This is a genomic window from Yersinia entomophaga, from assembly GCF_001656035.1.
GTDB classification, from domain to species: domain Bacteria; phylum Pseudomonadota; class Gammaproteobacteria; order Enterobacterales; family Enterobacteriaceae; genus Yersinia; species Yersinia entomophaga.
The window spans coordinates 633,925-748,608 of sequence record NZ_CP010029.1; the positions used below are offsets into that span (position 1 = coordinate 633,925).

The window sequence follows — 114,684 nt, forward strand, 5'->3', positions numbered from 1 at the left end:
AATCACTTTGGCACCGGCTACAGCACAGGCAAATTCCAGGCTACCGAGGAGATCGTTATTGGCAATGTTGCCGGCGATTCGTCCATTAAATGTTTCACCAATTCCGGTATCAAAAACAATTTCAGCCGGAGCGCGGGAGTCAATACAGCTTAATATGACCGCCGAGGGAAATTGCCCACTGGCGCTGGCGCGTTTTTGCGCTAAATAATCGTGTTGCTGCATTTTTCCGTGTCGGAAACGGATATTACCGTCTTTCAAACCTTGAATAATCTGGTCTGGAGTGAGTTTATCTCTTTCTTCTTTGGTCAGCGCTGCGGCATAGGTTACTCCGGGGCTGGTTAAACCAATGGCACCGGTGATGCTTAGTGCTGACATGCCAATGGCCGCTTTTAATAATGAACGTCGTTTATTTGGCGGGCCGTTCTCAGGATCTCTGGTAGGAAGTGATTCCATTTTTATTACCTCAGGGCGAATAAAAGCAGAGAAAAAATCAGATGTAACTGTATGTCACCCAGAATGGGCTCCTATAAATGTAGCTCATTATTTGTACGGCGCTGTCATGTCAGTTTACTGGCTCATCAATTGCACAAATTCCCGCGCGGCTTTATTTAGCGACTGATTCTTTAGCCAAACGGCGTGAATCGGTAATTTCAGCTCGTTTTTGGTATTTTTAAAATGCAGTTGTTTCAAATGTCCTTGTTTTAGTAAGGGTTCGATCAATGAAAAAGGTAGATTGCCCCAACCCAAACCGGCTTCTACCATGCCCAATGCCATAGCCAGCGTGTCGGTTCGCCAATAGCTGCCTGCAACCAGCGGACGAGTATCGCTGATAGGGTGGCTCATGCTGGCAACGATGATCTGGCGAATGGTGACTAAATCTTCAATATAAAGTGCATCATTGGCATTTTCTGCCGCCCAGTGGCGAGCTGAAATAGTGGCAATCAATGATTCACTGCCCACGTATTGAAATTGTTCCTGCACGTTGATGCTTAGCCCGCCGAAGGCCAGCGCCACGCTGACTCTGCCGCAGTGCAACATATGTAACACATCATCCTGCGGCGCGCTGAGCACCTCGATATTCAGCAGAGGATAACGTTGAGACAGAATTTTCAACGCCGCCAGAACCGGTGTTTTATCCACTTCCGCCGCCATAGCTAAAGCAAACGTGCTTTCCAATCCTTGAGATAATTCGACGGCGTGAACCCGTAGCTGCTGAAGCTGCTGAGCGATTATTCGCGCCTGTGGCTCCAGTGCTAATGCCAATGGCGTCGGGATTGGTTCGCGGGAGCGACGGTCGAACAGCGGAAACCCAAGCTCGGCCTCCATATTAGCAATGCCCATGCTGACCGCTGACGGTACGCGGTGTAAGGCTCTGGCCGCCGCCGAGAAGGACCCTCGGTCGATAACGGCTAAAAATAACTCGATATTTTCACTGGAAAAATTCATTCGTCCTCCTATCAGTAAAACTGATAATAGCTAACTTTTAATGTCAGTACGAATGACGATATCTTGGCGGCCTTAATCGATGGGCGACGGAGATTGCTCATCAGCGAATAATAATGAGGTGGTTATGCAAGGGTTAAAAAGAAAGCTGGTGTACGTCACGGCATATGAAATTATTGGGCTGGTGATTTCGGCTTTGGGGTTGGCTTTGCTATCAGGGACTTCGCCGGGAAATACAGGCCCGCTTTCGGTGATGATTACGACTATCGCGGTGAGTTGGAACTTTGTTTATAACTATATTTTCGAGTTTTGGGAAAGCCGCCAGCTCAGCCGGACGCGCACGGTTAAACGGCGGGTGCTGCACGCCATTGGCTTTCAACTGACGCTGGTGGTGTATTTGATTCCGTTAATCGCCTGGTGGATGAACATCAGTTTGCTGGAAGCTTTCTATCTGGATTTGGCGCTCATTGTGCTAATACCTTGCTATACCTTCATTTTTAACGGGTTGTTTGATCGGATTTTCGGTTTGCCAAGTTCTGCCATTTCTATTGAAACGGCCGCGGCAAATTAGCCGAATGATATAAAAACCAACGGAGAGAAAAGGGCAGGGTTTGCAAATGACCGCTGGCGACAACAATCACTGCCAGCGGCGTTAAGATTTTTATCAGATAGAATTGGCGGCTGAGAAAATATCAGCCGCTAAAATAACGGTCAGGCTTTCTCGGTGATAATTTTTACGCCAACTTTAGTGACGCGGTCATTATCCATTTCAGCAATAGTCCAGGTCAGGCCATCCCATTCGATCTGGTCACCGATAACCGGTTCTCCGCCCAATAAATAGATCACAAACTGACCCAAGGTTTGCTGGCCATCAATTCCGTCTTCCAGATTTAATCCATAAATATTAGAGATATCATTGAGTCGTGCATCAGCTTCCAAAATGAAGTCACCGAAGAAGCGCTCATCCAGAGTGATAGTAGGCGATTGGCTAAATAACTTACCCAGCGCTGGCAAATCGTGTTCCTGACCGATTACACACAGAATATCGCCTTCTTTCAGTCGGGTGCTACCGGTTGGGTGCAGTAAGTCTTTACCGCGAAATAACGCTGCAATTCGAGTGCCCCGCGGCATTTTCAGATCGCGCAGCGCCGCACCAATGCACCATTTTTCCGAGCTAAGCTGATAGATGAACTGTTCCCATTGACGGTTCATATCAATATCTAGCCCGACGCGGGAAATCGGTGCCAGAGCTGGGGGAACCACCAGTTTGGTTTTCCTGGCCGCAAAGGACAAACTGGTGCCTTGTAATAGCAAAGAAACCAGCACCACAAAGAAAGCGACGTTAAAGAATAAATGGGCGTTTGGCAGGCCAGCCATCATTGGGAATACCGCTAAAATCACCGGCACAGCACCGCGCAGACCTACCCAAGAGATAAAAATACGTTCACGTAGGTTAAAGCTACGGAAAGGCAGCAGCCCGATAAATACCGACAGCGGGCGAGCGAACAAAATCATCCACAGGGATAAAATCAGCGCCGGAATGGCGATCGGCAGTAAATCACTCGGATTGAGCAGTAGCCCCAATACCAGGAACATCCCAATCTGACTGAGCCACGCTAGACCGTCAAAGGTTTGCAAGATCCCGGAACGGTTGCGGATAGGGCGGTTGCCCAGCATCAGCCCACACAGGTAAACGGCCAGAATGCCGCTGCCATTTAGCGCAGTGGTTAACGCAAAAATCATGATACCGCCGCTGACGGCCAGTAGCGGATATAGACCGTTGGCTAACTCAATGCGGTTAATCAGCAGCAGCAGCAGACTACCGCCCAGCAGGCCCAGGATAATGCCCAGCCCGAACTGTTGCAGTAAATGTATGATGAACATCCAGCTTAGGCTGGTTTCGCCGGCGGAAATCATCGCTATCAGCGTGATGGTCAGGAAGACCGCCATAGGATCGTTGCTGCCAGATTCGATCTCCAGCGTAGCGCTGACGCGTTCGTTTAACCCTTTTCCCCCTAATAGTGAGAAAACGGCCGCTGCGTCGGTAGAACCTATAATTGCGCCAATTAACATCCCCTGGATGATATCCAGATCAAATAGCCAGGCCGCGGCCAGACCGGTTAATCCCGCGGTAATCATCACTCCAACGGTCGCTAAAGATAACGCTGGCCATAAAGCTACGCGGAATGATGAAGCTCGGGTGCGCATCCCGCCGTCCAGCAAAATCACCGCTAGCGCCAAGTTACTGACCAGATAGGCGGCCGGATAATTATCAAAAGGAATACCGCCGATACCGTCACCGCCGGCCAGCATGCCGATGGCGAGGAAGATAACTAAAATCGGGATACCTAAACGGGATGAGAGTGAACTGAGTAAGATACTTGCGCCCACCAGTACTGCGCCGATTAAAAAGAGACTGTTAATAGTGGTCGCGTCCACGGTGGGGGATCTCCTGGTTTATGCATAAATGGCGGGTTATGGATGAAACAAGTTAATTATACACAGAAAAGCGCAGTTAAAAGCTAAGATATGACCTAATTCAAGGTGTTAAATTTGTATTTTTGAACTATCTCTCTGGCCCAATCGGGAAAAAAAAGTGTTTTATCCCATTGAGGAAGAATTAAGCGGAGCTGAGCGAGGAAATCAGGAGCAGAAGCGGCTCACCCGTGCCGATGGTGCAGCGGGTGAGCACAGGCAAAGCGTTATGCCCGATCGAGGGTGACCAGAGTGCGTTTGACTAATTCGGTCACTATGGCGCGTTCGGGGTTCGGCACTTCTGAAAAGGTCAGTTGTGAAAGCTCATTGACCAACACGCTGCGATCTTTTCCGTTAATGGAGCCGTCCAACGCGCTGCTGAGTCGATTGACCAAGGCAAAAAGGGTGGAAAACTCGGCGCTGATATCGGCATCATTCGTCAGGTTTTTCCCGGTAGTGTCTGGTGTACTCATCACAAATCCTCTGTCATATCACTGCGAGCGAAGCTTATCCCAATGATTGTTGCTCGGTAAGAATGCCCGATTAACGGGCATACAGTGAGGTGTTGCTGCCCCATCTTGTTTTGCAAGGGGTAGACAGTGTAATGGTTTTAAGTGGTTAACGATATTGCCACAACCATATTACTTGGTAATAACATTATGCTGTGAGGAAACAGTGCTGGCTGTTTTACCGGAAAACAAGAATTTTAGCAGCGGAATACGTAGATGAATTTCGTACAGCAAAAAGGCGACAGGGCAGACAAACAGCAGGCCCACTAGGAAGCCCAAAGCGTTATTCTGAATATGCGGCGCGATAAGAGCGCCGTAGATCAAGGTTAACGGATGATGCACCAAATAAATGAACAACGACGCGTTAACCAGATAGGTAATGCCGGACGATGAGGCGTTAAGCAGACGATAACCCAAAGAAAACACCACGTTAGTCATGGTGATCCCCATCAGCGCTTTGATAAGGATATCCAGCTCGAAGGAAAAATAATCCGGGTTAAACACTTGTTGATTAATACAATAGGCAGCCAATAGGACAACGGAAGCGATTAATGCCATCGGTGAAAACTTTAGAAACACTTCTTTTAGCCAAAGGTATTTAAAAGTCATGGCCCCGAGAATAAAGAAAGGCGCATAAAACAGCGTTTCCATAACCACAAAATTAAAAACACTATTAAAGAGTAATTCTGGGGAGAGTATAAATATTATTCTACGAACCACAGAATATAATAAATAGAAGAGAAAGAAAAACAGTGAGATTCTTCCTAAACTATTCAATTTATTAATCCTACCGTTAAGTGATTGGTTGATATTTTTAATCTTATTGAACAGGTAAAGGCCAGCTAAGGTCAGTAATGCCAAAGTTAACAAAAACCAGAGGTGGGAAACGCCTTCCCAAATAGCAATATTTATTTTTTGATAAAGTGTAAAAGAATTCCACTCCTGTAATTTATTTGTATAGTGTTTAAGCAAAAAAAAATTGCGGCAGGGTAATCAATGGAATGGCGGTGATTAATGGAATAGCCACGCGTTCTAGGCGAACTTTCAGCCAGCGCCGCCGCTCATAGCGCTGATACAGCATAAAAGAGAAGTAACCGGAGATAACGAAGAACACCTGCATGCGAAAGGCGTGGATAAAGTCATTCAGCAAGGTTAGAGACGGCGACGAGATACTGCTGTTTACTGCCCAATGGTGGCTGGAGTAAATCAGCGAAAGATGAAAAGGAATCCCCAGTAACATCAAATAGGCGCGAATAGCGTCCAGGAAATATTCTCGTTGTTTAGTACTTTTCTTCATAGATATTCGCTAGTTGTTATAATTGAGAGAATAACGCGCTTATTTTATCGGCACTGGATAAGGCGGAATGTAAAACCCTACTATAAGGTTTATTATTTTTCCATAGCCTATTGCAATGAGGCTTGCTAGGCTTAATGATTAGTTCGTCGTTTAAACAATAGCCATAAACATGAAATCAGGATTTATCATATTGTCGCCAGACAGGATAATCCATTAAAATGGATTTAAGAATTTAATTACCCGTAAAGGGGGAATTGTGCCAGTTAATATTTTATCGAAAGGCCAGAGTGTGAATCGCGCTAAATGGCTGAGTGTTGCTATTTTGTTATCTTTATTCTCTTGTTCGGTTTCAGCTTTTACTTTGGATGACGTGGCAAAAAAAGCCCAGAATCTGGCGGATAAAAGTTTTGATGCTCCCAAGAGTAACCTTCCTTCGCAATTTCGCGAGATGAAATTCGCCGATTATCAGCAAATTCAGTTCAATCACGATAAATCCTATTGGAATAAGCTGAAAACACCTTTTAAGTTAGAGTTTTATCATCAGGGCATGTACTTCGATACGCCGGTGCAAATCAATGAGATTACCGCCAAAAGCGTCACACCGATTAAGTACAGTCCGGATTACTTTAATTTTGGTTCGGTAAAACACGATCCTGACTCGGTGAAAAACCTCGGTTTTGCAGGTTTCAAAGTGCTTTATCCACTGAATAAAGCCGATAAAAATGACGAAGTCATGAGTCTGTTGGGTGCCAGCTATTTCCGGGTGATTGGGAAAGGGCAGGTTTATGGCCTGTCTGCACGCGGGTTGGCGATTGATACCGCTTTGTCATCCGGTGAGGAATTCCCTCGTTTTCGCGAGTTCTGGATTGAACGACCTAAGCCTAACGACAAACATTTGGTGATTTACGCGCTGCTGGATTCCCCGCGCGCTACCGGTGCTTACCGTTTTACCGTTTATCCGGGCCGAGATACCACAATCGATGTGCAGGCTAAGGTATTCCTGCGCGACAAAGTCGCCAAACTGGGCATTGCACCACTCACCAGCATGTTCCTGTTCGGGCCGAGTCAGCCTTCTAAGGTATTGAATTACCGTCCGGCGCTGCATGATTCCAACGGCTTATCTATTCACGCGGGCAATGGTGAATGGATCTGGCGTCCGCTGAATAATCCAAAACATCTGTCTATCAGCACCTATACCGTTGAAAATCCGAAGGGGTTTGGTTTATTGCAGCGTGGCCGCGCTTTCTCTCAATATGAAGATTTGGACGACCGCTACGATCTGCGCCCAAGTGCCTGGGTAGAACCGCGGGGCGATTGGGGGAAAGGCAAAGTCGAGCTGGTGGAAATCCCAACTGCGGATGAAACCAACGACAATATTGTGGCGTTCTGGACGCCGGACGTACTGCCCGATGCTAAGCATTCGCTGGATCTTAATTACCGTCTGCACTTTACCCGCGATGAAGACAAACTGCATTCTGACAACGTGGGTTATGTCAAACAGACCCTACGTTCTACCGGTGATGTGAAACAGTCGAATTTGATTCGCGAACCGGACGGCAGCGTGGCTTTCCTGGTTGATTTTATCGGGCCGGTATTAAGCTCCTTAGATCCGAATATGCCGCTGGCTTCTCAGGTCAGCGTTGGCGATAACGGTGAGCTGCTGGAAAACAGCGTACGTTATAACCCGGAAACCAAAGGCTGGCGCTTGACGCTGCGGGTCAAAGTAAAAGATGAGAAGAAACCGATCGAAATGCGCGCAGCGCTGGTCAACGGCGACAAAACCCTGACAGAAACCTGGAGCTATCAGCTACCTGCCGATGAATAAGTCAACTCAGAGTCCATTACAGGATTACCTCGCCGCCTTGCCCCTGACTGTTGAGCAGCAGAAGGCATTGCGGGCGGCGTTGCCTGATAACGATAAAGACGCGCTGGCCCAGTTGCATCACCAACTGGCGGCGGGTCAGCCGGAACCGCACGGCGCGGCGGATAACGATGCCGCACTGTCGTCGGTTAAGGCTCGCCTGTTGGCTGGCTGGCCAGATGCATTGCAGGGCGGTAAAAAACTGTCCGTGGATGCAGAAGGGCGTACTGTTATTAGCGCCACGCCGCCGATCGTGCGCTCGCGCATGTTCCCGGAGGCCTGGCGCACCAATCCGGTGGCACGCTTTTGGGATTCGTTGCTCGGTCGCACCACGGTTTCACGTTCGGCTACGCCGGAACAGGCAGACGCCGAGCGGAAATGGCGCGCGGTGGGTTCAATCCGTCGTTATATCCTGCTGGCGCTGATATTGGTACAAACCAGTATTGCCACCGTGTATATGAAAAGTATCTTGCCTTACCAGGGCTGGGCGCTGATCGACCCGATCGAAATCTGGAATCAAAACTGGCAACAATCGGTGATGCAGCTGCTGCCTTACCTGTTGCAAACCGGCATTCTGATTCTGTTTGCCGTCTTGTTCTGCTGGGTTTCGGCCGGTTTCTGGACCGCTCTGATGGGCTTCCTGCAGCTGCTTATTGGCAAGGATAAATACAGCATCTCTGCCAGCGTAGTGGGCAATGAACCGCTGAATCCATCCCATCGTACAGCGTTGATCATGCCGATTTGTAATGAAGACGTAGAGCGGGTTTTCGCGGGTTTGCGAGCGACTTACGAATCGGTGGCGGCGACCGGGCAATTGGAACATTTCGATATTTACGTATTAAGTGACAGCTACGATCCGGATATCTGCGTGGCCGAACAAAAAGCTTGGCTGGAGCTGTGCCGGGATGTCGATGGCCACGGCAAGATTTTCTATCGTCGCCGTCGCCGTCGGGTGAAACGGAAAAGTGGCAATATCGATGATTTCTGCCGTCGCTGGGGTGGTCAGTATAGCTATATGGTGATTCTGGACGCCGATAGCGTAATGAGCGGTGAGTGCCTGACGGGGCTGGTTCGTCTGATGGAAGCTAACCCTAACGCCGGTATTATTCAGTCTGCGCCAAAAGCCTCTGGCATGGATACGCTGTATGCGCGGGTGCAACAATTTGCGACTCGGGTTTATGGCCCGCTGTTTACCGCCGGCCTGCATTACTGGCAACTGGGGGAATCGCACTATTGGGGCCATAACGCCATTATCCGTGTGAAACCCTTTATCGAGCATTGTGCCTTGGCACCGTTGCCGGGGGAAGGTTCGTTCGCAGGTTCCATCTTGTCCCATGACTTCGTTGAGGCCGCTTTAATGCGTCGGGCTGGTTGGGGCGTGTGGATCGCTTACGATTTGCCGGGTAGCTATGAAGAGTTACCGCCCAATCTGCTGGACGAGCTAAAGCGCGATCGGCGTTGGTGCCACGGTAACCTGATGAACTTCCGCCTGTTTCTGGTGAAAGGTATGCATCCGGTACACCGGGCGGTATTCCTGACCGGCGTGATGTCTTATCTGTCTGCGCCGCTGTGGTTTATGTTTTTGGTTCTGTCCACTGCGTTACAGGTGGTGCATACCCTAATGGAGCCGCAGTATTTCTTACAGCCGCGCCAACTGTTCCCCGTGTGGCCACAATGGCGGCCTGAGCTGGCGATTGGCCTGTTCTCTACCACTTTGGTATTGCTGTTCCTGCCGAAATTGCTGAGCATCATTCTGATTTGGGCCAAAGGGGCGAAAGAATACGGTGGCAACATTCGGCTGCTGTTTTCGATGCTATTGGAAATGCTGTTCTCGGTGCTGCTGGCTCCGGTCCGTATGCTGTTCCATACGGTATTTGTGGTCAGCGCTTTTCTCGGCTGGTCGGTTCAGTGGAATTCACCGCAGCGGGACGATGACGCCACGCCGTGGAGCGAAGCGCTGGTGCGTCATGGGCCGCAGCTGTTGTTGGGGCTGATTTGGGCCGGTGGTGTGGCTTGGCTGGATCTTCGTTTCCTGTGGTGGCTGTCGCCGATTGTGTTCTCGCTGATTCTGTCGCCGGTGGTTTCTGTGCTGTCTAGCCGCAGAACGCTGGGTATGGCCAGTAAGCGTGCCAAACTGTTCCTGATACCCGAGGAATATAATCCGCCGCGTGAATTGGTCGCGACCGAGGAATATCTTCAGCTTAACCGCCAGCGAGCTTTGGCCGACGGCTTCCTGCACGCGGTAATGAATCCGTCTTATAACGCACTGGCAAGCGCAATGGCTACGGCGCGTCATCGGGCGAAAGAGATTATCGAGCACGGGCGAGAGTTACAGGTGAATCAGGCGTTGAGTCAGGGGCCAGCGAAGCTTGGGAAGCTGCAACGTTTGGAGCTGTTGAGCGATCCGGTCATGATTGCCCGTCTGCACCAGAAGATTTGGCAGCAGCCAGAGGCTTACGCACAGTGGGCTGATTTTTATCAGCACCTGCCGCGTAACCCGCAGGCCATGCCGAGCTAATCCTGCGGAATATCTATAAGTTATAATAACGGGCAATGTGTTAGGCGCATTGTCCGTTTTGCCTTATAAATACGCGCTGATTTTTGCGCGGATATGCCAACCGAAATGTGGTTAAAATGAACGACCTTAGACAACCATTGACTACCTGAAGAGCCTGATACCGTCGTGAAGAAAACATTAAATATTGGACTGAAGAAAAGCCTGCGTTTGCTGCTGATTCTCACGGGTATTGTGACGCTCTCCGGTTGCGGCAGTATTATCAGCCGCACGGTGCCGGGAGCCGGGCACGGCAATCAATATTATCCGGGCGTACAGTGGGACGTCAGAGATTCAGCATGGAAATATATTACGGTACTCGATGTACCTCTCTCCATGATTGTTGATACCTTTATGCTGCCTTTCGACGCCCAGCACGGCCCTTACGAGTAACGTCAACTCTAGCTTCTTGTTGGGAAAACCAGCAAGTTATAGCCTTTTTGGTGATAGGTAAAGTTTGCCACCGGCGTCATATGTAACCCTTTTACATGCACCGCGAATGAATGTGGATTGGCATCGTCTACAAAAGCCGCTCCGACGTCATAATTAGCCTGAGTGTGTTGCTTTACCTCGGCTAATAGTTGGCTAACGATGCCCTGACCGCGTTTATTCTGAGCGACGCACACCGGCCCATAGAGAAACACTCGCAGCTCGGTTAGCGGTTTACCCTCAAAACGTTGCTGCCTCAGGGCTTCCAGCATGGCGTCGACCACCGGCGGTCGCGGTCGGGCATCGGTTTTCATCATGCAGACAAAACCAGCTACTTCGCCATTATCATCTTCTGCTACCAATATGCCCAAATCATTATTTATCGCGGCTAACTGTTTCTCATCCATGCGGGAAACGATAAATCCCTGCTTTTTTTGCTCGTCACTCAAGTTTTCAGGGATGTTTTCCTGCTGTAATTGCAGGATTGCCGAATAGTCATTAAGGTGAGCCAGTCTGATCTTCATCATTAACCACGCTTTTTAAGTTATTTGAGTTAACTATGCTGTTTGGGGGCGGGAGAAAATCATGTTACCAAGTGATGCGGTCATGCGCGTAGCCAGACCGACAGATAATCTTGATATTATCACTGAAATGTATCGTTTGGGGTTGAACGTGCTGGGCAGTTTTGCAGACCATCAGGGTTTTGATGGTGTGATTTTGGGTCATCCGCATCACGGCTATCATCTGGAGTTTACCCATCATCGCAGCACTTCCGTTGGGCGTGCGCCAACGGCAGACAATCTGCTAGTCTTTTATCTTCCGGATCCGAACATATGGGCGACACAATGTCAGCAAATGCTCAAAGCCGGTTTTCAGGTGGTGGAGTCCTACAACCCCTATTGGGACGAAAGTGGGCAAACTTTTGAAGACATTGATGGCTATCGCGTCGTGTTGCAACAACGGGCGTGGCCGCTGTAAACGGTGGTGCAGGTGAGCGGGCAGTAAAAAGCCAGCCGAAAATAAGGCTGGCTTTTTATCAAGTCTATTCCGACAAATTACGCAGTTTTTTCAGCGCCTTGGGTGTTATTCATCATGCGACGAATCGGCACAATCAGCAGAATCAGGATGGCGGCGCAGATGACCAGTGCGATGGAGCAACGGGCAAACAGCGTTGGCAGCATATCCAACTGATCGGCTTTTACGTGTCCACCAATCAGGCCTGCGGCCAGATTACCCAGCGCGGAAGCGCAGAACCACAGACCCATAACCTGACCACGCATTCTGTCCGGTGCTAGCAATGTCATCGTCGCCAGCCCGATAGGGCTAAGGCAGAGCTCACCTAGCGTCAACATCAGAATACTGCCTACCAGCCAGAATGGAGAAACCCCTTCACCGGTGGCCAGCACATGCTGCGCTGCCAGCATCATCACACCAAAACCGGCGGCGGCGCACAAAATACCGATGACAAATTTGGTAATGCTGCTTGGGCGAATGCTTTTCTTCGCCAGTGCGGGCCATGCCCAGCTGAAGATTGGCGCTAACAGAATAATAAATAAGGCGTTAATTGACTGGAACCATACGGTTGGGATTTCAAAGCCCATGACCATACGATCGGTGTAATCATTGGCGAACAGGTTGAAAGACGTCGGTTTTTGCTCGAAGGCTGACCAGAAGAAAGCGGCGGAGACCAGCAGGATAAAGCACACCAGCAGCCGAGCTTTGTCTTTGCGGCTTAAACCGGCAAAAGCGAAAAGATAGACGAAATACAGCGTTACCGACGCGGCAATCAGGTACACCAGACTGCTGGCGACCAGTACCGGATTGATTTCAATCACGCCTTGAGCCACCAGTGTGACTACCGCCGCCAATGCCACCATCGCCGCGCAGACCCATTTACCGACGTTTTTACGTTGAACGGTCGGGCTGTTCCAACTGGAGTCCATGCCAACTTCGGCATCGTAGCGAGTCATTGATGGAATCACGAACATGCGGAAGGTCAATAATGCCACCAGCATACCGACGCCGCCGATACCGAAGCCCCAGTGCCAGCCGTGGGTGCGTAATAGCCAGCCAGAGAGCAGCGGGGCAATAAAGGAACCCATGTTGATTCCCATATAAAACAGTGAGAAACCGCCGTCGCGGCGCGCATCACCGGGCTTATATAAGGTTCCGACCATCACGGAAATACAGGTTTTGAACAGGCCTGTTCCTAATACGATAAAGACCAGCCCAATAAAGAACATGTCATTACCGAAAAATGCGGATAAAGCGATGGAAAGGTGGCCCATGGCAATCAGGATAGAGCCGTACCAAACGGCGCGCTGTTGGCCTAGCCAGTTATCGGCTAGCCAGCCGCCGGGCAATGAAGCTAAATACAGGCTACCGGCAAAAATACCGACGATAGCGGAAGCATTTTCTCGCGGTAAACCTAACCCACCGTCATAAACCGTAGCGGCCATAAACAGAATCAGCAGCGGACGGATGCCATAAAACGAGAAGCGCTCCCACATCTCGGTAAAGAATAGCGAACTCAGAGGATAAGGATGGCCGAAGAAAGTCCGGCTATTGTTGGTATTAGAGGATTGCATAAAGTCTTCCCATAGAAATCGCCTGTTAAGGTCGGGCTGTTGTGCTGTGGTATGAGTGATTCAATACGCCTTATTCTCCTGTTAATGCCGTCCGTTATCGTTAGGTTATCGGGCAGTCACTAATTTCATGAATAATCGATTTAACACTCTCTATAATAGGATTTAACTCCATAATAACGTCATTTTGGTTTTCTACCGTGCTTATATCCCATTATTTAGACGAAAAGTCGATATACATCTCGTTTTTTAGATTTATATCTGTGGGTGGATGTGGATTTTTATGACGAAATTATAGTGCAAATTTCGAGGCTGATAATGAGATTTATCTATTTATTTTCAACTAGTTAGTCTTTTTTCTTTAGAGTGAGCTTACCCCTTTTTTTGAACGGGTAAATTATTTTTTACTGGAAAGAGAGGAAAATGACAGTTTTGGGGAGAATAAGGATGATAGCCACTTTTTAAGTGGGTATAAGTGACATTTATAAGAGAAAAGTCAGCGATAAACTGTGATTTTAATCACAGCAAAATTTTGGCATGGAGGAGGGAAGATTTGCGCTTATCCGGGGGGAGTTTTAGCTATCTTCCTGACGATTGGCCGATTGTTTCAAAGCCTGAGCCGGTCGCCGTCGCAGGCACCAGTATGAGTAGAATGCGTTAGATAACACCACCACGGCGGTGGCGCAGAATACCGCCCGGAAGCCATAACTGGCGGAAACGGCGGCGCCCAGCAGCGGGCCGCTGACGTTGCCAACGTCCCGAAATGATTGGTTGTAGCTGAAAATTCGACCAGCCACCTGATTTGTACAATTATAAATCAATAATGTTTGCACTGCGGGCAGTAGCGCGCCGTCGGTAGCACCGAGCAAAAAGCGTAATACTGCCAATTGCCACGGCGTCTGTACCAGCGCCATTGGGATCAACAACAACACCGACAGCGCCAGCATAGCGATAAGAATACGTTCGGGGCCGATTTTATCGCCTAATTTTCCCAGTCTGGGGGCACTGATTAACGCCGCAACGCCAGGCACCGAGGCAATCATTCCGCTAACAAATGCCAGATTGTGAATATCTCCCGCCAGCTCGCGTACGTACAGCGTCAAAATCGGTGCGATTGAACCGGTTGCCACCTGAATAATCATGGTAGTAACAAACAGGCTAAGCACCAGTTTAGGATTTTTCAGCGATTGTAAAACCTGCCGTCCGTTGAGCATGTCTTTTTTCAACACCGGCGTAAATTGCTCTTTAACGCACAGTAGCGTCATAACAAAGCACAGGAACAGTACGGCGGCGGTAATAAAGAATACCGGACGTAGGCCGTAGCTATCTGCCAGTAAACCACCGATCAGCGGGCCAATTAACGCGCCGCTGACGCCGCCGGTAGACAACGTGCCCAGCGCCCAGCCGCTTTTATGTCGTGGCACCTGAGTGGCAATCAGCGCATTGGCGTTGGGAATAAAGCCACCGAGCAGACCCAGCAGGGCGCGTAACGCCAGAAATTGCCAGATATTCTGCGCCATTCCCATTAACACCATCACGATCCCCATGCCTAATGCCGATCGTAATAGCATAATTTTTCTGCCTTTACGGTCGGCCAAACTGCCCCAAAACGGCGACGCAATGGCTGAAAACAGGAAGGTAATACTGAACACCAGCCCTGACCACATATTCAGCGCCTGATGACCAGTCACGCCGAGGATTTCCACGTATAAAGGCAGAAAAGGCATAATCAGACTGAAGGCGGCACCGGTCAGAAAACAGCCCAACCAAGCGACAAATAGGTTCCGTTTCCAGTGAATAGGTTCTGGTGACGAGGTCATAAATTACCGATAGAAGAATGTGTTAGCTCTGCGGCACGGTTTAGCGTCATGGTGAGGGGCGTTAATATGGCAAAGCACAAAAGCAGATGATTAGCCTGTTAAGTATGCGCCTGTTGAATAGATACATCAACCATTTGGTTAACGGTTTTTATAAAAATGAAAAGCAGGTTTATTATCTAGGAATAAGCATATAAATTTTTTGAATAAGACGATGAGGAAGATGAATGAGTACGGCGGAAAGCGGGAAGGTTAACAGCTGTTAGCAAAGTACAGCGATGTCTGAAAGCGTGAGGGGCTGAGCAGGGTCAGAGAAAACAAAAGCGATAAAATAGCCGCGGGGTCTTGTTCACCCCGCGGGAATAGCGATCAAATCTACTAGATTTCCCGACGTTTACCCGAATTAACGGTAGGCTTCGTTTTTGGTGATCGAGTAACGGCCGCTGCCCAACAGCATAATGATGATACCGCCGAAGAAATACAGCGCTTCGTTTTCCAGCCCCCAGGCACCCACGTCGGTCAGAGTAAAGAACTTACCGGTGCCAACCATCAGAGTGGCCACCAGCAGGTTAACGGCATAAATAAAGGCCGCCGGACGGGTAAATAGCCCCAGAATCATCAGAATAGGCACAATGATCTCACCAATATAAACGCCGTAGGCAACAAAGCCAGGGATGCCCTGAGCCTGTAGCATATCGGAAATCCAACTGGTGCCATGTTGGATTTTTGCTACCCCGTGGAATAGCATCAAAATACCAAAAGTCAGGCGTAACAGTAGCTTACCGCCGTCTTGATGATCGGTTAATCGTGTGAACCACTGATTTGCACTCGCCAGCATGGTGTATATCCTTATAGAAATTGAAGAAATAACCTGATAATAACTCTTATTAATTACACACAATTATGTGTAGTTAATAATCATTCTCATAGTGGATAAAACTGACAGAATAGTTCAAAAATATTGAATCTGCCTGATTCATTTCTTATTTCTTTTCGTTTCCTACCTTAATTTCTGACTTTCATTCCCTGTTTTGGCAAATTGATGTCTTACAAACCTTTCAGAGCAGTTAGCGAGTCTGACGTCATGGTTGGAGTAAATTCGATGACTTCATATCGGGCAACAGCGTTGAAAGAATCTTCAGCCAGAATGGCATCCAGTTCGTCGCGGGGTAAGGCGATGGCAAAGATAATGCCGCCAGTGCGCGGGTTTTTACGCCCGGAAGCGATGAAAATGCCCTGATCGTAGTATTTGCGTAACCAGGCAATATGGGCATCGAGATGAGTATCGACTTCTTCAACGGGACGATGATAAGTGAGATTAATGATGTACATAGCTAAGCCATATGGAAATAAGAGAAAGATAAATTCCCATGTTGATTACAAATTAACAAGGCTTGGCTCGGTATTTTTGTCGTTAAAAAAGGGCTAGCGTTGAATAACCAGAGGGATGCAGCGTTGATTTACGCCGGTGCAGAGAAAGCCCCGGCGTGATATTGCGAAAGGCGTCAGAGCGCTAATCGTACAGCGAGGGGGCGCCTTCCGGACGGGTTTTGAAGCGGCGGTGCAGCCACATATATTGATCCGTTGCCAACTGAATTTCTTCTTCGATCACTTTATTCATAAAGGCTGCGGCAGTGACTTCGCTTTCCAGCGGGAAGTCTTCTACCGCCGGTTGCAGAATCAGTTCGTAACCTTTGCCATCGGGCAGACGGCGCGGGGTGAAGGGAATCACCGCCGGTTTCGCCGTGCGTACCAATAAATAAGTGCCGGTGGTGGTGGCCGCATCGTCAACGGCAAACAGCGGAACAAACACGCTGCTGCGTGGGCCATAGTCATGATCCGGCGCATACCAGATGATTTCGCCTTGTCTCAGGCTACGAATCATCCCTTTCAAATCTTTGCGATCCAGCATGGATTTATTGGAGCGCATTCGGCCCCAAGTCTGCATCCAATCCATTGCCTTATTATCGTGGGGGCGATAAACCCCGATTCCTGGGTTATGAATGCCGAAAATGCGGGCACCCAGCTCCAGCGTTAGAAAATGTAGACCGATCAACAGTACGCCCTGACCATTCTCCCGAGCTTTCTCAATATGTTCTAGTCCGCTGACTTTACACCAACGATTGATGCGCCAGTCTGGCCAAAACCAAGCCATACCGGTTTCAAACAGTCCCATACCGACAGATTCGAAGTTTTTGACCACCAGCTGCTCGCGTTCCGCTTTGGACATTTGCGGAAAGCACAGTTCCAGATTACGTTCTGCGATATAAAGGCGGCGTTTGAGGAAACGCATTGAGAAACGGCCGAGGGAAGTACCCAGTGTATAAATCACCGGATAAGGCAGTAAAACCAGCAAGTAAAGGATACCCAGGCCTAACCATGTCAGCCAGTATCTTGGGTGCAGTAACGAGCGATTAAAAGAAGGAACTTGCATCATGTGTTCTCAGCTTCAGAGTAGTAATTTAGGACAGTTAACTTTTACGTTATGGCGGCTAATCTGGGGCCGCTAATCATGCTTTCAATATGTTTATCTGTCATTTAAGGTAGTTCTATTGTGGCACTTTTAGGGAAAAACGCGAAAACAGACCGCATTAAAAAACTATTCTTAGTAACATTTGCTTTATTTTTGAGCAAAATAAACCGGTTTTAGTTGATAAAATAAACACGCCTAGCTTATGCCGCTACGCTTATTCAGCAAACTGACTAATTCTGCCAAACTCGCAGCAGCCATTTTTTCCATGACTTTAGCTCTGTGAACCTCAACGGTTCTTACAGAAACACAGGCTTTATTGGCAATGTCGCGGTTGATCAATCCTTGCGCTACCCATTGTGCAATCCGCTGCTCTTTTGGCGTCAGGCTGGCGTAGCGCAAATTGACCTGATGGCGTGAAACCGCCTGTTCGGAATGTTTCAATGCCTGCTGGAGTGCATTAACCAAAGGCTGAGTGGCGACGGGTTTTTGCAGGAAATCGATAGCACCTTGCTTCATTTGTTCAACCGCCAGCGGAACATCCCCATGTCCGGTAAGAAAAACTACCGCCAGCGTGCTGCCTGCTTCACGTAAACGCCGATGGATTTGTAGGCCGTCCAGCACTGGCATACGAATATCCAGCAGTACTACCGCGGTTTGAAACAAATCGGCTTCGTTTAGGAAACTCTGGCCCTGATGCCAGATACAGACTTTATAGCCCAGACTTTCCAATAAAAAACGACAGGCATCGGTCACGGCCAAATCGTCGTCCACTAAATGTATGACTGACACTAACTTGTTCCTTTTAGTGAGGAATTTAGAGGGAAGAATAATCGGACCTCTAACCCAGCTGCGCCGTTAGCGGCAAGGGCGTTGGTTAACGTCATTTTCCCACCCTGGCTGCCCATCAGCCGTTGGCAAATCACCAAACCTAACCCCAGGCCATCTGGTTTTCCCGATTTGAATGGCATAAATAGCTGATTGAGCTGCGAAACCGTTAATCCGCCACCATCGTCCTGCAAACTGAGTTCTGTTCCTTCGGGCGTTTGATTGCCGTTCAGACATAGTCTCCGCGCGCCGGCCTGTAGGCTGTTGGTGAACAGGTTGCAAAATATCTGGTCGAGCAAGGTTGCAGGGAGCATCAGCTGTATTTCAGCCGGAAGGTCAATATTCAGCCTGCTATCAGGATAATGATGTGGCGCGCCGATAAGTTGCCAAACGTGCTCTGCCACGTTCCTAGGTGACTGCGGAATACGCGTGGACGTGGCTGGCGCTTTGTCCACCCAAAGACGTAGGTTGGCGATAATATCCGCCCCTCGCTGCGCCTGGGCGCTGATTTGCTGTAACACCGGTAGCAGCGGATGATCTGGCTGTTCACGTTTTAAACGGATATCGCAGCCTTCGGCGTAGTGGCGAACCGCCGAAAGTGGCTGGTTGAGTTCATGAGCAAAGCCGGACGCCATTTCCCCCAAAATACTGAGGCGTTGAGCTTGCTCCAGTGCGGTTTCCCGCTCTCGTAGCTGCTGGTGGGCCAGCTCTAACTGCTGGCTGCGACGGCGCACTAAAAAGGCCACCCAAATATGATTCGCACCCAGCAGCAGCAATATTGCCGCGATAATCCCGAGCAATAGCCGGTTTTGTAGTGCCCAGGAAAGTATCGCCTGCCATAGCTGCGGCTGTTCTGGATGCTGATTTATCGAGCGCAACAAGGCTTCGACCTGGCTGGTGGAGGAAGGCGCGCCCCATTGCGGCTCCTTGCTGACCGTTGGCGTGAGCAGCATCCGCGTTACTTGGTCAGCCAGCGAATCCGGTACCTGCGCCAACGCGGCAAATGACCAGTTGGGGTATAAATCACTGCTGGTCAGACAGGGCACTGTGGTGGGTTTAGCCAGTAATGCTCTGAAATCAGAGGCCTGCAATAATCCTTCGTTTTGTAAATCTTCCAGCAAGCAGGTGGGGACTATCGCGGCATCCAGAGCGCCATCTCGCAGCAAATACATCAATGTATCCACCGGGAAGCCGGAAAAGTGCAGATTAAAATCCTGCCCAGGCCGTAAGCCAGCGTCCCGCAAGGCTTTGTAACCTAAAAGATAACCGCCGAATGCATCCGCTGATACCGCGCCAACCTGTTTGCCGCGTAACTCATCCGCTTGAGTGATAGGACTGTCCTGACGGACTAAAATCACGCTGCCAATCACGTTGCGGCTGGCGTTGTTCGGCTCATGGCTGGATCGCAGTGAAACCAGCCAGCGTAGCGGATAGTGGCTATCTATTTGCACGTACTGCGCTGGATTGGTGAGCAGAAAATCCACGCGCCCATGTTGCACGGCGGTTTTCATCGCCGTGAGATCCAATGGCAACAAGCGAAAATGCTGATCGGGCAAGCCTTGATTGAGGCTATCAGCCAGCGGCTGCCAGCGTTGCAGCGTTTGGGCATTGCCGCGTAATGCCAGTACGCCAATCGTCCATTCTTTGCTGTATGCCGTCAGCGAAACACCGTAACACAGCAAGATAATCAACAGGTTTCGCAACGTGTCTTCTCCTTTTTATGACCCAGATCGCCCCGGTGAATTGTCCTGGATCAAGTCCCTAAAGGGAATGTGGAAAACCACAATAGGGCTTCTGTTTGGCAATTTCTACACTCCTCACCATCAACTCGTCACATCTTCCTATCAATTAACCGACGGCGGGTTTGGAGAACACCATGGATCGAGGGAAAAGAGAGTTTCTACAGCGATTGGGCGTGCTAACCGCCGGCGCAGCTTTGGTTCCGCTGGCTGAAGCCGGTTGGAAACTGGAACCGAGCCGTCGCAACGGCAACCCCCAGCGTCGCTATGCCATGCTGATCGATCTGCGTCGCTGTATCGGCTGTCAGGCCTGTACCGTCAGTTGTGCCATTGAAAATCAGTCACCGCAAGGCCAGTTTCGCACCAGCGTTAACCAGTATCAGATCGCGCTAGAAGGCGAGGGCAGCGTAACCAACGTGCTGCTGCCTCGATTATGCAATCACTGTGATAACCCGCCCTGCGTACCGGTGTGTCCGGTACAGGCAACCTATCAGCGGCAGGATGGCATTGTGGTCATCGATAACACGCGCTGCGTAGGCTGCGCCTACTGTGTGCAGGCCTGTCCTTATGAGGCGCGGTTTATCAATCACACCACTCAAACGGCGGATAAATGCACTTTCTGCGTACACCGTCTGGAGGCCGGTTTATTGCCAGCCTGCGTGGAATCCTGTGTCGGCGGGGCGCGTATTATCGGCGACTTGCACGATGAAAACAGTGAACTGCGCCGGATGCTCAAACAGTATGAGGGCGAAATTAAGGTGCTGAAACCGGAGCAAGGTACGCAGCCACAGGTGTTTTACCTCGGTTTAAATGAAGTGTTTACTCGGCCGCTACAGGGGCAACCGGCGCTGTGGCAGGAGGTTCACCCATGATTCGTGAAATTCTGGTGCGTCCGCAGGAAATCAGTTGGTTACCTTGGGCAGTGCAATATTTTTTCTTTATCGGGCTGGCCTGTGGTGCAGTGTTACTCGGCTGTTGGCAACGCTGGTTCAGGCGAGATAAAGGGCCACAGCTAGAACGAGCGGCGCTGATGTTGGCTACCGCGGCGGCTATTGTGGCACCGTTGGCTTTGAGCGCGGATTTACATCAGCCAGCGCGCGCCTGGCATTTTTACCCTTATTTTACGCCCTGGTCGTGGATGTCATGGGGTTCGCTGTTCTTGCCGCTGTTTAGCGGGCTGGTGGTGACCTATTTTCTGGTCTTAATCTACGGCCAACGGGTAAACCGGCCTTTGACTGGATTACTGCGGCTGTTATCGATTCTGACGGCGTTATCGGCACTTTCGATTCTGATGTATACCGGGCGGGAAGTGTCGGTGCTACGCGCTCAGCCGCTGTGGTTCACCCTGTGGCTGCCGCTGTTTATTTTCCTGACGGCGATGCAGGCGGTGCCTTCGTTGCTGGCTTTGTGGCTGTGGCGTCAGCCGCAGGTTCAGAGGTATCTGGCGCGTTGGCAACTGGTTTCTCTACTGCTTTTGGCCTTGGTGACGTTGCTATGGGCCGGCGGCGCGACGCTTTCTGCTGCGGCGTTACGTCTGTGGGCCAGCGGGCACCCGTTAACCGCGGCTGCGCCATTATTGATTGGATTGATGTTATTGGGAATGGCATTGCTGAATCTGAAACGTTGCTTACCTATCGGTGTGGTTATCCTGCAAAGCCTGCTGGCGATGGTGATGTGCTGGATGGTGCGTTGGCTATTGCTGATGCAAAGCCAAACCTTGCCTAAATATAACGTGCTCGCGAACCCTTATCAGTTATCGCCGGGTACCGACGGATTGCTGGCGATCATCGGTACGTTCGGTTTATGGGTGACATTAATTATTGCGCTCCGTGAAGGAGTCAGATGGTGGGAAGGGAGAGTGCAACATGGCTAAAACGACGCGGCGGCAATGGTTAAAAGGCGGTTTGGCTCTGGGGGGATTAGTGGCCTTTGGCGCAGGTTATCACGATGTGGTGCGTAAAACGCTAATTGGGCTGCGGGACGGCAGCGCCGGAAAGTTGACGCGAGACCCCATTAACGGCAACTCACTCACGCCGGAAGGCCATGCCGGGCAAGAATGGCAGGCTACGCCGCATCAGGCGGTTTCGATGACACAATGTTTTGGCTGCTGGACGCTGTGTGGGCTACGAGTGCGAGTGGATACGCCGCAAAATCGCATTTTGCGAATCGCAGGCAACCCCTATCACCCGTTGTCTCACGACCACCATTTTCCCTACGGATTACCGGTGAGCGAAGCTTTGCGCCGCATGGGCGGTGAGCAAGGGTTGGCGGACAGATCTACCGCATGTGCTCGAGGCGCGACGCTACTGGAAGGCGTGACCAGCCCTTATCGCGTTCTTGAGCCGATGAAACGAGTGGGGGCGCGTGGTGAAGGTCAGTGGCAACGTATCAGTTTCGAACAGTTAGTGAAAGAAGTGACGGAAGGCGGCGATCTGTTTGGGGAAGGCCATGTCGACGGCCTGCGGGCGATTCGCGATCTGGATACGCCAATCGATCCGGCTCAGCCGTCCTTGGGGCCGAAGGCCAACCAGTTGCTGATGACCAACGCCGGTGACGACGGGCGGGACGCGTTTATCCAACGCTTTGCTGCCAAAGCCTTTGGTACTAAAAATCTTGGTAGCCACGGCGCTTACTGCGGGCTGGCTTATCGCGCCGGTTCTGGGGCATTAATGGGGGATTTGGATAAAAATGCACACGTAAAACCGGATTGGGATAATGTGCGTTTTGCTCTGTTTTTAGGAACCTCTCCGGCGCAATCGGGCAACCCGTTTAAACGGCAAGGCAGACAATTAGCCAATGCGCGCCAACGGGACGATTTTAATTACGTGGTGGTGGCTCCCGCGTTGCCGCTGACGACCACGCTGGCAAATCAGCATAACCGTTGGGTGCCCGTGCTGCCGGGCAGTGATTCGGCGCTGGTGATGGGAATGATTCGCTGGATTCTCGAACAGGAACGTTTTAACGCGCCATATCTGAAAGTACCGGGAGAGGCGGCTATGACTGCCGCCGGAGAGCGCAGTTGGACTAACGCTACCCATTTGGTGATTGTTAGCCCGCAACACCCTCTGGCCGGTCAGTTTCTGCGGGCGGCGCATTTGAGCGGTGAAATCCTTGCGGAAGGGGAAGAAAGCCCGGTACTGGTGGCGCAGGGCGATGGGGCTTTGGTGGCGGCACCGGTTGCGATGGACGCGGAGCTATATGTCAGTCAGAGCGTTACGTTGGCGGACGGGCAGCAGGTTGACGTGCAATCGGGGCTGAGCCTGCTGCGTGCGGCGGCTAATCGTTTTACGCTGGAGGAATACAGCCAGCAGTGCGGTGTTCCGGTGGCGACCATCAGCGGGTTGGCGAAAGAATTCACCGCCTATCAGCGTCAGGCGGCGGTGATTTCCCACGGTGGAATGATGAGCGGCAACGGTTTTTATACCACTTGGGCGGTTATGATGCTGAACGCGCTGATTGGTAACCTGAATCTGAAAGGCGGTGTTTCCGTCGGCGGAGGCAAATTTGACGGCTTTGCTGATGGCCCGCGCTACCAACTGGCCAGTTTCCCCGGGCAGGTTAAATCTCGCGGTTTGTCACTATCCCGCAGTAAACAGCCTTACGAAAAATCTGAGGAATATCAACAAAAACTGGCTGCCGGTGAACCGCCGTATCCTGCAAAAGGGCCGTGGTACCCCTTTGTCGGCGGGCAGTTAACCGAGCAATTGGCTCCGGCGCTTTCTGGCTATCCTTACCCGCTAAAAGCCTGGATCAGCCATATGACCAATCCGTTGTACGGTGTCGCTGGTTTACGTGGTCTGGTTGAAGATAAGTTGAAAGATCCTAAACATTTACCCCTGTTTATTGCCATCGATGCTTTTATCAATGAAACCACTGCGCTGGCTGATTATATCGTGCCAGATACACATAATTTCGAAAGCTGGGGGTTTAGCGCGCCTTGGGCTGGCGTATTGGTTAAAGCCAGCACTGCCCGCTGGCCGGTGGTGGAGTCACGCACGGCGCGCACTGCCGACGGACAAGCGGTGGCGATGGAGAGTTTCCTGATCGCCGTTGCGAAAGCGCTGGCTTTACCCGGTTTTGGTGAAAATGCGATGCAGGACGTACAGGGCAAGGGGTTACCGCTCGATCGTGCCGAAGATTTTTATCTGCGCGCCGCAGCCAATATCGCCTATCTGGGTGAAAACCCCGTGCCCGCAGCGCAACTGGACGAATTACAACTCACCGGCGTGGTACGTTTACTGCCGGAAATTCAGCGCAGTTTGTATCCGGATGAGCAAATGCGGGTTGCGTATTTACTGGCGCGAGGCGGGCGTTTTGCGCCGTATGAAAAATCGTGGAACGGCGACGCTACTGGGCCGCAGTGGAAGAAACCGCTACATATCTGGAATGAAAATGTGGCTAAACATCGTCATGCCATGACCGGAGAGCGTTATTCGGGTTGCCCGACTTTCTATCCGCCGCGGCTGGCCGATGGCTCCAGTATTCACCAGCATTATCCCGTGCAGAGTTGGCCATTCCAGTTGATGTCGTTTAAATCACATTTGATGAGCAGCTCTACGCCGATGATTGAGCGTCTGCGGGCAGTCAAAGCCAGTAATCTGGTGGCGATTAATCCGCAGGATGCCAAAGCGCTGGGCGTGGCGCACGGCGATTGGGTCAAACTGGAAACCCCCGGCGGCAGCATGAAAGCGCAGCTCAGTGTATTAGATGGAGTGATGCCAGGAGTTATTGCAATTGAGCACGGTTATGGTCATCGCGAAATGGGTGCGAATCTGCATCAGCTTGACGGCGTGGAAATGGCGAGTGACAGCCGAATCGGCGCAGGCGTTAATCTTAATGACCTCGGATTTATCGATCCTACCCGAGAAGTGCCAAATACCTGGCTGGATTGGGTGAGCGGCGCGGCGGTGCGGCAAGGGCTTCCGGCTAAACTGACGCGCTTAGCCTGATATCAGTTTGTTGCTTTGCGTGCGGAACCCCTTCCGGAAAGAAGGGGTTTTTCTTTTTATAGCGTATTATATATGCAGCTAATTAATCGCCATAAATGGGATAGACAACGGATGATGCGAGCAGAAAAAGTCAGCGTCGGGTTATTGTTCGGTGGCGTCCTGCTCGGTTATGCAGGTGCACACTGGCAACACAATTTTTTACTGGTATTGGCCGGAGCCTCATTGCTGGCTGGCATTATAGCCTCTGGTTTCACCGATTGTCGTCGCTGCAAAAAGCCTTAACTCCGTGCCGTAGACGACGATCGGCGCTGTCCGATAAAAGGCGCTACGCTGTGGATGATCATCCCGATAATGACCAGCCCAATTCCCGCCAGTGATAAACTGGTGGGTAATGGAGCCGCCAGCCAGACCATTTCCCCAAGCAAAGCGAAGAGCACTTCTCCAGATTGAGTGGCTTCCACCGCTGCTAAACGGGAATAATCCTGTTTGACCAGATTGGTTGCGGCAAAGAACAGCAAAGTGGCAATCACGCCGGAGAACAACGCCACCAGCAGGGATTGCTCGACCTGCCCCTGAGAGGGCCAGCCGACCTGATACACCCCAACGGCAGACAGCAGAATCCAGAATGGTAGACTGGCCAGCGTCATATTTAGCACCCGCTGGAGGGTATTTACCTCACCCTGACAAATAGCCATCATCTTGCGATTGCCTAACGGATACATAAAAGCAGCCAATGTTACCGGCAACAAACACCACAGCGTTTGTTGCAAGTTCAACGATTGAGCGTGCTGCCACTGCATTAACCCAACGCCGATCAAAATCAACAGCGACCAGCGCAATCCTTTGAAGGGGATTTTACCGCGACGCGTCTGTAACCCCTGTTCCGTGGCGATTTGCTGTTTAAACAGCGGGATCAGCAGTGAGCCTGCAATAATGGTAATTTGCCAGGAACCGGCCACCAGCCAGCCTTCGCCATAAGATCCCGCCAGACTCAGCGGCGCGTAAAACAGGCCAAACCCAACGGTGCTCCACAGCAGATAGCCTGACCAGTATTGGCGCAAATGGCTCAGACTTTGCCGCAGTTGCCCACGCATCATTACCAGCAACCACAGCATGGGAGCCATAAAAATAAACCGCAGCGCGGCACTCCAGATCCAGCTGCCGCCGGATAAATCCATGGCTCGATTAAGAATAAAAGTAAAAGCGAAAAAGAATGACGCGGCGAGGCCATAAAATATAGCGCGCATGATTTTCCTTTTTAAAGCAGTCGCCAAAATCCCTGAGTAAAATCTGATAATGAACAGAATAGAGTCGCGGGAGTCGATAGCCATCAGGCGGAAAGCGGAACAATAAAACAGGAATACAGATCTACGTCGCTAACGTCAAGTCTCTGCCAATTAACCGGCCCCTAAAGATGTGACCGCGCTCAGTTTCGGGTATGATGTGCGCCGCGCGGGTAAATGCTCGCCGCAACCGCAGTTTCGCTGCATAAAAATCTCTCAGAAACCTCTTCGAAAGACAGGAAAGTACACCATGCCAGTGTTACATAACCGAATTTCTAATGAGGAACTTAAAGCACGGATGTTGGCCGAAACCGAACCCCGTACCACAGTTTCTTTTTATAAATACTTCAATCTGGATGACGCCAAAGCATTCCGTGACAGCCTTTACAGCCAATTTGTGAAATTGGGCGTATTTGGCCGGGTTTACGTGGCGAAAGAAGGTATCAATGCGCAAATCAGCGTTCCCGCCAACCGTTATGATGAGTTTAAAGCGGTTTTATTCGCTTCTCATCCGGCGTTGGATCAGGTTCGCCTGAACGTAGCTCTGGAAGACGACGGAAAATCCTTCTGGGTGCTGCGAATGAAAGTGCGTGAGCGCATTGTTGCCGACGGTATTGATGACGACAGCTTTAATCCGGCAAACGTCGGCCAGTATCTGAAGGCCGATCAGGTTAATCAGATGATTGACGATCCGGATACATTGTTCGTTGATATGCGTAACCACTATGAATATGAAGTGGGGCATTTTGAAAACGCGATTGAAGTTCCGTCCGATACTTTCCGGGAACAGCTGCCGATGGCAGTAGAAATGCTACAGCAAGACAAAGACAAAAATATCGTCATGTATTGCACCGGCGGTATTCGCTGTGAAAAAGCCAGCGCCTACATGTTGCATAACGGCTTCAAAAATATTTATCACGTTGAAGGAGGCATCATTGAGTACGCCCGCAAAGCCAAGGAACAGGGTTTACCGCTGAAATTCGTCGGTAAAAACTTTGTCTTTGACGAGCGCATGGGCGAGCGGATTTCGGACGATGTGATTGCGAACTGTCATCAGTGCGGCACGCCTTGCGATGCTCATACCAACTGTAAAAATGACGGTTGCCATCTGCTGTTTATTCAATGTCCAAGCTGCGCTGCCAAATTTGACGGCTGCTGTAGCCAGATTTGTCAGGACGAATTGAAACTTCCCCGTGAAGAGCAGCGCGCCCGTCGTGCTGGCCGCGAAAACGGTGTGAAGATTTTCAATAAATCAAAAGGATTACTGCAAACCACTATGCATATTCCTGCGCCTGAAAAATCTGACGACTAAAGCTAAGCTTAAAGGGTTAGTTTCTGCCTCAACCCTCTGGCTATATTCGGAAAATTAAGTTTAAGTTGAGGGATCGCTCTGTTATTTTCGATCTCTCACTATTTCTATCATCGTTCTCGATGACGACCTCGATGCAAGGACAGATTATGGTAACGTCGGCAGTCAGCAATAAAGGTTTACGTATTGTCGCCATGTTGGCCATGCTGGTAGTGATTATGGCCGGAATCAAGGCGGCGTCGCCCATCGTGGTACCTTTCCTTTTGGCGGTATTTCTCTCCATTGTATTGAATCCATTGGTGAGTTTGCTGCAAAAAATCAAAATCCCCCGCACACTGGCAATTGTACTGTTGGTGGTGGTTATTATTTTGCTGATGTCATTCCTGTTAGGAATGCTCGGTAATTCTTTAAATGAGTTTGCCCGCTCATTACCGCAATATCGCGGCATGATGCTGGAAAAAATTCGCGATCTACACGGTTTTGCCGTGCGTTTCAATATTGATATGTCCGTGGATGACGTAATGAAGTTCGTCGATCCTGGCGCGGCCATGAATTTCGTCACTCGCTCGATTAGCCATCTTTCCGGCGCGATGACCGGTATTTTCCTGCTGTTGATGACGGTGGTGTTTATGCTGTTTGAAGTTGAGCGCCTGCCGTACAAATTGCAATTAATGTTCGACGATCCGGTAAAAGGCATTGCTATCTTGCAGCGTGCGGTAAAGGGCGTCACTCACTATCTGGTGATTAAAACGATTATCAGCCTTGCTACGGGGCTGGTGGTTTGGATATTCCTGGCATCAATGAATGTTCGCTTTGCTTTTATCTGGGGTTTGCTGGCATTCGTACTCAATTACATACCCAATATCGGCTCGGTGCTGGCTGCTATCCCACCGATTATTCAGGCTTTATTGTTTAATGGCTTTGCCGACGCGCTGGCGGTTACTGGCGGCTTTATTCTGATAAACCTGATTGGTGGCAACATCATCGATCCGCGCATGATGGGCCGTGGACTAGGACTTTCTACGCTGGTGGTGTTTCTGTCATTGATATTTTGGGGATGGTTACTCGGGCCGATAGGGATGCTGCTGTCGGTGCCGTTGACGATCATCGCTAAAATTGCGTTGGAGCTGACGCCAACCGGCCATAAATTTGCCGTATTGCTGGGGGATGGTAAACCGGCAACAGATGAAAAAGAGTCGTAGAGTTAGGCCATAGCAGTGCGATGCGGCATCAATGTATGCCTCATCGCGCATTTTCAGCAACAAATACGCAAAGATAATGATTCGGAAAGCGGGATAGACCGTCGTTGGGAACGACGTTAAGCGTAGAAAAAGAAGTAGATATCCAGCGCCAATAAAATTAGCCATAGGCAAATGTAGAACACTAAATGTGCGCGTACGTTGTTGATCAACATCGAAAATAATTTATTGAACATGGATGCCAACGGGCTGCTGAGCTTTGTGATTATTATAGTTATATTTATTATTAAAACAATAAGTTACTACTAAGCCCTCAACGGATATTGTCCAATAGAGTTTCTCTTTTACGGTATTTATCATTAAAAATAAAGGGTATTACTTTCTAAAAATAAGGAAGGTAGCAGGTAAATCCGAAACTCTGACTCAATAACGATAACAATTAGTGTTAGGGGGAAAGCTGACATGCAATATAAGAATAGTTAATTAATTAAAGTTATCTTCAGTGAGATCCCCATTGTAGATTCCGGCTATATATTCTCCATGATATCGAGCGTGGTTAATATTAGCCGGATTTTTAATTTTACTAGTAAGATATTGCTGCCATTAATTTTATCCTTAAAGATACGGTTAACCAGTATCTTCGGAGGCATTATTGATGGAAATAAAGCTTACCAAGAAATGTGTAGCTAAAGAGGCGCTGACCGATGGAGAAAACAGTGAGCCATCTTCAATACAAATATTTAAAAACGTTATAGATAAAGCATAGCTCCAGACGATTCCTAACTTTTATTTTTTCGGTGATATGTCTTTTATGCGAATATACGGTGCTATCACTGATATTTAGCTTTTTTGCTATGCGATAATTTGGCATTTCTGTCATCCAGTAACACATCACTTTATGTTCTTGCGGACTAAATAAGGACGAATGCGTTGTCCCTTGCTGCCAGCCTTCCTGACTACCAGCATCCTGCAAGTGTGTCAGTGAGTGCAATAAATCGGGTAAGCGCCGCTTGGCTAATATTGATACAGTCTCCGTTAAAGGTATTGGTGTTTCGCTAAAGGGATAAGATGCATCCAGATAAATATAGACTCTGGCGCGTGTACAGCGGGTAATAAATTCCTCCAGCAATGGACAATGTCCGCCGTAGCGACAATATTGGGTTAAATTGACCATTATTACCGCAGGATCGAAACTCTGAATTACCAGCGTTGCTTGCTCAACAGTTGCTACATCCATTAAATTTACAGATGACATGCTATTTAAGTATTTATTTACACCAGAGCGAGTGTAATAACATTCGTCGATGATTAATATTCTCATGGTGTTACATCCTTGTCATACGGGCAACCATACCCGGCCGCAAACGCGAATAAGTTAATCCTCAGGTAGCTTTAGCGTCAATTCGGGATTCGCGATGCTAATAGACGGCATTTACGAATGGATAATTATAAATAAGCAGGAAATAGCAGAAATAGCAGTGGGATAATCGAAGATGAACAGAATAATAAAAAAATGCAGGAGATTCTAAAACTATCAGAATATCCTGCGATAAATAGCCCGATTACGCTAAGACGATCAGTTAAATCGACTCAAAGAAAAAGGTTTAATATCAATAGGAGACGCCTTATCTTGCGCAAACAGCGCGGCGATTTCGCCCAGAGCAGTCGCGAACTTAAAACCGTGGCCACTTAGCCCGCTAAATACCATAATTCTTTGACTTTCTGGCAGCGTATCGATAATAAAATCTTCATCAGGACTCATATCGTAAGTGCAGGATGAACCCCTTAAACACACGCCAACGCCGGGCAAATAGTTGCGTAAAAAGCTGAAAACTTCGGTTCCATCCTCGGCAAAACCGCCAAAAGGCTTGCGTTGATCCGCAGATTCAATGAGTTGACCGCCGTTATGTTTACCGATTTTCAGTTCTTCCTTCTTCGACGGGAAACCATAGTAATGGACGTTATCTGGAGTTTCTACGGTGAAGGCGGGGAAGTGATTTTCTTCGCTGTAACGTCCGTCTGCGTGATGCCAGGCAAAGACTTTACGCACGGCGGAAATGGGGAGCGTAGGAAGTAATTTTTTCACCCAGGTGCCAGCGGTGACCACCACTTTCTTACCGCGGTAGGTACCATCGATAGTCACCACATCCACGCCATTATCGTCAGGGTGAATAGCCGAAACCGGACAGTTGAATAGAATCCCGCAGCCAGCGGCGGTGACTTCTTTAATCAGGGTGGAGACGGCCAAATCAGATTGCAGATAGCCTGATTTCGGCTCAAATACGCCGATATAGTCGTCAGGAACGGTGAAAAGCGGCCATTTTTGCCTCACTTCGCTCCCGTTCATGACCTGAATCGGCAAATCGTACTTGCGGGCACTTTCCTGTACGTTTTTCAGGAATTCGGAGTCTTGCGGGCCCAGGTTAATCACGCCGCTGGCATGAAACAGCTCCGCGCCAGTCGCTGTGGACAGGCCATCCCACAAGGTTTGCGCACGAAGAATCAGTGGCACATATTTTTCCCCTTCGCCATAAGCATGACGAATCAGGCGAGTGTCGCCGTGGTGACTGCCGGATTGATGTGGCGGCATACCGCTGTCGATCATCAGAACCTTTAATCCAGCCTGCGCCGCGTAATAACCCGCAGCTGAGCCAACGGAACCGCTGCCAACCACAATCAAATCATATTCCATGCTCTGGGACTCCAGGAAATAGCGTATATGCCTGATAAACCTTCAGGCCATCGTATAAAGGCAGGCTACGCAAAAGTAATAATTATGTGTATTAGTAATAACATGAGTAGAAGACTATCTAAAGGGGCGAAACGAGCGTGAGGGCGGGAGTGGCGAATAAAAAGGCACCTGATGAAGACTCATCGGTGCCCTGGGGTTTAGCTTTGAAATAACTAGTGTTTTCGGTGGTCAATGTCTACATAATCCGTTGATTCGATCTTAGCAATGCCTGCTTCTAGAATATTAATTAATTGGCGTGCTACATCGGTGGTCAGCCAGAGCGTTCTATCGACTAAGGCGTTCTCTGTGGGTTGATCCACGGAAGACAGGTAATGAAGACGAATCATCATGGCATTGTACGCGTCTACAGTGCTGATATCCCAGCCTACGAGCGGGTGAGTCTGAATAACTTCATCATTTCTGTCCATATAGACCCCTTATTAAGTAGTAACTAATTGAAGTAACTAATGAGGATCATTCGGCTCATAATTGAGTGAGCTTTTTCAGTATACGCAACTAGATATTTATTTGGCGAATAACACAACATCTTTACAAATTTGTTTAATAACGCTGAGAAAATGCACAATAACGCGATTCAGCTTCAATATGGGCATAGAAAGAAAGAGGACAAGGGGCTGAGAAAAAATAATCAGAGAACATGATGTGAGGACAAAAAAGCCGAGGAGCGACTCCCCGGCAAAAACTGCATAACAGTGAGTTATTCTGCGTCAAACCAATCGTCGGCGCTTTCCCAAATTTCTTGCAATATTTCAGAGATCCGATCTTTATCGGTTTTGGCTCCGCCAAGTACCGAAAGATCGTTAGCTCCGGCATAACGAATCCTGACGGTCGTATCCGGGAATTGAGCATTGAGCCTTTTAGTGAGCTCCCCGGTTAAGGCTTCAATCGCGCCCGCGGGTAATGGGTTTTTTCTATCAATGCTGACTTCAACACGCATGTTTCATCCTCCGAATATTGATACTGTATGTTTATACAGTTAAATGTAATGTGCGACAAGAGGGAGAATGAAAAAAATGAGAAAAATAAGGGAAGAGAATAACGCTTCCCCTTGAAAGACATTAGCTTTTTACTGACCAATTCAGCGTTTGGCCTGCCAGATAAGGCACAATAGATTCGTTACCAAGCGAAATTTCTTCCGGCTGGGTGAAGGGCTGGCGCACCAACTCAACAAAATCTTCATTGACTGGCAAACCGTAGAAACGCGGCCCGTTCAATGAACAGAAGGCTTCAAGATGTTGTAAAGCCTCCATTTCTTCAAACACGGTAGCGTAGGACGGTAAGGCCGACGGCGCATTGAATACGCCCGCGCAGCCACAGGAAGACTCTTTGCGGTGTTTGGCATGCGGCGCTGAGTCGGTACCCAGGAAGAAACGCTCGCTGCCGCTGGCAACGGCTTGACGCAGAGCCTGCTGGTGGGTGCCACGTTTCAGGATTGGCAAACAGAACAGGTGAGGGCGAATACCGCCAACTAACATGTGGTTACGGTTAAACATTAAATGCTGTGGCGTGATGGTCGCGGCAATAAAATCATTACCTGCAAGCACATAATCAGCCGCATCTTTGGTGGTGATATGCTCGAAAACGATTTTCAGCGCAGGGAATTTTTGGCGGATAGGCTCCAGAATCTGATCGATAAAGCGGGCTTCCCGATCGAAGATATCGACATCGGCATCGGTTACTTCCCCGTGAATCAATAGCGGCATACCTAATTTCTGCATCTGCTCGAACAGCGGATAAATCCCTAAAATATCGGACACACCGTGGGTTGAGTTCGTAGTGGCATTGGCAGGGTAAAGTTTGGCCGCGGTGAATACGCCTTGCTCGAAACCTGCGGTCAACTCTCTTTCGGTCAACTGGTTGGTCAGATAACAAGTCATCAGCGGAGTGAATGTCTGGCCTTTAGGCACCGCCGCCAAAATACGTTCCCGATAAGCAATGGCGCTGCTAACGGTGGTAATGGGAGTGGCCAGATTTGGCATCACTATCGCCCGGCCAAATACCTCACTGGTATAAGGGAGTACCCTGGCTAACATTTCGTCGTCACGCAAGTGGATGTGCCAATCGTCCGGGCGGCGAATTTTCAGGGTTTGGGATTGTGCAGTCATTTGGCTAGCTCCACTTTGATGATGAGAATTTCGAGGTTTTTTGCTGGTACGGGAGTGTTTCCGGCGGGGTGTAAGGATAAGCGGAAAGTGCGACAGATGCATCTGATTGTTCGGGTTAAGTTGAAAACAATTAGAAAAAGGCATCTTATATAGACAGGTATTGCGTCAGTGAATTCGATGCAATAAACAGCTATCGGTCGTCAGGCCGACAGAAGATTGAAACAGGAGAGGGTAAAATGGAAGTTCGCGTCATCGCCAGCTTAGTGGCGAAACCAGAGTTTATTGAAGATGTTAAGGCTATTGTGCATCAAATTATTGAGCCAAGTCGTGCCGAAGGCGGCAATCTGCAATACGATCTTCATGCGGAAATCGGTCAGCCGGGTACCTTTGTGTTCTTTGAGCGTTGGGCCTCCGATGATGCGCTGCAAAAGCACAATAAAACCGCTCATTTCCAGGCATTTGTCGGCCAGTTAGACGGCAAATTGGATAATCTGGATATCAAAACGCTGAAACAGATTGCCTGATTGACTCGGTTTAATGCTCAGAAATTACGGTTTTCAGTCGTAAAAAAACCCGCCGTGTGGCGGGTTTTGTCGTTAAGGAGCTCGCTGTCAGTTACTTGACTGGCTGAGGCTTGGTAGCCGGTGCCGTAGCCTTGTTCACTGCCGCGTGCGCGCCCGCAGAGCCTTTACCTGCAAAGTCGAACGCAGGGCGTTGCCATTCACTGTGAGCTGACGCTTGCGTAGCCTGAGTTGAGGCAGAAGCCGGTGCTTTGGTCATCGGAGCGAATGCATGATGTTTGAAGCGCACGCCTTCCGGATGAACAACCGCTTCGGTCACTACGGTAGCGGCCACTTCAACGGTTTTCGGTGCATCAACTACTGGCGTTTCCGGCGCTGCTTGCGTCGCAGTCACTTCAGCAACAACGGTTTCAGCCACATTCTCTTCTACCACAGCTTTTGTTGTTGGCGCGGTTTCTTCAACTGCGTCAGTTGCGCTGACAATGGTTTCGGTATGAGCTTCAAACGGTGCTTCAACAGCCAGGGTTTCGGCAACAACGTCTTCTATAGTGACCGCTTTCGCTGCGATTTCTTCAACCGCAGGTTGAGCCGTCACTTCTGGCTGAACAACCGCTTGCGCTGCTGGCTGGTTAACCGGAGTTTCAGCTTTCGTCGTTTCAACGCCAGCAGTTTCCATTTCAACAGTTTTAACTTCAGCAGTTTCAACTGCAACAGTTTTGACTACAGGCGCCTCAACGACTGGAGCAGCAACTGGCGCGCGGCCCGGTACGGCAGCAGCTGATGAAGATGAACCACCTGGCTGATGTTTGTAAGCCGCAGGCGCTGGCGTGAACGCTTCAACCGGTTTTTCAGCTTTAGGCGCTTCAATCACAGCAGGTTCAGCGACAACGGCTGGTACCGCCACGGTTTGTTCAATCGCTGGCGATGCAGCAACCGAATTCGCCTGACCGGTGGTGACTGCCGGTGCTGCGATCACAGCAGGTGTTTCAGCCGCTTGGGTATTCAGGTTTTCTGCGATATTTTCCGCTGCTGGCTCAGCAACTTGCTGTTCCTGCGGCAGTGCAACCGGATAACGAATAAACACCTTGCCTGACGCCATTTCCGGAGAGGCAAACGCCCCGGCCAGAGGCATAGCGGATTGGGTTGGATAACGCTCGTCACGATAGCGACGACGACGTTGACCACTGACACGCAGGTGACGTGGTGAACGGCGTGAACGACGTGGCATACCATTCTCGTTATTGGCAGAACGATCGTTACCGTTGTCTTCATCCGCTGCTGGTGCTAACAGTTTCACTTCTTCCTGTGCAACAACCGGAGCCGCGGTTTGCTCGGCGATTTTAACAACAGGAGTCTTTTCACTGGCGGTATCCGCTGGGTTCAGTTCATCATTGGCCGATTGAATACGTACTTTTTGATTCAATTGACGACGCTGACGACGCTGCATCACCTGTTGGCGTTCTTCCTGCTCAGGCTGGACTTCTTCTACCAGATTTACCGCTACAACGCTTTCAACCACTTCAGCCGCTTTCACTTCCTGCGGATTCTGACGTTGACGACGTTGACGATCGCCACGTTCACGACGCGGTTGCTGTTCTTCCCGTGGCGCTTTGTCGTTGTCGCGATTTTCTACCGTAGCTTCAACCGCGGTATTTTGCTGGTTAGAACGACGGTTACGACGCTGATCTTCACGGCCTTCACGGCCTTCACGGATGTCACGATTATCGCGGTTTGCATCCCGATTGCCGTTGTCACGCGCGTTTTCACGCGTATTTTCGCGACCTTCACGCGGCGTGCGGTCACCGCGATCTTTGCGGCCATTGTTCTGACGGCGCGGATTACGACGATCTTGACGACGATTATCGGTATTTTCGGTTTTTTCGACGACAGCCGGTTTCACTTCCGCTTCAGCTGGTGCGGCGAACAGGCTTTTCAGACCGCTAATCAAGCGACTAAACAGACCCGGCTGTGCGGCACTGACGGCTGCTTTTGCTGGCTGCACCGCAGGTTTGGCCGCTGCCGCAGGTTCAGCTTCCGGTGGCACTTCCGTTGGCAGAGAGAAGGTCGCCAGCGCCGGTTGTTCCGGACGTTTGCGTTCCATTGGCGCTTCTTCCAGTGGCTGAGCCATCTCTTCTTCATGCAGTTTCGGCAGCAGGTAGCTCAGGGTCGGAACTTCTTCACCTTTACGTACGCGCAGCACCGAGTAATGCGGGGTTTGCATCTGGTCGTTAGGTACGATAACTGCACGCACGCCGCCTTGACGCTTCTCAATGGCATTAACCGATTCACGTTTTTCATTCAGCAGATAAGAGGCAATCTGGACTGGAACGATAGCGTGAACTTCATGGGTATTCTCTTTCAGCGCTTCTTCTTCAATCAGACGAAGAATCGACAGCGACAGAGATTCATTGTCACGCACGGTGCCGGTGCCGCTGCAACGCGGGCAGACGTGGTGGCTGGATTCACCCAGTGACGGGCTAAGGCGCTGACGGGACATTTCCAGCAGACCGAAGCGAGAAATCCGGCCGATCTGAATACGGGCGCGGTCTTGACGAACGGCGTCACGCAGACGGTTTTCTACTTCACGCTGATGGCGAACCGGCGTCATATCGATAAAGTCGATAACGATTAGGCCGCCGAGGTCACGCAGACGCAATTGGCGAGCGATTTCGTCCGCCGCTTCCAGGTTGGTATTGAAAGCCGTTTCTTCGATGTCGCCGCCGCGAGTAGCGCGTGCGGAGTTGATATCAATCGCGGTCAACGCTTCGGTGGTATCGATAACGATAGAACCGCCGGAAGGCAAACGCACTTCGCGCTGGAACGCAGATTCAATCTGAGATTCAATCTGATAGTGGCTGAACAACGGGATTTCGCCGCTGTACAATTTGATTTTGCTGCTGAAATCCGGGCGACCCAGAGCGGCAATATGCTCTTTGGCCAGATCGAGAATTTTTGGATTGTCGATCAGGATTTCGCCGATGTCCGGGCGCAGGTAATCGCGGAAGGCACGCACGATAACGTTGCTTTCCTGATGAATCAGGAACGGAGCAGGGCGGCCTTCGGCGGCTTTTTTAATCGCATCCCAGTGTTTCAGGCGGAATGACAAGTCCCATTGCAGCGCGTCGGCAGATTTGCCTACGCCAGCCGTACGGACAATCAGCCCCATGCCGTCAGGCAACTGGAGTGAAGACAGGGCTTCTTTTAGTTCAGTACGGTCGTCACCTTCGATGCGGCGAGAAATGCCACCGGCACGCGGGTTATTAGGCATCAGAACTAAATAGCTGCCAGCGAGACTGATAAATGTGGTTAAGGCTGCGCCTTTATTACCACGTTCTTCTTTATCAACCTGAACAATAACTTCCTGGCCTTCGCGCAATACATCTTTGATGTTTGGACGGCCATGAGAGGAATAATTACTTGGGAAGTACTCGCGAGAGATTTCTTTTAAAGGAAGGAAACCATGTCTTTCTGCACCGTAATCAACAAAAGCAGCTTCCAGACTTGGCTCAATTCGGGTGATTTTACCTTTGTAAATATTCGCTTTTTTTTGCTCATGGCCCGGACTTTCAATATCCAGATCATAAAGCCGCTGTCCATCTACAAGGGCAACACGCAACTCTTCCTGCTGAGTTGCGTTAATCAACATTCTTTTCATCTTAACTTACTCGTTATTTTTACATTGGCGTTAGAACTGCGGGCAAAATAACCTCATGGCCGGATAAACCGATGACCCCGAGTCTTCTAGCAAAGCCGTCAACCTCACGGTTGTCGCCTGCATAGGGGCGCATTATCTCGGTAAGCCTGTGTTTCTTTCTGAAAAACAGCGCTTTTAGTAGAGGGCAGCTTCTGAATTTATGACAACAGATCTGATCCCATTTGCCGGCCAAGCTGCAACCCGCAGCCCGCTAATTGCTTGATTTCACATTACGTCTTACGCCATTGCTGCGTTTTTGTGCGATCAGGCAAACTTATTATTCCACAAGTTCCTTGATCTAACGAGAATCAACGCGGAATTAACTGCATTATTCCATTGCTGATACTGATATAGCAAGGTGACTTTAGCTGTCTAAGTAAAGATTATTTTACTGTGTTCACAGTGTTGGCGAGTATTGATGTGTTATTAAACAAAAATAATGCGCAAACGTTCTCTTCAATAGCCAGACTCACAGTTAAGCACATAAAAAGGGGTGGCGCTAATTCCTCTGTATAATTAGAATCGCGCACCATGAAAACAGATAATCCAGTAGTACAATTAATCACCATTTCTGCCGACGAAGCCGGTCAGCGGATCGATAACTTTTTGCTCGCTAAATTAAAAGGCGTGCCAAAGAGCATGATCTACCGCATCGTGCGTAAGGGTGAAGTTCGCGTCAATAAAGGACGCATTAAACCAGAATATAAGCTGGCGGACGGCGATGTGGTGCGTGTACCGCCGGTGCGCGTGGCCGAGCGTGAAGACGCACCCGTTTCGGCAAAACTGGATAAAGTCGCGGCGTTGGCCGACTGTATCCTGTTTGAGGACGATTACCTGCTGGTGCTGAATAAACCTTCGGGAACCGCGGTACACGGCGGAAGTGGTCTGAGTTTTGGCGTAATTGAAGCGCTGAGAGCGTTGCGTCCGGAAGCGCGTTTCCTCGAATTGGTGCATCGTCTTGACCGCGACACTTCCGGCGTTCTGTTGGTAGCGAAAAAACGTTCGGCGCTGCGCTCCCTACATGAACAGCTGCGGCTGAAAGGTATGCAAAAAGACTATCTGGCGCTAGTTCGCGGCCAATGGCAATCTCATTGCAAGGCGGTTCAGGCACCGTTGCTGAAAAATATTATGCAGAGCGGCGAGCGAGTCGTGAAGGTGAGCAGCGAAGGCAAACCGTCGGAAACCCGCTTTAAAGTGGAAGAGCGCTTTGAACACTGCACGTTGGTAAAAGCTAGCCCGATTACTGGCCGAACTCACCAGATACGCGTTCACGCATTGCATGCCGGCCATCCGATCGCTTTTGATGACCGTTACGGTGACCGTGATTTCGATGCGCAACTTAAAGGCACTGGCTTACATCGCCTGTTCCTGCATGCGGCAGCTTTACGGTTTGAGCATCCGAATACCGGCGAAACCATGCGGCTGGAAGCGCCGTTGGATAATCAGTTACGCCACTGCCTGTTAATGCTGCGGAAAAACTTCCCGGCAAAATAATCGTGCTGTCAGCTTCGAATAGCATCGGTAAGGCGCAAAAGTGCGCCTTACTTTGTTATATCACTCTTTTTATTGTCTTATTATTAGCGCTTATCTGCGCTGTTCTGACTTAACAACGCATTCACCCCTTGTTCCATCAGCATCTCATTAAGCGCAATCAGCGGCAGACCAATCAAGGTATTGGGATCGCGACCTTCTAAACGGTCGAACAGACTTATTCCCAATCCCTCACTTTTAAAGCTACCAGCACAATTCCAAGGCTGTTCTATGCTTAAGTAGCCGTTTATTTCGTCATCGCTTAGCGTTCTGAAATACACCTGAAAAGTTTCGCACTGGATATTTATATGACCGCTAGCGGAATTGAGCAGCGTCAAACCGGTATAAAAAGTGACACATTGGCCGCTGGCCTGGCGTAATTGTTTAAACGCATTCTCATGATTGTGCGGTTTGCCGGTTATTTTCCCGTTCAGCACGCACACCTGATCAGAGCCGATAATCAAATGCTGCGGATAGTGTTCAGCCAACGCAGTAGCCTTGGCGCTCGCCAGTCTCTGCACTAAGGTTGGAGCGTCTTCCTGCGGCAACGGGCTTTCATCGATATCTGGCGCTGCGGTAATAAAGGGCAATTGAAGTTTTTCCAGCAATGCTTTGCGATAAGAAGAAGTTGAAGCCAAAACTAACTGAGACATAATATTTTCCATAAACCGTGGCGTAATTTAATCAGTCATTTTAAACTGTCCGCCGCTGAGGAAGCGAATATTGGTGAAAGGTGCGGTTGAATGGCCTTTTTCTTTGACTCTATGTCGTTACAAAGTTAATATGCGCGCCCTATGCAAAAAGTAAAATTACCCCTGACCATTGATGCGGTTCGTACTGCCCAGAAGCGATTAGATTACGCAGGTATCTATTCCCCTGAGCAAGTGACACGCGTTGCCGAATCCGTGGTTAGTGTGGACAGCGATGTCGTGGCCTCCTTATCGTTTAATATCGATAATCAGCGCCTGGCGGTTATCACAGGTCATGCGGACGTCGACGTTACGTTGATGTGCCAGCGCTGCGGTGGCACCTTCGCACACCATGTCCACACAACATATTGTTTTAGCCCGATCGTCAATGACGAGCAGGCTGAAGCATTACCGGAAGCGTACGAACCGATCGAAGTCGACGATTTTGGCGAAGTTGATCTGTTGGCAATGATTGAAGACGAAATTATTCTTTCGCTGCCGGTCGTTCCGGTACATGAATCTGAACACTGTGAAGTGTCCGAGGCGGACATGGTATTTGGTAAACTGCCTGCAGAGGTGGAGAAACCGAATCCATTTGCCGTATTAGCCAGTTTAAAGAAAAGTAATTAAGGAGTAAGGTCAATGGCCGTACAACAGAACAAACCAACTCGTTCCAAACGTGGCATGCGTCGTTCACACGATGCTCTGACCACTGCCACTCTGTCTGTGGACAAAACTTCCGGTGAAACTCACCTGCGTCACCACATCACAGCCGACGGTTTCTACCGCGGCCGCAAGGTTATCGGCTGAGTAGTACTTGCTAATCTTTAGCAAGGCGATACCTTGACTTGTCTAACCCTAGCGTTAGATGCAATGGGCGGGGACTTCGGTCCCTGCGTCACAGTGCCTGCTTCATTGCAGGCACTGGCCTTTAATCCACAACTTAAGCTTCTGCTGGTCGGAAACCCCGACGCCATCACTCCATTACTTGCCCACACCGATCCTTTGTTGCTGGAAAGGTTGCAGGTAATTCCCGCTGAGCATGTTATTGCCAGCGACGCTAAACCCTCACAAGCAATTCGCGCCAGCCGTGGTACATCGATGCGTATCGCATTGGATTTAGTTAAGAACGGTGAGGCTCAAGCCTGTGTGAGTGCCGGGAATACCGGAGCGTTAATGGGGTTGGCAAAGTTGATGATTAAGCCGTTAGAAGGGATAGAGCGCCCGGCCCTGATGACGGTGATCCCGAACCAACGCCGTAGTAAAACCGTGGTGTTGGATCTGGGAGCAAATGTGGAATGCGACAGCACCATGTTGGTGCAATTTGCCGTGATGGGCTCAGTCATGGCCGAAGAAGTCGTGGGGATTACCTCCCCGCGTGTCGCGCTGCTAAATATTGGCGAAGAAGAAACCAAAGGTTTAGATAATATCCGCGAAGCCGCCGCAGTATTAAAAAATACACCGGCGATAAATTATATTGGTTATCTGGAAGGCAATGACTTGCTGACCGGGAAAACCGACGTAATGGTTTGTGACGGCTTCGTGGGTAACGTCACCCTTAAGACCATGGAAGGCGTGATAAGAATGTTCTTGTCGTTGCTTAAATCATCGGGCGAGAACAATAAACAGTCCTGGTGGCTTAAACTACTGGGGCGTTGGCTGCAAAAACGCGTGGCCAAGCGGTTCGGGCATCTGAACCCCGACCAGTATAATGGCGCATGTCTGTTAGGATTACGGGGCATCGTAATCAAGAGCCACGGCGCTGCGAACCAACGTGCGTTTGCAGTTGCAATAGAACAGGCTGTGCAGGCGGTGCAGCGGCAGGTTCCTGAAAGGATCGCCGCGCGCCTTGAAGCTGTATTACCCAAGAGTGACTGAACGTACATGTATACAAAGATTCTCGGCACGGGGAGCTATCTGCCCGTACAAGTGCGCAGCAATGCTGATTTAGAAAAAATGGTGGAAACCAGCGACGAGTGGATCGTGACTCGCACCGGTATTCGTGAACGTCGTATTGCAGCACCGGATGAAAATGTGGCCACAATGGCTTTCCGTGCGGCAGAGAACGCGCTGGAAATGGCTGGCGTCAGTAAAGACGATGTTGGGCTGATTATTGTCGCCACCACCTCTTCAAGTCACGCTTTCCCAAGCTCTGCCTGTCAGGTGCAGCAGATGTTAGGAATCAAAGACGCCGCGGCGTTTGATTTGGCTGCTGCCTGCGCTGGTTTTACCTATGCGCTGAGCGTGGCCGATCAGTACGTGAAAAGTGGCGCAGTGCGTCATGCGCTGGTGATTGGCTCCGACGTATTGTCTCGCGCGTTGGATCCGGAAGATCGCGGCACGATTATTCTGTTTGGCGATGGCGCTGGTGCTGTGTTGCTGGGTGCGTCTGAAGAGCCGGGTATTATGTCAACGCACTTACATGCGGACGGCACCTATGGCGGGTTATTGACTCTGCCTTACCAGAATCGCGAAACCCAGGATCAGCCTGCTTACGTCACCATGGCAGGTAATGAAGTGTTTAAAGTGGCCGTGACCGAATTGGCGCACATTGTCGATGAAACGTTACAGGCTAACGGCTTGGATCGTTCAGAACTGGACTGGCTGGTTCCGCATCAGGCAAATTTACGCATTATCAGCGCTACGGCGAAAAAATTAGGTATGGGGTTGGATAAAGTGGTGATCACTCTCGATCGTCACGGTAATACCTCTGCCGCATCAGTGCCTTCAGCTTTAGACGAAGCGGTACGTGATGGCCGGATTCAACGCGGTCAATTAGTCCTGCTGGAAGCGTTTGGTGGCGGCTTCACTTGGGGCTCTGCGCTGGTTCGTTTTTGATTTAACAGAAAGTCTTTTGATTTAATAGAAAGTCTTTTGATTTCACAGGAAGGCAAGATGTCGAAATTTGCAATGGTTTTTCCAGGTCAAGGGTCTCAGACCGTGGGTATGCTGGCTGATTTAGCTACACAATTCCCGATAGTTGAAGAAACTTTCACCGAAGCCTCTTCGGTTTTAGGCTACGATTTGTGGCAGTTGGTGCAGCAGGGTCCGGCAGAAGAACTGAACAAAACCTGGCAGACTCAGCCTGCGTTGCTCACCGCTTCGGTAGCCATCTGGCGTGTTTGGCAGCAGCAGGGCGGAAAAGCGCCTGCGATGATGGCAGGCCATAGCCTGGGTGAATACTCAGCATTGGTATGTGCTGGCGTTCTGGATTTCAAACAGGCGGTTAAGCTGGTTGAATTACGCGGCCAACTGATGCAAGAAGCGGTACCTGAAGGTACTGGCGCTATGTCTGCTATTATTGGCCTGGATAATGAATCTATTGCCAAAGCTTGCGAAGAATCGGCACAAGGTCAGGTGGTTTCACCGGTTAACTTTAACTCGCCGGGGCAGGTTGTGATCGCCGGGAACAAAGAAGCGGTAGAACGTGCCGGTGCGGCCTGTAAAGCGGCTGGCGCCAAGCGTGCACTGCCTTTGCCGGTTAGCGTGCCTTCCCACTGCGCATTAATGAAACCCGCGGCGGATAAAATGGCCGTTGCTCTGGAAGACATTGAATTCCGGGCACCGTTGTTCCCTGTGGTGAATAACGTAGACGTAAAAGCCGAAGTGTCACCTGAAGCTATCCGTAGCGCGCTGGTACGTCAGCTATACAATCCGGTACGTTGGACTGGAAGCGTTGAATTTATGGCGGCAGAAGGCGTTGAACTGCTGCTGGAAGTTGGCCCAGGTAAAGTTCTGACTGGCCTGACCAAGCGTATCGTGGACACTCTGTCAGCAGCACCGGTAAACGATGTTGCGACCTTGACCGCAGCGCTTGAACAATAATAAAGAGGATAGCATGAGCTTTGAAGGAAAAATTGCGCTGGTAACTGGCGCAAGCCGTGGCATTGGCCGCGCTATTGCAGAATTATTGGTCGAACGTGGTGCCGTTGTAATTGGTACTGCGACCAGTGAGAAGGGGGCTGAAGCTATCAGCGCCTATTTGGGTGACAAGGGTAAAGGTTTAATGTTGAACGTCGTGGATCCCACGTCGATCGACAAGGTACTGGCAACTATTCGTGCTGAATTTGGCGAAGTCGACATTTTAGTGAATAATGCCGGTATCACGCGTGATAACCTGCTGATGCGTATGAAAGACGATGAGTGGCAGGATATCCTGGATACAAATCTGACTTCCGTGTTCCGTCTGTCAAAAGCGGTAATGCGAGCTATGATGAAAAAGCGGTTTGGCCGTATCATCACAATTGGTTCTGTTGTTGGGACCATGGGCAATGCAGGGCAGGTTAACTACGCGGCCGCTAAAGCTGGCGTTATTGGTTTTAGCAAGTCTTTGGCGCGTGAGGTTGCTTCACGTGGCATTACTGTCAACGTCGTGGCACCTGGCTTTATTGAGACGGACATGACTAGGGCGTTGACAGATGATCAACGCGCAGGCATTTTAACCCAAGTACCAGCTAACCGGCTTGGGGAAGCTAAAGAAATCGCCAGCGCTGTTGCATTTTTAGCCTCTGACGAGGCCAGCTACATCTCTGGTGAAACATTACATGTCAATGGCGGCATGTACATGGTTTAAGCACTGGCAGAACTTTTTGCATTATTTGAGGTGAAAACCGCAAAATAATGCAAAATTGTGGTTCGACCAGCCGAGATTTAGTTGCATCTTTTTCAACATTTTATAAACTACGAAAACCATCGCGAAAGCGAGTTTTGATAGGAAATTTAAGAGTATGAGCACTATCGAAGAACGCGTTAAGAAAATCATCGTTGAACAACTTGGTGTTAAACAGGAAGAAGTACTGAACGACGCTTCTTTCGTAGAAGATCTTGGCGCTGATTCTCTTGACACCGTTGAGCTGGTAATGGCTCTGGAAGAAGAGTTTGATACCGAGATTCCAGACGAAGAAGCAGAAAAAATCACTACTGTTCAGGCAGCTATTGATTTTATCAACGCTAGTCAGCAGTAAGCGAACATATCTAGGCGGTCACTCGACCGCCTAAGTTTTTGTCCCAAAGTGTTATTTTCCCTCCTTGGAGGACAAACGTGTCTAAGCGTCGAGTTGTTGTGACTGGACTGGGCATGCTGTCTCCTGTCGGTAATACAGTAGAATCCACATGGAATGCTGTTCTTGCTGGGCAGAGTGGCATCAGCCTGATCGACCATTTCGATACTAGCGCCTATGCAACCCGGTTTGCTGGCTTAGTAAGAAATTTTGACTGTGAAGAATTCATTTCGCGCAAAGATGCACGAAAAATGGATGCCTTCATTCAGTACGGTATTGCGGCAGGTATTCAGGCGATGCAAGACTCCGGTCTTGAAGTGACTGACGCTAACGCTGACCGTATCGGTGCCGCTATCGGTTCTGGTATTGGTGGCTTAGGCCTGATCGAAGAAAACCACACCGCGCTGGTTAACGGTGGGCCACGGAAAATCAGTCCGTTCTTCGTGCCTTCAACTATCGTGAATATGATCGCAGGCCACCTGACCATTAAGTTTGGTTTACGTGGACCGAGTATTTCTATCGCGACTGCCTGTACCTCTGGTGTGCACAATATCGGCCATGCCGCCCGTATCATTGCTTATAATGATGCTGACGTGATGGTCGCCGGTGGCGCAGAAAAAGCCAGTACGCCATTGGGCGTTGGCGGTTTCGGTGCTGCGCGAGCCTTGTCAACCCGTAACGACGATCCACAAGCGGCTAGCCGCCCATGGGATAAAGATCGCGACGGTTTTGTATTGGGCGATGGTGCCGGCATGATGGTACTGGAAGAATATGAACACGCGAAGAAGCGTGGCGCTAAGATCTATGCAGAAGTTGTCGGTTTTGGTATGAGCAGCGATGCCTACCATATGACCTCGCCGCCGGAAAACGGTTCGGGCGCAGCTTTGGCTATGGTGAATGCGTTACGTGACGCGGGTGTCACTACTTCGCAAATCGGCTATATCAACGCGCACGGCACTTCCACGCCAGCGGGTGATAAAGCGGAAACGCAGGCGGTTAAATCGGTGTTTGGCGCTGATGCAGAGAAAGTCATGGTTAGCTCAACCAAATCCATGACCGGTCACCTGTTAGGTGCTGCGGGCGCGGTAGAATCTATCTTTACCGTTCTGGCACTGCGCGATCAAGCTATTCCACCGACCATTAACTTGGATAACCCGGATGAAGGCTGTGATTTGGATTTCGTTCCGCACACCGCGCGTCAGGTTTCAGGCATGGAATACACCCTGTGTAACTCGTTCGGCTTCGGCGGCACTAACGGTTCATTAGTTTTCCGTAAAGTGTAACAGCGACCGATTAGTAACACAGATGATAAAAACCCGGTTATCCGGGTTTTTTTATAGCTATTGTTTGCCAATGTAAGTGAACAGAAAAAGATAAATCCGAAAGTAGTGGAATATCCGGTTGAGAAAACTTTGGGATGTAAACTCAATGAGAGCTTATTAATATGTTTGCTCACTAGATAAACCACCGAATAAATAAAAGAGAGTTGGATATGATGTTGATAAACGGTATGGCGCAAAACCAGCTCTCTGCAACCGACAGAGGCTTGCAGTTCGGGGACGGCTGTTTTACTACGGCGCGAGTGCTTAATGGTGAAGTTTGCTGGCTGCCTATGCATATACAACGCTTGCAGCAAGGCGCGGAGCGTTTACTGCTGCCAACTATTGACTGGGCGCTATTACAGCATGAAATGACCGAACTGGCGTGGCAGGCTCAGCAGGGCGTACTGAAAGTGATTTTGACCCGGGGCAGCGGTGGGCGGGGTTACAGCGGTGAGGCCTGCGAACAGCCGACGCGCGTATTATCGATTAGTGGTTATCCGGCACATTATTCATTATGGCGCGAGGAGGGCATCACGCTGGCGTTAAGTCCGGTAGCGTTGGCGCGTAATCCGCTGCTGGCGGGGGTTAAGCATCTTAACCGTTTGGAGCAGGTACTGATTCGCGCGCATCTTGAGCAGACAACGGCGGACGAGGCTCTGGTGCTTGACACTGCAGGCCAGCTGGTGGAATGCTGTGCGGCTAATTTATTCTGGCGCAAAGGCGAGGCAGTATTTACGCCGGATCTCAGTCATTCTGGGGTGGCGGGTATCATGCGTCGTCGTATTATGGCGCGACTGTTTGCTTCCAGATACGCGTTACACTGCGTATCCGAACCCTTAGAGACGCTAAGAGACGCAGATGAGGTGCTGATCTGCAACGCGTTAATGCCGCTGGTTTCGGTTAATCAAGCGCATGAATGGACTTATAGCTCGCGAGAGCTGTATGAATTCATGCGACCACATTGTTAATATCGATTTAATCGCTAATATCAATTCCAAATTTTAAAGATGGCCGATAGATGAAAAGAAAAAACCTCAGAATACTAACCATCCTAGTGGGGATCTGCTTGGGTTTGCTGTTTTTGGGCTATCAGAAAGTGCAAAATTTCGCCGGTTCCGCGCTGGAAATCAAGCAAGACACCATTTTTACCCTGCCTGCGGGTACTGGCCGAGTAGGGCTTGAAACTTTATTACTGCAAGATCATATCGTTGTGGATACGACTCTGTTTCCGTGGTTACTGCGGATCGAACCGGAACTCGCCAATTTCAAAGCCGGAACCTATCGTTTTACGCCGGGTATGACGATACGTCAGATGTTGAAACTGCTGGCCAGTGGTAAAGAAGCCCAGTTCAGTATCCGCTTTATTGAAGGCTCTCGTTTGAGTGACTGGATGGAAACCTTGCAGCAGGCGGATTACGTCAAACATGAGCTGGCGGGTAAGAGTAACGCTGAAATTGCTAAACTGATCGGCCTGAAAGATACCGAACATCCGGAAGGCTGGCTGTATCCCGACACCTATTCTTATACCGCAGGTACCACGGATCTGGCTTTGCTGAAACGGGCGCATAAAGAAATGGAAAAAGCCGTTGCCCAAGTGTGGGAAGGGCGGGATAGCTCGTTGCCATATAAAACGCCGAATGATTTGGTCACTATGGCTTCTATCATTGAGAAAGAAACCGCGATCAACGATGAACGAACCAAAGTGGCTTCGGTATTTATCAATCGCCTGCGTATCGGCATGCGGCTGCAAACCGATCCTACGGTGATTTACGGTATGGGTGATAAATATGCCGGAAATATCACGCGTAAGGATTTAGACACCCCAACGCCGTATAATACCTACGTGATCGCGGGAATGCCGCCGACGCCGATTGCCATGCCGGGGCTGGCATCGTTACAGGCCGCAGCACATCCGGCTAAAACGCCATATCTCTACTTTGTAGCTGATGGTAAGGGCGGACATACCTTTACCACCAATTTAGCCAGTCATAACCAGGCAGTACGCGTTTATCGTCAGGCGTTAAAGGATAAAAATGGACAGTAAATTTATCGTTATCGAAGGTCTGGAAGGTGCGGGTAAAACCACCGCCAGAGATACCGTGGTTGCCACACTGCGCGAGCAGGGTATTAACGATATCGTGTTTACACGCGAGCCGGGCGGTACGCCGTTGGCCGAAAAATTACGCGACCTGATTAAACAAGGTATTGATGGCGAAGTGCTAACAGATAAGGCCGAAGTGCTGATGCTGTACGCCGCGCGGGTGCAATTAGTGGAAAACGTTATTAAACCGGCGTTGGCACGCGGTGCCTGGGTGGTAGGGGATCGTCACGATCTTTCTTCGCAGGCTTATCAGGGCGGCGGTCGCGGTATTGATAGCCAACTGATGACATCGCTGCGCGATACGGTTTTAGGCGATTTTCGCCCGGATTTAACGCTGTATCTGGATTTATCGCCGGCGATTGGATTGCAGCGCGCTCGCCAGCGCGGGGCGTTAGATCGTATTGAACAAGAATCTTTGGCGTTCTTCGAGCGCACCCGGGAGCGATATCTGGCGCTGGCGGCAGCAGATTCAACCATTCAAACTATTGATGCTTCTCAGACACTGGAGAATGTCAGCGCGGATATTCGTCGAACGCTGACTCAGTGGTTAAACGCGCGGGAAAGCGCGTAATGAATTGGTATCCGTGGTTAAACGCACCTTACCGCCAACTGGTCGGGCAACATATCGCCGGCCGTGGCCATCACGCCCTGCTGATCCATGCGCTGCCGGGCAACGGTGCCGATGCGCTGATTTACGGATTGAGCCGCTGGCTGATGTGCCAGAAACGTCAGGGAGAGAAAAGCTGTGGCGAATGTCACAGTTGCCGCCTGATGCTGGCTGGCAATCATCCGGACTGGCACGTCCTGTCGCCGGAAAAAGGCAAAAGCAGCATTGGCGTTGAACTGGTTCGGAACCTGATTGATACCCTTTATTCCCATGCTCAGCAGGGTGGAGCGAAAGTGGTCTGGCTGCCTCAGGCTGAATCCCTGACCGATGCGGCGGCCAACGCCTTACTGAAAACGTTGGAAGAACCGCCGGAAAACACGTATTTCCTGCTGGGATGCTTTGAGCCTTCCCGCCTGTTACCAACGCTGCGTAGCCGCTGTTTTTACTGGCATCTGGCTTGCCCGGAAACCGCCTTGAGCATGCAGTGGCTGGGGCGGCAAATCAGCGCTGAGCCGGTCGCCATGCTCGCGGCGTTGCAGCTGAGCGAAGGCGCACCTATTGCGGCAGAGCAACTGTTGCAACCGGCGCAGTGGGCGCAACGAACGGCGCTGTGTCAGGCGCTGGTAGAGGCGTTAGCCCGTCAGGATTTGTTGTCACTGTTGCCGCAGTTGAATCAGGATAACGTTGCCGATCGTGTGTATTGGCTGTCTTCTTTATTGCTGGATGCGTTGAAATGGCAGCAGGGAGCAGGGAATTTTATCGTCAATCAGGATCAGCGCCCGTTGGTGCAACAATTGGCTGAGTCAGCTTCTATCGCCGTGTTGCTAAAATCGGCCAATCAATGGCTGCACTGTCGCCATCAATTATCTTCAGTCGTCGGCGTGAACCGAGAGCTGTTACTCACTGAGCAGTTGCTCAATTGGGAAAACAGACTGTCTGGCGCCGATCGTACATTTTCTCATTCGTTGTAAAAGAGTTTACTTATTATGTTGTTAGTTGATTCCCATTGCCATCTGGACAGTTTGGATTATCAGGCGCTGCACACCAGCGTCGATGACGTGGTGGCTAAAGCCAAAGCGCGTGACGTCGGTTATATGTTGGCGGTGGCTACCACCTTGCCGGGTTTTCGTGCCATGACGGCAATGATCGGAGAACGTCCGGAAGTGGCGTTTTCCTGCGGCGTGCATCCGTTAAATCTGGAAGATGGCTATGATTTTGCCGAACTGCGCGCGTTGGCCGCAGCGGATAATGTCATCGCGATGGGAGAAACCGGGCTGGATTATTTCTACCAGCAGGACAATATTCCGTTGCAGCAGGCGTCTTTCCGTGAACACATTCGTATTGGCCGGGATCTGAATAAACCGGTTATTGTGCATACCCGAGATGCTCGCGTAGATACTCTGGCCATTCTGAAAGAAGAGCAGGCGCAGGAGTGCGGTGGGGTGCTGCATTGCTTTACTGAAGATATCGCGACGGCAGAAACCTTGTTGGACCTGGGTTTTTATATTTCCTTCTCCGGCATAGTCACCTTCCGTAATGCCGAGCAATTACGCGAAGTGGCTCGTTATGTGCCGCTGGATCGTATTCTGGTTGAAACAGATTCACCTTATCTGGCACCGGTTCCTCATCGGGGCAAAGAAAACCAGCCAGCCTATGTGCGTGATGTGGCGGAATACATGGCAGTGCTGAAGGGCATTAGTCTGGAAACGCTGGCCGAGGCCACCACGGCTAATTTCTGTCGACTGTTCCACCTGGATGATTTGGCACAATCTGCCACACTCAAATAGAGCCTACGACGATAATTATTTTTAAGCTCGTAATTAATTCCCTAAGCGAGTAATGTTTCCACCCGTTTTATTGTGGGTGGAAAGGTTTCACTGACGTTTCTTTACAAAAAATAGCCTTTTTATACTGGATAAGGCATCTTCTTCAAAGAAACGTGACTGTCATCAAACATTACGCAGGCTATTTATTTTACTCTTCGTAATAATTAAAGGGGTGCTGTAGACACCCCGATTCGCAAAGGCTTTACTCCCCCCTTTGTAACGCCAATAAAAAGCGAGAAGCAGTAAGAAAGCACTATTTACTCAGGAGCACTCTCAACTATGTTTAAGAACGCATTTGCAAACCTGCAAAAAGTAGGTAAATCGCTAATGCTTCCGGTATCCGTACTCCCTATTGCAGGTATTCTGCTGGGTGTCGGTTCCGCGAATTTTAGCTGGCTACCTTCGGTAGTCTCTCATGTTATGGCAGAAGCGGGCGGTTCAGTCTTCGCCAATATGCCGTTGATCTTCGCTATTGGTGTAGCTTTAGGTTTTACCAATAACGACGGTGTTTCCGCATTGGCGGCGGTTGTAGCCTACGGCATCATGGTGAAAACCATGGCGGTTGTGGCTCCGCTGGTACTGCATCTGCCTCCTGAAGAGATTGCAGCCAAGCATTTGGCCGATACCGGCGTGCTGGGCGGGATCATTGCAGGTGCGATTGCAGCCTATATGTTTAACCGCTTCTATCGTATTAAGTTGCCTGAGTATCTGGGCTTCTTCGCGGGTAAACGTTTCGTTCCGATTATCTCCGGCTTCACGGCGATCTTCTTGGGCGTAGCGCTGTCCTTCATCTGGCCACCAATCGGTACGGCGATTCAGACTTTCTCCCAATGGGCAGCTTACCAAAACTCTGTAGTGGCCTTCGGCATCTACGGCGTAGTTGAGCGTTCGCTGGTACCTTTCGGTCTGCATCACATCTGGAACGTTCCTTTCCAAATGCAAATTGGTGAATACACCAACGCAGCCGGCCAGGTATTCCACGGTGATATCCCACGTTATATGGCCGGTGACCCGACTGCGGGTAAACTGTCCGGTGGCTTCCTGTTTAAAATGTACGGCCTGCCAGCAGCGGCAATTGCGATTTGGCACTCAGCCAAGCCGGAAAACCGCGCTAAAGTCGGCGGTATCATGATTTCTGCGGCATTGACCTCGTTCCTGACCGGTATTACCGAGCCGATCGAGTTCTCCTTCATGTTCGTTGCGCCGATTCTGTACGTTATCCACGCTATTCTGGCGGGTCTGGCTTTCCCAATCTGTATTCTGTTGGGTATGCGTGACGGCACCAGCTTCTCACACGGTCTGATCGACTTTGTGGTGTTGAGTGGTAACAGTAGCCGCATCTGGCTGTTCCCTCTGGTAGGTATCTGCTACGGTCTGGTGTACTACACCATCTTCCGCGTGCTGATTGCCAAACTGGATCTGAAAACGCCGGGTCGCGAAGATAACTCTACCGAGCAAAACACTAAAGGCGGCACTGAGATGTCAGCTGCGCTGGTTCAAGCCTTCGGTGGCAAAGAGAACATCACCAATCTGGACGCCTGTATCACTCGTCTGCGCGTGAGCGTGGCGGATGTATCCAAGGTTGACCAGGCTGGTCTGAAGAAACTGGGTGCAGCGGGCGTAGTCGTGGCCGGTTCCGGCGTTCAGGCTATCTTCGGCACCAAATCTGATAACCTGAAAACGGATATGGACGAATACATTCGTAACCACTAATTCAGGTCGGGGAGTGCAAAAAGGAGGCTTAGGCCTCCTTTTTTTATGGGCTTTACCTTTGATTTCAACGTGTGATTCTGGCTGATGTTTCTTGTGGTCAGCGGGCGGTATTTTCCGACTCTCGCCAAGGGGAGGATAATTCACTGAGAAAACTGGGCGATTCTGCGGCACTTGCGCCGGAAATTGCTTAATGAGGTTGAAACAGATAGAAATTGTCGCTCATACTGCATGCACTGATTTTTCCCCTACGAAGGAAATATGTTATGGCCGAAGAAACAATTTTCAGTAAAATTATCCGCCGTGAAATTCCGGCCGATGTGGTTTATCAGGATGAACTGGTTACGGCGTTTCGCGATATTGCGCCACAGGCTCCCACCCATATTCTTATTATTCCTAATATACTGATCCCTACGGTTAATGATGTCACCGTCGAACATGAAGCGGCGCTGGGGCGTATGATTACCGTTGCTGCAAAAATTGCAGAACAGGAAGGTATCTCCGAAGACGGTTACCGCTTGATTATCAACTGTAATCGTCACGGTGGTCAGGAGGTTTATCATATCCATATGCACCTGGTCGGCGGTCAGCCACTGGGGCCACTGCTAAGTCGAAAATAATTAAGCAATTTATAATTATTCGGTAAAGTGATGGCTCTGTGCATCGCGACTTTTCCGGTCATCGCTAAATCGAGGTATGCCTATGCGCCGTTTCAAGGCGTTTTTACTGCCGGGAATGTTTCTGATTCCTGTTATCACTTTACTGGGCTGTAGCGCGCCGCAGGGTATCGCCGTTAACCAACGGCAGGCGGTTGTGATGGATTCGCCGGTTCTTACCGCCGGAATTCTGGCAGAGAAGCCGGCAATCTCGACGCTTTCGGGGCGGAGTATTGCAACATCAACTTTAATGAGCAGCAGCACCAAAGCCGTCACGGTGAATTATCGTTTCTACTGGTATGACGCTCAGGGGCTGGATTTGCTGCCGTTTGAAACGCCCCGAAAGGTCACGATAGGGCCAAACTCATCAGTCGATATTCAGTCAATCACCCCGAATCTGGATGCGCGCAGCGTGCGCCTCTATCTGTTTTTATAATTGTGTTGTTGGAGTGGGATAATGAAAAGGTATTTATTTGTGGCGTTGGCCGCGCTGGTGCTGACCGGTTGTCCTTCCCGGCCACCGGAGCCGACCGAGCAGCCTGCGACCATTGAACCTATTACCCCGGTGCCACCGATTGAAACACCGCCACCGGCCGATAAAGTTCCTCAACCGCCTAAAGCTCCCCAGCCTATTGACTGGGCGGCTAGCGTAGAACCATTGGTGGCGCAAATGGTTAACGCCAACGATGTTGCCGCAGGCAGCGTTTTGTTGCTGGACAGCGTTAAAAATAATACCAACGGTGCCTTACAGATCGGTAAAGCTACCGCCGCGCTGCATCAGGTATTGGCATCCAACAAGAAATTTGCCCTGATTCCGGCTGCGCAGTTAACCGCAGCGAAACAGACTTTAGGTCTGTCGGAGGAGGATAGCCTCGGTTCTCGCAGCAAAGCCATTGGTCTGGCACGTTACGTTAGCGCTCAATATGTGCTGTATAGCGACGTGAGCGGCGACGTGAAAGCGCCAGAGATCGATATGCAACTGATGTTGGTACAAACGGGCGAAATTATCTGGTCAGGTCATGGTAACGTACAGCGTTGAAGCGAGTCTGCGTGCCTTGATTGAAACTCGGATACCGGCGGTGAATACCGCCGGTTGCCATTTCAGCCCGGTATCCGGCCTAACTGGTGAAAGCTGGCGGATAACCGGGCAAAACTTCCAATGGCTGGCGCGGGAACACTCGGTCGCCAAAAGAGAATTAGGCGTTAATCGTCAGCGTGAGCAGCGTATCTTGCAGCAGATGTCGGCGCGTGCGTTATCTCCGCGAGTGATGATTGCCAATCAACACTGGCTGGTGGTGGAATGGCTGGATGGCGTGGTGGTCGAACCCCAGCAGTTCCTGCAACTGGCCGATCGAGGCACGTTGGCGGAATTGGTGGCGCGGCTGCATCAGGCTCCCCGTACCGGCTATCCGTTGAATATCCATCGACAATTACTCGGTTATAGCGAAAGAATGGATCCGTCCCGCCGCAGTGCGGACTGGTTGCGACTGCATAAACGCTTTATGGCGCAAAAACCGCCGCGTCCGCTGAATCTGGTTCCTTTGCATATGGATATTCACCCTGGAAATATTATCGAGACAAATTCTGGTCTGAGATTAATAGACTGGGAATATGCGGCAGACGGTGACGTGGCGTTGGAGTTGGCCGCGATGTTTCGGTTTAACGGTTGGGACAACGCGCGGCAGCAGGCGTTTTTACGCCAATATGGTCAGCAGCCGGGAGCCTATCAGGATATCGCCGCTTTGACGCGGCAAATAGCACGCTGGTCTCCGTGGATCGATTATCTGATGCTGATGTGGTTTGAAGTGCGCTGGAAACAAACCGGCGAGATAGGTTTTTTGCAGTGGGCAGCGCCGCTGCGCCGACGATTTAATTTATCGGGTCTGGATTCATCCGCCGGATAACAACATATTTTATTCAATGACGTGAGGTAGTTGTGGGTCCTGTCATGTTAGATGTTGCCAGCTACGAGCTGGATGCCGAAGAACGCGAAATCTTGCAGCATCCGCTGGTGGGTGGGCTGATTTTGTTTAGCCGTAACTTCCACGATGCCGAACAGTTGCGTGAGCTGGTGCGACAGATTCGCGCGGCTTCCCGCGAGCGGCTGGTTGTGGCGGTCGATCAGGAAGGTGGGCGGGTGCAACGCTTTCGAGAAGGTTTTACACGTTTGCCTGCGGCGCAGTCCTTTGCGGCTCTCAACGATAAGGAAACCGCCGGGCGTTTAGCGCAAGAAGCCGGTTGGCTGATGGCCTCGGAAATGATTGCCATGGATATTGATATCAGCTTTGCGCCGGTATTGGATATTGGCCACGTTAGCGCCGCTATCGGCGAGCGTTCATTCCACAGTGAGCCGCAAAAGGCGCTGGAAATGGCCGAACGCTTTATTTTAGGAATGCATAGCGCAGGCATGAAAACCACCGGAAAACACTTCCCCGGCCACGGTGCGGTGACCGCTGATTCCCATAAAGAGACGCCGAGAGATACGCGCCCACTGGCAGAAATCCGCGCACATGATATGGTTATATTCCGTGAGCTGATTCAGCGTAACCTGCTGGATGCCATTATGCCTGCTCATGTGATCTACACCGATGCCGATCCGCGTCCGGCCAGTGGCTCGGCTTATTGGCTTCAGCAGGTATTGCGTCAGGAGCTCGGTTTTGAGGGCATTATTTTCTCTGACGACCTCTCGATGGAAGGCGCGGCGATCATGGGCAGCTATGCGGAACGCGGGCAGGCCTCTCTGGATGCTGGGTGTGACATGATTCTGGTGTGCAATAATCGTCAGGGGGCCGGTCAGCGTGCTGGATAACCTGTCTCCGGTCAAAGCAGACAAGCTGAGTCGGTTATATCATCGTGGGCAGTTCGGTCGCGAAGAGCTACTTGGCTCTCCACGCTGGCAGCAGGCCAATAAAGCGTTAACGGCGCTCAGCGAGCGGTGGGACACCCATAAACAAGGGTTAGGGAACTAGCACGTACCGGGGTGTGTCCGGTGCGATTTACCCTGTCGTAGCGAGGATAAAGATGATCGTCTATTTACACGGTTTTGATTCAACCAGTCCCGGCAATCACGAAAAGGTTCTGCAACTGCAGTTCATCGATCCGGATGTGCGTTTTATCAGCTACAGCACCTTACATCCCCGGCACGATATGCAGCATTTATTGAAGGAAGTGGACAAAGCCATTCAGCAGGGCGGTGACAGTCATCCTCTGATTTGTGGCGTCGGTTTAGGCGGGTTTTGGGCAGAACGCATCGGTTTTCTATGTGGAATTCGGCAGGTGGCTTTTAACCCGAATCTGTTCCCACAGGAAAATATGAGCGGTAAAATCGACCGCCCGGAAGAGTATCTGGATATCGCGACCAAGTGCGTTCAGGATTTTCGTGAGAAAAACCGCGATCGTTGCTTAGCGGTGCTTTCCCGTCACGATGAGGCATTGGACAGTCAGCGCACGGCGGCAGAATTGCATCCTTATTACGAAATTGTCTGGGATGAAAAGCAGGGGCACAAGTTTAAAGATCTTTCCGTTCACCTACAGCGGATCAAGGCATTTAAAACTCTCGATTAACATTTTTTTCTCATACTCGAGCCCCGAAGCGATCGTTTTTTGACGGTAACTTCGGGCTTTTTCTTTCCCAAAGCCATCGGTAAACGGTGATTTTGGGTAAAAAAGTCTGAAATTATTAAACTGTGACCTGTCGCTAACTATTTGAATATTCTTCTAGAAAAAATCCTCCCGCCGCGTCTTTCAGCAAAATAAATTGATATATATCAATTTTGGTATGACCAAATAACCCTGCATGATATTCTGCGGTCAGATAATTGAATTTACTCAAGCGAACCCTATGTTATCTAAGGATATTATTCATTTACCCTTAGCTAACAATTGGTTCACATTTAGGGGGTCATTTTGACAACGCCAAAGAAAAAAATCGTTATTATTGGTGGTGGTGCCGGCGGACTGGAACTGGCGACCAGCCTGGGCCATAAACTGGGTCGCAGTAAAAAAGCGGAGATTGTTCTGGTCGATCGCAACCACAGTCATTTGTGGAAACCATTGTTGCACGAAGTGGCAACTGGCTCTCTAGATGACGGGGTTGATGCGCTGAGCTACCTGGCTCATGCTCGTAATCACCATTTCAATTTCCAACTGGGTTCATTAACCAATATTAATCGGGAAACCAAAACCGTCAGCCTGGCCAAAATCTGCGATGAGCAGGGCGACGTGCTGGTGACCGAGCGTGAATTGTCTTATGACATTCTGGTGATGGCGTTGGGCAGTACATCCAATGATTTCGGTACGCCGGGCGTGAAGGAAAACTGTATTTTCCTGGATAACCCGCATCAGGCTCATCGTTTCCACAACGAAATGCTGAATCTGTTCCTGAAGTATTCCGCTCAGCCGGGTGAAAAAGGCAAGGTTAACATTGCTATCGTTGGCGGCGGTGCAACCGGCGTTGAGCTGTCTGCCGAGCTGCATAACGCAGTTAAACAGCTGCACAGCTATGGTTTCGAAGGTTTGGACAATCAGGCGCTGAACGTGACGCTGGTGGAAGCTGGTGAGCGCATTCTTCCTGCGCTGCCACCGCGTATTTCCGCTGCGGCTCATCAGGAACTGACCAAGCTGGGCGTGCGTGTATTGACCAAAACCATGGTGACTAGTGCAGACAGTCAAGGTCTGAATACCAAAGACGGCGAATTGATCAACGCTGACCTCATGGTGTGGGCGGCGGGTATCAAAGCGCCTGACTTTATGAAAGATATCGCCGGGCTGGAAACCAACCGTATCAATCAGTTAGTGGTTGAACCAACGTTGCAAACCACTCGCGATCCCAACATTTTCGCTATCGGCGACTGTGCCTCTTGCCCGCAGCCTAACGGCGGTTTTGTGCCTCCGCGCGCGCAGTCGGCTCACCAGATGGCCAGCCGTTGCTACAGCAACATTCTGGCGTTGCTGAATGGTCAAAGTCTGAAACCTTACGTGTATAAAGACCACGGCTCATTGGTTTCCCTGTCTAAATTCAGCACCGTTGGCAGCCTGATGGGTAACTTGATGCGCGGTTCAATGATGGTGGAAGGGCGTGTGGCGCGAGTGGTATATATCTCCCTGTATCGTATGCATCAGGTAGCGTTACATGGCTACACCAAAACCGGCCTGATGATGTTGGTAGGCGGGATTAACCGGGTGATTCGCCCTCGGTTAAAACTGCATTAATAGCCTGAAGTTCAGTATTCGCTTAGCGAATCGGATACCCGGAAATTGAGTTCTGGGAAGTTAAAACTCGTAGTAGCACAGAGAACCGTCGTCACAGTGTGGCGGCGGTTTTTTGTTTTCGGAGGTTGACCCGATTTTGCGAACAGTGATTCAGATTCTTATCAGAGAGATTTAGCGTATCGAATTGATATTGTTATGTTTGAAATACAAGCAGCGTATTTAGAGCTAATTTTATCGCATCAGGATATTAAGTTTTTCACCAGGTGAGGCTTAAGGATAATAGTCCGTAGTGCAGAAATATGTTCTGGTATAAATAATAAATTGCAAAAAAATAATGTCCGGTGTTATCAGTTCGAATGCCTCCATTGATATATAGACTTTTTATGGTTGTAAATAAAATAACCTTGCGGTTAGGTCGTCATCAATTAATGTTTTTTAATATATTTGGCGGCGATCATACTATCGCCTTTATCAGGGCTATCTTGAGCGATTAACGTGGCCGGTGGTTGATACGCCCGGCGGTGTGAAACCGTCGATGCTGAAACTTATAGCAGCCAGTGAAATGAGCCTAAGATTCTATAACAGTAAGGTTTGGCTGGAAAGCTGGCAGACACCGCAGGCTATTCCGCTGGCGATACACATGACATTGCGCACGCCGTCATTCGCAAAATCGAACGAGTCTGGTTGTTGAAAGGCTCGCAAATGTTTTCAGAAAATCAATCATGAATTCGGCACCCAAACGCGGCATCGCGATGATCGTGGTGTTGGTGCGGCTGGGATATTGCGGAAAGTCTGTAGGCGTTTGTCGACAGTGATGCCTCGCTGCAAACCCGTCTGGCAGAGAGGACTGGGAGTCTCTGGTTTGCCCGATTCCTTTCTTTGCGCCTAAGCGCGGGTGAATATCAGCGAACTAAGTGCTATTCAGGGAATAGATGCGGATGTTTATCAAAGGCTTAATCCTCAGGTATGTACACTACCCATGACAAGACAAAGCATTAATGTTAATACCCTAAATGTCGCTCACAGTGTCATTCTGGAGGCATTATTTACCCCCGGCTTAGTGCCACTCAGGCGCAGATGCTGTTGCAGCAGCGGCCGGAAAAAGGATGGGAAAGCATAGAGCAGTTGTTGAGCGTCGCGCCATTAGCCGATGTGGATGCCAAAGTGAAAGCGCAGGTAAAGCCGATATTGAGCGTGAATAGCCGCTACTTTTGGCTGCGTTCCTGTATTGAGGTTAACGACGTGAGCTTGACCGTGCAGTCTTTGATCGTGCGCAATGGCGCACAAAAATTTGATGTGCTGTGGCATCAGACAGGAGAAGTGGAGTGAGTGAATCTCTGAATCTTTTTTTCCCCCTTGGCGAAGCGCAGCCGATCATATGGCGACGTGACTCGGAAACGCCTTTCGTACCAGAAACTAAAGGGGAATGGATTTCCCCATGGGCGGCGCAGGATATGTTGACGCAATGGCCGAAATTCGATGCGATTCGGGTGTTTTTCCCCGGAGAATGGGCTGGTGTTCGTAAAGTTGAATTGCCTAAAGTCTCCAAAAAACATGCAGAGAAAATCATCCCCGCACTGTTAGAGGAAGACTTATGCGAAGACATTGATGATTTACATTTTTCCATACTGGAAATAGATGAAAAGCAGGCCACCGTTGCGGTGATTACTCATCAGAAAATGCATTATCTTACTCAGTGGCTACATCAGGGCGAAATATTGGCGACAACGTTATTGCCGGATTGGCTGGCGTTGCCGGAAGGCCATCTGCTGGTTAGTGGTGAACGCTGTCTGCTTCGCACCCATCAATGGCAAGGATGGAGCGCAGAATCGTCCCTGGCTCCGTACTTACTCAAGGCACAGTTACGTGACCGTGATTCAGTGAGCCAGCTCTGCGTCTACGGTGAGTTGCCTGCGGCACTGGCGTCGGCGCTGGATTCGTGCGGTATTGAGAACACGGTATCAGGAACGCTGCCCGCGCCTCAGACTAGCGGTGCGGGTTTGCTCTGTGGCCGCTGGAAACCGCGAGTGAACTATCAGAAACAGTGGGAGCGTTGGCGTCCGACGATGACGTCGTTAATAGTGCTTGTCGGTGTCATGACGGCGGAACGACTGGTGTCATTGTGGAGCATCACGGAACGCGCGCAGCAGACCCGCACGGCGGCCGAAGAGAGTTTCCTCCAATTGTTCCCCGAACAGCGGCGCATCGTCAATTTACGGGCGCAGCTCAATGCCGCGCTGCGGGAGCTGGGAAGTGGGACCGCAGAGGACGAACTGCTGGTGATTCTACCCTTGGTCGCAGAAACGCTTGAGTCTAAAGGAATACTGAAACAGATAGATGTTCAGGGAATTAAATTTGATCAACAGCGGCAGGAATTGTATCTCAGGCTGAGAGCCGCCGATTTTGCGACCTTTGAGGCGCTGCGGGAAGATCTGGCGACTGTTTTTTCCGTCAAACAAGATGCACTGCTGAAGGATAACGAGCGGGTTACAGGGGGAATGACTTTGAAAAGGAAGCAAAATCATGCGTCTTAATTTACGGCCTTTGTATCAACGGATGGTATCAAAGGGCATGTCCATCGGGGAAGGCATTCTGACGCAGCACTGGCAGCCTCGCTCAATTCGGGAGAAATGGCTGATTGGTGCCGCCCTCTGTAGCCTGATTTTGGGGGGATACTATTGGGGAATATGGCAGCCGCTAACCCGACAGATCGCGCTGCAAGAAGGGGTATTGCAACAGCAACGAGCGTTGATTGCCAAAATGCGCGCCGCTGCACCGGAAATTAGCGCGTGGCGACAGCAAACCCCATCAGTGGCAAAGAACGCTTCTGTTACCTCATTATCACAAAGGGTCAGCACCAGCGCCGCCGAGCACAAGATTACGCTGAAGCGTATTCAGGAGCGGGAAGGGGTCGTTCAGATAGGGCTGGAACCCTTGCCCTTTAATTCTCTCTTGGATTGGTTGAATGGATTACGTCAGAAGTCGGGCGTTCGGGCGGTGCAGTTGGATATTGTCGCGGCAGACCAACCCGGAGTTGTCAAAGTGCAGCGGCTGGAGCTGGCGAAAATCTAAGAAGACCGGTTCAGTGTTTATCGCTGAAAAATTGTGAGGTCAGTGCCGCAGGTAAACTGAACATTAGCGGCCAGCGCGCGATGTAAAAATCATTCGAGCCGATGGTGTGCGTCAGGGAAAGTTAACCTAAGATTTGGCGCGCAAACGGGCAAGAGTCGCAATGACGCTGTTTAGGCCGCCAATTCGCCAGCAACAACATTGGCCGTTTGTCCAGTCGCATGCTGGGATTGCGCACCTAATGCCAAACTTTTAGCATAAAACCCTTCGTTACATTTAATAGCTTGCTAAGATTCGTCCTAAAGCCGCCTTTCCCCTGTGGTTTCCGCTGATTTGGCGTATTTATCTTATTGCTGTCCTAAATGACATTGTGCAGACTCACTCCCGATAACAGAGGCGAGTCACGCACGCCGACGCCCGAAGTTCAAACTTACGAGGCCGCTGTCAGATTTATCGCCGTTAGGCGAAGGTACTGCGGTACGGAGTCTACGGCATAAATTGCGTGGTAACATTTTAGGAGGATTTCCTGTGAACAAATCAATGTTAGCAGGCGTGGGTATTGGTATAGCTGCCGCTCTGGGAATTGCCGCCGTGGCAAGTATGGATGTTTTTTCCAGCGGTCCTCAGTACGCACAGGTGATAGCCGCTACGCCAATAAAGGAAACGGTTAAAACGCCACGTAAAGAATGCCGCAATGTTACGGTAACTCACCGTAAACCGGTGCAGGATGAAAACCAAATTGCAGGATCGGTACTCGGCGCAGTCGCAGGCGGGGTATTGGGGCATCAAGTGGGTGGCGGTCGCGGTAAAGATATCGCCACCGTAGCAGGCGCGTTAGCCGGGGGTTACGCCGGTAACCGGGTGCAAAGCAATATGCAGGAAAGCGACACTTACACCACCACGCAGCAGCGTTGCCAGACGGTGTATGACAAATCGCAGAAAATGCTGGGATATGATGTCACCTACAAAATTGGCGATCAGCAGGGAAAAATTCGTATGGATCGTGATCCAGGTACGCAGATTCCTGTCGATAAAAATGGTCAACTGATTCTGAGTAATCGAGCATAACGAAATATTTGTGGTCCAAGACCTCGTAACAAGAGCCCGCGGTGTAGTGTTAGTTCTGATCGTTTAATAGTCAGTCGGGGTGGTTATCCGCCCCTACCGTTAAGCGAGTGGCATTAGCATTGACGCGGGTTTCCTTCTGCCTTTCCCGCGCCAACACTATTCCCTACATCAATTATCTAGATAAATTCTTTATATCAATAGTCATCGAGGCCACCTTATAACCGCGTGGTTAAGCGATACGGTGCTGTTCGAAAGAGGCCAGTAGTTCCTCAACAAATTTCAAACGTTTGGTCCGATCGCTTAAATCCTGCATAAACTTCAGCTTGGTTGGGCCTTCTAATCGGAATATCTGCGGCTGACGCTGCAATAAACCAATCAGATACACCGGATCGACCTTGTTTTTCTCGCCGAACTCGATAAAACCACCGCGTTCATTGCCTTCAATCCGTTTAATGCCCAGTTTTTGCGCATGTTGACGTAACGAAGCGGTTTGCAGCAGGAATCGCGCCGCATCCGGCAACAGACCGAAACGATCGATCAGTTCGACTTTCAGTTCATCCAGCTCGACGTCATCGCGGGCGCTGGCGATACGCTTATAGAATGAAAGCCTGATATTTACATCAGGAATAAAATCGTCGGGCAACAGCACCGGCATACGCATTTCGATTTCGGTCTGGTTGCTGGTGAGATCCTCCAGCGACGGTTCGCGCCCTTCTTTCAATGCATCGACCGCGCTTTCCAATAGTTCCATATACAATGAGAAACCAATGGTCGTCATCTGGCCGCTTTGATCTTCCCCCAACAGTTCCCCCGCGCCACGAATTTCCAGATCGTGAGTCGCCAAAGCGAAACCGGCGCCGAGATCTTCCAGTGAAGCAATGGCTTCCAGCCGTTTTTTGGCATCGGTCGTCATGGCTTTCGGATTTGGCGTCAGCAGGTAAGCGTAGGCCTGGTGGTGAGAACGACCGACGCGGCCTCGTAGCTGATGCAACTGCGCCAGACCGAAGTGGTCGGCTCGCTCGATAATAATGGTATTGGCGCTAGGAATATCAATACCGGTTTCAATAATTGTGGTGCAGACCAAAACGTTAAAGCGTTGATGATGGAAATCATTCATCACCCGTTCCAGATCCCGCTCACGCATCTGACCGTGGCCGATAGCAATGCGGGCTTCTGGCACCAGTTCCGCCAAACGTTGGGCTGCTTTCTCAATATTTTCAACGTCGTTGTACAGATAATAAACCTGCCCACCGCGTAATACTTCACGCAGAATGGCCTCGCGGACGACCAGATTGTCGTATTCGCGCACAAAGGTTTTTACCGCCAAACGGCGCGCTGGCGGCGTGGCAATAATCGACAGGTCACGCATACCGCTCATCGCCATATTCAGCGTGCGGGGAATCGGCGTAGCGGTCAGCGTCAGAATGTCCACATCGGCGCGCATGGCCTTGATTCGCTCTTTGTGGCGCACGCCAAAGCGGTGTTCTTCATCCACAATCAGCAGGCCCAGATCTTTCCAGTGTAAATCACTTTGCAGCAATTTATGGGTGCCAATCAGAATATCGATTTTCCCTTCTGCCGCCTGCTCCAGAATCACCTGCTGCTCTTTTGCGCTGCGGAAACGAGAAAGCATTTCGATACGGACCGGCCAGGTAGCAAAACGGTCGCGGAAATTATCAAAATGCTGCTGCGCCAGCAGGGTGGTCGGCACTAATACTGCCACTTGCTTATTATTATTCACCGCAAGGAAAGCCGCGCGCATTGCCACTTCGGTTTTACCGAAGCCGACGTCACCACACACCAGACGGTCCATCGCCAACGGTTGGCACATATCGCTCAGCACCGCATTAATCGCCTGTTCCTGATCTGGCGTGGTTTCAAACGGGAAGCTTTGGCAGAACAGCTGATATTGTTCGCGATCCTGTTTGAATTTAAAGCCGGACTTCACCGCACGCTGGGCGTAAATATCCAGCAGCTCGGCGGCTACGTCCCGAACTTTCTCCGCAGCTTTCTGACGGGCGCGGGTCCAAGCGTCACCGCCCAGTTTATGCAGCGGCGCGTTTTCATCGGCACCGCCAGAATAACGGCTGATGAGGTGCAGGGAGGATACAGGCACATACAGTTTGTCTTCCCCGGCATAGGTCAGAATCAGATATTCTGCTTTGATACCACCGGCTTCCAGCGTTGTCAGACCAAGATAACGGCCAACGCCATGCTCCAGATGCACCACTGGCTGGCCGGGACGCAGTTCCGCCAGATTGCGAATCAGAGTATCGGTATTAATAGTGCGGCGATTATCCTGGCGGCGACGGCTTACGCGTTCACCGAGCAAATCGCTTTCGCAAATCAGCGCTAGCTGACGAATATGATCGAGAAAACCGCGTTCCGCCGCACCGATCATCAAATAGTGACCGGTTTTTTTCACTTCATCCAAACGGGAAATCAGCGTCGGGCGTAATTTAATCCGGCCCAGTAAATCCTGTAGGGTTTCGCGTCGGCCTTCACTTTCTACCGAGAACACTACGCTGCCGCTGAAGCCTTCAATAAAGCGGCGCAGGTTATCTAACGGAGCTTTCGCCTGTGCCTGTACCGCGACGTCAGGCAACCCCTGATAATCCAGATTGGTGTTGGCGGCTTTTTTCGGCAGAACGTCAGTTTTAAGTTGAATGCGTGGCCAGTCTTTGAGCTCGCTAAACAGACCGTCAGTCCGCAGCCACAGGGTTTCCGGTGCCAGCAAAGGCCGCATGGGGTCAATGCGACGGCTTTCATAACGCTGATTGACATCCTGCCAGAAACGCTCGGCGGCGGCTTCCAGATCGCCGGTATTCACCAATAAGGTGTTGTCCGGCAGGTAGCTAAATAGGGTGGGTAACGCCTGACTGAAAAATAGCGGTTGCCAGTACTCAATACCCGCAGGCCAGATGCCTTTGCTCACCTGCTGGTAAATATGTTCAGGGTCGCGTCGGACTTCAAACTGCTCGCGCCACTGGCTGCGAAATAGCTCAATGGCGGCCTGATCAATAGGAAACTCATGAGCAGGCAATAAATTGATGTGTTCCACTTCCGACAGGGTGCGTTGAGAGTCAACGTCAAATACCCGCAGGCTGTCGATTTCATCATCAAAAAAATCAATGCGATAAGGTTCTTCGCTGCCCATTGGATATAAATCCAAAAGCGCTCCTCGGGTAGCAAATTCACCGTGTTCCATCACCTGATCTACGCTGCGGTAGCCAGCTTGCTCCAATTGGGAACGCAGTTTATCGCGAGATAAATGCTGGCCTTTTTTCATGACCAGCGCGTGACCGTGCAGGAATTCGTGAGGACAGACCCGCTGCATCAGCGTATTTACAGGAAGAATGATCACGCCGCGTTTCATCGCCGGTAACTGATACAGGCAAGATAAACGGGTGGAAATAATATCCTGATGGGGGGAGAAACTGTCGTAAGGCAGCGTTTCCCAGTCGGATAAAGTCGTGACGCTGTGGGCAGTAAATTGCTGAATTTCATCCCGCAGGCGCAGGGCATTTTGCATATCCGGCGCGATTAACATCACCGGTCCCGGATGGCGTTCAATAATTTCGGCGCATTCGATGGCGCAGGCAGCGCCGGTTAATTGGCCTAACTGGCGTATATCGCCACGGCGCTCAGGTAATGAGTAACGGTATTGTTGGGACATAAGCAGTTAAGCAATCTCTTTGGTTCAGCACTGCGGCAATAACGATATTGCCTATCCTAGCATGCGATGACGCAAGGCTGTGGAATTGGCGCTATTTCTGGAATAAAAGCCGGAGATATAGGCTGTTAGTGGTTCCATAAAGCGGCGGTACGCTTTATTATCCTCGATCACTTTGCTTTAGCAACAGGATCTCAACAGATTTCATGTATCAACCTGTCGCACTATTTATTGGCCTGCGTTATATGCGCGGGCGTGCTTCTGACCGCTTTGGCCGCTTTGTTTCCTGGCTGTCCACCATTGGCATTACTTTGGGCGTGATGGCGCTGATAACGGTGTTATCGGTGATGAACGGCTTTGAACGGGACTTGCAGAATAATATTCTGGGGCTGATGCCACAGGCGTTGATTACTACGCCCAAAGGCTCTATCGACCCGGAAAAAATCCCCGCCTCGGCGCTAAAAGGGCTAAGCGGTGTCAGCGATATTGTGCCTTTGACCACCGGTGAAGTGGTGTTGCAAAGCCCGCGTAGCGTGAACGTCGGCGTGATGCTGGGTGTCAATCCCGAACAGCACGAACCCTTAACCAATTCGCTAGTGAATGTACATCTGCGTGATCTGCAACCGGGTCAATACAACCTGATTATGGGTGAAAAGCTGGCGGGAAAACTGGGCGTGAGTCGCGGTGAAACCATTCGCCTGATGGTGCCCAGTGCCAGCCAGTTTACGCCGATGGGGCGCATTCCCAGCCAGCGTTTGTTTAACGTCATTGGCACTTTTGCCGCTGGCAGCGAAGTGGATGACTATCAATTGCTGGTGAATCAGCAGGATGCTTCTCGTCTGATGCGTTACCCGGCGGGGAATATCACTGGCTGGCGTTTGTTCCTCGATCAGCCGTTGCAGGTGGATTCTCTCAGCCAGCAAAACCTGCCGGAAGGCACGGTGTGGAAAGACTGGCGCGAGCGTAAAGGCGAACTGTTCCAGGCTGTACGCATGGAGAAAAACATGATGGGGCTACTGCTGAGCCTGATCATCGCCGTTGCTGCGTTTAATATTATTACCTCACTGGGATTACTGGTGATGGAGAAGCAAGGGGAAGTGGCGATTCTGCAAACTCAAGGGCTTACCCGACGCCAGATTATGCTGGTGTTTATGGTACAAGGGGCCAGCGCCGGGGTGATTGGCGCGTTGCTTGGCACGGGCTTAGGCATTTTACTCGCCAGCCAGCTCAATGTGCTGATGCCGGTTCTGGGCCTGTTGCTAGACGGCGCGGCGCTACCGGTTGCCATTAATCCGCTACAAGTGACGGTGATTGCGCTGTTGGCTATGGCCATTGCGTTGCTGTCCACGCTTTATCCTTCCTGGCGCGCTGCCGCCGCTCAACCCGCTGAGGCTTTACGTTATGAGTAACCAACCTTTATTGCAGTGCGAAAACCTGTGCAAACGCTATCAGGAAGGACAACTTCATACCGACGTATTGCGTAATGTGACCTTTACCATTCAGCCGGGTGAAATGATGGCGATCGTCGGTAGCTCCGGCTCCGGCAAAAGTACGCTGCTGCATCTGCTGGGCGGATTAGATTCGCCAACCTCCGGCGAAGTCATTTATCAGGGGCGCTCACTGAGCCAGCTTTCTTCCGCCGCCAAAGCGGAGTTACGTAACCGCGAACTCGGTTTTATCTACCAGTTCCACCATTTGCTTCCAGACTTTACCGCGTTGGAAAACGTGGCGATGCCGCTGTTGATCGGCGGGACTAAACCGGCAGAAGCGCAAGATAAAGCGCGTGCCATGTTGGCGGCGGTGGGGCTGGAGCAGCGCAGTCAGCATCGTCCTTCCGAGCTTTCCGGCGGTGAACGTCAGCGCGTGGCGATTGCCCGTTCACTGGTGAATAACCCATCGCTGGTGTTGGCGGATGAGCCAACCGGCAACCTCGATCAGCGCAACGCAGACAGTATTTTCAATCTGTTAGGTGAGCTGAACGTACGTCAGGGGACTGCGTTTCTGGTGGTTACTCATGATTTGCAGTTGGCAAATCGCATGAGCCGCCAACTGGAAATGCGTGACGGTCAGTTACAGCAAAATCTGACGTTGGTGGGAGCGGAGTAATGCGCAGTTCACCTCTTTCACTGCTAATAGGCTTGCGGTTTAGTCGTGGTCGCCGTCGCGGCGGGATGGTATCGATGATTTCGATCATTTCCACTCTGGGCATTGCCTTGGGCGTCGCGGTGCTGATTATCGGCCTGAGTGCGATGAACGGCTTCGAACGTGAGCTGAAAAACCGCGTTTTGGCCGTGGTTCCACACGGTCAGATAGCTTTTCTCGATCAACCGTTTAACGCTTGGAATGCGAGCCTGCAGCGGATCGAAAAAGTACCCGGCGTCGCGGCGGCGGCACCCTATATTGATTTCACTGGACTGATGGAAAACGGCACCCAATTACGGGCGGTGCAGGTCAAGGGCGTCAATCCGGAGCAGGAAGAAAAACTCAGCGCGTTACCACAGTTCGTGCAGAACAACGCCTGGCAAGATTTTCAGGCTGGTCAGCAGCAGGTGATTTTAGGTAAAGGGCTGGCGGACGCATTAGGGGTTAAGCAAGGTTCCTGGCTGACGGTGATGATCCCAAATAGCGATCCGGAAATGAAGCTATTGCAGCCGAAGCGTATTCGTCTGCAAGTTGCCGGCGTGTTCCAGCTCAGCGGTCAACTGGATCACAGTCTGGCGATGGTGCCCCTCAGCGATGCCCAGCAATATCTGGATATGGGCGATAGCGTGACCGGTATTGCACTGAAGTTTAATGACGTTTTCAACGCCAATAATCTCACGCGCAGCGCCGCAGAAGCCTCCAATGCTTATGTGAATTACAGCAGTTGGATCGGCACTTACGGCTATATGTATCGCGATATTCAAATGATTCGCACCATTATGTATTTAGCTATGGTGCTGGTGATGGGCGTGGCCAGTTTTAACATTGTGTCTACGCTGGTGATGGCGGTCAAAGATAAAAGCAGTGATATTGCCGTGCTGCGAACTTTGGGTGCCAAAGACGGCCTGATTCGGGCAATTTTCATTTGGTATGGCCTGCTGGCCGGGCTGGTGGGAAGTATCAGCGGCGTGGTGGTCGGTGTTGTCGCTTCATTGCAGTTAACCAATATTATCAGTGGGTTGGAAACGTTGATCGGTCATCATTTCCTGTCCAGCGATATTTATTTTATCGATTATCTACCTTCAGAACTGCATTGGTTCGACGTGGCCTGCGTATTAGCCACGGCCATTGTGCTAAGTCTGGTGGCCAGTTGGTATCCGGCCCGTCGCGCCAGCCGTATTGACCCAGCGCGGGTATTAAGCGGGCAGTAACAGCGCGATCACAATAGACGAGGAATCCGGTTGTTTTAGCCGGAACTGAATGGTACTGATAAACCGTTTACTGAATAAAGGTAAAGTTATGTATTACGGTTTTGATATGGGTGGTACCAAAATTGAAATGGGCGTGTTTGATGCCGATTTACAGCGTATTTGGCAAAAACGTGTTCCAACGCCAAAACAGGATTATCAGCAATTATTGCAGGTACTGACGGAACTCACCCACGAAGCCGATGAGTTTTGCGGCGCGCAGGGCAGCGTAGGGATCGGTATTCCTGGTTTACCCAATGACGACGGCACGTTGTTTACCGCGAACGTACTGGCGGCAATGGGCATGCCGTTGCAAGCCGATCTTTCCCGTCTGATTGGGCGGGAAGTTCGTATCGATAACGATGCCAACTGTTTCGCTTTATCCGAAGCTTGGGATCCAGAATTCCAGTCTTATCCCAGCGTGCTGGGGATTATCCTGGGCACCGGCGTTGGCGGTGGCATTATTCTCAACGGTCAGGCGATGACCGGACGTAACCATATCAGCGGTGAGTTCGGGCACTTTCGCCTGCCAATTGATGCGCTCGACGTTTTGGGTGCAGATATTCCCCGGGTTCCCTGCGGTTGCGGCCAGTACGGCTGCATTGAAAACTATATTTCAGGCCGTGGTTTTGAATGGATGTACGCCCATTTCTACGGTGAAACGCTACCCGCTACGCGCATTATCGAAAATTACTACGCCGGTAACGCACAGGCCACAGAGCATGTCGAACGTTTTATCGCCGTTCTGGCGATTTGTCTGGGGAATCTGTTGACCATTATTGACCCACATTTGGTTGTGATAGGCGGCGGATTGTCGAACTTTGAACATCTGTATCAGGCATTACCGCAGCGTTTAGCTGCGCATTTGCTCCCCGTTGCGCGTTTACCGCGTATTGAGAAAGCTCGCTATGGCGATGCTGGTGGGGTGCGTGGCGCGGCGTTCTTGCATCTGTCTGATAGAAAAACATTATAAATAAAGTAAAAGAGGCAATAGGTTATGCGCATTCGCCATCGGCTGTGTCGGTTTCGCAAGAATAAGCATCTGCGTCATCAACGTTTTCGCTCTCGTATTTTCCACCGTGATAGTTCCGCCAGTACAGAAATGAAGAAACCTTTCGTGGTCGTACTCACCGGCGCAGGTATTTCTGCTGAGTCTGGAATTCGTACTTTTCGCGCGGCGGACGGTCTATGGGAAGAACATAAAGTTGAAGACGTGGCGACGCCGGAAGGCTACCAGCGCGATCCTAAACTGGTGCAGGCTTTTTACAATGCGCGTCGGCGCCAGCTACAGCAACCGGAAGTGGCACCCAATGCTGCACATTTCGCGCTAGCAGATCTGGAGGCGGTATTAGGCGATAATTTCCTGCTGGTTACGCAAAATATCGATGATCTTCATGAGCGGGCTGGCAGTAAACGAGTGATTCATATGCACGGTGAATTACTCAAAGTACGCTGTACTCAGTCTGGTCAGGTTCTGGATTGGCCGGGCGATCTTAGCGCCGATGAGCGTTGTCATTGCTGCCAGTTCCCTGCACCGCTGCGCCCGCATATTGTGTGGTTTGGTGAAATGCCGATGGGGATGGATGATATTTATCAGGCGTTGGCTGAGGCTGATTTCTTTATTTCCATTGGTACCTCCGGCCATGTTTATCCGGCGGCAGGTTTTGTACATGAATCGGCGTTGAATGGCGCTCATACTGTAGAACTGAATCTGGAGCCGAGTCAGGTAGAAAGCCAGTTCGAGGAAAAACATTACGGCTTAGCCAGTAAAGTGGTGCCGGAGTATATCCGCGAGTTTCTTACCACTCGCGGAGAAAACCGCGAAGGCGAATAATTTCCTCAGGGATTACTGCGTTTTTTTATGCAGGGACATCTTGGCAATGTCCCTGTGTCATTTCTGTCATAGCGTTATTATTCTGGCTTAAGTTTGTTTAAAACTGACCTGACGCAATATTTGATCGTGATCACTTCCCCATAATGATATCCATCATTTTGAGGGTGGGAACCATGGACAAATTACTCGATCGCTTTTTTAACTATGTCTCTTTCGATACACAATCAAAAGCTAAGGTAAAATCCGTGCCGAGCACCGATGGGCAACGTAAGCTGGCGGCAGCGTTGCAACAAGAGCTGCTGGCCTTGGGCTTTGAGCCGGTGACCTTGAGCGAGCACGGCTGCGTGATGGCAACTTTACCGGCGAACGTTGACTGGGAAGTGCCCACAATCGGTTTTATTGCCCATTTGGATACCGCACCTGATTTCAGTGGCAAAAATGTCAATCCGCAAATTGTGGAGAACTATCGCGGCGGCGATATCGCGCTGGGCATGGGCGATGAAATTCTGTCGCCGGTCATGTTCCCAGTGTTGCACCAGTTGCTTGGACACACTCTGATTACCACCGACGGTAAAACCTTACTGGGTGCCGATGATAAGGCTGGTATTGCCGAAATCATCACCGCTATTGTGCGTCTCAAAGAGAACAATATTCCCCACGGCAAGATTCGAGTGGCGTTTACGCCGGATGAAGAAGTGGGAAAAGGCGCGCAATTCTTTGATGTAAATGCTTTTAACGCCGATTGGGCCTATACCGTGGACGGGGGCGGCGTGGGCGAGCTGGAATATGAAAACTTCAATGCGGCCTCGGTGACCATCAAAATTGTCGGCAATAATGTCCATCCCGGCAGTGCCAAAGGGGTCATGGTCAATGCGCTGTCATTGGCTACTCGTTATCATCAATCGCTTCCGGCAGATGAAACCCCAGAAAATACCGAGGGTTATCAGGGTTTTTACCATCTTCAAAGCATTAAAGGCACGGTAGAACGGGCTGAAATGCATTATATTCTGCGCGATTTCAGCCGCGATGGCTTCGAAGCTCGTAAGAAAAACATGGTGGATATTGCCAAACAGGTCGGTAAAGGGTTACATCGCGATTGCTACATCGAAATCATTATCGATGACAGTTATTACAATATGCGTGAACACATAGTGGAGCATCCGCATATTATTGAACTGGCGCAGCAGGCGATGCGTGATTGCGATATCGAACCTATTATGAAACCGATTCGTGGAGGCACCGATGGCGCTCAGCTGTCGTTCCGCGGTTTGCCTTGCCCGAATATTTTTACCGGCGGTTATAATTTCCATGGAAAACATGAATTTATTACGCAGGAAGGAATGGAACAGGCGGTGTCGGTTATTATGCGTATCGCCGAATTAACCGCGCTACGGGCCAAAAACGCTGAACCGCAGAGCGAGAAAAACGCAGCTTTGATGAAATGATATTGCGATAAATAAAGGCGTGTTTCGTATAGATTCGCCCAATAAAAACGCCCCTTAGGTCAAAACCCGAGGGGCGTTTTTTTAGCTTTAAACTGCCGGATATCTCACAAGTTAATCGCGGAAATACCAGTAGCCGCTGTTAACCAGCTCGGTCAGCGTCGCCAAGAAGGACGGCTCGTCTAACGCATCACCGAGCATTTCGGCGCTAACGCTAAAGTGTTGGCACAACGCATCGGCCGCAGGCAGGTGCGGAGTATCGATCAATTCGCCGTTAACAAAGCAATTATCACCTAGGCGAATAACCCGCAGTCCGCTCAGGCGATGTAACTCTTCACCTTGGCTCAGCAACTCATAGATCTCACCAGCCTGATAAGGCGGTTCCGGTGGCGAAATATCCAGTTCATGGCGAGACTGGGACACGAACTCGCCGAACCAGTGTTGGAAATGCTCAGGCTGTTGGAACAATTCCAGCATCATTTGGCGCAGCGTATCCATTTCCTCTGGCAATACGTCCGCCGGACGATTACGCAGTTTCAGATCTGGATCGCTATAACGCTTGCTGCCTAACTCTCTGGCCAGCACGTAATCGGCAAAGCCGCTGACCAGTTCCCGGCCGTTAGGCGCACGGAACCCGACGGAATAGTTCAGCGCGTTTTCCAACGCGTAGCCTTCGTGCGGGAATCCAGGCGGAATATACAGAATATCGCCCGGCTCCATTTCTTCATCGATAATGGCGTCGAATGGGCCGACTTGCAGTAAATCAGGATGAGGACAGTGCTGTTTCATCGGCACTTTTTCACCTACGCGCCAACGGCGGCGACCCGTACCCTGAATAATAAATACGTCATATTGATCAAAATGAGGGCCAACGCCACCGCCCGGTACGGAATAGGAGATCATCAGATCATCCATTCGCCAGTCTGATAGCGCACGGAACGGACGCATCAGCGCTGCCGATGGCTCATGCCAATGATCGACGGCCTGAACCAGCAGAGACCAATTGGTTTCCCCTAAATGATCGTAGCTCTCGAACGGCCCGTGGCTGACCTGCCAGCGACCTTCCTGATGGCTGACCAAACGGCTATCCACCTCCGTTTCCATAGCCAGACCGGCTAATTCATCGGGAGATAGGGGGTCGATAAAGTTTTTAAAGCCGCGTTTCAGGATCACGGGGCGCTTTTGCCAATAGCGTTGCAGGAAGTCTTGCCAATCCAGATCGAGTTGGTAATCCATTTTTTATCCCAGGGATTGAGTGAACTTGCGAATGATTATAACGGATGGCGCGTGACAGTATCAGGGGCAGGGCGGCAAATTTTGTAGGAATGGCACTGGATGCAGAAAATGCGGACGATTCTCTGCGTCCGCACAGAGCATTTGAGAAATTTATTTGGCAAATGAATCCGGTTATGAATTATTCGTCGTGATGCTGATCTTGCTGTCGCCCAAAGGTTACCAGCATTTTGGCTCCGCCTAAGGGACTGTCGGTAACGGAAATTCGCCCCTGGTACTGTTCAATAATTTCTGCCGCGACGGATAATCCCAGCCCTTGCCCAGGACGTAAGGTATCAACCCGCTGACCGCGTTGGAAAATCACTTCGCGCTTGCTCTCCGGAATGCCAGGGCCGTCATCGTCCACAACGATGGTGAGTTGTTTTTCCGAGTGCAGGGCGGTAATTTCCACGAACTCGAGACAGTATTTGCAGGCATTTTCCAGCACGTTGCCCATCACTTCCATAAAGTCGTTTTTCTCCCCCATAAAGGTGACCTCGGGGGAGATATCCAGAGTGAGTACGACGCCTTTACGCTGATAAACCTTGTTTAATGCACTGCATAAACTATCTAAAAGCGCCGGAACTGAATGGATTTCCCGAGCTAATACATTGTGTTCAGAGCGCATGCTAGCGCGATGGAGATAATAGCCAATCTGCTGGGAGATTCGGCTAATTTGTTCCAGCATGATAGGCTCCACTTCTTCGATAGTGGCCTGTTTGCCGGAGCGCAACGAGCGCAGCGTGGTTTGCAGCACCGCCAGCGGGGTTTTAAGACTGTGGGTCAGATCGGAAAGTGTTGTGCGATATTTGGTATAGCGCTGGCGCTCGTTGGTCAGCAAAATATTCAGGTTTCGCACCAAGCTGAGCAACTCGCGCGGCGGATTTTCATCCAACTGTTCCCGCTCGCCTTTTTCCAGCTGGCTGATTTGGCTGACCAAAGCTTTGATAGGGCGCAGGCTCCAGTACGCCGCCAGCCACAACAGGGGGACGACCAACAACAGGTTGGCGAGCAGTACATAACTAAACCAGTTCCATACCATATCCGAACGCTGTAGCTCTTGCGGAATAGTATCTACCACCACAATGGTTAAAGCGGGAAGGCGTTCGGTCGCCTGATATGCGTTGACGGAAACCGAGTGCGTTAGCGCGCTGGCGTCGGTGTCGTCGTATTTCTTCAGCTGATCCTGCGCTTTGGGGTTGTCCCCTAATACCGCGCTACTGATTTCGGTACCGGTATCCAACTCATAGAACCCGGGTTTGCTAAGCCAGCTTTTCTGAATATGAGATTCCAGTTCAGGCACATGGCGCTGTCGCCACAGAATGTTGCCGTTATGGTCATAAATCAGTACCAGCGTAGGAACATTCAGCTCCAGCTCGGGAGGAATGGTAATGCTGAGTTTGTTGTCATGCCATTGAGCCAGACTAAAGAACAGATTGCTTTCCCCCCGATGAGCGCGGAAGGTGTTTTTATCGAAGCTAACAATATAGCCCACCACCGCTACCATTCCGTAGGACAGCGAAAGCGCTAGAATCACGCCCGCCGTAGCCATCAGGAAGCGGGCGCGCAGGGAGAAAGGTTTACTGTTCGATTTAAACATGGCGATTAGTTGGCATCAAACCGGTAGCCTTGGCCACGGATAGTGGTGATAACTTCTTTTTCGTGTTCGGCCTGCAATTTTTTGCGCAAACGGCCCATTAATACATCGATGGTATGGCTTTCGCGTAGTTCAGCGTCGGGGTAGAGCTGTAGCATCAGCGTGTCTTTACTGACGACTTTGCCCGCGTTTCGAATCAAAGTTTCGATAATGGTGTATTCAAAAGCGGTCAGTTTGATTTGTTGCTGATTCACGCACAGTTCACGGCGAGAGAGATCGATAAGGAACGGCGGGAATTCGATAATCTGCGAGGCCAGACCGCTGTTGCGGCGCATCAATGCCTGCATACGGGCAATGACTTCTTCCAGATGAAAGGGCTTGGTGACGTAATCGTCGGCACCGGCTTCCAGTACCGCCACTTTATCCTGCCAGCTTTCACGGGCGGTTAATACCAAAATGGGCAACTTGGTTTGATGACTACGCCAGCGGCGARTCAGGCTTAGCCCGTCTTCACCCGGCAGGCCGAGATCGATAATGGCGATATCCGGAGCATGTTCCTGCAAAAAATAGTCGGCTTCTTTCGCATCTTCGGCGGCATCGACCTGGTGTCCCATCTCGCGCATCTGTACCGAAAGGTGATGACGCAGTAGAGCATTATCTTCTACGACTAAAACGCGCATACCAAATTCCTCAAAAAACTTGAACCGGGTAAAAACTTACCCGGAAAAATAAGGGTGAGATTGATGGATCAGAAAGTATAACGCAAACCAACCTGACCAATCTGATCGTCTACCTTCCAGTTATGGTAGGTATAACCGACTTCAGCCGCCAGACTTTGCGTTAGGGCATAGCTCGCCTCAATACGTGCTTCGTGATACATCTTGCTATCATATTCCGCCAGGCGATAGGCAACGTCTAAGCCAATGTCCTGGGTCAATTTAGTCTTGATACCGACTTCACCGGTCGCGCTGTTGTAAGCTTCTGTTTTATCGCCATCTTTCTTAACATCGTACAGCATTGCGTGGCGGCTTGCACCGGCCAGCAGGTACATATCCGCATCTGGCGTCAGAGCAAAATGATAACCCACGCCAAGCAAACCATCGCCCATACCGCGATCGTTATCTGCGATAGCGCYWWGSCKWKYKGCCATGAACAGATTGTTTTCAAAGCCATAACCGCCGTTTAAGTAGAAACCGTGCATTTTGTCGCTACCAATGTGGCTGGTGCCAGATTGGTTAAATTGCTTATCGAAACTTTGCTTATTATCAATGGAACCGAATTGAATACCCCCGGCGATAAAGGTGTAATCATCCGCGATAGCCAAAGTGCTAGTAGCGATAAGTGCCGCTGCTAATAAAGATTTTCTGAACATAACTGCTCCTATGATAGTTATTCCCTGGATGTCCGCAGGCAATTATCAACGGGAGAAACTAAACCTTTATTCAACAAGGGGGCAGTGTAAGTAAATGATAGTTAAACGGCAGAGCGTCGGATACTGAAAAATAAGCAGGCGACGGGGAGCCGCCTGCTGCAAAGACTTACTTCAGTTCATCCACCAGTGCGACGGCACGGCCAATATAATTGGCTGGCGTCATGGTTTTCAAACGAACTTTTTCTTCTTCTGGCAGCGCCAAGCCATCGATAAAGGCTTGCATACCGGCGGCGTCAACACGTTTGCCTCGCGTCAGCTCTTTCAGTTTTTCGTATGGTTTTTCAATGCCATAACGACGCATAACCGTTTGAATCGGCTCGGCCAGCACTTCCCAGTTATGATCCAATTCGTCCAACAGATGAGGTTCGTTAACTTCCAGCTTGCTGATGCCTTTCATCGTTGACTGATAGGCGATCAACGCGTAGCCCAGACCCACGCCGAGGTTACGCAGCACGGTTGAGTCGGTCAGGTCGCGCTGCCAGCGGGAAACCGGCAGTTTGCTTGCCAGATGCCCCAATACGGCGTTAGAAAGACCCAGATTACCTTCGGAGTTTTCGAAGTCGATCGGGTTAACTTTGTGCGGCATGGTGGAAGAACCGATTTCACCTGCAATAGTTTTTTGTTTGAAGTGATTGAGTGCGATGTAACCCCAAATATCACGATCGAAATCGATCAAAATAGTGTTAAAGCGCGCTACGCAGTCAAACAATTCGGCGATGTAATCGTGTGGCTCGATTTGTGTGGTGTACGGGTTCCAGTTGATGCCCAGCGAGGTCACGAAGCTCTCGCTAAACTGGTGCCAGTCAACTTCCGGATAAGCCACGATGTGAGCGTTATAGTTGCCGACGGCGCCGTTAATTTTGCCCAGAATTTCAACCTGAGACAGCTGACGGAACTGGCGCTCCATACGGTAAGCCACGTTCGCCATTTCTTTGCCAACGGTGGATGGCGTTGCAGGCTGGCCGTGAGTTCGGGACAACAGCGGCAAATCGCGATATTGGTGGGCCAGTGCTTTGATGGCGTCGATCATCTGGCGCCAGAAAGGTAAAATCACTTCCTGACGAGCGGTTTGCAGCATCAGAGCGTGAGACAGGTTATTGATATCTTCTGAAGTACAAGCAAAGTGAATGAATTCTGACACTGCATGCAGTGCAGGAATGCTTTCAACTTTCTCTTTCAGAAAATATTCAACCGCTTTGACGTCATGGTTAGTGGTGCGTTCGATGGCCTTAATGCGCAGGGCATCCTGTTCATTGAACTCTGCCACGATCTTGTCGAGGTAAGCGTTTGCGTTGGCATCAAAAGCAGGGACTTCTTTAATTTCTGCGCAGGCTGCCAGTTTTTGCAGCCAACGTACTTCGACCTGCACGCGGAATTTCAGCAAACCAAATTCGCTGAAGATAGCGCGCAGTGCGCTGACTTTGTCGCCGTAGCGTCCATCAATTGGGGATACGGCGGTCAGTGAGGATAATTCCATCGGTAGCAACTCCTGGGATCAAATATTAACGATGAGCAAGAATACTCTGCGCCTGCTTAAACAGACGATTACGAGAAAACATAAGCTGTAAACGGCTTCCACCTACCTGTTGCCACAGCACCGCAGAGCGGATACCGGCTAACAGGGCGGCGCGAACTTTGGCCTGGATTAAGGTGCTTTGCAGCATGGCCGGGTTGCCGGTAACCTGAATGCGCGGCCCAAGTGGGCTAATTACATCCACATAAATGGCGGCCAGAGCGCTCATCATAGTCTCTGATTCGAGATCAAAATGAGCGAGCTGACGATCTAACTGACTGATACGTTCGCCCAAGGTGCTCATGGCTGACTGGTGAGCATTTAGCTTCCGCTCCAATACCATCAGGCTCAGAGCGTAACGCGTCAGTTCGGCGCTAGGGCCTTGGCGGTTGGCATTCAGCACTACCTGCAAGGTTTCCAGCCCCATGGTGAGGAATTTCTCATCTCCACCGTACACCGCAAGAGTCGAATCGGGATTGGTCAGCAGCACGCTGTTGAGTGAAGTATGCAGTGCCTCGTTGTCGCATTGACCTTCGTGAGCCAGTTGCTGAACCAGACGCGCAGACTGGCAGATACCTGCCAGCGCCAGCGTGATGTCGTAATAATTCTTTGCCACGATTGCTCCTGTCGAGATTATTGGTCGCTAACGGGGTGACGTGATTCGATGATACCGCCGCCGAGACAGATTTCGCCCTGATAAAACACCGCGGACTGACCGGGGGTAACGGCGGCAACCGGATTGTCGAAACGCACATCGATACGTTCGTCATCCAACGGCGTAACCGTGCAAGGAATATCTTGCTGGCGGTAACGGGTTTTCACCACGCAGCGGAATGGAGCCGTAACCGGTTCGCGATCGACCCAATGTAATTGCTGAGCAATCAAACCGGTAGACATCAAACGCGGGTGCTCATGGCCTTGGGCTACAATCAGCAAGTTGTTGGCAACGTCTTTATCCACCACATACCACGGGTCATCGCCACCTTCTTTGGTGCCGCCGATACCCAGACCTTTACGCTGGCCCAGAGTGTGGTACATCAAACCTTGGTGTTCGCCGACGTGTTTGCCTTCAACGGTCATAATCGGGCCGGGTTGAGCAGGCAGGTAACGGCCGAGGAAATCGCGAAATTTCCGCTCGCCGATAAAGCAGATACCGGTTGAGTCTTTCTTCTTGGCGGTAACCAGATCCAGCTCTTCCGCGATACGGCGGACTTCCGGTTTTTCCAGTTCGCCAACCGGGAACAGGCTTTGCGCCAATTGATCGTGGCCCAGCGTATATAAGAAGTAGCTTTGGTCTTTATTGCCATCCAGACCGCGCAGCAGTTGGCTTTTGCCATTGACATCGTGGCGACGAACATAGTGGCCGGTGGCGATGTAATCGGCGCCCAGATCTTCGGCGGCAAATTCAAGGAAGGCTTTAAATTTGATTTCTTTATTGCACAGAATATCCGGATTTGGCGTGCGCCCAGCCTTGTACTCTTCGAGGAAGAGTTCAAAAACATTATCCCAATATTCTGCGGCGAAATTGACGGTGTGTAACTCCATGCCCAGCTTATCGCACACTGCCTGAGCATCGGCCAAATCGGTCGCTGCGGAGCAATATTCTTCATCGTCGTCTTCTTCCCAGTTCTTCATGAACAGGCCTTCAACCTGATAGCCCTGTTGTTGTAGCAGGTAAGCTGAAACGGACGAATCGACACCGCCGGACATACCGACGATTACTTTTTTCTGGCTGTTATCTGACATGGGAGTCTCACTAACTTAAGCGCCGAGCGTGCTGACAATGGATAATCCGTTTCGCATTGCGCGGCAAACAAGGCATTACAAAAACAAGCGTCGGATTTTATCACGTTGCCTGTCGGGGCGCACCGCACAATCACGGCTTAGGGTAAATTACGCCAATTAATTATCGGGCTGAATCAATGTGGCCAGTTAAAGGTACTAATTAGATCGAGCGAGTAGCGCTCAGGCTGCAAATAACAGCGGATACTTTCGGCAACCAGAGGAGAGCGCAGATTGGGTGCGTGCAATATTTCATCGGCGGTTAGCCACAGGCAGCGATCGATATCGCTATCGTGAGGCTGAGTAGGCAAAATGGTTACCAGTTCAATCACAAAGGCGAAGCGTAGGAACGGCGTATTATCGGGTGCAACCCATTGATGCATCCGTAAAAAGGATTGAGGCGTCGCGCGAATACCGGTTTCTTCCCACAGTTCGCGTTCTGCGGCCTGTAGCAAGGTTTCATCGGCTTCCAAATGACCGGCCGGTTGGTTCCACAGCGCTTTGCCATTAATAGTTTCTTCAACCACTAAAAACTTGTCTTGAGAATGCACCACGCAGGCCACGGTAACATGAGGTTTAAACATCGTTAATCTCCTTCCATTGGCCGGGTTGTAAATCTCCCAGGCTAAGATTACCCATACTAAAACGAATCAGTCGCAGGGTAGGAAAACCGACGTGGGCGGTCATTCTGCGTACCTGACGATTGCGTCCTTCGTACAGGGTTATTTTCAGCCAACGGGTCGGGATAGATTTGCGCTCCCGAATTGGCGGATTTCTTGGCCACAGCCACTCCGGTTCCGGCACTTTTTCAGCGCCAGCGGGAAGCGTGGGGCCATCTTTTAACGTCACGCCCTGACGTAAACGGCGAAGTGCTTCTTCGTCCGGTTCACCTTCAACCTGAACATAATAGACCTTACCGGTTTTTTTCCCCGGTTGCGTCAGTTTTGCCTGTAATTTCCCATCGTTAGTCAGAACCAGCAAACCTTCGCTATCTCTATCCAAACGACCGGCGGCATAAACATCATTAAAAGGAATAAAACCCTTCAATGTTGCCCGTCCAGCCTCATCGGTAAACTGTGGTAACACATCAAATGGCTTATTCATTAACACCACGCGACGTGGGCCTTGCACCGGCGCAGGTTTCGCCTGTGAGCGGGAGCTGAATCGGTTAACTTTGTGATTTTTAACAGAGATTTTATTCATGATGATTGCGCTTCCAGTTGATTAGCGCATTATACATCAATCCGTTTTGGATTGGCGTGAAACGAATATTCAAGTACTATTGACAAGAATCTTACAAGGCATTAACAAAAATTGCGCTGAAGGAGAGGTTGATGGAAAGCAAAGTAGTTGTTCCGGCAGAAGGTAAAAAAATTACGGTCGACGCTAAGGGTAAATTAGTCGTTCCTAATAACCCGATCATTCCGTTCATTGAAGGCGACGGCATTGGCGTTGACGTGACTCCTGCTATGATCAACGTAGTGGATGCAGCGGTTAAGAAGGCCTATAACGGCGAGCGTAAAATCTCCTGGATGGAAATTTACACCGGTGAGAAGTCAACTCAGGTTTACGGTAAAGATGTCTGGCTGCCAGAAGAAACTCTGGATCTGATCCGCGATTATCGCGTTGCCATCAAAGGCCCATTGACCACTCCGGTTGGCGGCGGTATTCGTTCTCTGAACGTGGCTCTGCGTCAACAGCTTGATCTGTATATTTGCCTGCGTCCGGTACGTTATTACGAAGGCACCCCAAGCCCGGTAAAACACCCAGAACTGACTGATATGGTGATTTTCCGCGAAAACGCCGAAGATATCTATGCCGGTATTGAGTGGAAGGCCGGTTCACCAGAAGCTGAGAAAGTGATCAAGTTCCTGCGTGACGAAATGGGTGTGAAGAAAATTCGCTTCCCTGAACAATGCGGTATCGGTGTAAAACCTTGTTCAGAAGAAGGCACTAAACGTCTGGTGCGTGCGGCGATTGAGTATGCAATCGACAACGATCGTGAATCAGTTACTCTGGTTCACAAAGGCAACATTATGAAATTCACCGAAGGCGCTTTCAAAGACTGGGGTTACCAGTTGGCGCGTGAGGAATTTGGTGGTGAGCTGATCGACGGCGGCCCGTGGGTTAAGATTAAGAACCCAAAAAATGGCAAAGATATCATCGTTAAAGACGTTATCGCCGATGCCTTCTTACAGCAAATCTTGCTGCGTCCGGCTGAATACGATGTTATCGCCTGTATGAACCTCAACGGCGACTATATTTCTGATGCTTTGGCTGCACAGGTCGGCGGTATTGGTATTGCTCCGGGTGCCAACATCGGTGACGAATGCGCGCTGTTTGAAGCGACCCACGGCACGGCACCTAAGTATGCTGGTCAGGATAAAGTGAACCCAGGTTCTATTATTCTCTCCGCAGAAATGATGCTGCGTCATATGGGCTGGACTGAAGCCGCTGATTTAATCATTAAAGGCACTGAAGGCGCGATTCAGGCCAAGACAGTGACTTATGACTTCGAACGTTTGATGGAAGGCGCTAAGCTGCTGAAATGCTCAGAGTTTGGCAACGCTATCATTAAACACATGTGATATTGACATGTCTATAAAACTTCACGGGAGCTTATGCTTCCGTGGGTTTTCCAACTACTTAGTATTTCTTCTGCAAAACTCCTGCAAAACCCTCCTGCAAAACTGTACAAAAAACACCCTCAATTAAACAGCTAATACCAGCCATTCTTTACCCCTATCATCATTATATTTATCAGTCATAGCCTGATTTTTATGTCCGAGTAATGTTTTAGTATCCACTCCTTGTTCTCGATATAACCGCTCTGCTAGGGATCGCTGTTCATGGAAAGTAGGTGGGGTACCCTCTTTCCATTGCAATCCACTTTTATCTCTGGCCGCCGAAAATCCGGTAGTGATTGCGTTGCTAGATACTTGACCACCACGTTTAGCCATTGATGTTGTATGATGATAATGAAGCATGTACGGACTAACGATCATATTGCGACACCGTGCTATAACATCTTGCAGCGTATAACCGACAGTCTCACATTTTAAGGTTATGGGTATGGCTATTCTGGTGCCCGTTTTTTCCTGCACGATATGAAGGTGATTATCCCAAACATCGCTAAATTTCATGCCAGCGATGTCACCTAAGCGCTGACCGGTAACCAAAGCAAGAAGCATTGCATTTTGGATATAACCTTGCATATTGGCAGCGGCATTAAATATTGACTCCCATTCATCAAAGTTCAAGCGAATACGGGTAACCTTGTTTGCTGGTTGCTTGGTGGCCAGAGCAGGGTTATAGCCAGGCGGCACCTCCCCAGCGTGTTGAGCTTCTTTGTACACATCGATCAGCACCATCCGAACAACCTGCGCCATCCGTTTTTGCCCCTTCTCCTTATACTCTTCAATGACAAAGGCTATATCTCTAGCGCCAACATCAGGAAGGGTTAGCATTCCACAATGACGTCTGAACGCTTCGACTGGTGCATTTTTTTGCTTAAGTGTGTTGAGTTTTATTTCCTCACTGTCGTAACGTTCTTTCTGGATAGTGAGATAGCGATCCAGCCAAGAGTTAACTGTTATTGCCTTACCAGTTTTGAGACTGATCTCATCTCGCGCTTTGAGCAATTGCCCCATTTGTTGACGGGCAAAACGGCTATTAGCCTCAATAGCGATAGCCTTTGCTGCAGCCTCATCATCACCTAATCCATGAAATTTACGGGTAATAGGATGCTTATAACGCCAGTAGACCTTTTTAGTTCTGGCGTCGGTATAGCACGATAGACCCGGTACATTTATGTTGTACTTACGAGGTCTGGCCATCTTCCATTATCCTCTTCAACCTTAAATCATCATCTTTCTTCACTGCCGGTTTGACGGTCACGCCGACAAATCGTGCGTTCTTGTCCACTCGCCAGCACCTGCCAGCTTTAAACGGTGGCGGTGAGATCATGCCATGTTGCGCATATTTTAGTAACGTTGGATAGCTGGGGATCGGCTCGTCAAACTCCTCGGCGGCCCATACATCCAAAGTCTGAGTTCTAGCCATAATTAGCCGCCTTGCTTATCTGTAGGGTAAAACGTTTCTGAATATTTTGACGGATAGTCCGCCAAGTAGTCGCTTAATGTCCGTGAACAATTCTATTCGCTATCCTGGCTGGTGGCTGTTATCAGGCGCTGATAAATGGCTGATACATATCTTGCCTGGTGCAACGCATCGGCCAGTGCATTGTGCCGTTCGCCGTCAAAAGGCATATCGCGCTTGGGATCAAAGCCGATTGCTCGCCCCAGTTTTACGATGGTGCGTACGTCGAGATCATTAAACCAGCTCCAACATGGTGACATCTGGCAACGCTCATACGCCGCACGCAAAATAACGTTGTCGAACGCTGCGCCATTACCCCAGACGTGTAAGTATCTGGTGCTTGGGCAATGTTCAGAAGCAAATTGATTTAAGTTCAATAAAGCTGCTCTGATCGGCGTTGGGTCATAGGCAATCGCTGAACGTGCCTCACTGCTTTGGGTTAGCCACCAAAGAATGGTGCTAGCATCAGCGATGGCACCGAGGGACATTTCACTTTCGAGATCGACCGCGGTATAAAATTCAGCGCCAATTTCGCCGGTAGCCGGTTCAAAGAATACTGCGCCGATCGCCACTATCGGGGCGTTAGGCTTGTTGCCCATAGTTTCCAGGTCGATCATTAGGTTTTTCATTTATTTTCCTTGGTTGCTTAAATAGAGAATGCCATCGACCGGCAGGCATTCATATTCAGGTGGCAGGCCTTGCTGTTGAATGTCAGCCAGGCAGTTTTTATCATCGGGATAGATATAGCCTTGCGGTTCGTACTGGCAGGGCTGGAAGGTGTAGCAGACCAGCAGAAACAGTCCGACACTCATAGGCTTTGCCCTTCGCCAACCAGTTCGTTGTAACGCTGGATAAACATGGCGCGAGCCTGAACGGAGCCAACGGGAATAATGGCGATGTCTTCTGACGGTGGGATGCCTTCGAGCATCGGCCAGACTTTGCCATCATCTATATCCAGATCCCGGCGTTCGGTGGCCAGCATGACCAGGTCGGCATAATGGACAGAAAAACCCATCTCATCAGGCAGCCCAAATTTCTCCCGGATAACCAAATCAATCTGGCGTTCTACGGCTTGGTAATCAGGCAATAAGCGTTTAAGAGGGGAGGGAATATCTTTGCAGTAGGCTTCGCTGGCATCATGCAACAAGGCTTCAAGGGCAAACTCAGCACCGATAATCTGACTCATCAGCACACTGTGCTGCGCCACGCTGTAGAAATTTGGCAGGTGACCAGCAAAACGGCATTCATGTGATAACGCCTGTGCAATATCTTCAATACAAATACTTTCTGCAGTCGGTTTTGAATAATCAAAACGCTGACCGGAAAACGTTGTAATACACGTCATAAATATACTCCACACGGTTTTTAGGTAATACTCCACCAAATACCCCATCGCTGGGATATTTGAGGTTGTACTAATAATTAATGTTTATGCGTTAAAATTACCGATAAATGTTTCTACTTCTACGCCGTCAAATTTCGCAATTAATAGATCGCGAAATTCCTGCGCTATTTTTTCTTGCTCGCCTTCCAACTGAACAATGCGCAAAACCAGAACCGGCACATCACCGCCAGTCAGGATACTGTAGCGTAATTTAAATCGACGCTCGCCAAGCCCTTCGTATGGCACACATTTAAACTCAAAGGTGGCAGGCATAATATCTTTGCTCTTTGCTTCTACGGTTTCCATAACGGAACGCTTACCGCTGAAATCGTTGTCTTCATGATCGGATGAACTGGTTGATTCAATGGTAATGCGGCGTACTGCGCCTACAGCTTGTCGGATATCTAATACAACACCATCAGCATCAAAGGCCATAAGGTATTCGCGCCAGTCTTCCAGCCACTCGGCCAGCTCTTTCTGGCGCTTCTTCTGACCATCAATAGCCAGTAACTCACGGAATGGGGCGGTTTTTTTGAGAGATAAATTGGCGGTGTTATCCGCATGACCAGGTTCTTCAAGTGTACCGAGGTTAAACACGGTCTTGGCACTCATATCATCGGCATCGATAAAGCAACGCACACCATTACCTGCGTAACCAGAGGAATATTTCACATACTCATCAATGCTGCTGGTTTTTAAGTTGCCACGGAAACGGAAGCGACCGTTCTGGAATTTTTCGAGGCTGTGAACAGTAACATCATTGGGCAAAGCAATAGTCAAACAATCAGCAGAAGATAATTTCGCTTCCACTTGAGTCGTCATTGCCATATTGCGAATTTCTTGAATTGCAGACGAGTTTAATGCTTGAGACATATTAAGTCCTTAATATAAATAATAAGTTAAATAGCAAGATGGATTTAAATTGGTTGCGTTTAATTAACGGTTTTTAATCTTCCGTCAGTCTCGCCTTTAATAGTGAATAGCTGGCCTTGGTCTTCCTGCATAATTGCCAGCTTACCGCCTTTACCTACATACATTGGTGTTTCGGTAGTATCTTCTTCGGACGATTTACCGCGTGGCGTCGGGGTTGTAAATTTCAGTTTATGGGCAATCATGACGCGCTTTTCTTCCATTGAGTTGCTGATCCGCGACAGATCAAACTCAACGATGACTTTACCTTTGCCGCCATTATTCAGAACGCCTAATGCCGCCGCATTCAACGCTGCTGATATTTTGTTTTCAAAAATACCGGCATCCAACTCACCGAGAAAATCCGGCACATTGGTTTTTCTATCTTCACTACTCATCGGGGTGACCCTCAGTTACGCAGTGCAACACTGCAGTTAGTTACTCCACACACATAGAGAAGAGCACCGGAACGGGGGCTTTATACTGTACAGGTTAAAAGGGATAACCCGTCCGGAGCACTTCTCTGTGTGAAAAGGGCGGCTGGCCTAATCTGGTGTTGGCAGGCGCAGCCGCAAAAGACACAGCACAGCAATGGAACTCAAATCTGTGCCTGGTTACTTCTCCACCTCAGGCGGCGGTGGTATCCTCAAAGTCCCTACAACAAGGAGGATTTTTCTGTGAACAATGAAAATATAAACATTCGTCTTAAAGCTATGGAACTTGCCATTACGCGTCTTGCAACTTCAATTACTGAAAATGGCGGGCCATCATCTACAGATCTAGAAGGACACATTCTTTATTTTCGAGAGCGTCTTGGTCGTGGTGATTTAGAACCTCAACAAGAACTGATTTTCAAACAAACACTGGCGCTGCTTGATCCGCTATCACCAAAACCAGGCGACCTGTTTTAATTATCCGTTTCACAAAGGCTTTTACTGGTGTAATAACCACGCTTCACGGCTGCTTGATTACTCAGCATCGACTCAGCGAGGCGTATGTTTTGGTTGGTTTTTGCATTAGGTTTAAGTTTCTGGAGTTCTTTGGAGTCCTCGAGCAACAAACGAATCAATGCAATTTCACATTCATTAATAGCCTGGTATTTAAGCCCGGAAGGTAGGTTAAATGTCCTGCCTTCAAGTTTATCGCTATCTTTTTTGCTGATTTCCATCCTGATTACTCCACACTGTTAACCCTACTAAGCGAATCATCCGATGTTTCTATGCCACCGGCAGCTACTACGTGGGCGTCCTGCTGTAAGTATCCCAGCTTTAGTTCCACACACTTTTTGAGATTTCCGGTTTCTCAGCCATCAGCCGATATTCTTCCGGCGTCAGATTATTCAGGGATTCATGAGGCCGCTCACTGTTGTATTCATTCAGCCAGCGCTCCGTTATTTCCCGTGCTTCATTCAGTGTTCTGAACAGATAAAAATCCAGTATTTCGGTCCGGTACGTTCGGTTAAACCGTTCGATAAACGCGTTCTGTGTTGGTTTGCCGGGCTTGATAAATTCCAGCATCACGCCATGGTCTTCAGCCCATTGTGCCAGCGCCAGTGATATCAATTCCGGCCCGTTATCCATCCGCATCTTCAGCGGATAGCCACGGTTTGCCGCTATTCTGTCCAGCACCCGCACAATGCGCTGCGCCGGAATATTCAGGTCAATTTCGATAGCCAGAGCCTCGCGGTTAAAATCATCCACGACGTTGAAGGTCCGAAAACGTCGGCCACATGTCAGCGCGTCGTGCATAAAATCAATCGACCAGCTTTGGTTGAGGGCTTCCGGCGTGGCCAGCGGCGCCGGATTACGCACCGGCAGGCGTTGTTTCCCTTTACGACGAAAATTCAGTTTTAGCAGACAGTAAATCCGGTGTATGCGCTTGTGGTTCCAGGCGTATCCCTGCCTGCGAAGCACCTGAAAAAGCTTCTTAAATCCATAGCGGGGATAGCGTTCAGCCGCCTCAGTCAGCCTCTGGATCACCGGTTCATCACGTCGTGTATTCGGTTGATAACGAAACACCGTCCTGCTCAGCGATAACGTCCTGCATGCCTGGCGTATGCTCATCGTAAACTGCGTGGTCAGATAGTTGACGAGCTCACGCTTTATCGCTGGTTTTAAAGCTTTTTTTCGATGACGTCTTTCAGCGCACGGCATTCCAGACTCAGGTCGGCAAACATCTGCTTCAGACGGCGATTCTCGTCTTCTAGATCTTTGATTTTTTTGATATCAGCGGCTTCCATCCCGCCATATTTCGCCTTCCAATTGTAATAGCTGGCTTCGGAAATAGCAGCCTCGCGGCACACATCTTTGACGGTCCTACCCGCTTCGACGGACTTCAGTACGGCGATGATCTGGTGCTCGGTAAATCGGATCTTGCGCATAAGGATCTCCTCAGGTGACATCATCAGTATGTCGGAAGATCTCTAAAAGTGAATGGGCCGTTTAAGCGGGATACTTACACTGCCTGTTCGCTGTTGATGAACGTAATTAAACACCTAGGTTGTTTTTGTGTCAACAACTTTGGTTGTATTTTGCTTTGTTGGTTGTTTTTTTGTTGGTTTTAAAATAGAAATTTGATGGGAATGTTTCAAAGATTTTAGAGGTGAATCAAAGAATCGCTGCGAATTGGACTGATTAAGAGTAGACGTTTACGTGGCTCCCCAAGTAAGGGGAGCCAGAGAATGGTGGGTGCTTCTACTTTTTCTTATTTCTGAAATTATCATCATTCATACAGTAATTGTATGAATCCAAGATTAGCCCTGATAATCGTAGAATGTTCTCAGGACGATCTATTATGATTTGATTGCCAGGAGCCACTTCCAGTCCAGCTCGTTCAACTTCTGCGATAGCTTTTTCATCTAGCTCAATTGGTAGAATTATTGTTGGTCGCTGTTTGCTATCGAAATAACGCACAAGCCAACGGTTTGATTTTCCTTGGCAAAGAATATTATAGTAACTAGCTGTATCTTTTGCCGAAATATCAGCCTGTTCACCAAGTAATAATTGAATATTACTAAAAAATAATCTTTCGTTATGCGTAGTAACTATATTTGAATTTTCTGGGTCTACGACTGGCGCTGTTTCATCTGTTATTTTCATTTCTGGCGCTAGTACAGTTTCAATATTTTTGTCTTTGTTGGAAGCCATTGATAGCCCAGAAACGACCATCGCACTGACTGCTCGCTCTACTGCCATTTTTACTAATGGTGTGATGGTGTCGAGGAATTTTTGATTTAACTGTCGTTGTACGCTGGAGCGACTTGCAACATAACGAACAAAATCAGCATCAACATTTCTTAAACTATCACTGATAACATCGGTGAATGCTGATAAGTAAATGCTTTCTTCAGCCAAGGTTCTAAGTGCTTCTGGTTGGAACTGATCGTGGCGGAATTGATATAGCTGATGTGCATCAGAATCAGATGCTTCATCCACATCAATCTGTAGGAATGGAGAGGCATCCATAATATTTCTTTGCTTAAGATCAGTAAAGAAACGCCATTGTGTGCCATTAGTTATGGCTGCAATGGTGACTTCAGGTGTAGCGTTAAAATATCTAGAAAGCTGAGGACAATGGTTATCAAGTTTTTGATTATAACCCTTAGCCTCAATGAACATTACAGGAACACCATGGCAAAACAGAGCATAGTCGACTCGCTCACCTACTTTAACTCCAGGAAAATCAGCACCATACTCAGCTTTAACTTTTGTGGGGTCATAAGAGTTAAAACCAAGAATATCTAACATTGGTAATATTAATGCTTGTTTCGTAGTTTCTTCGGTAGAACAGTGATGGCTCACTTTTTTGACATGATCAGAGTGCGCTCTTAATTTCTCAGCGAATATCTTCATATTTTCCTTTAACTCTTAGTTTGAATGACACTCTTACCCTCATTGGACTACTTAGAAGTGAGAGCTATCAATAATCCAGAACTGACCACCAAAAAACGCGGCCAATAATTTCTACGGTTTCTCCATCAGCATCTTCGTCAGGGTGTTCTCCTTTATTAAAGCTGCGGATACTTAGTTTATTTCCTGGCATACGATATAAAAGTTTAAGGCGCTTTAATCCGTCTTGATTGATTGCATATATTTTGCCATCGACAATTTTTTTATTTGCGCAATCAACAGCTACTGTCGTGCCATTTGGCAAGATCGGCTCCATGCTATTTCCATGAGCTGGAAAACAAAGGACATTCTCTTTCTGAGCACCAACTCGGCGCAAAGTTGATTTAGAAAAGCGAAGTTTGAAACCATTGTAGTCTTGATCGCAGAAACTACCGTCACCAGCAGCAAGTTCAATATCACGTAGGTAGGGCACTTCAACCTCGTCTTCGGGGATCGGGCATTTACTATCCCAAGGAGCAATATTGCCCCATTCATGTTCAGGAGGGATATTGGATTCCTTACCTATAAGAACGTTGGATTCCTTCATCGGTGGAACGCCTTCTCCAAGCCATTCTGGGCGAACTTGAAGTGCACGGGATATTTCCAGTAGCTTAGTCGTGCTCTGGCTTTTACCGGATGTGATTTTTTGTATAGCAGCTTGAGAAACTCCAGCCTTCTCAGCTAATGCAGCTTGAGTTAGTCCAGAATCTTTCATCGCTGTTTTCAATCTTTGTGCAAGTGTCATTTCCATTCTCGCGAAAATACAACCTAAGTTATACCCAGTCAAACCACTATTGTTGTTGCCGCAAAACAACCTTAGTTGTATATTGATTGAAAAATACAACCAAGGTGATTTGATGAATAATGTAATTAAAATGGCAATTAGAATCGTTGGGACTCAAAAGGGTCTTGCTGAGGCATGTGGTGTTACCCAAGCTGCCGTCCAAAAATGGTTAAGCGGTAAGACAAAAGTGGCACCAAGAAATGTTAAATCACTTGTTGAGGCCACAAATGGTGAAGTTCAAGCACACCAAGTTCGTCCCGATCTACCTAATCTATTTCCTCATCCTGACTTAAATGCGATTCGCACTACAGAGGAACTATCTGTAAGTACTGAGTTAAATAAAACCACCAATCAGGAATAACTATTGTGGATAACAGAAATTTCCCAACCCCTGATGACATTAGCGCATCTATACACGCTCTCATCACCGCAACACCCGGTGGTTATGAACGCCTGGCAGATGAACTCCATGCGGGAGCAAGCCACAACGCATTGAGGAATAGAGTCCGTCAACATGCAGGGCAAGCGGTACCGATTGGTATGGCGATCACGCTGGAGCAGATTAGCGGTCGTACTGATATCACTGAAGCTATGTGTAAACGTGCTGGTGGAGTGTTCGTCAAATTGCCGGATGTGACCCAGATGGGCAATGAAGAGCTGCTGATTAAATTCAACGAGCTATTGGCTGCTTTGGGAGAGTTTGGTCGGGCGCATAACGAGTTTACGGCTGATGGTGTTTTAGATCGGCAGGAAAGTAAGCGGTTAAAAGCTAAGGGGTACAGGGCGCAGTCGATTATTGCAGAGATTTTGGTGGTAACCGAATTGTTGTGGGGTGACGCCACAGATTCGCGGTCTGTGGCGTCGGGTGCATTAACTAAACGTGTGGAGTAATTAACGCATGAACATTGTAACTGCTAAACGTTCTATCCCGCAACTTCGTTGCTTACCTGCTGTTGGGATGGAGCCATTTTGTTATGTGTTGAGAATACCCGGCCTTTGGATATGTGTCACCCACAGCGCCGCTGATTATGTTGTGGATACATTCCGCTATCCGGCACTGCCCGCGCCAAAGGTGGCTTGATATGGCTGAACAATTTGAAGAACTGGATCGGCATTATGTCGATAAGCGCGGTGTACGTGTTCACGTTATCTGTTTCAACCGGTTAAGCCGTCAGGTTATTTATCGCCGTGCAGGTTACGAGCATGAACTGTGTAAGCCGCTGGCGCGTTTCAGAAAAGAATTTAAGCAGGTGGGTGTATGAGCGTAAAGCTATCCAGTTATGTGTGGGACGGCTGTGCGGCGGCGGGAATGAAGATAGCTAAGGTTGCCATCATGGCTCGCTTGGCTGACTTCTCGAACGATGAAGGTGTGTGCTGGCCATCGGTGACAACTATCTCGCGCCAAATTGGTGCAGGTGAGAGCACAGTACGTACAGCTATCGGTGAATTGGAACGTGATGGCTGGTTGATGAAGAAGACACGCCGAGTCGGCAACCGCAACGCCAGTAACGTCTATCAGTTGAATGTCGTCAAACTTCGGGCTGCGGCTCACGCGTCAGAATATGACACCTCAAAATCTGATGGGTCAAAATCTGACGCATCAAAATTCGACGGGTCAGAATCTGGCAAAAATAGCCGTTTTGACCCGCCAGAATCTGGGGGCGATCCGTTAGTAAATTCAAAACAAGATCCGTCAGATAAAAAGACTGTTGGCCAGCCGCCGATGGCCGCCGACCCGCAGCAGGTTGATAAATTAAAAATTGATTACCCAAAAGTCCTAGAGGCGTATCACAGCATTCTCCCTGAAATGCCTAACGTCGTGGACATGACCGCTGACCGGCAAACCAAGCTACGCAAACTCTGGAAGAAATTCGATTTCAATCAGGAACGCTGGGCGGCTTACCTGCGCTATATCTCTAAACATTGCCGTTGGATGCTGGAAGACCGGCCAAATGCAGCAGCTGGAACAACGTGGCGTCGCAAGAATTTTGACTACCTGATTACCGAAAAATGTTACATCGCTGTTAAAGAAGAGCGGGCTAACGATTTGCCAAAAGTGGCGCGTATCGACTCTGCTGGCCGAGACGAGGCATTTGGCCGCTTGGTTTCACAGCGTTGTAAGCCTCAGAACACCGTTGAAGAACTGGCGATAACGACTGCAAAACGTGCAGGGCTTGGTCGGATGAACGAAGTCATGGCTCGATCAGCATGGAAAAACATCTGGGCAGAAGCGCAAACCACGGCGAGTGAAAACGAATTGAAGGAGCTGGCGTCATGATTGATTTTACTCAAACCCAGTATGTTCAGGATCTGGAAGCACTTAAATCGGGTGAAAGTCATTTTTTAAAAAAGGTTGGTGATCAGTGGCGCACCCCCGATGCATTGTTCTGGGGTATCAATCAGATGTTTGGCCCATTGGTTCTCGATTTATTCAGCGACGGCGATAACAGCAAGTGTCCTGATTACTACACGGCGGAAGATAACGCGCTGGCTCAGAATTGGGCAGAACGGCTGAAAGAGCTTAACGGTGCTGCATTTGGCAACCCGCCGTATTCCCGCGCTAAGCAACACGAAGGCGAATACATTACCGGCATGTCTCACATCATGAATCACACCGTGGCCATGAGAGAAATAGGTGGGCGGTATGTGTTCCTGATTAAAGCGGCTACCTCTGAGAGCTGGTGGCCAGAGCATGCTGATCATGTTGCATTCATTCATGGGCGAGTAGGTTTTGATTTGCCTCTGTGGTTCAAACCCGCCGATGAAAAACAGGTGCCTAGCGGTGCATTCTTCGCGGGTGCGGTTGCCGTATTCGATAAAACGTGGGCGGGACCAGCGATAAGTTACATTCCATTGGAACAGCTGCTGGCAACCGGCGAGGCATTCTTAGCCCAGATCAGCAGAGAAGCTGCCCGCCTGGTACCACAAAGCCAGCAACAAAATATTCCTGAAATTATTCCGGTACCGGAAGCCATACCTCAGAATATTGAACATAAAGAGGTGGCAGCATGACACTATTTCATCCTGCAGTAACGATGAGCAGCCGGGAAATTGCTGTACTGGTAAAGAGCAAACACGGTGATGTAAAACGGTCTGCTGAACGTTTATTTTCTGCGGGTATTTTAACCGCGCCGTTGGCGCAGTTCGAGTTTGAGCATAACGGCAATAGCTATTATGAGTACCGTTTCAATAAACGTGACTCACTTGTGTTAGTTGCCCGCCTCTCTCCTGAGTTCACCGCTGCTGTAGTTGACCGCTGGCAGGCGCTGGAACAGAACCAAATCCCCCAAACCTTGCCAGAGGCATTACGCCTTGCTGCCGATCTGGCAGAAGAAAAACAAAAACTGGTTTCCGAACTCGCCATTGCTGCCCCGAAAGCAGAATTTGTCGATCGCTATGTCAATGCGACCGGCTCAATGGTATTCCGTCAGGTGTGCAAGCTGTTACAGGCAAAAGAAACCGACTTCCGGTTATTCCTGATCGAACATAAAATCATGTACCGACTGACCAACGGGCTGATCCCCTACCAACACCATATTGACCTTGGTCGCTTTGAAGTGAAGACCGGCACCAGCACCGTCAGCAATCACGCCTTTACCCAGGCACGTTTCACCCCTAAGGGGGTTAAGTGGATCGGCGGCTTGTGGGCTGAACATCTGGCGGCAGGAGAAGCGGCATGAGGGCACTGTTAACGCCATTCATCCAGCGTGAATTGGGCGTCGTGATATTCAAGCCCGGCCCTGCGCTGTTGCCTTATATGTCCGGGCGTTTGCTGGTGGCCACCGAGCCTGATGAATTCAAAAGCCTGCCCGCCGGGCTACTACCAGTGGAAAACCAGCAGTTAGCCAATGATCCGCGCCTTGCTGCCTTTTTCAGGCATGAACGTGTAATTAGTGCCGTTGGTGGGCGAAGTGCACTTAAAGAGTGGGTGGAGAGGAAAGGCGAATGCCAATGGCAGGATAAGAAAGGCTACCACGATAAGAACCTGACCCTGTTGGAGTATGACGGCAGCGCCATTTGTTTGTGTTGGCACTGCGATCACAAGGTTCGGGAAAAGACACTAAAGCAACTGGATACCATTGCCGCTGCAAATTTGCAGGCGTGGGTGGTTGATAGTGCTAACCGCGCCTTAAGTATGCCGAGCGAGCATCAGCTTACTTTGCCCGAGTTCTGCTGGTGGTCGGTGTTGGCCGAAGTTTACGACCTGCTGCCGGATGCCATTGCTCGCGTCTCTCTGAAGATGCCAGCCGCAAAAATAGAAACCGGCGGTACTAAAGAAAGTGATATTACGTGGTCACCTGCACCGGCAGAAATCATTGAGGCCAAAGTTAAGCCAGTACTGGCGTTAAAAGTCGATCCAGAGCCACCAGCCAGTTTTATGCTGCGGCCAAAACGACAACGCTGGGAAAATCGCAAGTATCTACAGTGGGTGAAATCTCAGCCCTGTTGCGGTTGTGGGCATCAAGCAGACGATCCTCACCACATCATCGGCCACGGGCAGGGCGGCATGGCCACCAAGTCCCACGACTTATTTACTATTCCGCTGTGTCGCCAGTGCCACGATGGATTACATCGAGATCAGCGCGCATGGGAACGGCAGCACGGTAGCCAGATAGTTCTGTTATTTAAATTTTTAGACCATTCGATTGCGATCGGTGCTTTGGCCTGATGGCCGTTATTTGTGGAGTAGTCACTTATGAATTCAGTAAACGGTGCGCGGACCGCTTGCAGTAGCCAGGAGAAAGGCGTGAGAGATATGCAGTACACCTTGGAATTATGGGGTGCATGGGCTGCTAGCGAAAATAGCGGGGTAGATTGGCAACCCATCGCTGCCGGGTTTAAAAGCCTTTTGCCTAACACCAATAAGTCACGTCCTCAGTGCAGTGATGATGATGGGATCATGATTGATGGCTGCGTGGCACGGCTGAAGAAGTACAAACCGGAAGAATATGACTTAGTGGTGCTGCACTATGTCTTTGGCATATCGCTCAGGGCGATAGCCAAACGGCGTAAATGTTCGGATGGGACTATTAGGAAAGAGATGCAGACTGCGACTGGATTTATATCAGGGATACTATGTGTGTTTAATGCTTACTTTTAAATTTTATAATTATGAAGGATGTTAAAACTTATGTGGAGGGGAGCGAGCCAGTTTACACAACACTCTAAGCAGTTGTGTTAATAGGACAAGACCTTCAGGCTGAACAGTTGTGGATTGTTTGCCTAAATTTAGCGATTTTGAATCAACTAGTTTATGAGCATAACTCTCAAAAGAGGTTGTTTTGACTCGCTGCTGGTAACCAAGAGATCTAAATACAGAGACATTTTGTAAACCTTTGACGGCCCATTCAATAACTCGATGAATTTTATCGAGATTGATGCGCTCCTTGGTTCCGTCTCTTTTGGTTATCAGTAGTGAGTTGTTCATAAGTTCCTGACCTAAAGTACTACCCTAACTCATTTGGCAGCTGCTTCCGCCAAATAAGCCTAATTGGGAGGATGTGGCGTTTCCTCCAATTTCACAGCGATTAATGAGAGAGTGAGTAATGTTTTTTCTTAGTTGCTAGTTTCATTTTTTTACTCCTAATATAGAAATAAAACAGATGGTTATAGTGTGTTGAGTTTTATTTTTGTCCGCTAAATACCTCCCTACATGCAGGCTGGTGATGGATGCCATATCACCACCAACTATTACCAAAAATGAGTCGATACAAACGAAGAACCCAATATATAAATCTCAACAAGTCGCCAGCTTTCTTGAAACCGTGCCACTTTGGTTCATCTATTGTGTTCTTTGTTTTTTTCTTATCATTATTAGGTGGTCTTGCATGTTTTCTGTTGAGTGAGCCAGAATTTTTTAGCGGCTTTTTCATATCCTTTATCCTTTCCTGAATGGGATATGAAGGAAGCCACATTAACCGTCTGTTGCTGTGGGTAAGCCAGCTTTACATATATGGAGGTGAAATATTCGAATTCAAGGATGAATATTCATAATAAAATCACAAAGATGGGAGGTTGTTTTTTGTTCGGCTAGATGTAGTGTGGAGCATTCAGATGATTGTTTAACGCTTTAATAAAACATTAGTCAAATCTACTGGTTAAAAAGCGAGTAAATTACTAACGCGTACGCAAAAATGATTGTACTGTGATAAGAGTTGTTACGCAGTCAGTAGCGCTTATCTAGTCAAATAAACCTCGCTTCGGCGGGGTTTTGTGTTTTTTGAATCCCAAAAAAATGAGAAGCCCCGACAATCGAGTATTAATTGCCAGGGCTTAATTGTTTGTGGAATGGGCGGTAGAGGTGTGCTGATAACACGGCCTCTACCATTCGCCTGTTTGGAATCTCACAGGCGAACCAAGGCCCAACGCTTGTGTGCACAAAGCGGATCTGAGCCTACCAAAAAACGGTAGAACGATCTATGAAAAACACTGTTAATTTAAACAGTATTAAAATTGTTAACGCTGATTCCCTCCAATACATCAAAACCTTACCCGCAGAAAGCATTGACCTGATAGCCACTGACCCACCGTATTACCGGGTTAAATCCTGCAAATGGGATAACCAGTGGGAAAGTGAATCGGCTTATTTGGCCTGGCTGGATGAGTTGCTGGCTGAGTTCTGGCGAGTGTTAAAGCCATCGGGCAGTTTGTACATGTTTTGCGGATCACGGTTAGCGGCAGATACCGAGTTGTTAGTTCGTGGTCGCTTTAAGCTACTGAACCATATTATCTGGGCTAAACCATCCGGCCCGTGGAAACGTCAGCGTAAAGAGAGTTTACGGGCGTACTTCCCTGCTACTGAACGAATTATCTTCGCCGAGCACTACGCCGGGCCGTTTAAGCCTACCAGCAAAAACTATGGGCATAAATGCACTGAACTGAAACGCACGGTTTTTCGTCCACTAATTGATTACTTTCGATCGGCCAGGGATTCATTGGGCGTTTCGGCAAAAGAAATCAATGCAGCTACCGGCAAACAAATGTCCAGCCATTGGTTTAGCGAGAGTCAGTGGCAGCTGCCTAGTGCTGAACAATACGCGCTACTCCAACACTTGTTTGATCGGGTTGCATCGGAAAAGTACCAGAAAGGGTGTTTGGCGAAGCCGCACCATGAGTTGGTTAAGACATATAAGACGCTAGATCGGCAGTATTCAGAACTCAAAGCAGAATATGAACACTTACGCCGCCCGTTCAGCGTATCGGTTGATGTTCCCTATACCGATGTTTGGACATACCCCTCAGTCCCGTTTTACCCAGGCAAACATCCGTGTGAGAAACCGGCTGAACTGATGGAGCATATTATCCGTTCCAGTAGCCGCCCCGGTGACGTCGTGGCCGATTTCTTTCTGGGGTCAGGAGCGACATTAAAGGCCGCGGTTAAGTTGGGTAGGAAGGGGATTGGTGTGGAGCTGGAAGAAGAGCGGTTCGAGCAGACAATAAAGGAAATAACAAAATTCGTTGTTTAGCTTCGATTCCCTCTATCTTTGCTAAATTTTTCTTATTTTTACGGCTAATAAATTAAATATGAAAGTTTTCCCGAGTGGCTTCGGATATAAAATTCCTTCTTAATTACACAAGATGGAGTCATAGATTATGAAATTAGTTAGTACGGTTAATCATCTTGCATTGCAAAATCAATCTTCTATGAAGTCTGAGAACCTTACCCCAAAGGTTGGGATTTCTGATGTAGCTTCAAGCATGAAAAGTATTAAAAATGTCAGCTTCGATAGTGTTCCTGTAATTCATTATTTAAATAATAAGGGGGAATCTAGCGGTAACTCTGAATTTAAACCTTCACTTATTGAAAAAACATATAGAAAAGATGTAGATAAAGAAGCAAGAAATAATGGCTTACCGTTTGCAGCAGGGCATGATTTTGAGGGGGCAAAAACTATTTACCCTTATGATCACAAGCTAGCTTTGGAAGCATTCCGTCAGCTGTAAGTAGTCTGGTTATCGGTATTGTAAGTACAGGTCGCTTTTAGCGGCCTTTTTCGTTTTAGCCCACCAGCCACCCAATCAACTCCACACACACACTTTGAAACCGAGTGGCTGCGCTAGTGGGCTAAATTCCTCAAAACAACACCCGACAATGCCGGGAATAATATTCCCCATTGGGGAGGTGGTATGAGAATGCATAACGAGTTGCACACATGGGCAGACTGGATAGAACTGTTTAATGCCTGGTGGCGAGGTGATGTTCCGCTCGGTGGTGTCCTGTTGTCGGTGGTGATGGCGGCATTACGGGTGGCCTATACCGGCGGTGGATGGAAGAAAACCTTTTTGGAGGGGCTGACCTGCGGCGCATTAACCCTTACAGCGGTGAGTGCGCTGGAATACTTCGATTTACCGCAGCAACTCACACTAGCCGTTGGTGGGCTAATTGGCTTTATCGGTGTTGAGCAAATTCGCGCTTTGGCGCTCCGTTTTGTTGGCAACCGCATTGGCGGCGGTAACGATACTAAACCTCAGGTATAAACCATGACCCCTTATCAATTCAGAATGGCGGCTAATATCAGCGCCGAACTTGCTGCGAGTTGGATTCAGCCTGTTACCGAGGCAATGACAGAATTCGGCATCACCACTCCAGAACAGCAAGCCATGTTTATTGCGCAAGTGGGGCATGAGTCAGCCAGTTTCACGCTGCTGGTGGAGTCGTTCAACTACAGCGTTAACGGTTTGATTGCTACGTTCGGCAAGCGGTTATCTGCCGGTCAGACTTCGGCATTAGGCCGTCAGCGCGGTGAAACGTCGGTACCGCTTAACCGTCAGCAGGCCATTGCCAATCTGGTGTATTCCGGCCGGATGGGGAATAAAGGCCCGGCAGATGGTTGGAAATATCGCGGTCGCGGGCTGATTCAGGTTACCGGATTAGATAATTACCGCCTGTGTGGTACTGCGCTCAAGCTGGATTTGGTCGGCAATCCCGATCAGCTGCAGCTTGATATGCATTCCGCGCGTTCTGCTGCCTGGTTCTGGCAGTCCCGCAATTGTGGCCAATATGCTAGTGATATTCAGCGCGTGACGTTGCTGATCAACGGCGGTTATAACGGTATTGATGACCGCAAGGCACGGTTTGAAATGGCTAAGCGTGTGCTGCTATGACGTGGCTATTCAGTCACTGGCGCTTTGCCGGTGTGGTTGTGCTGGTGGGCTTGGTGTCGGTACTGGTGTTCAACAGTTACCGCCTCTCAAATCTGGTCGAAAAAAGAGAAGTGGTTATTAAGTCTGTCACAGCAGAACGTGACGTGGCGCTAGCTAGTGTTCAAGCAATGAAAAAGCAACAACAGCAAGTTGCTGCTCTTGATACTAAATACGTTAAGGAATTAGCCGATGCTAAAACTGAGAACGATCGCCTTCGCGCTGACCTCGCTACTGGCACTAAGCGGTTGCAGCTCAACGCCAGCTGTAAGCGATTGCCCGAAGCCGCAACTACCCCCAGCAGCCCTGATGATGCCAGCCCCCGATATGATGCAGAATTTGAACGCAATTATCTCAGTCTCAGAGAGCGGATCGGCATCGCAACCAGCCAGATAGCTGGACTTCAAGTTTATATACGTGATGTGTGTCAATAATCACTAAAATTAATTATTTATTCGGAAGTTAGAGCAAAATCCAGTCTACTCTCATGAGGTTTTTAAATAAATAATAACCTTAAAGGTGTATTTAATGAAAGATGGACTGTATCACGTAAATCCCAAAAGTAACCAGCAGGATTCTGGTATAGGAATTGTGACTGTTAAAGATAAAAAATTAACGGTGATAACCTGTTACTTAGTATTACTCGCTTCAATGACCAAGGAACGTCTGTTTTTGGGAATATTAAAACTTTCCAATTACAATTAAAGGTAAACTCGACGGATACTTGATCTCGCTTAGATGGGCATGTGAAAGATAGCCCACAAATGCAAATTCACGCCAATCGTTTGTCCGATTTTATTTAAACTATAGCGTTGAAGAAAAATAAAGTGTAGTGGTAAAGCTTATTAATGGTGGGGAGCTTAACTGATGTTTGATGAAGATTTTAAGGATAGGATTTCGTCGCACTTAAACTCTAAAATAGACAAAGATATTCAATCTGGCCCTGGTTTTTTTGCTCGTAATGTTATGCAGGCAATGCGGTATTTGGAAGACAAGCCTGTAGCTCCTTCAACACGTTTAATGCACATGGATGAGAGGGAGTTGAAAGGCAAACTTTCAAATATTTGGCACATTCATGTGGCAGAAGACAATATGACAGGAATGTATAATTTCTTGAGGTTGAAATCTGAAAAACCCGAGAAAAAAACAAAATGAAAAGGATCTTATTGCAAGAGGAGCCAGAGAGGCTTTGCGACAATATCTGTTATCAAGGGGTAGAGTGCTTAAATCGCGTGAAATTAGAGAGTTAGCTGCACAGTGTTCTGCATGCGCAGCGGATACAGATATGGAGCAATTTGAAAATGAAATGCGACAGTCTATTGATGCAATCGCGAAAAGGAGTTTTGCCAAAGAAAATTCAATCTCTGGAGATTGGCTACTATATTGGAAGGATGTTAATGGGGTAAGGTATTATTTAGATTCTATTGAACATATTCTTGGTAGTGATGTTCAAAAACAAACGAATTTATCTAATGGTCTTGATGCCATACTTTCTAGTATGGGGAAATCTCGCTGATTGCAGAGATACTCTTGGGGTATTGAAAGAAAATTATGAATATAATAGTCAAAGATTTTGAAAGAAATCATCATTTGCTTTAGTACATCGGGGTTAAGCTTTAGCACATTTTTACATATCTAAGCCACTGGCCTATAAGCCGGTGGCTTTTCTATTTAGGGATAGAGCATGGCAACTCTTAAGGATTTATCTAATCAGCTCCAGCAGATTAAAAAGCAGATCCCTTTTGCTGCTGCTCAGGCCCTAACCAGTGTTGCTCGCCAGATTGCCGCCGCTCAGAAAGTGGGTATGCAGCGCAATCTGGATAATCCGACCCCTTTCACCGTTAATTCTGTTGGCTCGTTTGGTGCCCGCAAAGACCGATTGCAGGCCAGAGTGTTTGTGCGTGATATTGCTGCCAGTTATCTCGAACCGTTCGAGTTCGGCGGTCAGCACAAGCTCAATGGTCAGGCGCTGCTTAACCCCAAGAACATTAAGTTGAATAAGTTTGGGAACTTAGCCCGCAATAAAACGCAGCAGCTCAAGGCTAAAGAAATGTCTTTGTGGGGGAGGTGAATGGCGTTAGTGGTTTCTTTCAGCGTAAGAAAGGCAAGAAGAGCAAAAAGGCTAAGAAGCGTCAGAAGCGCTCTCCTAACGGGGTGCATAGAGCCAGGCAGAAGCAGAGAGCGCCTAAGCTACTAATTCAGTTTGGTGATGCTTTGGCAGTTAAACCGACGCTGGGATATATGGACCGCGCCAGCGCTATGGCAGCGGCATTGATGCCGGGTGAGTTGAGCAAAGCCATTCAGAATGCGCTAGCTACTGCCAAATGATAATTATTCCCGCTCGGAATTTTTTGGGTCCTTCCTGCGACTTTTCTAATGTACGGGCATTGCGCGCCGCGTTCTGCGTCTAGCTATGAACTTTTGAAATTTGGGTAACAGGTAACAACGAGGTAACAGATGAATCAGTCAGATTTTGCCAAACTTCACGATGTCAGCCGCAAAACGGTAACGACGTGGAAGGCGCGCGGGTGGCTGGTTCTGGCCGGTGATGACATCGATGTTGAGGCTTCAAACGCTAACATTGAGCGCTTTCGCAAAACTGTTACCCGACCAGAGAAAAAAGCCGCAGGTAACATGCAAGGTAACAAACCGGGTAACAACCGCAAGGGTAACAGACTGGGTAACAAATCCGACGGCGATCCGGCGGAGTCACCAGCCAAAATTGTCGAGAAGATGATTGCCGAGAACGGCGTCGATATGACCATCGATGAAGCCCGCGAAATGAAAGAAAACTTTCTGGCGCTGCTTACCAGGCTTGAGTACGAGATCAAATCCGGGCAGGTACTCCCCTATAAAGAAATGACCGAGGCGGTAGGGCAAGAGTATTCCCGTATGCGAACCCGGTTGATTGCTATCGCTCCAGAACAGGGTCCCCGCTTGAGGGTTCTGGCCTCAACCACCGACGACGCGGGGTTTGTGACAGCACTGCAAGAAGTGGTTTATGAGGCAATGGAGGAATTAAGCCTTGATACCGATAACACCCGAGGGGACAGCTAATTTATCGGCCTGGGATAATTTCACCAAAGAGCTGTATCAACGAAGAAGCAATATCAAACCGCCCGAGCCGTTGTCATTGAGCGAGTGGGCCAACAAGTACGCGGTATTGTCCAAAGAGACCAGCGCGCAAACTGGCCGCTTTCGTTCCTTTGCCTATCAGGATGGCATGATGGATGCGATTACCGATCCCCGTGTTACACAGGTTTCGGTGATGAAATCAGCCCGCGTCGGCTACACCAAAATTCTCGACCATGTGATTGGCTATTATCTGGCACATGACCCCTCGCCAATTCTGGTGGTTCAGCCTCGGGTCGAAGATGCTGAGGATTACAGTAAAACCGAAATTACCCCGATGCTGCGCGATACTCCGGCCTTAAAAGCGATCTCGGGCGATCTGAAAGCCAAAAGCAGCAATCAAACTATCCTGAAAAAACAATTTCTCAACGGTTCGAATCTGACCCTGGTAGGCGCTAATAGCCCTGGCGGTTTCCGGCGTATTACCTGTCGCATCATTTTGTTCGATGAGGTGGATGGCTACCCTGTTTCCGGTGCTGGGGTGGATGGCGACCAAATAGCGCTGGGTACCAAACGTTCTGAAACCTTCTGGAACCGCAAAATAGTGCTGGGTTCGACGCCCACGGTTAAAGGGATCAGCCGAATTGAAAAAGCCTACGATGAGAGCGACCAGCGGAAGTATTACGTTCCTTGTCCGCAGTGCGGCGAATATCAAACGCTGGAATGGGGTGGACCAGATACGCCTTACGGCATCAAATGGGATAAAGATACCGAGGGTAACGGGCTGCCGGATACCGCCTATTATGTTTGCCGCCATAACGGTTGCGTGATCCATCACAATGATAAAGCCGGGATGGTGAAAGGCGGAAGGTGGCTGGCGACCCGGCCATTTAGCGGTCATGCCGGTTTTCATATCTGGGCGGGATACAGCCTGTTCCCTAATGCGGCATGGAAATATCTGGTGGCTGAATGGTTGCGGGTAAAAGATGACGCTTTAATGCGCCAGACCTTTATCAACCTGGTCTTGGGTGAACCTTATGAAGATCGCGGCGAGAAAGCCCTGAGCGAAAAGAAACTGATTGAACGCTGTGAACTCTTCGCCGCAGAAGTGCCGGATGGTGTGGCGGTATTAACCGCCGGTATTGATACGCAAGATGACCGCTTTGAAATTGAGGTGACGGGGTGGGGCAAAAATGAAGAAAGCTGGTCAGTTGCTTTTGATGTCATTGAGGGGGATTTGCAAACTGACGAGCCTTGGTTGCGGCTGGACGCCTATCTGAAACAAATTTGGCGGCGAGCTGATGGCAGAGGTTTTACCATTATGGCCGCTTGCATGGATTCCGGTGGTCACCATACCCAGAAGGTGTACGAGTTTGCCAAAGAGCGGCTTGGTCGGCGTATTTGGGCGATAAAAGGGGAATCCGCGCGTGGGGGGAAACGCTCTCCGGTCTGGCCGACTAAAAAGCCTTCGTCCCGTTCAAAATCCCAGTTCAGGCCGATTATTTTAGGCGTTAATGCGGCTAAAGATGCCATTCGTTCTCGTCTGCATATTGATCTCCCTGCACCGGGTAGCGAATCGGCGGGCTGCATGCACTTTCCAGCCGATCGGGATCTGCATTATTTCAGCCAATTACTGGCGGAGCGTTCGGTAGTCAAAATTTCAGGTGGGCAACGTTATCGGGTCTGGGAGCAACTACCGGGTCGGGCTAATGAGGCGCTGGATTGCCGGGTCTACAGCTACGCGGCTTTATGTGGTTTGCTGCATTTGGGTTTCAAACTCAATCAAACCGCAGACAAAATTCTGACTCACCCCGAGCGGTTGTTACCACCGCCAGTTGAGGTCGAAGAAAAAAACAGTCTGCGCCTGCCCGGAGCCATTATCAAAGAATCAGATCCTCCTTCACCTAAACGCATTGCCAGACGGCTGGCATAAGGATTTCTATGTTCGATGCAAACACCAGCCTGTTGGCTGGTGCGATGACTCGCGCCCAATTACAGGAAGCATTAACCCGCGCGCAGCAGGCTTATATCGAGTTGTCATCCGGCGCTAAAGGGGTGTCGTTTTCTTATGCACAGGGTGATGGCACTCGGTCAGTGACCTATCAACAGACAGATATCAGTGGCCTTGTGGGGCTTATTCAGCTTTTGCAGGCTCAGTTAGGCATCGTTAAGCGTCCACGCAGGGCGCTGAGGTTTCGTTACTGATGAAAAATGAAGTGAGGATATTGGGGCCGGATGGCCGCCCACTGGCACCCTCACGCTCCCGTGCATCCATGCTAAACGGATCGGGTGGTGTGCCTTACGACGCTGCTGATTCATTCAGCGATTCAATGGCTAACTGGCAACCGGCGCTATGGTCGCCGGATAATGAAATTAATATTTATCGTGACCGGGTGGTTTCCCGCGTTCGCGATATGGTGCGTAACGATGGCTGGGCGTCTGGCAGTGTTACGCGCATTCTGGATAACGCTGTTGGGGCGGATTTTCGTCCACTGGCTAAAGTGGATTATCGCACTCTGGCGTTGATTACCGGCAATAAAGCCTTCGATGCCAAATGGGCAGATGAATATGGCCGCGCGGTGGAATCGGGGTGGCGTACTTGGGCAAATGATCCGGGGCGCTATAGCGATGTGGAGCGCAAGAAAACCGTCTCCCAGATGTTGCGACTGGCCTTTCGCCACAAACTGACGGACGGCGATGCGCTGTGCGTCATGCAATATCGCCCCGATCGTCTTGGTCACGGACGGGCGCAATATGCAACCGCGATGCAGGTGGTTGACCCAGACCGGTTGTGTAATCCGCAGCAGAATTTTGATATGCCGACTATTCGCGGTGGCGTGGAAATCGATGCAGATGGCGTGCCGGTGGCCTACCACATCCGCAAGGCTCATATGGGTGACTGGTGGAGTGGTGCGGCAACCATGACCTGGGAGCGTATTCCCCGTGAAACGCCGTGGGGACGTCCGATTGTTATTCATGATTTTGACGCAGAGCGGGCTTCCCAACATCGGGGCATCAGTATTTTTACCCCGATAGTGCAGCGGCTGAAAATGTTGATTAAGTACGACCAGGTTGAACTGGAATCTTCCATTCTGAATTCCGTGTTTGCCGCCTATATCACCTCACCCTATGACCCTCAGTTAGTCGGTGATGCGCTGGATAACGATGATGTCAGCAAGTATCAGGATCTGCGCCGAGAGTTTCATGATGAGAAGCGAATTTCTCTGCAGTCCGGCGCGCGTATTCCCATTCTTGCACCGGGGGAGTCCATGACCACGCTTAACGCGGCCAGACCCACCAGTAACTTCACGGCGTTTGAAAGCGCCGCTTTGCGCAATGTAGCGGCGGCACTGGGCATTTCCACCCAGCAGTTAACGCAGGACTGGTCTGATGTGAATTACAGTTCAGCCCGTTCAGCCATGCTGGAGGCGTGGAAAACCCTGACCCGACGACGAGATGACTTTGCCGCGGGGATCGCCCAGCCGGTGTTGTCGTGTTTTATCGAAGAGTTACATGATTTAGGCGAAGTCCCGCTGCCCACTGGTGCGCCGGATTTTCTGGCGGCGAAAGCGGCGTATTGCCGTGCGCAATGGATGGGGCCGGGTCGTGGCTGGGTCGATCCGGTTGCCGAGAAGAAAGGGGCTATTCTGGGCATGGAAGCCGGGCTATCCACCCTCGAAATGGAGGCGGCCGAAAACGTGGGCGAAGACTGGGAAGAATTGCTGGATCAGCGCCAGCGTGAACGTCAGGCCTATATCGAACGCGATTTACCTATCCCCACCTGGCTGCAAGCCGAAACCTTTGCACCTGACCAACAACAAAAACCGGAGGCACCGTGAATTTACCGCACTTGGCTCAGCGGCTGTTCAATACCCCGCTGGCGCTACATCCGCGCAAAGCGGAAGTGGTGATGGCCGCGCTGACCGACAGATTCGGCCTGACCCGCATTCAGTCCAGTACTGACTGGGGTGACGACGATGATGAAGTTTTTACCCGCAAAGGCCGGGATACCGGCTATGACGTCGTGGAGGGGATTGCCATCATTCCTATTCAGGGCACCTTGGTGCAGAAACTGGGGAGTTTGCGCCCCTACAGTGGCATGACGGGCTATGACGGCATCCGCGCCTGTTTTCTCCGGGCGCTGGAGGACAAAACCGTCAAGGGTATTTGTCTGGATATTGATTCGCCCGGCGGTGAAGTCGCGGGCTGTTTTGATTTGGTCGATGAAATCTATGCTTCTCGTGGGCAAAAGCCTATCTGGGCCATTCTGTCAGAGAATGCCTATTCGGCGGCTTACGCGCTGGCGAGTGCCGCCGACCGGATCGTGGTACCGCGAACCGGTGGTGTGGGGTCGGTGGGCGTGATTGTGATGCATGTGGATTGGTCGCAGCGTATCAAAGCCGATGGCCTGCAGGTCACCATCATTACCTACGGCGATCGCAAGGCTGAATCTAACCCTTACACCCCATTAAGCGAAGAGGCGCAGAAATCCATTCAGTCTGATGTTGATGAGATGGGGCGCTTATTTGTGAGTACCGTTGCCCGCAATCGCGGGATAGCAGAAAAAACCATTCGGGATACCCAGGCCGCCTGCCTATTGGCCGCTGACGGGGTGCAACTGGGGCTGGCTGATGAAGTGGCCTCACCGGATACCGCATTCCGCGATTTATTAAACCAAGTTGGAGAAGAGTAATGGCGAAAATTAAAGGTTTTTCTCACCTGTTTGGCCGTGGTGCCAAGGCATCTGAAGAAAATGAAGAGGATAAGGAAAAGTCGGAGAAGGCTAAAGGCCGCCGCGCTGAAGACGATGAGGATCAGGACGATAACGAAGACGAGGAAAAAAACGGCAAAAAAGCCAAGGGGCGTTGCGCTGAAAGTGATGATGACGATCAGGATGAAAAAGACCCTGATGCAGAAGACGACAGCGATGACGCCGATGCGGATGAGGGGGAAGACGATGACGGCGATGATGAAGACGAAGACCGCAATGTTAAAAAGGGGCGTCGGGCTGAGCGTAAGCGCTGTGCACGGATTTTTGGCAGCAAACATGCAGCGGGTCGCGTGGATTTAGCCGCTTCATTGGCGCTTCATTCCGGCATGAGTTCATCTGCGGTAATTCGCGTTCTTGCCTCGACCGCAGCGGTGGCACCCGCAGCCTCAACCCCTCGCAAGCGTTCTCTGGATGAGCGGATGCAGGCGTTGGGGAATGTGCAAGTGGGTCAGGATGCTGCCGATGCCCCAAGCGGCTCGGCTCAGGCGCTGATCAGTAAAATGACGGGTTTGTATAACCAAACGGTAGGTAAAAAATCATGAATGAGATAGGACAGAATAGTTTTACTCCCGGCGTCACTCAGGCGGTTTTTGTTCCGGATCAACTGGTCAGTGGGCCTCTGCAACTTGTCACTGATACCGTCAGCCTTTCTGCGGGTGTTCTGCTACGCGGTACGGTTTTGGGGCAAATCACGACGACTAAAGCCTATATCCAATCGGTTAAAACGGCGACGGATGGCAGTCAAGTACCTTGCGCTATTTTGGTTGATAACGCCGATGCCACGACTGGTGCAGTTCAGGCTGGGGTTTATCTGATGGGCGAGTTTAATCAACATCGGGTTATTTTTGATGACAGCTGGACGCTGGCCGATCTTGCTGTGGCTCTTCGTCCGTATTCTATTTTCCTCCGTGACAGCCTGACCGCCTCTAATACCTAACTCTGTTTGTCTGTATTGACTGATGCCATTTCTTTGGTAGGGCATTGCACGTCTTCATTCCGTCCGGCAGCGCAGGCTGTCGGGCTATTTTATAGAGAGATTTCATGAATATTTTTGATACCAATGTGCTGGTGCAAACTGTCCCCAACCTGAAAACCTCACAAAACTTTTTACTGGATCGATTTTTCCCCAATGTTGTGACCTCTGACACAGAGTTTGTGTCTATCGATGTGGATGTGGGCCAGCGTCGAATGGCGCCATTTGTTTCGCCGCTGGTGCAGGGCAAGCTGGTAGAAAGTCGCCGTCTGCAAACCAATACCTTCAAACCGCCTTATATCAAAGATAAGCGCGCACCTGATCTGCGTAAGCCAATCCGTCGCCAGATTGGTGAGCGGATTGGTGGCGAGTACACCGCCGCCGAGCGTGAAATGCTAAATCTGCAATTCGAAATGGCCGATCAGATCGATATGGTCAACCGCCGACTGGAGTGGATGGCCGCCAATGCGCTGGCGTCCGGTACCATCACCGTCACCGGTGAAGGTTTTGACACCACGGTGATTGATTTTGGTCGTTCTGCCGCGTTAACCGTCGCCCTCAGTGGTAGTGACAAATGGCCGATGGTGGTTGCGGCAGGGGCAACCAACGACAAGCCTTCGCAAGATATTGAGTTGTGGCAGACTCAGGTACTGAAAGACTCTGGTGCAGTCGTGACCGACCTGGTGTTTACCACCTCGTCATGGCGCGCGTTCCGACTGGATACCACCATCAAAGACAACGCCATCGTCTTCCCGGCATTAAGCCCGTTTGGCAATCAGATTGATGCCGGTGCGCGCGTGGGCAAAGGCGCGGTGTATAAAGGCCGTTGGGGTCAGTTTGATTTGTGGCTCTATAACGATTGGTACATTGACCCGGTTGATGGGGTTGAGAAACCGATGCTGCCGGATGGCGTGGTCATTATGTCCGGTGCCGATTTGATGGGAACGCGCAGCTTTGCCGCTATTCTCGATCCGGCCTTCAACTATGGTCCCATGGCCTATGCGCCGAAAAGCTGGCTTCAGGAAGATCCGGCTCAACGTTTCTTGCTGATGCAATCTTCCCCGCTGGTGATTCCAAGCCGGGTCAATGCCACTCTCTGCGCAAAGGTGGTGTGAGATGGCGAAGCAAAAAGATATCCCGGATGAGTCAGGGGTAGAGATAGAGAAAACTATCCCTGTGGAACAGCTAGAAGGGACTGACACTCAGTTAGAAACACCTGATGGAGAAGATCAGGAATTCCCCGGTGACACGAACTCTCTCAGCACGACGGTTGTGGTGCTTAAGGGGCGTTCAGTGAAGCATAACGACAAGCTCTATCTCGAAAGCAATACCTTGGTTCTCGATGATCTTGACGATGTAGTCACTCTGATTGATGCAGGTTTTGTCATTACGTTGGATAACTTGAGAAAGCAAGCCGCTGCCCGCGAAGCAGCCGGTGCGCCGATGATTCAGGTTAACAATGGCGTTATCGTCACTCAGGAAGGCTAGCGTATGGGCATCCACTGGGATCAGCATCTTCTCGCGCCACTGCATTCGGTATTTGGCGATCCGGTTGAATACCGGCCCACACGCGGTACTCCTTACACCGTCAGCGGTATTTTTGACCGGGCGTATACGCAAGATATTGAACCGCTCGATGATGGCTGCACCATCAATACCACTAAGCCGGTTTTAGGCGTAAGAGACAGTGAGTTTCGTTCACCGCCTAAACAGGGTGACCGGGTATTTATTGCTGTGGCCGGTGGCGTGACCATCAATACGCTGTTCACCGTGTCGGACGTTCAGCCCGATAGTCACGGCGGCAGTAAACTGATTCTTAATCAGGTCAAAAAAACATGAATACCGCCCAGGTAAGAGAACTGGTGGTGGCGGCTCTACAGGGGAATACCGACGCAGATCACCGTGTTTATTCTCCGCGTGACTGGCCAACCACCGAAGAGATGTATCCGGTACTGCTGATCCAAACCTTGATTGAGGAAAAACAGTCACTGGGTCGTAACGCCCCGCAGTTCAATACCATCACTACCGTTCGTATCACTGGTCGCCTGCAAGCGTTTGACAGTGAACTCGCCGATGATGGCGCGGTAAAAGCGGAGCTGGCCTTAGAGCGGTTGCGCGATCAGGTCGAGCGGGCGGTGATTAATAGCTATGAACTGACGCGGAAAATTCAGCAATTCGCGCGAGTACGCTCCACGATTGATATTGATTCCTCGGGCGAAGGGCATATGGCTCAACTGCTGATGGAATTGGATATTGAATATTACCAAGGCCCGGAAGATTTCTATCCTATCGATGCCGAGCCGCTGGCGGGTATTGACGTCACTATTGCCATGCCCGATGGCACACCAGAACCGCTGGTAGCTATCAACCTTTAGGAGTCAATTCCATGATTGTACAACCCGTAACCGGTCGATCAGTACGCGATCCGGTGAAGGGCACCTTTTTGCCCGAAACCGGTGCAGAGGTTCCCGACAATTCATTTTGGCGCCGCCGGCTGAATGACGGTGACGTGGTGCGCGTTCCAGAGCCGAAAGTGAAACCCGCGCCTGAAGCCACCCAAGTGGAGAAAAAACCATAATGACCCTTCCTTTTAGCCATATTCCGAACAACCTGCGGACGCCGCTTTTCTTCGCCGAGTTTGATAATTCTCAGGCAAACTCGGCAACCACCATGCAGCGCACCTTAATTATCGGGCAAATGCTGGCAACGGCCACACTTCCACCCAATGTACCGGTACTGGTTTCTTCTGTGGCCACCGTGGCCGGGTTATGCGGTGCGGGTTCGATGTTGCAGGGGCAAATGGCCGCGTATCTGGCCAATGACACCGCCGGTGAGATTTATATCTTACCCTTGAGTGATACAGAGGCGATGGCGGCAGCAACCGGAAAAATCACGGTCACCACCCCGGCATCGGCCATGGGGGTGATCTCGCTGTATATCGCCGGTATTCGGGTGCAGATTGCGGTGGTGGCCACTGATGACGTTGCCACCATTGCTAAGGCGCTGACCGCAGCAATTAATGCGGCCACGGCTTTACCCGTGATAGCGACGGCGGAGGCGGGGGTGATTACCTTAACCGCCAAAAATAAAGGTGCTCACGGCAACACGATTGATGTGCGCCTGAACTATCTGGGCAGTGCCGGTGGGGAAAATACGCCGGACAGTCTGGCGTTGACGATCACCCCGATGTCGGGCGGTGCCGGTGCGCCGGAGCTGGATGATGCCCTGGCTAATTTGCAGGATCGCACCTTTGATTTCATCATCAATCCGTACACCGATACGGCGTCTCTGAATAAACTCAAAGACTTTTTATCGGACAGTACCGGTCGTTGGAGTTACGCCGAACAGTTGTATGGTCACAGCTTTGCCGCCCAATCGGGCACTTACGGCCAACTGACGGCAGCTGGGGAATTACGTAACGATCAGCATGCCTCCCTATTGGGGGTGAATGGCTCGCCAACACCAAGTTACATCTGGTCAGCGGCTTATGTCGGCGCGATTGCACAAAGTTTGCGTAACGATCCGGGGCGTCCGTTGCAAACGCTGAGTATCGCCGGTGTGCTGGCTCCGCCACTGGCCAGCCGCTTTACTCTGACCGAGCGTAATAACCTGCTGCATAGCGGCATATCCACGGTCACGGTGGCCGATGACGGTACGGTGCAAGTGGAGAATATCATTACCACCTACCAGAAAAACGGATTTGGCGTAGAGGATGACAGCTATTTGCAGATTGAAACGCTGTTTTTGCTGATGTTTGTTACTCGCTATATGCGAACTCAAGTGACCTCGAAATTTGCCCGCATGAAACTCGCTGCTGACGGTACCCGTTTCGCCCCCGGATCAGCCATTATCACGCCCAACGTGATCCGCGCCGAGTTGATTGCCCAGTATCAGGCGCTGGAATTTAACGGCTATGTGCAGGATGCGAAAGGTTTTGCCAAAGGGTTGATTGTCGAAAAGAGCGCCAGCAACCCCAATCGGGTCGATGTGCTGTGGACCGGCGTCCTGATTAATCAGTTACGTATTTTTGCTGTTCTTAACCAATTCCGCCTGCAGGCGTCAGCATAAGGGATCGATTTTATGGGTGATACAAGAAACCGTCTGGCCGGTACCGCCTTTGTCACGGTAGACGGACTGACCATCATGGTGGCGGGGCAGTTTAAATACAGCCCGTCACGGGTCAAGCGTGAGACGTTAACCGGCATGGATGGGGTACACGGTTATAAAGAAACCTTCAGCGCCCCGTTTATTGCCTGCCAGATCCGCGACAGCGGGGGCACCTCAATCAGTGATTTTAACGAGCAGACCAACGTCAGCATTATCTGCGAACTGGCGAACGGCAAGACCATTATCGGCAGCGGTATGTGGTCGGTGAACACGCAGGAAGTGGATAGTACGGAAGCGACAGCGGATATTCGCTGGGAAGGCGGCTCGGTCACGGAGAACTAAGATGTCGGAATTAGAACGCAGTAAAACAATTACGCTGGTTAAGCCTATTAGCTATGAAGCCAACAAGACTACTTATGAAACCATCGAACTCGGTGAGCCGGTACTGATTCAGGTTCAGCAGTTTTATGACGAGCAGGCCAAGTCTGGCGCACTCAGTGCGATGGGATTATTAATTTCTCTGGTGTCCAGTGTGCCGCGTGAGGCCATTAAAAAGATGGCTTTCACCGACTACAAAGCCTGCGAGGTCTACATGATGGGTTTTTTAACCTACTCCCCGCCAGAGAACGTTGGTTAGAAACGCTGGCCGATGTGACCTATTACTACGGTTGGGGGCCAGCCGATGCGTGGTCCCTGACCTACAACAGGTTGTTATGGTGGTGTGAGCAGGCTCAGCGGATCAACAAAATAAGGGCAGATAAACAAAATGGGTAACGCTTTTGATTTTGAACTGGTGGCCAACGATCAGGTAACGGCGACTATTCACCGTATTGACGAGGCGGTAAAGAAACTGGTTCCCCAGTTGGATAAGACCCGCGATGGCTTAAAACTGGGAGGGCAAGAGTCCGTCGAAGGTCTGGATAGTATCAACGATAAACTGCAAGGAATGGGACAGTTCGCGCGTGAAGGCGTCCAGTTTATTGGTGATCTGGTACCGCCATTAAAAATGGTCGGGG

At 49.9% G+C, this 114,684-nt stretch carries 119 protein-coding genes and 6 pseudogenes (2 of these 125 cut by a window edge); 80 read left to right on the forward strand and 45 right to left on the reverse strand.

The features are described from left to right. Both PL78_RS02945 and PL78_RS02950 read right to left on the reverse strand, forming a co-directional pair. On the reverse strand, positions 1-453 hold the 5' portion of the coding sequence (locus PL78_RS02945) for a carbonic anhydrase (protein WP_064512987.1). It extends 306 nt beyond the left edge of the window; 453 of the gene's 759 nt are visible here — the first part of the coding sequence; the start codon lies at positions 451-453; the stop codon falls past the left edge of the window. A 114-nt stretch (positions 454-567) separates the two neighbouring features. Next, positions 568-1,446: a LysR family transcriptional regulator gene (locus PL78_RS02950; RefSeq protein ID WP_064512988.1), complete on the reverse strand. Its 879-nt coding sequence runs from the start codon at positions 1,444-1,446 to the stop codon at positions 568-570. 124 nt (positions 1,447-1,570) lie between these two features. On the opposite strand from PL78_RS02950, the gene PL78_RS02955 reads away from it, so the two are divergent. Next, positions 1,571-2,014: a PACE efflux transporter gene (locus tag PL78_RS02955; RefSeq protein ID WP_064512990.1), complete on the forward strand. Its 444-nt coding sequence runs from the start codon at positions 1,571-1,573 to the stop codon at positions 2,012-2,014. Between the two features lie 140 nt (positions 2,015-2,154). Here PL78_RS02955 and PL78_RS02960 read toward each other — a convergent pair whose 3' ends face one another. The 3 genes and pseudogenes from PL78_RS02960 to mdoC form a co-directional block, all read right to left on the reverse strand. Beyond that, positions 2,155-3,882, reverse strand: coding sequence for a potassium/proton antiporter (locus tag PL78_RS02960; protein ID WP_064512993.1), 1,728 nt, complete (start codon positions 3,880-3,882; stop codon positions 2,155-2,157). A 263-nt stretch (positions 3,883-4,145) separates the two neighbouring features. Then, entirely contained in the window at positions 4,146-4,391 is a 246-nt protein-coding gene (locus tag PL78_RS02965; RefSeq protein ID WP_064512994.1) for a hypothetical protein, read from the reverse strand. Positions 4,392-4,559: 168 nt separating this feature from the next. Beyond that, positions 4,560-5,724 (reverse strand): annotated as a pseudogene (mdoC, locus tag PL78_RS02970) (glucans biosynthesis protein MdoC). A gap of 307 nt (positions 5,725-6,031) precedes the next feature. Between mdoC and PL78_RS02975 the strand changes: the two are divergent. The 3 genes from PL78_RS02975 (at position 6,032) to PL78_RS02985 (ending at position 10,532) form a co-directional block, all read left to right on the forward strand. Further along, positions 6,032-7,549, forward strand: a complete 1,518-nt coding sequence (locus tag PL78_RS02975) for a glucan biosynthesis protein G (protein ID WP_371112903.1) — start codon at positions 6,032-6,034, stop codon at positions 7,547-7,549. Next, positions 7,542-10,103 (forward strand): glucans biosynthesis glucosyltransferase MdoH, encoded by a 2,562-nt coding sequence (gene mdoH, locus PL78_RS02980; protein ID WP_064512997.1) that lies wholly within the window; start codon positions 7,542-7,544, stop codon positions 10,101-10,103. The genes PL78_RS02975 and mdoH overlap by 8 nt, the downstream gene beginning before the upstream one ends. Before the next feature lie 183 nt (positions 10,104-10,286). Further along, positions 10,287-10,532, forward strand: a complete 246-nt coding sequence (locus tag PL78_RS02985) for a YceK/YidQ family lipoprotein (RefSeq protein ID WP_049596818.1) — start codon at positions 10,287-10,289, stop codon at positions 10,530-10,532. An 8-nt stretch (positions 10,533-10,540) separates the two neighbouring features. On the opposite strand, the gene PL78_RS02990 is transcribed toward PL78_RS02985, so the two are convergent. Continuing rightward, entirely contained in the window at positions 10,541-11,092 is a 552-nt protein-coding gene (locus tag PL78_RS02990; protein ID WP_064518218.1) for a GNAT family N-acetyltransferase, read from the reverse strand. Positions 11,093-11,153: 61 nt separating this feature from the next. On the opposite strand from PL78_RS02990, the gene PL78_RS02995 reads away from it, so the two are divergent. Continuing rightward, positions 11,154-11,546: a VOC family protein gene (locus tag PL78_RS02995; protein ID WP_064512998.1), complete on the forward strand. Its 393-nt coding sequence runs from the start codon at positions 11,154-11,156 to the stop codon at positions 11,544-11,546. Positions 11,547-11,623: 77 nt separating this feature from the next. On the opposite strand, the gene PL78_RS03000 is transcribed toward PL78_RS02995, so the two are convergent. From PL78_RS03000 to ttrS, 7 genes are all read right to left on the reverse strand, one after another. Then, positions 11,624-13,156 (reverse strand): peptide MFS transporter, encoded by a 1,533-nt coding sequence (locus PL78_RS03000; RefSeq protein WP_064513000.1) that lies wholly within the window; start codon positions 13,154-13,156, stop codon positions 11,624-11,626. A 572-nt stretch (positions 13,157-13,728) separates the two neighbouring features. Then, positions 13,729-14,973, reverse strand: coding sequence for a multidrug efflux MFS transporter MdtG (gene mdtG, locus PL78_RS03005; protein ID WP_064513002.1), 1,245 nt, complete (start codon positions 14,971-14,973; stop codon positions 13,729-13,731). Between the two features lie 400 nt (positions 14,974-15,373). Next, positions 15,374-15,808, reverse strand: a complete 435-nt coding sequence (locus PL78_RS03010; RefSeq protein WP_064513004.1) for a DoxX family protein — start codon at positions 15,806-15,808, stop codon at positions 15,374-15,376. 209 nt (positions 15,809-16,017) lie between these two features. Then, entirely contained in the window at positions 16,018-16,302 is a 285-nt protein-coding gene (locus PL78_RS03015; RefSeq protein WP_064513006.1) for a YciI family protein, read from the reverse strand. 181 nt (positions 16,303-16,483) lie between these two features. After that, on the reverse strand, positions 16,484-17,407 hold the full coding sequence (locus tag PL78_RS03020) for a Kdo(2)-lipid IV(A) acyltransferase (protein ID WP_064513008.1): 924 nt from the start codon (positions 17,405-17,407) through the stop codon (positions 16,484-16,486). A gap of 231 nt (positions 17,408-17,638) precedes the next feature. Then, the gene (ttrR, locus tag PL78_RS03025) at positions 17,639-18,232 is read right to left on the reverse strand and encodes a tetrathionate respiration response regulator TtrR (protein ID WP_064513010.1); all 594 of its coding nucleotides are present in this window, start codon (positions 18,230-18,232) and stop codon (positions 17,639-17,641) included. Next, a complete protein-coding gene (gene ttrS, locus PL78_RS03030) occupies positions 18,232-19,971 on the reverse strand; it encodes a tetrathionate respiration histidine kinase TtrS (RefSeq protein ID WP_064513012.1) in 1,740 nt (579 codons plus the stop codon). Before ttrS ends, ttrR begins: the two co-directional genes overlap by 1 nt. 173 nt (positions 19,972-20,144) lie before the next feature. On the opposite strand from ttrS, the gene ttrB reads away from it, so the two are divergent. The 4 genes from ttrB (at position 20,145) to PL78_RS03050 (ending at position 25,238) form a co-directional block, all read left to right on the forward strand. Continuing rightward, positions 20,145-20,879 carry a tetrathionate reductase subunit TtrB gene (gene ttrB / locus PL78_RS03035; protein ID WP_064513014.1) on the forward strand — a complete coding sequence of 245 codons (735 nt, stop codon included), beginning with the start codon at positions 20,145-20,147 and terminating at the stop codon, positions 20,877-20,879. After that, positions 20,876-21,880: a tetrathionate reductase subunit TtrC gene (gene ttrC, locus PL78_RS03040; RefSeq protein ID WP_064513015.1), complete on the forward strand. Its 1,005-nt coding sequence runs from the start codon at positions 20,876-20,878 to the stop codon at positions 21,878-21,880. Before ttrB ends, ttrC begins: the two co-directional genes overlap by 4 nt. Beyond that, the gene (gene ttrA, locus PL78_RS03045; RefSeq protein ID WP_064513017.1) at positions 21,873-24,956 is read left to right on the forward strand and encodes a tetrathionate reductase subunit TtrA; all 3,084 of its coding nucleotides are present in this window, start codon (positions 21,873-21,875) and stop codon (positions 24,954-24,956) included. Before ttrC ends, ttrA begins: the two co-directional genes overlap by 8 nt. Before the next feature lie 111 nt (positions 24,957-25,067). After that, positions 25,068-25,238 (forward strand): hypothetical protein, encoded by a 171-nt coding sequence (locus PL78_RS03050; RefSeq protein WP_162975179.1) that lies wholly within the window; start codon positions 25,068-25,070, stop codon positions 25,236-25,238. On the opposite strand, the gene PL78_RS03055 is transcribed toward PL78_RS03050, so the two are convergent. Beyond that, entirely contained in the window at positions 25,235-26,203 is a 969-nt protein-coding gene (locus tag PL78_RS03055) for a DMT family transporter (protein ID WP_064513021.1), read from the reverse strand. The genes PL78_RS03050 and PL78_RS03055 overlap by 4 nt on opposite strands. A 286-nt stretch (positions 26,204-26,489) precedes the next feature. Here PL78_RS03055 and trhO point away from each other — a divergent pair, with 286 nt between their 5' ends. Together trhO and PL78_RS03065 are read left to right on the forward strand one after the other, a co-directional pair. Next, complete coding sequence (gene trhO / locus PL78_RS03060; protein WP_064513023.1) at positions 26,490-27,551, forward strand: oxygen-dependent tRNA uridine(34) hydroxylase TrhO; 1,062 nt, start codon at positions 26,490-26,492, stop codon at positions 27,549-27,551. Positions 27,552-27,697: 146 nt separating this feature from the next. Beyond that, positions 27,698-28,750 carry an AI-2E family transporter gene (locus PL78_RS03065; RefSeq protein WP_064513025.1) on the forward strand — a complete coding sequence of 351 codons (1,053 nt, stop codon included), beginning with the start codon at positions 27,698-27,700 and terminating at the stop codon, positions 28,748-28,750. 116 nt (positions 28,751-28,866) lie between these two features. Here PL78_RS03065 and PL78_RS19400 read toward each other — a convergent pair whose 3' ends face one another. From PL78_RS19400 to pyrC, 6 genes are all read right to left on the reverse strand, one after another. Next, complete coding sequence (locus tag PL78_RS19400; protein ID WP_049596438.1) at positions 28,867-28,983, reverse strand: DUF2770 family protein; 117 nt, start codon at positions 28,981-28,983, stop codon at positions 28,867-28,869. Between the two features lie 491 nt (positions 28,984-29,474). After that, positions 29,475-30,068, reverse strand: a complete 594-nt coding sequence (locus PL78_RS03070; protein WP_064513027.1) for a LuxR C-terminal-related transcriptional regulator — start codon at positions 30,066-30,068, stop codon at positions 29,475-29,477. A gap of 255 nt (positions 30,069-30,323) precedes the next feature. Then, entirely contained in the window at positions 30,324-31,439 is a 1,116-nt protein-coding gene (gene solA, locus PL78_RS03075; RefSeq protein ID WP_064513028.1) for an N-methyl-L-tryptophan oxidase, read from the reverse strand. Positions 31,440-31,651: 212 nt separating this feature from the next. Continuing rightward, positions 31,652-31,906 carry a biofilm formation regulator BssS gene (gene bssS / locus PL78_RS03080; protein WP_049596435.1) on the reverse strand — a complete coding sequence of 85 codons (255 nt, stop codon included), beginning with the start codon at positions 31,904-31,906 and terminating at the stop codon, positions 31,652-31,654. Positions 31,907-32,196: 290 nt separating this feature from the next. Beyond that, a complete protein-coding gene (dinI, locus tag PL78_RS03085) occupies positions 32,197-32,436 on the reverse strand; it encodes a DNA damage-inducible protein I (RefSeq protein WP_064513029.1) in 240 nt (79 codons plus the stop codon). Positions 32,437-32,557: 121 nt separating this feature from the next. Further along, positions 32,558-33,604: a dihydroorotase gene (gene pyrC / locus PL78_RS03090; protein WP_064513031.1), complete on the reverse strand. Its 1,047-nt coding sequence runs from the start codon at positions 33,602-33,604 to the stop codon at positions 32,558-32,560. A gap of 236 nt (positions 33,605-33,840) precedes the next feature. Here pyrC and PL78_RS03095 point away from each other — a divergent pair, with 236 nt between their 5' ends. Beyond that, entirely contained in the window at positions 33,841-34,128 is a 288-nt protein-coding gene (locus PL78_RS03095; protein WP_049596432.1) for a putative quinol monooxygenase, read from the forward strand. A gap of 91 nt (positions 34,129-34,219) precedes the next feature. Here PL78_RS03095 and rne read toward each other — a convergent pair whose 3' ends face one another. Further along, positions 34,220-37,780 carry a ribonuclease E gene (rne, locus tag PL78_RS03100; RefSeq protein ID WP_071889718.1) on the reverse strand — a complete coding sequence of 1,187 codons (3,561 nt, stop codon included), beginning with the start codon at positions 37,778-37,780 and terminating at the stop codon, positions 34,220-34,222. 570 nt (positions 37,781-38,350) lie between these two features. Here rne and rluC point away from each other — a divergent pair. Then, positions 38,351-39,313: a 23S rRNA pseudouridine(955/2504/2580) synthase RluC gene (gene rluC / locus PL78_RS03105; protein ID WP_064513035.1), complete on the forward strand. Its 963-nt coding sequence runs from the start codon at positions 38,351-38,353 to the stop codon at positions 39,311-39,313. An 83-nt stretch (positions 39,314-39,396) separates the two neighbouring features. Here the strand turns inward: rluC and PL78_RS03110 are convergent, their stop codons facing one another. Continuing rightward, a complete protein-coding gene (locus tag PL78_RS03110; RefSeq protein WP_064513037.1) occupies positions 39,397-40,002 on the reverse strand; it encodes a Maf family protein in 606 nt (201 codons plus the stop codon). Between the two features lie 141 nt (positions 40,003-40,143). Between PL78_RS03110 and yceD the strand changes: the two genes are divergently transcribed. The 26 genes and pseudogenes from yceD to PL78_RS03235 all read left to right on the forward strand — a co-directional run bounded on the left by yceD (position 40,144) and on the right by PL78_RS03235 (position 62,608). Further along, positions 40,144-40,668 carry a 23S rRNA accumulation protein YceD gene (yceD, locus tag PL78_RS03115; RefSeq protein WP_049596428.1) on the forward strand — a complete coding sequence of 175 codons (525 nt, stop codon included), beginning with the start codon at positions 40,144-40,146 and terminating at the stop codon, positions 40,666-40,668. A 12-nt stretch (positions 40,669-40,680) separates the two neighbouring features. Beyond that, positions 40,681-40,848, forward strand: a complete 168-nt coding sequence (rpmF, locus tag PL78_RS03120) for a 50S ribosomal protein L32 (RefSeq protein WP_002210931.1) — start codon at positions 40,681-40,683, stop codon at positions 40,846-40,848. A gap of 33 nt (positions 40,849-40,881) precedes the next feature. After that, complete coding sequence (gene plsX, locus PL78_RS03125) at positions 40,882-41,916, forward strand: phosphate acyltransferase PlsX (RefSeq protein ID WP_071889721.1); 1,035 nt, start codon at positions 40,882-40,884, stop codon at positions 41,914-41,916. A 6-nt stretch (positions 41,917-41,922) separates the two neighbouring features. After that, on the forward strand, positions 41,923-42,876 hold the full coding sequence (locus PL78_RS03130) for a beta-ketoacyl-ACP synthase III (RefSeq protein ID WP_064513040.1): 954 nt from the start codon (positions 41,923-41,925) through the stop codon (positions 42,874-42,876). Between the two features lie 57 nt (positions 42,877-42,933). Further along, positions 42,934-43,863, forward strand: coding sequence for an ACP S-malonyltransferase (fabD, locus tag PL78_RS03135; protein ID WP_064513043.1), 930 nt, complete (start codon positions 42,934-42,936; stop codon positions 43,861-43,863). Between the two features lie 13 nt (positions 43,864-43,876). Next, positions 43,877-44,611: a 3-oxoacyl-ACP reductase FabG gene (gene fabG, locus PL78_RS03140; protein WP_064513045.1), complete on the forward strand. Its 735-nt coding sequence runs from the start codon at positions 43,877-43,879 to the stop codon at positions 44,609-44,611. A 154-nt stretch (positions 44,612-44,765) separates the two neighbouring features. Next, the gene (gene acpP / locus PL78_RS03145) at positions 44,766-45,002 is read left to right on the forward strand and encodes an acyl carrier protein (protein ID WP_064513047.1); all 237 of its coding nucleotides are present in this window, start codon (positions 44,766-44,768) and stop codon (positions 45,000-45,002) included. Between the two features lie 77 nt (positions 45,003-45,079). After that, on the forward strand, positions 45,080-46,321 hold the full coding sequence (gene fabF / locus PL78_RS03150; RefSeq protein ID WP_071889724.1) for a beta-ketoacyl-ACP synthase II: 1,242 nt from the start codon (positions 45,080-45,082) through the stop codon (positions 46,319-46,321). A 209-nt stretch (positions 46,322-46,530) separates the two neighbouring features. Next, positions 46,531-47,328: an aminodeoxychorismate lyase gene (gene pabC, locus PL78_RS03155; RefSeq protein ID WP_064513051.1), complete on the forward strand. Its 798-nt coding sequence runs from the start codon at positions 46,531-46,533 to the stop codon at positions 47,326-47,328. Positions 47,329-47,378: 50 nt separating this feature from the next. Then, a complete protein-coding gene (mltG, locus tag PL78_RS03160) occupies positions 47,379-48,404 on the forward strand; it encodes an endolytic transglycosylase MltG (protein WP_064513053.1) in 1,026 nt (341 codons plus the stop codon). Further along, positions 48,394-49,032 (forward strand): dTMP kinase, encoded by a 639-nt coding sequence (gene tmk, locus PL78_RS03165; protein WP_064513055.1) that lies wholly within the window; start codon positions 48,394-48,396, stop codon positions 49,030-49,032. The genes mltG and tmk overlap by 11 nt, the downstream gene beginning before the upstream one ends. Further along, the gene (holB, locus tag PL78_RS03170) at positions 49,032-50,039 is read left to right on the forward strand and encodes a DNA polymerase III subunit delta' (RefSeq protein WP_064513058.1); all 1,008 of its coding nucleotides are present in this window, start codon (positions 49,032-49,034) and stop codon (positions 50,037-50,039) included. Before tmk ends, holB begins: the two co-directional genes overlap by 1 nt. A gap of 15 nt (positions 50,040-50,054) precedes the next feature. Beyond that, positions 50,055-50,855: a metal-dependent hydrolase gene (locus tag PL78_RS03175; protein WP_064513060.1), complete on the forward strand. Its 801-nt coding sequence runs from the start codon at positions 50,055-50,057 to the stop codon at positions 50,853-50,855. Positions 50,856-51,173: 318 nt separating this feature from the next. Next, on the forward strand, positions 51,174-52,607 hold the full coding sequence (gene ptsG, locus PL78_RS03180; protein ID WP_064513062.1) for a PTS glucose transporter subunit IIBC: 1,434 nt from the start codon (positions 51,174-51,176) through the stop codon (positions 52,605-52,607). A 263-nt stretch (positions 52,608-52,870) separates the two neighbouring features. Further along, entirely contained in the window at positions 52,871-53,224 is a 354-nt protein-coding gene (hinT, locus tag PL78_RS03185; protein WP_064513064.1) for a purine nucleoside phosphoramidase, read from the forward strand. Between the two features lie 82 nt (positions 53,225-53,306). Further along, positions 53,307-53,696, forward strand: a complete 390-nt coding sequence (locus PL78_RS03190) for a YcfL family putative periplasmic lipoprotein (RefSeq protein WP_064513066.1) — start codon at positions 53,307-53,309, stop codon at positions 53,694-53,696. Positions 53,697-53,717: 21 nt separating this feature from the next. After that, entirely contained in the window at positions 53,718-54,299 is a 582-nt protein-coding gene (lpoB, locus tag PL78_RS03195; RefSeq protein WP_064513068.1) for a penicillin-binding protein activator LpoB, read from the forward strand. Next, positions 54,280-55,164: a thiamine kinase gene (thiK, locus tag PL78_RS03200; protein WP_064513070.1), complete on the forward strand. Its 885-nt coding sequence runs from the start codon at positions 54,280-54,282 to the stop codon at positions 55,162-55,164. The genes lpoB and thiK overlap by 20 nt, the downstream gene beginning before the upstream one ends. A 44-nt stretch (positions 55,165-55,208) precedes the next feature. Continuing rightward, positions 55,209-56,229: pseudogene (nagZ, locus tag PL78_RS03205) on the forward strand (beta-N-acetylhexosaminidase). Between the two features lie 52 nt (positions 56,230-56,281). Continuing rightward, on the forward strand, positions 56,282-56,824 hold the full coding sequence (gene ycfP / locus PL78_RS03210) for an alpha/beta hydrolase YcfP (protein ID WP_064513072.1): 543 nt from the start codon (positions 56,282-56,284) through the stop codon (positions 56,822-56,824). Positions 56,825-57,166: 342 nt separating this feature from the next. After that, the gene (locus tag PL78_RS03215; RefSeq protein ID WP_064513074.1) at positions 57,167-58,471 is read left to right on the forward strand and encodes an NAD(P)/FAD-dependent oxidoreductase; all 1,305 of its coding nucleotides are present in this window, start codon (positions 57,167-57,169) and stop codon (positions 58,469-58,471) included. 502 nt (positions 58,472-58,973) lie between these two features. After that, positions 58,974-59,162 carry a type II secretion system protein GspJ gene (locus PL78_RS19405; protein ID WP_071889727.1) on the forward strand — a complete coding sequence of 63 codons (189 nt, stop codon included), beginning with the start codon at positions 58,974-58,976 and terminating at the stop codon, positions 59,160-59,162. 234 nt (positions 59,163-59,396) lie between these two features. Next, positions 59,397-59,800 (forward strand): annotated as a pseudogene (locus PL78_RS21165) (type II secretion system protein GspK); the annotation flags it as partial. Then, positions 59,797-61,005, forward strand: coding sequence for a type II secretion system protein GspL (gene gspL, locus PL78_RS03225; RefSeq protein WP_064513077.1), 1,209 nt, complete (start codon positions 59,797-59,799; stop codon positions 61,003-61,005). The pseudogene PL78_RS21165 and the gene gspL, both read left to right, overlap by 4 nt. Beyond that, entirely contained in the window at positions 60,995-61,543 is a 549-nt protein-coding gene (gene gspM, locus PL78_RS03230) for a type II secretion system protein GspM (RefSeq protein ID WP_064513079.1), read from the forward strand. The genes gspL and gspM overlap by 11 nt, the downstream gene beginning before the upstream one ends. Positions 61,544-62,068: 525 nt before the next feature. Beyond that, on the forward strand, positions 62,069-62,608 hold the full coding sequence (locus tag PL78_RS03235) for a glycine zipper 2TM domain-containing protein (RefSeq protein WP_064513081.1): 540 nt from the start codon (positions 62,069-62,071) through the stop codon (positions 62,606-62,608). Between the two features lie 229 nt (positions 62,609-62,837). On the opposite strand, the gene mfd is transcribed toward PL78_RS03235, so the two are convergent. After that, on the reverse strand, positions 62,838-66,284 hold the full coding sequence (gene mfd / locus PL78_RS03240; RefSeq protein WP_064513083.1) for a transcription-repair coupling factor: 3,447 nt from the start codon (positions 66,282-66,284) through the stop codon (positions 62,838-62,840). A gap of 203 nt (positions 66,285-66,487) precedes the next feature. On the opposite strand from mfd, the gene lolC reads away from it, so the two are divergent. From lolC to pepT, 6 genes are all read left to right on the forward strand, one after another. Further along, the gene (gene lolC, locus PL78_RS03245; RefSeq protein ID WP_064513086.1) at positions 66,488-67,690 is read left to right on the forward strand and encodes a lipoprotein-releasing ABC transporter permease subunit LolC; all 1,203 of its coding nucleotides are present in this window, start codon (positions 66,488-66,490) and stop codon (positions 67,688-67,690) included. Beyond that, positions 67,683-68,387, forward strand: a complete 705-nt coding sequence (gene lolD / locus PL78_RS03250; RefSeq protein WP_064513088.1) for a lipoprotein-releasing ABC transporter ATP-binding protein LolD — start codon at positions 67,683-67,685, stop codon at positions 68,385-68,387. Before lolC ends, lolD begins: the two co-directional genes overlap by 8 nt. Continuing rightward, positions 68,387-69,634 (forward strand): lipoprotein-releasing ABC transporter permease subunit LolE, encoded by a 1,248-nt coding sequence (gene lolE / locus PL78_RS03255; RefSeq protein WP_064513090.1) that lies wholly within the window; start codon positions 68,387-68,389, stop codon positions 69,632-69,634. The genes lolD and lolE overlap by 1 nt, the downstream gene beginning before the upstream one ends. Positions 69,635-69,722: 88 nt before the next feature. Further along, positions 69,723-70,643, forward strand: a complete 921-nt coding sequence (nagK, locus tag PL78_RS03260; RefSeq protein ID WP_064518220.1) for an N-acetylglucosamine kinase — start codon at positions 69,723-69,725, stop codon at positions 70,641-70,643. A 24-nt stretch (positions 70,644-70,667) separates the two neighbouring features. Further along, positions 70,668-71,504, forward strand: a complete 837-nt coding sequence (cobB, locus tag PL78_RS03265) for a Sir2 family NAD+-dependent deacetylase (protein WP_064513092.1) — start codon at positions 70,668-70,670, stop codon at positions 71,502-71,504. 173 nt (positions 71,505-71,677) lie between these two features. Then, complete coding sequence (pepT, locus tag PL78_RS03270) at positions 71,678-72,949, forward strand: peptidase T (protein WP_064513094.1); 1,272 nt, start codon at positions 71,678-71,680, stop codon at positions 72,947-72,949. A 111-nt stretch (positions 72,950-73,060) separates the two neighbouring features. Here the strand turns inward: pepT and PL78_RS03275 are convergent, their stop codons facing one another. The 9 genes and pseudogenes from PL78_RS03275 to rluE form a co-directional block, all read right to left on the reverse strand. Next, complete coding sequence (locus tag PL78_RS03275) at positions 73,061-74,182, reverse strand: ribosomal protein uL16 3-hydroxylase (RefSeq protein WP_064513097.1); 1,122 nt, start codon at positions 74,180-74,182, stop codon at positions 73,061-73,063. Between the two features lie 178 nt (positions 74,183-74,360). Beyond that, positions 74,361-75,818 carry a two-component system sensor histidine kinase PhoQ gene (phoQ, locus tag PL78_RS03280; protein ID WP_064513099.1) on the reverse strand — a complete coding sequence of 486 codons (1,458 nt, stop codon included), beginning with the start codon at positions 75,816-75,818 and terminating at the stop codon, positions 74,361-74,363. Between the two features lie 5 nt (positions 75,819-75,823). Further along, positions 75,824-76,495: a two-component system response regulator PhoP gene (gene phoP, locus PL78_RS03285; protein WP_064513101.1), complete on the reverse strand. Its 672-nt coding sequence runs from the start codon at positions 76,493-76,495 to the stop codon at positions 75,824-75,826. A 68-nt stretch (positions 76,496-76,563) separates the two neighbouring features. Then, positions 76,564-77,187: pseudogene (locus tag PL78_RS03290) on the reverse strand (porin family protein). Between the two features lie 166 nt (positions 77,188-77,353). Beyond that, positions 77,354-78,724 carry an adenylosuccinate lyase gene (purB, locus tag PL78_RS03295; protein WP_064513103.1) on the reverse strand — a complete coding sequence of 457 codons (1,371 nt, stop codon included), beginning with the start codon at positions 78,722-78,724 and terminating at the stop codon, positions 77,354-77,356. A gap of 25 nt (positions 78,725-78,749) precedes the next feature. After that, positions 78,750-79,376: a high frequency lysogenization protein HflD gene (hflD, locus tag PL78_RS03300; protein ID WP_049596395.1), complete on the reverse strand. Its 627-nt coding sequence runs from the start codon at positions 79,374-79,376 to the stop codon at positions 78,750-78,752. A gap of 17 nt (positions 79,377-79,393) precedes the next feature. Then, the gene (gene mnmA / locus PL78_RS03305; protein WP_064513105.1) at positions 79,394-80,506 is read right to left on the reverse strand and encodes a tRNA 2-thiouridine(34) synthase MnmA; all 1,113 of its coding nucleotides are present in this window, start codon (positions 80,504-80,506) and stop codon (positions 79,394-79,396) included. A gap of 173 nt (positions 80,507-80,679) precedes the next feature. Beyond that, positions 80,680-81,126, reverse strand: coding sequence for an NUDIX hydrolase (locus PL78_RS03310; RefSeq protein WP_064513107.1), 447 nt, complete (start codon positions 81,124-81,126; stop codon positions 80,680-80,682). Beyond that, a complete protein-coding gene (rluE, locus tag PL78_RS03315; protein ID WP_064513109.1) occupies positions 81,119-81,745 on the reverse strand; it encodes a 23S rRNA pseudouridine(2457) synthase RluE in 627 nt (208 codons plus the stop codon). The genes PL78_RS03310 and rluE overlap by 8 nt, the downstream gene beginning before the upstream one ends. Positions 81,746-81,876: 131 nt before the next feature. On the opposite strand from rluE, the gene icd reads away from it, so the two are divergent. Continuing rightward, a complete protein-coding gene (gene icd / locus PL78_RS03320; RefSeq protein WP_049596391.1) occupies positions 81,877-83,130 on the forward strand; it encodes an NADP-dependent isocitrate dehydrogenase in 1,254 nt (417 codons plus the stop codon). 123 nt (positions 83,131-83,253) lie between these two features. Here the strand turns inward: icd and PL78_RS03325 are convergent, their stop codons facing one another. From PL78_RS03325 to PL78_RS03355, 7 genes are all read right to left on the reverse strand, one after another. Continuing rightward, positions 83,254-84,378: a phage integrase Arm DNA-binding domain-containing protein gene (locus PL78_RS03325; RefSeq protein ID WP_064513112.1), complete on the reverse strand. Its 1,125-nt coding sequence runs from the start codon at positions 84,376-84,378 to the stop codon at positions 83,254-83,256. Next, positions 84,362-84,604, reverse strand: coding sequence for an excisionase (locus tag PL78_RS03330; protein ID WP_064513113.1), 243 nt, complete (start codon positions 84,602-84,604; stop codon positions 84,362-84,364). Before PL78_RS03330 ends, PL78_RS03325 begins: the two co-directional genes overlap by 17 nt. Positions 84,605-84,696: 92 nt before the next feature. Further along, the gene (locus PL78_RS03335; protein ID WP_064513116.1) at positions 84,697-85,269 is read right to left on the reverse strand and encodes a 3'-5' exonuclease; all 573 of its coding nucleotides are present in this window, start codon (positions 85,267-85,269) and stop codon (positions 84,697-84,699) included. Next, the gene (locus tag PL78_RS03340) at positions 85,270-85,452 is read right to left on the reverse strand and encodes a hypothetical protein (RefSeq protein ID WP_064513119.1); all 183 of its coding nucleotides are present in this window, start codon (positions 85,450-85,452) and stop codon (positions 85,270-85,272) included. Next, positions 85,449-85,985: a hypothetical protein gene (locus PL78_RS03345; protein WP_064513121.1), complete on the reverse strand. Its 537-nt coding sequence runs from the start codon at positions 85,983-85,985 to the stop codon at positions 85,449-85,451. Before PL78_RS03345 ends, PL78_RS03340 begins: the two co-directional genes overlap by 4 nt. Before the next feature lie 84 nt (positions 85,986-86,069). Next, positions 86,070-86,897 carry a YfdQ family protein gene (locus PL78_RS03350; RefSeq protein WP_064513122.1) on the reverse strand — a complete coding sequence of 276 codons (828 nt, stop codon included), beginning with the start codon at positions 86,895-86,897 and terminating at the stop codon, positions 86,070-86,072. Between the two features lie 59 nt (positions 86,898-86,956). Further along, a complete protein-coding gene (locus PL78_RS03355; protein WP_064513125.1) occupies positions 86,957-87,331 on the reverse strand; it encodes a hypothetical protein in 375 nt (124 codons plus the stop codon). 279 nt (positions 87,332-87,610) lie between these two features. Between PL78_RS03355 and PL78_RS03360 the strand changes: the two genes are divergently transcribed. Further along, positions 87,611-87,844: a hypothetical protein gene (locus tag PL78_RS03360; protein WP_038243042.1), complete on the forward strand. Its 234-nt coding sequence runs from the start codon at positions 87,611-87,613 to the stop codon at positions 87,842-87,844. Here the strand turns inward: PL78_RS03360 and PL78_RS03365 are convergent. The 4 genes from PL78_RS03365 to PL78_RS03385 all read right to left on the reverse strand — a co-directional run bounded on the left by PL78_RS03365 (position 87,841) and on the right by PL78_RS03385 (position 91,571). Beyond that, a complete protein-coding gene (locus tag PL78_RS03365; RefSeq protein ID WP_005174523.1) occupies positions 87,841-88,101 on the reverse strand; it encodes a hypothetical protein in 261 nt (86 codons plus the stop codon). The genes PL78_RS03360 and PL78_RS03365 overlap by 4 nt on opposite strands. Before the next feature lie 100 nt (positions 88,102-88,201). After that, a protein-coding gene (locus PL78_RS03370; protein ID WP_145933944.1) for an IS3 family transposase occupies positions 88,202-89,313 on the reverse strand; the annotation gives its coding sequence in 2 pieces (ribosomal slippage) (positions 88,202-89,052 and positions 89,052-89,313; 1,113 coding nt in all). Between the two features lie 313 nt (positions 89,314-89,626). Further along, on the reverse strand, positions 89,627-90,784 hold the full coding sequence (locus PL78_RS03380) for a type I restriction endonuclease (RefSeq protein WP_038243038.1): 1,158 nt from the start codon (positions 90,782-90,784) through the stop codon (positions 89,627-89,629). Between the two features lie 67 nt (positions 90,785-90,851). Beyond that, positions 90,852-91,571, reverse strand: coding sequence for an XRE family transcriptional regulator (locus PL78_RS03385; RefSeq protein ID WP_038243035.1), 720 nt, complete (start codon positions 91,569-91,571; stop codon positions 90,852-90,854). Between the two features lie 106 nt (positions 91,572-91,677). Between PL78_RS03385 and PL78_RS03390 the strand changes: the two genes are divergently transcribed. The 8 genes from PL78_RS03390 to PL78_RS03425 all read left to right on the forward strand — a co-directional run bounded on the left by PL78_RS03390 (position 91,678) and on the right by PL78_RS03425 (position 96,705). Then, positions 91,678-91,965, forward strand: coding sequence for a transcriptional regulator (locus PL78_RS03390; protein WP_080717336.1), 288 nt, complete (start codon positions 91,678-91,680; stop codon positions 91,963-91,965). A 5-nt stretch (positions 91,966-91,970) separates the two neighbouring features. After that, the gene (locus tag PL78_RS03395) at positions 91,971-92,495 is read left to right on the forward strand and encodes a YmfL family putative regulatory protein (RefSeq protein ID WP_064513127.1); all 525 of its coding nucleotides are present in this window, start codon (positions 91,971-91,973) and stop codon (positions 92,493-92,495) included. Positions 92,496-92,686: 191 nt separating this feature from the next. Beyond that, positions 92,687-92,866 (forward strand): DUF4222 domain-containing protein, encoded by a 180-nt coding sequence (locus PL78_RS03400; RefSeq protein ID WP_064513129.1) that lies wholly within the window; start codon positions 92,687-92,689, stop codon positions 92,864-92,866. Beyond that, a complete protein-coding gene (locus PL78_RS03405; RefSeq protein WP_064513131.1) occupies positions 92,863-93,882 on the forward strand; it encodes a helix-turn-helix domain-containing protein in 1,020 nt (339 codons plus the stop codon). The genes PL78_RS03400 and PL78_RS03405 overlap by 4 nt, the downstream gene beginning before the upstream one ends. Further along, positions 93,879-94,616, forward strand: a complete 738-nt coding sequence (locus PL78_RS03410; RefSeq protein WP_084414273.1) for a phage N-6-adenine-methyltransferase — start codon at positions 93,879-93,881, stop codon at positions 94,614-94,616. Before PL78_RS03405 ends, PL78_RS03410 begins: the two co-directional genes overlap by 4 nt. Further along, a complete protein-coding gene (locus PL78_RS03415; protein WP_064513133.1) occupies positions 94,613-95,284 on the forward strand; it encodes a phage antirepressor KilAC domain-containing protein in 672 nt (223 codons plus the stop codon). Before PL78_RS03410 ends, PL78_RS03415 begins: the two co-directional genes overlap by 4 nt. Beyond that, positions 95,281-96,273, forward strand: a complete 993-nt coding sequence (locus PL78_RS03420) for a DUF968 domain-containing protein (protein ID WP_064513134.1) — start codon at positions 95,281-95,283, stop codon at positions 96,271-96,273. The genes PL78_RS03415 and PL78_RS03420 overlap by 4 nt, the downstream gene beginning before the upstream one ends. Before the next feature lie 78 nt (positions 96,274-96,351). Further along, a complete protein-coding gene (locus tag PL78_RS03425) occupies positions 96,352-96,705 on the forward strand; it encodes an antiterminator Q family protein (RefSeq protein WP_064518221.1) in 354 nt (117 codons plus the stop codon). Positions 96,706-96,918: 213 nt separating this feature from the next. On the opposite strand, the pseudogene PL78_RS21035 reads toward PL78_RS03425, so the two are convergent. Both PL78_RS21035 and PL78_RS03435 read right to left on the reverse strand, forming a co-directional pair. Continuing rightward, positions 96,919-97,032: pseudogene (locus PL78_RS21035) on the reverse strand (ATP cone domain-containing protein); the annotation flags it as partial. 250 nt (positions 97,033-97,282) lie between these two features. Beyond that, positions 97,283-97,477, reverse strand: a complete 195-nt coding sequence (locus PL78_RS03435; RefSeq protein WP_064513138.1) for a hypothetical protein — start codon at positions 97,475-97,477, stop codon at positions 97,283-97,285. A 546-nt stretch (positions 97,478-98,023) separates the two neighbouring features. On the opposite strand from PL78_RS03435, the gene PL78_RS03440 reads away from it, so the two are divergent. The 25 genes and pseudogenes from PL78_RS03440 to PL78_RS03555 all read left to right on the forward strand — a co-directional run. Continuing rightward, complete coding sequence (locus PL78_RS03440; RefSeq protein ID WP_064513140.1) at positions 98,024-99,070, forward strand: DNA-methyltransferase; 1,047 nt, start codon at positions 98,024-98,026, stop codon at positions 99,068-99,070. 127 nt (positions 99,071-99,197) lie between these two features. Beyond that, positions 99,198-99,548: a hypothetical protein gene (locus PL78_RS03445; protein ID WP_064513142.1), complete on the forward strand. Its 351-nt coding sequence runs from the start codon at positions 99,198-99,200 to the stop codon at positions 99,546-99,548. Positions 99,549-99,731: 183 nt separating this feature from the next. Further along, positions 99,732-100,082 (forward strand): phage holin, lambda family, encoded by a 351-nt coding sequence (locus PL78_RS03450; protein ID WP_064513144.1) that lies wholly within the window; start codon positions 99,732-99,734, stop codon positions 100,080-100,082. Between the two features lie 3 nt (positions 100,083-100,085). Beyond that, entirely contained in the window at positions 100,086-100,709 is a 624-nt protein-coding gene (locus PL78_RS03455) for a glycoside hydrolase family 19 protein (RefSeq protein WP_064513146.1), read from the forward strand. Then, a complete protein-coding gene (locus PL78_RS03460) occupies positions 100,706-101,179 on the forward strand; it encodes a lysis protein (protein WP_084414274.1) in 474 nt (157 codons plus the stop codon). Before PL78_RS03455 ends, PL78_RS03460 begins: the two co-directional genes overlap by 4 nt. 94 nt (positions 101,180-101,273) lie before the next feature. Beyond that, positions 101,274-101,450, forward strand: coding sequence for a hypothetical protein (locus tag PL78_RS20720; protein WP_235600999.1), 177 nt, complete (start codon positions 101,274-101,276; stop codon positions 101,448-101,450). A 162-nt stretch (positions 101,451-101,612) separates the two neighbouring features. Further along, complete coding sequence (locus tag PL78_RS03465) at positions 101,613-101,900, forward strand: hypothetical protein (protein ID WP_064513147.1); 288 nt, start codon at positions 101,613-101,615, stop codon at positions 101,898-101,900. Positions 101,901-102,030: 130 nt separating this feature from the next. After that, positions 102,031-102,261: a hypothetical protein gene (locus tag PL78_RS03470; RefSeq protein ID WP_064513150.1), complete on the forward strand. Its 231-nt coding sequence runs from the start codon at positions 102,031-102,033 to the stop codon at positions 102,259-102,261. 168 nt (positions 102,262-102,429) lie between these two features. Further along, positions 102,430-103,073, forward strand: a pseudogene (locus tag PL78_RS03475) (hypothetical protein). A 129-nt stretch (positions 103,074-103,202) separates the two neighbouring features. Beyond that, complete coding sequence (locus tag PL78_RS03480; RefSeq protein ID WP_064513152.1) at positions 103,203-103,802, forward strand: hypothetical protein; 600 nt, start codon at positions 103,203-103,205, stop codon at positions 103,800-103,802. After that, positions 103,774-105,750, forward strand: a complete 1,977-nt coding sequence (locus tag PL78_RS03485) for a phage terminase large subunit family protein (protein WP_371112917.1) — start codon at positions 103,774-103,776, stop codon at positions 105,748-105,750. The genes PL78_RS03480 and PL78_RS03485 overlap by 29 nt, the downstream gene beginning before the upstream one ends. Positions 105,751-105,758: 8 nt before the next feature. Next, complete coding sequence (gene gpW, locus PL78_RS03490; RefSeq protein ID WP_064513153.1) at positions 105,759-106,022, forward strand: gpW family head-tail joining protein; 264 nt, start codon at positions 105,759-105,761, stop codon at positions 106,020-106,022. Next, positions 106,022-107,656, forward strand: a complete 1,635-nt coding sequence (locus tag PL78_RS03495) for a phage portal protein (RefSeq protein WP_201030825.1) — start codon at positions 106,022-106,024, stop codon at positions 107,654-107,656. The genes gpW and PL78_RS03495 overlap by 1 nt, the downstream gene beginning before the upstream one ends. After that, positions 107,653-108,510: a S49 family peptidase gene (locus PL78_RS03500; RefSeq protein ID WP_064513155.1), complete on the forward strand. Its 858-nt coding sequence runs from the start codon at positions 107,653-107,655 to the stop codon at positions 108,508-108,510. The genes PL78_RS03495 and PL78_RS03500 overlap by 4 nt, the downstream gene beginning before the upstream one ends. Further along, the gene (locus PL78_RS03505) at positions 108,510-109,130 is read left to right on the forward strand and encodes a hypothetical protein (protein WP_064513157.1); all 621 of its coding nucleotides are present in this window, start codon (positions 108,510-108,512) and stop codon (positions 109,128-109,130) included. The genes PL78_RS03500 and PL78_RS03505 overlap by 1 nt, the downstream gene beginning before the upstream one ends. Further along, entirely contained in the window at positions 109,127-109,525 is a 399-nt protein-coding gene (locus tag PL78_RS03510; protein WP_064513159.1) for a head decoration protein, read from the forward strand. Before PL78_RS03505 ends, PL78_RS03510 begins: the two co-directional genes overlap by 4 nt. A 104-nt stretch (positions 109,526-109,629) precedes the next feature. Next, entirely contained in the window at positions 109,630-110,676 is a 1,047-nt protein-coding gene (locus PL78_RS03515; RefSeq protein ID WP_064513160.1) for a major capsid protein, read from the forward strand. Position 110,677: 1 nt separating this feature from the next. Next, the gene (locus PL78_RS03520; protein WP_064513162.1) at positions 110,678-111,049 is read left to right on the forward strand and encodes a hypothetical protein; all 372 of its coding nucleotides are present in this window, start codon (positions 110,678-110,680) and stop codon (positions 111,047-111,049) included. A gap of 3 nt (positions 111,050-111,052) precedes the next feature. Next, positions 111,053-111,400, forward strand: coding sequence for a head-tail joining protein (locus tag PL78_RS03525; protein ID WP_064513163.1), 348 nt, complete (start codon positions 111,053-111,055; stop codon positions 111,398-111,400). Further along, the gene (locus PL78_RS03530) at positions 111,397-111,936 is read left to right on the forward strand and encodes a hypothetical protein (protein WP_064513165.1); all 540 of its coding nucleotides are present in this window, start codon (positions 111,397-111,399) and stop codon (positions 111,934-111,936) included. The genes PL78_RS03525 and PL78_RS03530 overlap by 4 nt, the downstream gene beginning before the upstream one ends. Before the next feature lie 11 nt (positions 111,937-111,947). Beyond that, positions 111,948-112,139: a DUF2635 domain-containing protein gene (locus tag PL78_RS03535; protein WP_064513167.1), complete on the forward strand. Its 192-nt coding sequence runs from the start codon at positions 111,948-111,950 to the stop codon at positions 112,137-112,139. Continuing rightward, a complete protein-coding gene (locus tag PL78_RS03540; RefSeq protein ID WP_064513168.1) occupies positions 112,139-113,629 on the forward strand; it encodes a phage tail sheath subtilisin-like domain-containing protein in 1,491 nt (496 codons plus the stop codon). The genes PL78_RS03535 and PL78_RS03540 overlap by 1 nt, the downstream gene beginning before the upstream one ends. A gap of 12 nt (positions 113,630-113,641) precedes the next feature. Continuing rightward, complete coding sequence (locus PL78_RS03545; RefSeq protein WP_064513170.1) at positions 113,642-114,010, forward strand: phage tail tube protein; 369 nt, start codon at positions 113,642-113,644, stop codon at positions 114,008-114,010. Position 114,011: 1 nt separating this feature from the next. Further along, positions 114,012-114,305: a phage tail assembly protein gene (locus PL78_RS03550; protein ID WP_064513172.1), complete on the forward strand. Its 294-nt coding sequence runs from the start codon at positions 114,012-114,014 to the stop codon at positions 114,303-114,305. A gap of 129 nt (positions 114,306-114,434) precedes the next feature. Continuing rightward, positions 114,435-114,684: the 5' end (the start) of a transglycosylase SLT domain-containing protein gene (locus PL78_RS03555; protein WP_064513174.1), read on the forward strand. The gene runs 1,583 nt beyond the window's last position; 250 of the gene's 1,833 nt are visible here — the first part of the coding sequence; its start codon is at positions 114,435-114,437; the stop codon falls past the right edge of the window.

Bases quoted from the DNA above. Each gene is read 5' to 3' on its own strand.
- PL78_RS02950 (WP_064512988.1), bottom strand. From the start codon at position 1,446: ATGAATTTTTCCAGTGAAAATATCGAGTTATTTTTAGCCGTTATCGAC.
- PL78_RS02955 (WP_064512990.1), top strand. From the start codon at position 1,571: ATGCAAGGGTTAAAAAGAAAGCTGGTGTACGTCACGGCATATGAAATT.
- PL78_RS02965 (WP_064512994.1), bottom strand. From the start codon at position 4,391: ATGAGTACACCAGACACTACCGGGAAAAACCTGACGAATGATGCCGAT.
- mdoH (WP_064512997.1), top strand. From the start codon at position 7,542: ATGAATAAGTCAACTCAGAGTCCATTACAGGATTACCTCGCCGCCTTG.
- PL78_RS02990 (WP_064518218.1), bottom strand. From the start codon at position 11,092: ATGAAGATCAGACTGGCTCACCTTAATGACTATTCGGCAATCCTGCAA.
- PL78_RS02995 (WP_064512998.1), top strand. From the start codon at position 11,154: ATGTTACCAAGTGATGCGGTCATGCGCGTAGCCAGACCGACAGATAAT.
- PL78_RS03000 (WP_064513000.1), bottom strand. From the start codon at position 13,156: ATGCAATCCTCTAATACCAACAATAGCCGGACTTTCTTCGGCCATCCT.
- mdtG (WP_064513002.1), bottom strand. From the start codon at position 14,973: ATGACCTCGTCACCAGAACCTATTCACTGGAAACGGAACCTATTTGTC.
- PL78_RS03010 (WP_064513004.1), bottom strand. From the start codon at position 15,808: ATGCTGGCGAGTGCAAATCAGTGGTTCACACGATTAACCGATCATCAA.
- PL78_RS03015 (WP_064513006.1), bottom strand. From the start codon at position 16,302: ATGTACATCATTAATCTCACTTATCATCGTCCCGTTGAAGAAGTCGAT.
- PL78_RS03020 (WP_064513008.1), bottom strand. From the start codon at position 17,407: ATGATGCAAGTTCCTTCTTTTAATCGCTCGTTACTGCACCCAAGATAC.
- ttrB (WP_064513014.1), top strand. From the start codon at position 20,145: ATGGATCGAGGGAAAAGAGAGTTTCTACAGCGATTGGGCGTGCTAACC.
- ttrC (WP_064513015.1), top strand. From the start codon at position 20,876: ATGATTCGTGAAATTCTGGTGCGTCCGCAGGAAATCAGTTGGTTACCT.
- ttrA (WP_064513017.1), top strand. From the start codon at position 21,873: ATGGCTAAAACGACGCGGCGGCAATGGTTAAAAGGCGGTTTGGCTCTG.
- PL78_RS03050 (WP_162975179.1), top strand. From the start codon at position 25,068: ATGATGCGAGCAGAAAAAGTCAGCGTCGGGTTATTGTTCGGTGGCGTC.
- PL78_RS03055 (WP_064513021.1), bottom strand. From the start codon at position 26,203: ATGCGCGCTATATTTTATGGCCTCGCCGCGTCATTCTTTTTCGCTTTT.
- trhO (WP_064513023.1), top strand. From the start codon at position 26,490: ATGCCAGTGTTACATAACCGAATTTCTAATGAGGAACTTAAAGCACGG.
- PL78_RS03065 (WP_064513025.1), top strand. From the start codon at position 27,698: ATGGTAACGTCGGCAGTCAGCAATAAAGGTTTACGTATTGTCGCCATG.
- PL78_RS19400 (WP_049596438.1), bottom strand. From the start codon at position 28,983: ATGTTCAATAAATTATTTTCGATGTTGATCAACAACGTACGCGCACAT.
- PL78_RS03070 (WP_064513027.1), bottom strand. From the start codon at position 30,068: ATGAGAATATTAATCATCGACGAATGTTATTACACTCGCTCTGGTGTA.
- solA (WP_064513028.1), bottom strand. From the start codon at position 31,439: ATGGAATATGATTTGATTGTGGTTGGCAGCGGTTCCGTTGGCTCAGCT.
- bssS (WP_049596435.1), bottom strand. From the start codon at position 31,906: ATGGACAGAAATGATGAAGTTATTCAGACTCACCCGCTCGTAGGCTGG.
- dinI (WP_064513029.1), bottom strand. From the start codon at position 32,436: ATGCGTGTTGAAGTCAGCATTGATAGAAAAAACCCATTACCCGCGGGC.
- pyrC (WP_064513031.1), bottom strand. From the start codon at position 33,604: ATGACTGCACAATCCCAAACCCTGAAAATTCGCCGCCCGGACGATTGG.
- PL78_RS03095 (WP_049596432.1), top strand. From the start codon at position 33,841: ATGGAAGTTCGCGTCATCGCCAGCTTAGTGGCGAAACCAGAGTTTATT.
- rne (WP_071889718.1), bottom strand. From the start codon at position 37,780: ATGAAAAGAATGTTGATTAACGCAACTCAGCAGGAAGAGTTGCGTGTT.
- rluC (WP_064513035.1), top strand. From the start codon at position 38,351: ATGAAAACAGATAATCCAGTAGTACAATTAATCACCATTTCTGCCGAC.
- PL78_RS03110 (WP_064513037.1), bottom strand. From the start codon at position 40,002: ATGTCTCAGTTAGTTTTGGCTTCAACTTCTTCTTATCGCAAAGCATTG.
- yceD (WP_049596428.1), top strand. From the start codon at position 40,144: ATGCAAAAAGTAAAATTACCCCTGACCATTGATGCGGTTCGTACTGCC.
- rpmF (WP_002210931.1), top strand. From the start codon at position 40,681: ATGGCCGTACAACAGAACAAACCAACTCGTTCCAAACGTGGCATGCGT.
- PL78_RS03130 (WP_064513040.1), top strand. From the start codon at position 41,923: ATGTATACAAAGATTCTCGGCACGGGGAGCTATCTGCCCGTACAAGTG.
- fabD (WP_064513043.1), top strand. From the start codon at position 42,934: ATGTCGAAATTTGCAATGGTTTTTCCAGGTCAAGGGTCTCAGACCGTG.
- fabG (WP_064513045.1), top strand. From the start codon at position 43,877: ATGAGCTTTGAAGGAAAAATTGCGCTGGTAACTGGCGCAAGCCGTGGC.
- acpP (WP_064513047.1), top strand. From the start codon at position 44,766: ATGAGCACTATCGAAGAACGCGTTAAGAAAATCATCGTTGAACAACTT.
- pabC (WP_064513051.1), top strand. From the start codon at position 46,531: ATGATGTTGATAAACGGTATGGCGCAAAACCAGCTCTCTGCAACCGAC.
- mltG (WP_064513053.1), top strand. From the start codon at position 47,379: ATGAAAAGAAAAAACCTCAGAATACTAACCATCCTAGTGGGGATCTGC.
- tmk (WP_064513055.1), top strand. From the start codon at position 48,394: ATGGACAGTAAATTTATCGTTATCGAAGGTCTGGAAGGTGCGGGTAAA.
- holB (WP_064513058.1), top strand. From the start codon at position 49,032: ATGAATTGGTATCCGTGGTTAAACGCACCTTACCGCCAACTGGTCGGG.
- PL78_RS03175 (WP_064513060.1), top strand. From the start codon at position 50,055: ATGTTGTTAGTTGATTCCCATTGCCATCTGGACAGTTTGGATTATCAG.
- ptsG (WP_064513062.1), top strand. From the start codon at position 51,174: ATGTTTAAGAACGCATTTGCAAACCTGCAAAAAGTAGGTAAATCGCTA.
- hinT (WP_064513064.1), top strand. From the start codon at position 52,871: ATGGCCGAAGAAACAATTTTCAGTAAAATTATCCGCCGTGAAATTCCG.
- PL78_RS03190 (WP_064513066.1), top strand. From the start codon at position 53,307: ATGCGCCGTTTCAAGGCGTTTTTACTGCCGGGAATGTTTCTGATTCCT.
- lpoB (WP_064513068.1), top strand. From the start codon at position 53,718: ATGAAAAGGTATTTATTTGTGGCGTTGGCCGCGCTGGTGCTGACCGGT.
- thiK (WP_064513070.1), top strand. From the start codon at position 54,280: ATGGTAACGTACAGCGTTGAAGCGAGTCTGCGTGCCTTGATTGAAACT.
- ycfP (WP_064513072.1), top strand. From the start codon at position 56,282: ATGATCGTCTATTTACACGGTTTTGATTCAACCAGTCCCGGCAATCAC.
- gspM (WP_064513079.1), top strand. From the start codon at position 60,995: ATGCGTCTTAATTTACGGCCTTTGTATCAACGGATGGTATCAAAGGGC.
- mfd (WP_064513083.1), bottom strand. From the start codon at position 66,284: ATGTCCCAACAATACCGTTACTCATTACCTGAGCGCCGTGGCGATATA.
- lolC (WP_064513086.1), top strand. From the start codon at position 66,488: ATGTATCAACCTGTCGCACTATTTATTGGCCTGCGTTATATGCGCGGG.
- lolD (WP_064513088.1), top strand. From the start codon at position 67,683: ATGAGTAACCAACCTTTATTGCAGTGCGAAAACCTGTGCAAACGCTAT.
- lolE (WP_064513090.1), top strand. From the start codon at position 68,387: ATGCGCAGTTCACCTCTTTCACTGCTAATAGGCTTGCGGTTTAGTCGT.
- nagK (WP_064518220.1), top strand. From the start codon at position 69,723: ATGTATTACGGTTTTGATATGGGTGGTACCAAAATTGAAATGGGCGTG.
- cobB (WP_064513092.1), top strand. From the start codon at position 70,668: ATGCGCATTCGCCATCGGCTGTGTCGGTTTCGCAAGAATAAGCATCTG.
- pepT (WP_064513094.1), top strand. From the start codon at position 71,678: ATGGACAAATTACTCGATCGCTTTTTTAACTATGTCTCTTTCGATACA.
- PL78_RS03275 (WP_064513097.1), bottom strand. From the start codon at position 74,182: ATGGATTACCAACTCGATCTGGATTGGCAAGACTTCCTGCAACGCTAT.
- phoQ (WP_064513099.1), bottom strand. From the start codon at position 75,818: ATGTTTAAATCGAACAGTAAACCTTTCTCCCTGCGCGCCCGCTTCCTG.
- purB (WP_064513103.1), bottom strand. From the start codon at position 78,724: ATGGAATTATCCTCACTGACCGCCGTATCCCCAATTGATGGACGCTAC.
- mnmA (WP_064513105.1), bottom strand. From the start codon at position 80,506: ATGTCAGATAACAGCCAGAAAAAAGTAATCGTCGGTATGTCCGGCGGT.
- PL78_RS03310 (WP_064513107.1), bottom strand. From the start codon at position 81,126: ATGTTTAAACCTCATGTTACCGTGGCCTGCGTGGTGCATTCTCAAGAC.
- rluE (WP_064513109.1), bottom strand. From the start codon at position 81,745: ATGAATAAAATCTCTGTTAAAAATCACAAAGTTAACCGATTCAGCTCC.
- icd (WP_049596391.1), top strand. From the start codon at position 81,877: ATGGAAAGCAAAGTAGTTGTTCCGGCAGAAGGTAAAAAAATTACGGTC.
- PL78_RS03325 (WP_064513112.1), bottom strand. From the start codon at position 84,378: ATGGCCAGACCTCGTAAGTACAACATAAATGTACCGGGTCTATCGTGC.
- PL78_RS03330 (WP_064513113.1), bottom strand. From the start codon at position 84,604: ATGGCTAGAACTCAGACTTTGGATGTATGGGCCGCCGAGGAGTTTGAC.
- PL78_RS03335 (WP_064513116.1), bottom strand. From the start codon at position 85,269: ATGAAAAACCTAATGATCGACCTGGAAACTATGGGCAACAAGCCTAAC.
- PL78_RS03340 (WP_064513119.1), bottom strand. From the start codon at position 85,452: ATGAGTGTCGGACTGTTTCTGCTGGTCTGCTACACCTTCCAGCCCTGC.
- PL78_RS03345 (WP_064513121.1), bottom strand. From the start codon at position 85,985: ATGACGTGTATTACAACGTTTTCCGGTCAGCGTTTTGATTATTCAAAA.
- PL78_RS03350 (WP_064513122.1), bottom strand. From the start codon at position 86,897: ATGTCTCAAGCATTAAACTCGTCTGCAATTCAAGAAATTCGCAATATG.
- PL78_RS03355 (WP_064513125.1), bottom strand. From the start codon at position 87,331: ATGAGTAGTGAAGATAGAAAAACCAATGTGCCGGATTTTCTCGGTGAG.
- PL78_RS03365 (WP_005174523.1), bottom strand. From the start codon at position 88,101: ATGGAAATCAGCAAAAAAGATAGCGATAAACTTGAAGGCAGGACATTT.
- PL78_RS03380 (WP_038243038.1), bottom strand. From the start codon at position 90,784: ATGAAGATATTCGCTGAGAAATTAAGAGCGCACTCTGATCATGTCAAA.
- PL78_RS03385 (WP_038243035.1), bottom strand. From the start codon at position 91,571: ATGGAAATGACACTTGCACAAAGATTGAAAACAGCGATGAAAGATTCT.
- PL78_RS03390 (WP_080717336.1), top strand. From the start codon at position 91,678: ATGAATAATGTAATTAAAATGGCAATTAGAATCGTTGGGACTCAAAAG.
- PL78_RS03400 (WP_064513129.1), top strand. From the start codon at position 92,687: ATGGCTGAACAATTTGAAGAACTGGATCGGCATTATGTCGATAAGCGC.
- PL78_RS03405 (WP_064513131.1), top strand. From the start codon at position 92,863: ATGAGCGTAAAGCTATCCAGTTATGTGTGGGACGGCTGTGCGGCGGCG.
- PL78_RS03410 (WP_084414273.1), top strand. From the start codon at position 93,879: ATGATTGATTTTACTCAAACCCAGTATGTTCAGGATCTGGAAGCACTT.
- PL78_RS03415 (WP_064513133.1), top strand. From the start codon at position 94,613: ATGACACTATTTCATCCTGCAGTAACGATGAGCAGCCGGGAAATTGCT.
- PL78_RS03420 (WP_064513134.1), top strand. From the start codon at position 95,281: ATGAGGGCACTGTTAACGCCATTCATCCAGCGTGAATTGGGCGTCGTG.
- PL78_RS03435 (WP_064513138.1), bottom strand. From the start codon at position 97,477: ATGAAAAAGCCGCTAAAAAATTCTGGCTCACTCAACAGAAAACATGCA.
- PL78_RS03440 (WP_064513140.1), top strand. From the start codon at position 98,024: ATGAAAAACACTGTTAATTTAAACAGTATTAAAATTGTTAACGCTGAT.
- PL78_RS03445 (WP_064513142.1), top strand. From the start codon at position 99,198: ATGAAATTAGTTAGTACGGTTAATCATCTTGCATTGCAAAATCAATCT.
- PL78_RS03450 (WP_064513144.1), top strand. From the start codon at position 99,732: ATGAGAATGCATAACGAGTTGCACACATGGGCAGACTGGATAGAACTG.
- PL78_RS03455 (WP_064513146.1), top strand. From the start codon at position 100,086: ATGACCCCTTATCAATTCAGAATGGCGGCTAATATCAGCGCCGAACTT.
- PL78_RS03460 (WP_084414274.1), top strand. From the start codon at position 100,706: ATGACGTGGCTATTCAGTCACTGGCGCTTTGCCGGTGTGGTTGTGCTG.
- PL78_RS20720 (WP_235600999.1), top strand. From the start codon at position 101,274: ATGAAAGATGGACTGTATCACGTAAATCCCAAAAGTAACCAGCAGGAT.
- PL78_RS03465 (WP_064513147.1), top strand. From the start codon at position 101,613: ATGTTTGATGAAGATTTTAAGGATAGGATTTCGTCGCACTTAAACTCT.
- PL78_RS03470 (WP_064513150.1), top strand. From the start codon at position 102,031: ATGGAGCAATTTGAAAATGAAATGCGACAGTCTATTGATGCAATCGCG.
- PL78_RS03480 (WP_064513152.1), top strand. From the start codon at position 103,203: ATGAATCAGTCAGATTTTGCCAAACTTCACGATGTCAGCCGCAAAACG.
- gpW (WP_064513153.1), top strand. From the start codon at position 105,759: ATGTTCGATGCAAACACCAGCCTGTTGGCTGGTGCGATGACTCGCGCC.
- PL78_RS03495 (WP_201030825.1), top strand. From the start codon at position 106,022: ATGAAAAATGAAGTGAGGATATTGGGGCCGGATGGCCGCCCACTGGCA.
- PL78_RS03505 (WP_064513157.1), top strand. From the start codon at position 108,510: ATGGCGAAAATTAAAGGTTTTTCTCACCTGTTTGGCCGTGGTGCCAAG.
- PL78_RS03510 (WP_064513159.1), top strand. From the start codon at position 109,127: ATGAATGAGATAGGACAGAATAGTTTTACTCCCGGCGTCACTCAGGCG.
- PL78_RS03515 (WP_064513160.1), top strand. From the start codon at position 109,630: ATGAATATTTTTGATACCAATGTGCTGGTGCAAACTGTCCCCAACCTG.
- PL78_RS03520 (WP_064513162.1), top strand. From the start codon at position 110,678: ATGGCGAAGCAAAAAGATATCCCGGATGAGTCAGGGGTAGAGATAGAG.
- PL78_RS03525 (WP_064513163.1), top strand. From the start codon at position 111,053: ATGGGCATCCACTGGGATCAGCATCTTCTCGCGCCACTGCATTCGGTA.
- PL78_RS03530 (WP_064513165.1), top strand. From the start codon at position 111,397: ATGAATACCGCCCAGGTAAGAGAACTGGTGGTGGCGGCTCTACAGGGG.
- PL78_RS03535 (WP_064513167.1), top strand. From the start codon at position 111,948: ATGATTGTACAACCCGTAACCGGTCGATCAGTACGCGATCCGGTGAAG.
- PL78_RS03540 (WP_064513168.1), top strand. From the start codon at position 112,139: ATGACCCTTCCTTTTAGCCATATTCCGAACAACCTGCGGACGCCGCTT.
- PL78_RS03545 (WP_064513170.1), top strand. From the start codon at position 113,642: ATGGGTGATACAAGAAACCGTCTGGCCGGTACCGCCTTTGTCACGGTA.
- PL78_RS03550 (WP_064513172.1), top strand. From the start codon at position 114,012: ATGTCGGAATTAGAACGCAGTAAAACAATTACGCTGGTTAAGCCTATT.